Source organism: Rheinheimera oceanensis (assembly GCF_018831085.1).
GTDB classification, from domain to species: Bacteria; Pseudomonadota; Gammaproteobacteria; order Enterobacterales; family Alteromonadaceae; genus Alishewanella; species Alishewanella oceanensis.
Genome location: NZ_JAGPNM010000001.1, coordinates 173,015 through 288,357 on the forward strand (window position 1 = coordinate 173,015; position 115,343 = coordinate 288,357).

Below are 115,343 nucleotides of genomic sequence, written 5' to 3' on the forward strand. Positions count from 1 at the left end.
TGCAACAGCTAAACAGCAGATTAAACAAACAAGGCCGGCAACTGGCGCGCCAGTTAGCAAAAGCCAATAACAAAACGGTGTACTATGCGTTGTACAGTGGCAGCAGTAGTAATTGCGAAAAAGAAGCCGGTAAACCCTGCCCCGGTTGCGGTGGTAATTGGCGCTTACAGCAGCCATTACAGCAATTATTCGACTTTAAATGCGATAACTGCTACTTGCTGGGCAATATTGCCTGGGATTGTCAGAGCCCTTCGTAACTGCAAGGCGTCAGTTGGCTGATAAAATCAGCCAGATTGTCTGCCAGCTTTTCTCTCACTTCCTGCCCGACATGCTCCAGAAACACTTCACCAGTGCTGTTAAGTACTGACAGCAAAACATCATCATCTTCAGTGGTAGCAAAAAACACCGTTTCGCGCAGTTTTAACCGCCGCTTCATAATGATATGGCCGATAATATTTTCCTGCAGCCGCTTGACATCATCGCTGTTCCAAACCATTAACAACAACAGCTTACCCCGGCTATGTTCAGCCGCCAAACCTGCACCATAGTGCAACTGATAAAAACTTTTGATATCCGGGTGCAACTCCAGCCCGAGTGCCTGTTCAACATTAGAAAAATCAGCAGGCGGTTGCTGCAAAACCGGTTGCCACTGCACCTTGTCGTCCACAGGTTCTGTAACCTGACATGGCGACGGGCTTTTTGGATCGGCCCAGGTGGTTAATGTCAGCTGTTGCTGCTGATACCACAGTACCGCACGCTGAATAAATTGACTGTAATTCGTTGCCAGAGCCACGCGACCTTCTATCAGACTTTATGATAAACTTGCGCCATTGTAACGCTAACTACGCCGTGATGACAAAAACAGACATGACCAGCAGCCACTCAGAACTTCTTGCCGGATTAAGCCTTGGTAAAATAACCGCCTATGCTGATCAGTATGATGCCAGCTTATTACAGGCAGTACCCCGCAGCCTGGGCCGGGATGACATTGGTCTGTCAGCCACAGCCTTACCCTTTGTCGGGCAGGACATCTGGCACGGCTACGAGTTGTCCTGGCTTAATGCCAAAGGTAAACCAATGGTTGCCCTGGCTACTTTTGTGGTGCCTTACGACTCGGTCAATTTAATTGAATCCAAATCGTTTAAGTTGTACCTCAACAGTTTTAACCAAAGCCGCTTTGCGGATCTGGGCCAGGTGTATCAGCATTTGCAGCGCGACTTATCGGCCTGTGCCGGTAAAACGGTAAAAGTCAGCCTGCATAACGTTAATGAGATTATGGCGTTTCAACCAACCTGGATCCCGGGCCGCTGCATTGATGATCTGGATATTGAAATAACCCAGTATCAGTATGATGCCAGCTTGCTGCAAACCCAAACTGATGCGGATATCGTTGAAGAAAAACTGCACTCGCATTTACTTAAATCAAATTGTTTAATTACCTCCCAGCCCGACTGGGCCAGTGTTTATATCCATTACCGGGGCAAAGCGCTGGATCACGAGGCGCTGTTACGTTATTTGATCAGCTTTCGCAGCCACAACGAATTTCACGAACAGTGTGTCGAGCGTATTTTCAGCGACATCTGGTCATATTGCCAACCCAGCTTTTTATGTGTTTATGCCCGTTATACCCGTCGTGGTGGGCTGGATATTAACCCCTGGCGAGCCAGCGAGCCTTGTACGCCTCCGGCAATTCGCCTAAGTCGTCAGTAGCAAGCTAATATTACAACGACACTTTCATAAAAATAACAGAGCAAAAAAATAAATCAGTTAAAAATCAACACAATACAAATTGTGTAAAAATAAGTTAACGACAAAAACGTGAATAAAACCGAAATAAGACAGGAAATATTACAACATAACTTTCAAATAAAGCTGTTTTCTGCTTAAATACTCAGCGTCTGGCAGACGGACTGCCAGACAGTAGTTCCAACAAGGAATGCTGATTATGCAACACCTGACCTCTGCTGAAGAACAAACCTGGTTACCTTATTACCTGTGTAAGAAGTAAACCGGATAATAATAAAAATAAATCCCCTGCTACAGCAGGCCTTCGGGCCTGCTGTTTTTTTATCTGCCAAAGCATTTAGCTTAAAACAGTGATCGCATTTATTACTTTTACCGATATACTTAAATCTAAACATAGATTTAACAGCGAACCATCAGGTGGTAGTCTTGCAAGACGACACACAAAAACAACTGGCCAATGCACTTAAAGCACGCAAAGCGTTGGAAGATACCTATGAAACCCAGTTTAAGATTCTGGCCCAGTTTGTCTCACGGCTGTCTCTGGCGTGCAAAGGGGTTGATGTCGATTTAGATAACCGGCTGGCAAAGTTGCGAACCGAACTAAACCGCGGTACTGATCTGGAAAAACTGCTGCCATTTATTGAAGCCACCAGCGACAATCTTAAACTGTTAGAATCAAGGCATCAGGCTGACATTCAAAGCATGCAACAGGGCCTGGCAGACGCCGGTAAACTGCTGCAGCAGCAAAAAGGCCTGCCGGATCAGCTGCGCCGTGATTTACGCCTGTTATTGGGTAAAGTCGGCCAGCCCTCCGCCACAGTGCATGCATTTTTACCGCATCTAACTGAACTGACCAAACTGTATCAAAATGTTCTGCAAGCCAAGCAGCAACTGGCTGACAGCAATGATGACAATGTACGCTACGGCCATATTTGCCGCCAAATCAGTGTCGAGTTAACCAACCTGCTAAGCGAGCTGGCGTTTGCCGAAGAAAGTGCTGCCGCAATTGATGAAATCCGGCTGAGCTTGCTGGGGAAGTTACCCATTGATGCCCTGCTGGAAGCCTGTTTAAAAACTATCGGCATTATTATCAGCAGTATTAACCGCGAACGGCAGTCAGCTGAACATTTTTTATTAAAACTGAATGATGCCCTGACCAGTGTGCAACAGTCGGTGGTATCGTCGTTAAGTGCATCAGCTGATCTGAAACAAAAAATGCTGGGGTTGAATCAGCAAATTGAGTTACAAATTGATCATCTGAGCCATGCCAGCCAAAAGGCCACCTCGCTGGAACAGTTAAAATTACTGGTTAGTGATAAGCTAATTGCTATTACCGGCTCGTTACGCGAAAAAGAGCAACTGGAACAGCAGGAACGGCAACAATTACTGTTAACACTTGGTAATATGGAGCAACGCCTCGGTGAGCTGGAAACAGATGCCGGCACTTTTAAAAAGCGCATTGCCGAGCAAAATTTCCGTAGCCTGCAAGATGCATTAACAGAAATACCCAACCGCGCAGCTTTTGATGAACGCTACCAATTAGAAATTAAACGCTGGCAACGCTATAAAAAGCCGCTTTGTGTGGTGTTGGCAGATGTTGACCATTTTAAAAACATTAATGATAGTTATGGCCACAGCGCCGGTGATAAAACGCTCAAAGTAATTGCTAAAACGCTAAAACTTAACCTGCGCGAAACTGATTTTATCGCCCGTTACGGCGGTGAAGAGTTTATTATGCTATTTCCGGAAACTGAGTTAGCCGAGCTGGAAAAGCGGCTTAACGCTTTAAGAGAAAAAATTGGTAACATCCCTTTTAAATTCAAAAATGTAAGTGTACCTATTACCATTTCATTTGGCGCTACCCGATTTACCGAACAGGACACTAATCGCAGTGCTTTTGATCGTGCCGATGAAGCACTATACGAAGCCAAAAAAGCAGGCCGTGATAAAGTTATTCTTAAACCTGCCTCCTGAGACGGCATTAACCTAATGTATAAGGAGCACATATGCATGTGCAGTTAAACCCACTTGGGTCTATGGATTTATTATCACAGCTGGAAGTTGATCATTTAAAACAAAATACCCAGCAAGAAGCCTTTCGTTTATTTCGTAACTGTTGTTTAGCAGTACTTAATGTGGGTAGCCACACCGACAGCTCCGCCGAAATTTATGAGCAGTTCAGCGATTTCGCCGTTAACCTTATAAGCCGCGAGCGCGGCATTAAAATTGAATTATTTAATCCGCCGCACAGCGCCTTTGTTGACGGCAAGATTATCAAAGGCATACACGAGCACCTGTTTGCCGTACTGCGCGATATTTTGTTTTATCACAGCCGTTTACAAAGCAGCAAAAGCTGGCTGGATCTAAGCAACAGTGATCATATTACCCATACCGTATTTGATATTTTGCGTAATGCCCGTGTAATTGATGCCAGTAACGAGCCTAATATGATTGTTTGCTGGGGGGGCCACTCTATTAATGAGGCTGAATATAAATACACCAAAGAAGTAGGCTATGAGCTAGGGCTGCGTGGCATGGATATTTGTACCGGCTGTGGCCCCGGCGCTATGAAAGGCCCAATGAAAGGCGCTACCATCGGCCACAATAAGCAACGCATTAGCAACGGCCGCTACCTTGGCCTGACAGAGCCCAGCATTATTGCTGCTGAACCACCAAACCCTATCGTGAATGAACTGGTGATCCTGCCGGATATCGAAAAACGGCTGGAAGCTTTTGTCCGGGTGGCACACGGCATTATTATTTTTCCTGGCGGTGCAGGTACCGCAGAAGAACTGTTATACCTGCTTGGCATTATGCTAAACGAAGAGAATCAGCAGCAGACGTTACCGATTATTTTAACCGGGCCCAGGCAAAGCGAGGCTTACTTTGGCGAAATTGCCAGCTTTATCGAAAATACCCTTGGCAGTGCAGCATTAAAACTGATCGAGATTATTATTGATGATGCCCCCGCAGTAGCGCGTAAGTTAAAACTGGCCGCTGCCGAAGTACGGCATTACCGTAAATCTGTAGGCGATGCGTATCACTTTAACTGGACACTGCAGATCGAACCGGACTTTCAGCAGCCTTTTATCCCGAATCATCAGAATATGGCCGCACTGGACTTGCACCTGGATCAGGACAGCGCAACACTGGCTGCCAACCTGCGTCGGGCATTCTCCGGTATTGTCGCCGGTAATGTAAAAGATGAAGGTATTAAAGCCATTCGCCAACATGGTCCCTTCCAGATAAGTGGTGAACCCAAACTAATGCAAATGATGGATACGCTATTACAGGCTTTTGTAGATCAGGGCAGAATGAAACTGCCAGGCAGCAAATATGAACCCTGTTACAAGGTAGTACGTTAACATGGCACACTTGCTGTTAATTGATGCGCTTAACCTGATACGCCGGCTTTACGCCGTGCAGGAGCGGCCATATCTGCCTGTAACCGATGAAATGGCTGAGGGCACCAAAAACCAGATCATTCGCAACACAGAAAATATGCTGCGTCAGGCTATGGCAAGATTACAGCAAGAACTAGCCCCAAGCCACGCTGTGCTGGTATTTGACGGTCGTAACAGCCTGTGGCGTAAAACGCTGTATGCTGAATACAAAGCCAACCGTAAACCAATGCCAACCATTCTGGCAGATGCCCTGCCCGGCTTACAGCAATGTGCCAAAACTCTCGGCTTTGACAGCGTGCAACATGATGACTACGAAGCCGATGATATTATTGCCTCTGTTGCAGTAAAACTGGCGCAACACGGCCAGCAAGTTACCATAGTGTCAACAGACAAAGGTTTCTTGCCACTGCTAAGCCAGCATATTCACATCTACGATGCTTTTGCCCGCCAGCACCAAACTGAAGAAGCGGTACAGCAGAAATTTGGTGTCAGCACGGCTCAATTGGTGCGTTACTGGAGCCTGGTTGGCGACAGTACCAACAACATTCCCGGTGTAAATGGCATTGGCCCTAAAGGTGCCCATGATTTGCTGGCACTGGGTGCCACGCTGACAGATGCACTGGAGCATCCGGATTGCCATAAGAAATTGCGCGAAAAGATTCTGCAGCATAAAGAACAAATTAAAATCTTTATGCAGATCCTGACGCTGAAAACCGACATACAGCTGGGGCTGAACCTGCAGGATATGCGGATCCAACCACAGGTTAGCCCCTGACATGATGCAAAAAGCCGCTTCTGTGTTTCAGTTTAAGCTACGTAAATGGACCTGGCTCAGTATCGGGCTGGCAGTGTATGTACTGCTCACTGCCACTGTTTATTTTTGCTATCAGGATGATGTCGATCAAATGACCTGGGTAGACCGGGAAGCCTTTAACCATAAGCTGATAAGCCAGTATAAACTGACCGACAACCTGACACAGGACGATGTGATGCGCCGCCTCGGTACTCCTGACATTACTGAAGCCGTGCTGCAAGGAAAAGATCTGTATCAGGTATTGTATTACCGCACCCACCGCAGTGTTTCCGACGGTATAACTACGGCAGATGAATGCACAGCATTACTGTTTAAAAACCGCCACCTGCAGGCCATAGGCGAAGAGGCTGTGCAGCGCTACAGTGTTGTTAGCGGTCATGCTAACTGACTCCGAAGCATGGCATGGTTATCAGCAACTTTACCAACACTGCGTTAATCAGGCTGGCAACATTACTTCGGCTGAAACACTGTATAAAGCAGCAATACTGCTGAGCAAACAGCGCGAAGCATTTGATACCGCCGTCACATATGACAGCATTAGCCAGCCAAAGCCTCAACTACCGCTACCTCTGTGGCGTATTGAGATATTGTTATATCTTGCCGGTTGTTATCAGCTTCACCCGCTTAACCGGCGTTTACTGCTTCTTGCCGGCAGCTGCAGCGCTATAGTGTCTGCTGTACAAACAGAGCCACTGCCATACCCTGCCCTTAGCGCAGCCAGGCAGCTTAAACCACTGCCACAAGCTGCCAGCGTAGTTAAAGTGTTAAGCGGTTGCTATGCCACAGAGCGCAAACAGCCACAGTGGCAACAAACTCTGCTGAGCCTGTTGCTGACGCAAAGCGAGTATTTGTCTAACCGTCGCGAATGGCAAACGACATTAGCAACGCGCCTGATGCTAAGTCAAAGTGATTACGAATTAGATATTTTGCACCGGCTACTGCAGCAACCGGCTGCAGAGTTAACACAACAACCCGCTTCCTTTGCCCATTTGCTGCAAGATTCCCACTTTAGTGAACTGCGCTACTATGACAATAAAGCCCTGGAGCATTACCTTACAACGAGCGCAGAGCGCTCGGCGCCAATACTGGCGCTGGCAAGCCAGTTAAACCGCCAGCAGCAAAATGTGCAAAGCGTAAAACTGGCTATTGGCATTATCGGTCGGGATGCCCTGCCTGCTGCGCTGGCACAGGCCGAACTACAGCATTATCTTCGTGCCTTGAACCATCCATGGCAAGACGTGTTTAGCCAGTTTTGTCATGTGCTCGCGCAAGCGCTGCAGCTATTTATGCCCAAGCTGCAATACACAGGCAGCCGCTTGCTGGCACTGTGTTGCTGCGCTCCATTATGGCTTGACCCGCTTTACCAGCGCACTGCACTGGTGAGCCGCTCCGGCACCGGTTACCAAAGTGCCTTTACTCCGGCTCTGCAGTGCAAAAGTGAAACTTACCTGCCACAGCTTATTGAGTTGCTACAGCTATACCAGTTGGACAATTACACTACAGCTGTTACAGCCTGGCTAAAACCCAGTGCAGGCCAGCGTTTAACGGCAGTAACACTAAACCTGCAACTGGCATGGCTCAGCAGCCTGGCGCTGTATTGCGCCGGGCCGGTACAACCAGTTGATATACTGTTACGTAAAACTGCAGCTGACAGCCAGGCAACCGTTACGGCAGAAAACTGGCTGCAACAACTGGCACAGCATAGCCAATGTTATTATCCCCTACAGCTTAAACTGTAGTTTTATTACAACATTCACCAACCTTATACCGTATATAACCTGGATAACTGCGGTAAACTTCTACCAAACTGGCGTAATGTGCCGAAAAATGCTATATTCTGCGCCGTTTTCAGGCCCGCCAGAGGCCCTCTTTCCTAATAAATACGACAGCTAAGGATCCCCCATGAGCAAGCAAATTATTACTGTCATTAAAGGCGATGGCATAGGCCCAAGTATCGTTGAAGCCGCCATCCAGGTGCTGGATAAAGTGGGCTGTAACTTTGACTATGAATATGTCGATGCCGGTTTAACTGCACTGGAAAAAACCGGTGAGCTGTTGCCACAGGCTACGCTCGATGCTATTGCCCGTAATAAAATCACTTTAAAAGGCCCGCTGACTACACCAGTGGGTGAAGGTTTTACTTCTATTAACGTAACGCTGCGCAAGAAATTTAACCTGTACTCAAACGTGCGCCCGGTTATTTCGTTTAAAGGCACTAAAGCCCGCTACGAAAATATCGACATTATCACTATCCGCGAAAACACCGAAGGTATGTACTCTGGCCATGGCCAGGTAGTGTCTGCCGATGGCCTGGTAGCAGAAGCTACCAGTATTGTGACTAAAGACGGTGCCGAGCGTATTGCAGTATTTGCCTTTGAAACGGCCCGGCGCGAAAAGCGCAAAAAAGTGACTATTGTGCACAAGGCCAACATTCTGAAATCTACCTCAGGTTTATTCCTGAAAACAGCGCGTGAGGTAGCTACCCGTTACCCGGATATTGAAGCGCAGGAAATGATTGTTGATAACGCCTGTATGCAGCTGGTAATGAACCCGCAGCAGTTCGACGTTATCGTGACGACCAACCTGTTTGGCGATATTTTATCTGACTTATGCGCCGGTTTAGTCGGTGGTTTAGGTATGGCACCAGGAGCTAACATTGGTGCCGACTGCGCCATTTTTGAAGCCGTACACGGCAGTGCACCGGATATTGCCGGTAAAAACCTGGCTAACCCAAGCTCGGTAATTCTGGCCTCTATTCAAATGCTGGAATACTTAGGTATGCAGGACAAAGCTGAGAAAATCCGCAGTGCACTGGCCGATGTTATCGCTACAGGCGATCGCACTACCCGTGATTTAGGCGGCAGCTTCGGCACCACCGATTTTACCGCTGCGGTATTAGAGCGTTTATAAGCCTGGACTGTATGCAGCCGGTTCAGGCATGAACCGGCTTGCTCACGCCAACAACAAAGGACGTTATATGTCTCAACCGAATAACCCGCTGCATGGCGTTACGCTGGAGCAAATTGTCACCGCGCTGGTTGATCATTTTGGCTGGCCGGACCTGGCAAAACAGATTGATATTAATTGCTTTAAAACAGATCCGTCGGTAAAAAGCAGCCTGAAGTTTTTACGCAAAACACCCTGGGCACGGCAGAAAGTAGAAGAGTTATATGTAGCAACCAAGCTGTATCAGTAACTCTGATCCAGCTTTGGTTTGTTTAGATGTTACAACCTAACCATTATAAATAGCACCACCGCTACCAATATAATTTTGCAACACGCTGTTGGCGGCATCACGCTGTACCAGTTGCACCACTTCAACGCCGGCATCACGTAAATACTGATAACTCTGCGCAAATACCGGGCCTTCATCAAAACCGATAGCACGGGCATCTTCAGCAGTAGCAGCACATACCAAACGCTTTACCCCACTCCACAAAGTACCGCCTAAACACATGGCACAGGGCTCACATGAGGTAAATAGTTCCCGCTTCACACCATCGCTTGATAAGCTAAAGCTTTGCACATTTTGCTCAGCCAGCATTATCGCCATCATCTCACCATGCGCGGTAGAGTTATGTAGTGGCACCACCCGGTTTACACCCACGCTAACCAGTTTGCCGCTGTCGCAGTCAAAAATAGCACTGCCAAAAGGGCCGCCGGTGCCGCGCAGCACGTTTTGTTTTGACAGCTCTACCGCCAGCGCCATTTTCTCATCGTCGTTTTGATACACTTTTTGCCAGTCGACTACGTCGTTAATCCAGTCCGGCAAGTGCAGGGTTAATTGTTGTATTGCGGTCATAATTACTCTCTAAAAAGATTCAGCACTTTAAGCTGACAAGAACCGGATTGCCCTAAGCGAACCGTTGAAGCCCCGGACGGGCTGACAAATTCGTCCGGAGCGAATTTGAACAGCTCTGCTGGCCCGAAGGGGTAAACTTCATGGACGAAGTTTATATTCGAGCCCCCAGGGATGGGTTTACGGCGTGTTCGCGTGGGCAATCCGGTTCGCAGGGGCTAAACCTTTACTTCTCAGCCAATGGCTTGCTATAGGCCAGTTCCATATCCCATGGCAGTTGGATCCAGGTGTCCTGCTCGATATCTGTTACGTATTTATCTACCAGCGGCTTGCCCTGCGGCTTGGCATACACGGTTACAAAGCAAGCTTTAGGGAAATGTTCACGCAGGGCTTTTGCCGTTTCACCGGTGTCCACCAGATCATCTACAATCAGCAGTTTGTCAGAATCAGCCAGGCTGGCGTCTTTTAAAACGCTCAGGCTGCCTTGTTTATCATGGTCGTAGCTGGCAACACAAATACTGTCTACCACACGGATATTCAGCTCACGTGCCAAAATAGCGGCTGGTACCAGGCCACCGCGGCTTACTGCCACTATGGCGTTGTAATCCTGCCCCAGCAATTGATGCGCCAGCTCTTTAGTGGCACGGTGAAACGCTTCCCACGATACATAAAACATTTTATTGCTTGATAATGACATCTGTCTGCCCTGCAAAATCGGTTAAACGGAAATTATAAGCAGCCCAGTGCTACTTCAACCATTTCATTAAAGCTGGTCTGGCGCAGCTCAGCACTTAGTGCTTCGCCGGTACGGATATGGTCGCTTACGGTAAAAATAGCCAGTGCATTAATGCCGTATTCTGCCGCCACGCCATACAAACCGGCCGCTTCCATTTCTACCGCCAGCACGCCGTATTTTTCCAGGGTGTCGAATAAAGTTGCATCCGGGTTGTAGAACAAATCTGAAGTAAAAACATTACCTACTTTGACATTAATATTTTTTGCCCGGGCTGCAGCAACCGCTTTTTCCAGCAGGTTAAAACTGGCAATAGCGGCAAAATCCATTCCGGCTAAGCGGTTACGGTTTACGCTGGAATCGGTGCTGGCGCCCATGCCAATCACCACATCACGTACTTTTACGTCCAATGGCAAGCCACCACAAGAGCCAATACGGATAATATTTTTAACACCATAAAATTTCACCAGCTCGGTGGCATAAATAGACATAGACGGTACGCCCATACCTGAGCCCAGCACGCTTACCGGTTTACCTTTATAAGTGCCGGTGTAACCAAACATATTACGTACGGTATTAACACACACTGCATCGGTTAAAAAAGTTTCAGCAATATGTTTGGCCCGCAGCGGATCGCCAGGCATGAGTACTGTTTCAGCAAAAGCGCCTTCTGGCGCATTAATATGCGGAGTTGCCATAAAAATCTCTTAGTTAATTTTATCTAAAAAGGAGTCGCCATAAGCCATGGCCTCCAGCTCAAAATAGCCGGCCAGCGTCTGGCCAATGTCAGCAAAGCTCATGCGCTCGCCTAAATTAATGTCCTTTATGCCATTTTTATAGGCCAGCAGCGGAATATATTCACGCGTATGCTCTGTACCGTGCCAGGTTGGATCGCAACCGTGATCTGCTGTCAGGATCATTAAGGTGTCGTCGCCACAGGCTGCCATCAACTCAGGCAGGCGGCTGTCGAAGTATTCCAGCGCCTCGCCATAACCGATAGGATCACGGCGATGACCAAAATTCTGGTCAAAATCTACTAAATTGGTAAAAATAATGCTGTTGTCAGCCTGCTTTGCCATTTGTGCCAGCGTTTTGTCTACCAGTGCTTCAAGGCCGGTGGCTTTTAAACTTTCACTAATGCCCTGATGAGCATAAATGTCAGCAATTTTACCAATGCTGATCACCTTACCGCCTGCACTCGTCAGCTTGTCCAATACGGTTGGTGCCGGTGGCAGAACTGAATAGTCACGGCGGTTGCCTGTGCGGGCATAGTTACTGGCACTGTCGCCCAAAAATGGCCTGGCAATAACACGGCCAATGTTATATTTATCTAACAACTCGCGTGCTACCAGACAAAAATCCAGCAGTTTTTGCAGGCCAAAATGCTCTTCATGCGCGGCTACCTGAAATACGCTGTCGGCCGAGGTATAGCAAATCGGTTTACCGGTTTTAATATGCTCATCACCCAGCTTTACCAGAATATCAGTACCCGACGCATGACAATTACCCAGAATGCCGGGCACACCGGTACGCTGGCATAGCTCGTTAATCAGCTCTGCTGGAAAACTGTCGGTTTTATTATGGAAATAGCCCCAGTCGAACAGTACCGGTACACCGGCTATTTCCCAGTGGCCGCTTGGCGTGTCTTTGCCACTGCTTAGCTCACGCGCATAGCCATAAGCGCCGCTTATTGCCCCGGCGCCGGTTACATCGGCCTGCACGCCATTTGAGGCTGCGGTGGCAGCCTTAACCAAACCCAGCTGCGCCAGATTAGGCAACGCCAGCTGGCGGCCTTTTTGCACATGAAAGGCTTTTGCAATACTGGCAAAGGTATTAGCGCCAACATCACCAAACTTATCGGCATCCGGTGCATAGCCAATACCAAAGCTATCTAATACCAGGATCACTGCTTTTTTTGCCATTGTCCTGCTCCTGAACTTTGTGTTGTCTGTATGTGATAAAACCAGACCAGCATAACCGTTGCAAGGCTTACATAACAGGCTGGCGTACACATTTAAAAAAGGGCACGCAGTGTAAAACGAAGCGCTAATCTTTACAATATCAACCTTAGATAAACACCATGCTGTCTGAAACCGTTCTGATAAAAACAAAGAACCCGCCTGTCACAGCGGGTTCTTATCGTTGCTAAGCCGGTTAAGGCAATTGCTTATAGCCCATGTTATACAGTGTAAAGCTTACCATATCAGCCGTTTGCTCAATCTGCTTTGATACCGGTGTACCGGCACCATGGCCAGCGTTGGTTTCAATGCGGATAAGCTGCGGGTTAACCCCGGCATCTTTTGCCTGTAACTCAGCAGCAAACTTAAATGAGTGAGCAGGCACTACGCGATCATCATGATCGGCAGTAGTTACCATGGTTGCCGGATACGCCACGCCTGCTTTAACGTTATGCACCGGAGAATAGGCCAGCAGATATTCAAACATTTCTTTGCTTTGCTCACTGGTGCCATAGTCATATGCCCAGCCAGCACCGGCAGTAAAGGTGTGATAGCGCAGCATGTCGAGTACACCCACCGCCGGCAGCGCAACTTTAATCAGCTCTGGCTGTTGTGTCATTACTGCGCCAACTAACAAACCGCCATTAGAACCACCACGAATAGCCAGCTTGTCTTTAGAGGTATAACCTTCTTTTTGCAGATACTCTGCAGCTGCAATAAAGTCGTCAAACACATTTTGCTTTTGCAATTGTGTACCGGCCTGATGCCAGGCTTTGCCATACTCGCCACCACCACGCAGGCTTGGCACCGCATAGACTCCGCCCAGATCCATCCACACAGCATTGGGAATATTAAACGCCGGGGTCAAACTCACATTAAAACCACCATAGCCATATAGCATGGTTGGGTTGCTGCCGTCACGTTTCAGGCCTTTTTTGTAGCTGATAATCATCGGCACTTTAGTGCCATCTTTCGAGCTGTAAAATACCTGCTCAGATACATAATTGTCACTGTCGAACTTGGCGCCTGATTTGCTGTAAACTGCTGAGTTACCGTCAGTCGGGCTGAAGCTATAAATAGTTTGCGCCGTAATATAGTTGGTAAAGGTGTAATACAGTGTCTGGTCATCTTTCTTACCGCTAAAACCACCAACACTACCCACGCCAGGCAACGTAATATCACGCACCCGTTTGCCGTTGTAATCGTACTGCTGCACTTTGGCAATGGCATCAACCATATATTCAGCAAAAATGTAGCCTGCACCGGTTGATACACTAAGTACATTATCTGTTTGCGGGATCAGATCCTGCCAGTTCTCCGGTTGCGGTTTGGCGGCATCAACCGTAACTACTTTTTTATTCGGCGCGTTTAGGTTAGTTACCAGAAACAGCTTACTGCCGTCGTTATCCAGTAAGTCGGTATCAGAGTCGGTGTGATCCAAAATAGTTACCAACGGGCTGTCCGGGTTGGTTAAATCTTTTAGGAACAATTTATTACCGGAGGTAGATACCGCAGCAGAGATCAGCAGGTAACGATCATCTTCGGTTACCGAGGCGCCAACGTAGCGGTGCTTTTGAGCCTCAGTGCCGCCAAAAATAACGACGTCATCTTTTTGTGCACTGCCAAGCTTATGGTAATACAGTTTGTGTTGATCAGTTTTTGCCGACAGTTCGCTGCCATCAGGCTTATCATAACTGGAATAGTAAAAACCTTCGTTACCAAACCAGCTGATGCTACTGAACTTAACATCTGTCAGCTCTGTTTCCAGCGGCTTTTTAGTTTCAACATCGATAATGATAATTTTACGCCAGTCGCTGCCGCCTTCTGAAATAGAATACGCCAGCATAGAACCGTCTTTGGAAAAACTTACCTCAGCCAGCGATGTTGTGCCGTCACTGCTAAAGGTGTTGGGATCTAAAAACACCTCACTGCTGCCATCTTCAAGCTGGCGGTACAAAACATATTGGTTTTGCAGGCCGTCATTCTTATAGAAGTAGGTGTATTTGCCTTCTTTGAAGGGCGCCGTTACTTTTTCATAGTTCCAAGATGCCGCCAGCTTTTGCTTTATCTGCTCACGATATGGAATTTGCCCCAGATAATCAAAAGTCACTTTATTCTGCGCTTTTACCCAGGCTTCTGTTTCGCTGCTGCGATCGTCTTCCAGCCAGCGGTACGGATCGGCAATTGTTTGTTCAAAATAGCTATCTACCACGTCGCCTTTAGCGGTTTGCGGATAGGAAAAGGTAGTTTTTGCAGCTTCTGTCATGGTTACACTATTGGGTTGGGTTGCAATATCAGTTTTTGATTCGCTGCCACAGGCAGCCAGTAAGGAAACGGCCAGGATACTTAAAACGTGCTTCATCGTGAGGAACTCCCTGATTCTTGTTGTTATAGCCCGCCTGAGCTTAACAAAGAAGCCGGTGTTTGCCTATTTCTGCTCAACGGATTTTCGACTGTATTAAACGAAAAAACCCCAACCGGATGGTTGAGGTTTTTAAGGATGGTGCCCAGACCCGGAATCGAACCAGGGACACGCGGATTTTCAATCCGCTGCTCTACCGACTGAGCTATCTGGGCAAAACTGGCTGACGCAAAATGGTGCCGCTTATCCGAGTCGAACGGATGACCTACTGATTACAAGTCAGTTGCTCTACCAACTGAGCTAAAGCGGCTGCGACAACGTGACACAAGTTAAATAACACTGTTACGTTAATACAACTTGAGCACCGAAAACTGATGGTGCCCAGACCCGGAATCGAACCAGGGACACGCGGATTTTCAATCCGCTGCTCTACCGACTGAGCTATCTGGGCAACGCGGGTCGTATTAAACGGATTTTACGATCTTAAGTCAACAGATATTTTAACGCTGCCGGTGCGTTAGCCTATTAGTTGTACAACCCGCTACAATAAACAGCAAAAAGCAGGACTGGCTACCTAAATTACAAAAAGTTGTTAAAATGCCAGCCACTGCATAAAGTCTGCTAAGCTGACAGCAAAATATTGGATAACTAATGGAAAATACGTCGTTTAGTAAACCGATTTTTAAGCGCCTGACTTTACTGTCTCTGCTGATTTTATTTGCTCAGGCAGCGCTGTTTGCCTGGCTAAACCAACCTGAGCCGGGCTTAAACGAACAACAGCTAAACCGGCTAACAGCCGACAGCCGCCTGCTAAGCCGCGTTTTACAACCACTGCTGGCAGAAAACAATACCGCAGCTACCGAGCAAATGTTGTTTCAAACCCGTGATGGCAACAGCGAGCGTGCCCTTTATGTTTACCGGACATTGCCCAATCAACAGACCGAACTTATAGCCAATACCAGTAATGTGCAGGGTTTTGTCCCCCAGCCTGTATGGCAGGACAGTGCCTGGCAGCAGGGTAATTATCTGATTGTCAATCAGCTGATTAATTTACCGGAGCAGCAAACTGCGATCCTGATTTACGTACAACAGTTAAAACTGCGCCCAAGCTGGCCTTTTTTTGCTGCTGTTGGCGTAAGCTTAGTCTTAGCGCTGGTGTTAAGTGCAGTGTTTGCTACCACTATTTCAGGCTTTTTCAGCCGCCGTATTAAACCTTTATTAGCAGGCACCCGCCAGGCGCTGGATAAAGATCTGTACAACAGCAGCGTTGACAGCCACGCACAAGATAGCTATGGCACGCTGGGTAGTTATATTAATCAGCTGTTCCGCCGGATAGAGCATGCACAGGAAGCCCTTGCCACGTCGGAGCAGAATATTAAAAACCTGAAGCAGGAGGTAGAAACCCGCATTAAAGAGCGCACCGATGCACTGGAAACTGCCAAAGTAACAGCAGAAAAAGCCAACGAAGCCAAATCTACCTTTCTCGCCACTATGAGTCATGAAATCCGCACACCGATGAATGGTATTATTGGCACCATTGATTTATTGCGTAAAACCCAGCTATCTACCTCGCAGTTCCGCATGACAGACACAGTACGTGAATCATCATTCTCATTGCTGCGTATTCTGGATGATATTCTCGACTTTTCAAAAATTGAAGCCGGTAAGCTGCAACTGGAAACCATACCCTTGTCGCTGGTAGATATTATTGAAGCCGTCGGCCGTATTCTGGTATCAGTAGCGCATCAGCGGCAAATTGACCTGAAACTGTTTATTGACCCACGCATTCCGGATGGCCTGATCGGCGACCCGGTACGGTTACGGCAAATTCTGTATAACCTGGCCGGTAACGCGATTAAATTTACCCAGACCACGCCGGAGAAAACCGGGCTGGTTATTATTAAAGCAGAGCTGCTGGAAGAGAACATGGATTTCAGCCAGATCCAGTTTAGTGTCGCAGACAATGGCAAAGGCATGACTCAGCGACAAATTAACTATGTATTTCAGCCATTTAACCAGGCAGAGGGCTCCATTACACGTAAATTTGGCGGCACAGGCCTTGGTTTATCTATTTGCCAGCGCTTAACCACACTGATGTACGGAGATATCAGTGTTAACAGCCAGGTGGATCAGGGTACAGAGTTTATTGTACGTATACCCATGCGCCGCTCAGATGAAATTCAATATCTGGATAAAGAACTGCTACGTGATATTTATGTGTGCCTGTTCAGCACTGACGCACATAACATGGCACATTTGCATAATTATCTGAGCTGCACCGGTGCCGAACTTGATGTAGCCACCCATTTTGACACCCTGCTACAAAAAGCACAGGCTCAGAAGCCATTACCACCGAAGCAAGCCGCAGTGTGGGTGCTTGACGCCACTTATGAGCAAATCTCGGCGAATGAAGTAGATCAACTACTACAGTTACCCACTATGAATCAGGTGCAGTTTGTCGTCATCACCAATCAGATTGAATTGTCAGAGCGCAGCACCGACAGGGTGTACTATCTGCACAGCTCACCGATATGCCGCAGCCATTTATTTGATGCCGTATTAATAGCCGCAAAGCGTAAAACCAAACCGGTTTATACCAGTGCCGAGCCACAGCAAAACCGTCTGGTGCCCTCGATAGAAGAGGCCCGTAAACAGCGTCGCCTGGTATTACTGGCTGAAGATAATTTAATGAACCAACGCGTAATTGTTGAACAGTTAAATGCACTGGGTTACGCCGTAGAAGTTGCCGATGACGGTGCTATAGCGCTGGAAAAATGGCGCCGGTATCACTATCCGCTGTTACTGACAGATTTGCATATGCCCAATATGAGTGGCTACGACCTGACCAGCGCTATCCGCAAAGAAAGCCTGCACTTAAGTGAGGGCGCAGAGTTTACCCGTATCGTTGCAGTAACCGCCAATGCACTCAAAGGTGAAGAGCAAAAGTGCCTGAGCGTAGGCATGGACGGCTATATCACTAAACCTATCGAACTGGCTGCACTGGAAACCATGCTCAACCGCTGGTTACCGCACGCTGCTGAACTGAAAAAAGCACATACCTCAACCCAGGAAAACAACCAGAATAATTCGCCGATATGCTTTACCACTATTGCCAATTTTCTGGGTAATAACCCGGCCAAGCATGAAGAATACCTGAACTACTTTGTAAAGCATGCCGCTGAGCTGCTCAGCAATATGGCCATTGCAGTGCAAAATCAGGATCGTAGTACCGTGCGCTCGTTAGCGCATCAGTTTAAGTCAGTTGCTAAAAGTGTCGGCGCACTGGCTCTGGCCGACGAGGCGCTGAAACTGGAAAAAGCAGCGGAAGAGAGTGATTGGGCAGTAATTAATGAATATATTCGTCTGGTGCAGGACAAATATCAGGATGTGGTTAATTACGTAAAGCAGCGCTACTAATCACATAAAGCAACGCCAGCTTCCGCTGGCGTTGTCAAAATTACTTCACAGTGTCCGGTTGCCAGCCAGGGTAAAGTACCTTACGCTCTGCAACTCTTGTTTTTACCGCAGCCGTACTAACTGTTGCCAGGCTGCTGTTCCAGTAATCAAAATCTATTTGTTCATAAATATTCATTCTGGTGCCAATCCACAAACCAAAGTCACTTTGCTGGTTAAAACGAATAAAATCTTCCTCAATTACATATATCCTGGTACCAAGCACGCCCTGCTCTACTTTCAGCAGTTGCCACTCACGTAACCGGCATGACTGCTGTGCATCAAAGTTACATACCGCATAATTGAAGCTCAGTGTTGCATCGTCTTTAAGCTCCCAGTTTAACGCTTCGTTAGCAGCATAGGCACGCTCAAATGCCGGCGGTAAATTAAGGTAACTGCTGGCCTGCCAGCCGGTAGCATTACTATCAAACTGCCAGCCAAAATAGTTGCTACCAAAATTGCATCCACCTTGCTCATTGGTATTATTGCCACTACAAAACACCATGCGGCCATCAGTCCAACTGTTAAAGGTCCACTGGTTTATCGTAGTTTGCCAATATTTACCTGTTGGGTTGACAAATGCTGTGGTAGCAAAGCTGGCAGTTTCGTCAACTTTAAAACCATAGTCAGCACGAGAACCAATCAGTTCACCTGCTACATCATAAGCAATAGTAAACACTGAAAAATCTGTACCAGACTGATCAAGAATTTGTTTCACCAGGCTTGTACCATCGGCAAAGTCTAATGTCAGCTGTCCGTCGGCAATGCTCCAGTCAAATTCACGTTCAGTATCCAGGCCTACCCCGCTGCCATCGGCATTAAATTGCAATGGATCCAGATAGAAATCTGTTCCGGTGCCATTGGCAAACATTTTACTGAAGTAAGAGTTCATCGCCCAGACACCAGGCATAGTCTCTGCAGTGAATGTTGAGGCTGAGGCACTGACAACTTTACGCATCATAATATTGCCAATGCTTTCACGCACAGTGCCCGGGGCAGTAATGAGCCCCTCGCTGGTATTTAAGGGCTGAATACTTTCCGCACTCTGACTGACTATCCGGTAAGTATCAAGCGCCTGCCCTTGCGTAGTGCGGGTTAACACTGAACCAGAAGCGCTACGCCTTACCTCAACCTGATTATAATTGTCAGCCAGCAACGCGTTCACCTGTTGTTGGCTTAACCCGGCAAGCCCTACAACCGGCATTTCAAAACTTACTGAAATAACCGGGTTGGTATAAGCAACGTCAATCTTACCGTTGTTGAGTGTCCAGTTATAAACATAGCTACCTGTCGTTGTCGTCCGGCTTCCTTTACCGTCACTGTCAAATTGCCAGCGCTCGCCAGAGCGGGTAACAAAGCCTGTGGCAGCACGCGGAGTCTGGAAATACAACGAAGGCACAGCACCGGTTGCCAAAGGCGGTGTTAAAACAGGATCTTCGGCAATGGCTGTAATAGTCTGGGCTATAAGCTCAGGACTATCGGCGTTAATCTGCTCAACCACCTGATTATAAGCAGCAACATTTACCAGCAAACCGGTCAAATCGGTAACGCCTTCTGGCAGGGCAAGTGCAGGGTTATCAGTAAAGATTTTTATTATTGCCGCAGCTTCTACCAGCGCCTGTGCATCTACGGATTTTTCAGTAAATACCAGTTGTTCAATATTAGCCGGCACCGCACCATTGTTCGCACTAACCAGTAAGGCATAAAGCGCTGTCGATACGGCATTTACAGATACGACATTACTACCATCAGCCTGTGCTTTTACTTTATCAGCAGCGGATTTACTTCTGGCTGTGCTGGCTACAATGGGTTCTGCATCAGCAAAGCCGCTGTATATTGCACTGTAACGCAGAGCAGAATTAGTAGCCGACGTAACCTGCAAAGACACAACGATATCCAGCAGATCATCGTCCAAATTAAGCTCAGCACTGAAACTGCCACTCTCATCTACCGTAACCATTACTGGCTCAGCGGCTCCTGAAATAACAACAGCCCCACCGCTAAACGACGCACCGCTCACCGTACCATCCAATGCAAAAGCCAGCAGATTAGGTTCTACCGTAACGCTGCTTTCAACCTGTGACGTGTCATTATCGTCATCCGTTGCGGTTATAGTAAACGTCAGCGTAGTTGCCACCGTAACTGCAGGAGCAGCAAAGCTGATTTCTGCGCTGTCTGCTCCTGTTAACGTCACTGACGGGCCAGCTGTTTGCAGCCAGCTTATCGTTGCTACTTCGTCATCATCAGTAATGGTTGCTGTTAAGGTCGCTGCGCTTTTTTCAGCTACAGGAGTAAAAGTTGCGCTAATTTGCGGCGGAGTATTGTTTATCAGCGCTACAGTAACTTCGTCGGTTGCTGTCTGGCCTTTTGAGTCTGTTACGGTTAAACGCAATACGGCTTGAGCATCTGCATCAACAGAGGGTGCCGTTACTGTAGGAGTTAATGTATCGGAACCCGATAACACTAACGCTGGCCCGGATACCTGGCTCCAGTTTACAGTAACCTCCCCTTCACCGCTGGCTTTAGCACCGCTGACAACAACCGAACGCCGCTCTTTCAGGTTGAAATTTGCACCTGCATCCGCTACTGCATCATCGTCATCTGAGCCACAGGCACAGAGCATCAATGCCGATGCTGCAACAACAAGTATCTTCTTTTGCAATATTCCCATACTTCACATTCCTCTGTTTGTACATCAACATCCCGGGCATTCAGCCACAGTTCATTTTCAAGTATACGAAGAATAAAAAAAGTAAGAATACTACCGTGGATCTTTATTTGTGATTTCTTTTGAATCTATAAATATCAATAACTTAATTTAAATTTTCATAATCTTTTTCAAATAGCAGAGGCCAGAGGAGTTGGTAAAGCTCTTGTGGTTTTGCCACACTGCCATGTGCACTATGGGCTTTAAGAACATCCGGTTTACTGTGTTCAGAGAGCAAGGTGTAAACGATAAAGGCTGTTTCAATCTGTTTTTGTCGCATTCTTTGCAACAATCTTAAACCCGCCAGAGGATCATTATCACGTCCCATATCAGAAATTACAGCGTCATACTGATATAAAGACAACAACACCAATGCATCTTCAGTATTTGTGGCCAGATATACCGCTATATTATTCTGCTTAAGATAAGCGACCTCAGAGCTGTTATTATCCGGGTGATCATCAACCCACAGTACCCGGCCAAGAGTATTGGCAGGTTCAGATCTGCCAAGTTCAGCCTGCACGGGAACACTGTCATAGTGCTGCGTAAACAAAAATAATGACAATATACCGAGTACCAGCATAAACATGATACCGGCAATCACCCATTGCCGGCCTGAAAGGAAAGAACTTCCGGTATCGGCGTCTATATTTTTTATATTGTGGCGAGAACGCAACTTTGCTGCCAGCTCAGGTGCCAATCTGTACCCTTTACCGTGCATCGTTTGTATCACTGGCCCCTGATAGCCAAATTGTCTGAAAGCTTTACGGCTGTCAGACACTAAACGGGATAACGACCATGCTGATACCACTGTATCTGGCCATAAAACATCTAACAACTGCTGAGCGCAGCAGTAATCAGGCCAGGTCTGTATTAAATACGATATCAGCTCAACTGAGCGGGGCTCTATTTCAGCAAGCTGATGTTTTGTCCTGACAGTAAAAGCCGTGCTATCAAGTTCAAATTCATCAAATACATACTTCATTGGTAATGATTAAGCAAAAACAGAAATATGGCGGTATAACCTTTATACAATGCCTTGCAGTCGGGGCAAAGAGAAAATTTTACTGTAGTAGTAAACTAAGCTTCATAAACTATGCATGAGAGTATATACCGCTACGCTGAGTATAAAAAAAGGCAGCCAATGGCTGCCCAAACTGTCAGTTGCCTGACCACGTAGTGTAAAACTGAAACGGCAATTAACTCAAAACTTAACACTCAGCAGTTAAAACTGATTCATAGTGTTATGCGTACCACCGGCTTTTAACGCAGCCTCACCAGAAAAATACTCTTTATGATCATCGCCCACATCAGAGCCTGACATATTCTGATGTTTAACACAGGCAATGCCCTGACGGATTTCTTTACGCTGCACACCTGCAACATAACCCAGCATACCGGCCGCACCAAAGTACTCCTTCGCCAGATTGTCGGTAGACAAGGCTGCAGTATGGTAAGTTGGCAAGGTGATCAGGTGATGGAAAATACCCGCCTCCCGCGCCGCATCAGCCTGAAAGGTACGAATACGGTTATCGGCTTCCAACGCCAGTTCTGTTGTGTCGTAATCGGCACTCATTAGCAACGCACGGTCATAAGCTGACACATCTTTACCAGCGTTTTTCCAGGCATCAAATACCTGCTGGCGGAAGTTTAACGTCCAGTTAAAGCTTGGGCTGTTGTTGTACACCAACTTGGCGTTAGGCACCACTTCTCGAATGCGGTTTACCATCTCGGCTATCTGGCCAACGTGCGGCTTTTCGGTTTCTATCCACAGTAAATCGGCGCCGTGCTGCAGTGAGGTAATACAATCCAGTACCACACGGTCAACCCCGCTGCCCTGCTTAAACTGGAACAGGCCACTGGCTAAGCGTTTAGGCTTTAACAGCTTACCGTTGGCTTTTACTACTACATCGCCGTTGGCAATATCGTCCGCGCCGCTGATCACGTCGCCGTCTAAGAAGCTGTTGTATAAATCGCCCAGGTCACCAGGCGTGTTAGTAACTGCAATTTGTTTGGTTAACCCGGCGCCTAAGGAGTCGGTGCGGGCGACGATAATGCCGTCATCCACGCCCAGCTCTAAAAAGGCATAACGCACGGCGTTAATTTTCGCCAGAAAGTCAGCATGCGGTACAGTAACTTTGCCATCCTGATGGCCGCACTGTTTCTCGTCCGACACCTGGTTTTCAATCTGAATTGCACAGGCACCGGCTTCTATCATTTTCTTTGCCAGTAAATAAGTAGCTTCTTCATTACCAAAACCGGCATCAATGTCGGCAATAATCGGCACTACATGAGTTTCAAAGTTATCAATTTTGCTTTGTACAGCAGCAGCTTTAGTGCTGTCACCTGCAGCCTTCGCCGCATCCAGCTCACGGAACAAGCCACCCAACTCACGGGCATCGGCCTGCTTTAAAAAGGTATACAGCTCTTCAATTAACGCTGGCACAGCAGTTTTTTCATGCATAGATTGATCTGGCAGCGGGCCAAACTCAGAACGCAGTGCTGCTATCATCCAACCGGACAAATACAGGTATTTACGTTTGGTAGTACCGAAATGTTTCTTAATAGCGATCAGTTTTTGCTGCCCGACAAAGCCGTGCCAGCACCCTAAAGATTGCGTGTACTGGCTGCTGTCTGCATCATAGGCAGCCATATCTGCACGCATAATTTTGGCAGTGTATCTGGCAATATCCAGCCCGGTATGAAAACGGTTTTGCGCCCGCATTCTGGCAGCAGACTCAGGGTTTATCGCACTCCAGGTGTCGCCATTTTTCTGACGTAACTGCGCGATTTGTTGTATTGCATCTTGGTAAGCTGACATAGCAGTATCCTCTTTTGCTTATTGCCCGGCTTGCCGGACGCTGACTGTTATCAGGCTGATGTATAACCTGTTGCATTACACTATAGGTTTCAATTTTGAAATTCATAAAGGTGATTTTTGTGATGCTGACCATTCACGAAACTAATACCAAAGTCAGCTTGACGCTGGCTACTGCGCTAATGCTATGATTCAGTTCAGTTATGAAATATCGCCGGGTTATTTAACTAATGAATATTAATAAAATGGATTTAAATTTGCTGGTTTACCTGGATGTGCTGCTGCGCGAAAAAAATGTGACCCGCGCCGCCAGCAGGCTTAATATCACCCAGCCAGCCATGAGTAACGGCTTAAAACGGCTGCGCGACTTGCTTAATGATCCGATACTGGTGCGCACTTCTGACGGCATGGTACCAACGGAACGGGCCCGCGAACTGGCACCGGTGGTACGCGGTGTATTGTTAACACTGGAAGAAACACTGCAACCGAACAAAGATTTTGAGCCGCTTAACAGCCAGCGGGTATTCCGTATTATGGCCAGTGACTATGCGGCATCTACCTTAATACCAGCATTACTGAAGAAAATGCGCGTACAAGCGCCGCATACCAGCCTGGATATTATGACGCCGTCAGACGTAACCTTTCATGACGTCGAAAACGGCAAAGTGGATATGGCGATCAACCGTTTTGATCAGTTGCCGCAATCATTCCACCAAAAAACGGTATGGCGCGACAGTTTCTCTTGCTTAATTAACACACAAAACCCGGTACTGAAAAACTTTAATTTAGACAGTTACTTAAAAGCACAACATATTTGGGTAAGTAAAACAGGCTTTGGCGTGGGTGTGGGTATGGACCCCAAAGACGTGCAAAAACTGGGCTGGGTGGATGAAGCCCTGGCTAAACTCGGCAAGCAGCGCAGCATCTCGGTATTTACCCGCAACTACCATGTGGCAATGCACTTAGCCGTAGGCATAGATTTAATTGCCACTCTGCCCAGCCGGGCCGCCCGCCTGTACGAGAATGATAGTAGCATGGCCATTATGGACCCACCGTTTGCTATACCATCCATTGAGCTGAAGATGATTTGGAGCCCGTTGCTGCACCAGGACGCCAGCCATATCTGGTTTCGCCGCTTAATTGTTGAAACGGCAGATGAGCTAAACTGAGCCCACTTGACAGGGATAAAACCTTTTTTGAATGAGCCGGGGAGTGTCTGAGCCCTGCCGCAGGCATAAGGGCGACAAATTCGTCAGGAACGAATTTGAACAGCTTTAGCTGGCCCAGAGGGTGCAAGGCAGGAAGCCGCGCATAGTTGCCCCGGCGAAAGAGGAAAAGCGTTTTATCCCGGCATTTATGCTCAGGACGTGCTGCAACACCCGCCTTGGCTCGTCACAGCAACTCGCTCGCGCTGGCACACTCACTCAGACACTCTGTGCCGACCAAAACGGGGTTCCAGCCCATCTTTCATTAATCTGCAGTTTTCAACCAAATAAAAAAGGCGCTGTCAGCAAGTCAGCGCCTTTTGCTTTGGTGGTTTACTCAGGTTAATCAAGTAACTGATAAGCCGGCAGGGTCAGGAAATCTACCAGCTGATCAGAAGTCGTAATATCAAGCAATAAAGTTTGAGCTTTGGCAAAATTTTGTTCTGCCCATAACGTTTCACCTACTTCTGTCCTTACCACTTTTGCCTCTTCCTCTAACATAGACGCAAATAAGGTTTTGGTAACCAGCTTGCCGTTACTTAAGCTTTTACCATGTTTAATCCACTGCCAGATCGAGGTGCGGGAAATCTCAGCCGTGGCGGCATCCTCCATCAAACCATAAATTGGCACACAGCCTTTACCGCTGATCCAGGCGGCAATATATTGCAGTGCCACCCGGATATTAGTGCGCATGCCCTCTTCGGTGCGCTCACCGCTACAAGGCTCAAGCAACTGCGCTGCTGTAATGTCATCATCGTCTGCACGGCTGACATCCAATTGGTTCTGTTTGATGCCCGGCAGGTATTTATCAAATACCGCGTTAGCGGTAGCGGCAAGGCCGGGGTGTGCCACCCAGGTACCATCATGGCCATTACTGGCTTCCAGTTCCTTATCTGCAGTTACCTTAGCCAAAATAGCAGCATTTTCTGCAGCGTCTTTGGCTGGAATAAAGGCCGCCATACCGCCCATTGCCAGCGCACCACGCTTATGACAGGTTTTTACCAGCAAGCGTGAATAGGCATTTAAAAATGGCTGCTTCATGCTAACTACCTGCCGGTCTGGCAATACCCTGTCAGCATGGTTTTTTAACGTTTTAATATAACTAAAAATGTAATCCCAACGACCGCAGTTAAGCGCCACTATATGCTCGCGTAACATATACAGAATTTCATCCATTTCAAACACGGCAGGCAGAGTTTCAATTAATACCGTTGCGCGAATGGTGCCAGTGGGCTGGCTGAACTTTTGCTCGGTGTAACGAAACACATCATCCCACCATTTTGCTTCCAGGTGGCTTTGCAATTTAGGCAGGTAGTAATATACACCGCTGCCATTGGTTAAACGGGTTTGGTAGTTGTGTAAAAAATACAGCGCAAAATCAACCAGAGCTCCCGGAACCTGTTCACCATCTACCAGCAAGTGTTTTTCCCACAAGTGCAAACCACGCACACGGGCAATTAACAAAGCAGGGTTATCTTTTAGCGCATAATGCTTACCACTTTGTGGATCGGTATAGCTTATGGTGCCCAGGTTAGCATCGCGCAGATTGATCTGGCCTTCAATAACCCCGGCCCAGCTTGGCGCCTGCGAGTCTTCAAAGTCGGCCATAAATACTTTTACATCAGCATTTAACGCGTTAATGATCATTTTGCGATCAACCGGGCCGGTAATTTCCACTCTTCGATCCCGTAAATCAGCCGGTATTGGCGCTATGCGCCAGTCAGATTGGCGGATATTCGCCGTTTGTGGCAGAAAATCAGGCAAAGCTCCCGCGTCATAGCGCTGCTGTGTTGTCTGACGTGCGGCTAATAACTCTTTTAAGCGTGGCCGAAACTCACGGGTTAATGCTGCCAGTAAGGCACAGGCCTGCTCTGTCAGAATAGTATCGTAATCGGCATTTAACGGCGCATTTATGCTTAAACCGGCACGGCTGATGCTTGTTGTCATAAGTCTATCCTTTTTTGCTGCCTGTACTCTGGTTACCGGTAAGGCTTTCGGGTATCAGGGTTGGCATTAACTATAAGCGCTTTTCAACTATAAAATGTATTAATGCAGGCAATGCTAACCATTCGCGGCATAAATAGTAAAATTATGATTAAACAAGAAAATATGGCACAACTTATGCTTAATATATCGCAGTATTGTGATGTGTCAGACATCGAGTCAATTTTCTGTCGGAGGTATGCATGGAATTTGTCCTGCTGTTAATTTTACTGTTAGTCATTGTTGTGGCTATGGTAGCCAGCCGCTTTATTGACAGTGGTAACCCTTTTCCGGTGCAGAAGAAAAACAGCTTATTCAGCCCGGTAGAGCGCTCTTTTATGCAACTGCTGGAAAAAGCCGTGGCTAACGATTACAAAGTAATGAACCGGGTAAAACTGGCCGATATTATGGAACTTAAACATGGTACCAGCGATAAAGCCCGCGCCAGTACCATGCTTAAATTAAATACCAAGTATCTGGATTTTGTTTTATGTGATCCGCAGGATTTTAGCGTTATTGCAGTGCTGGATTTAGTTAACAATACCAGCAAAGAAGGCCACAAGGCTGTGCCAGACTGGTTTGTTAACGGCGCACTGGACGCCGCAGGCGTGCCTTACCTGCGGATGAAAATAAAAGCTGGTTACACCGCCGCCGACATTCAGGCAGCCATCGCAGCCCGGTTAGGCAAAACAGTAACCAAACCTGAACCGATGTTTAAAGGCTTAGTGAAAAAGGGCCCCACCCGGCCAGTACGCTCACTAAAGCCGGCAACCGCTGGCGGCAATACTTTGCCGGTACCAGCGTTGTCACACTCCCAGATTAAAGCGCAACAAACCGCGCTGATACAGGCTTCTTAACGCACTTGGAGAAATGAGTCACTCCGCGCTAAGTTGGAATGCCGCCCGCTGCAACGGGCGGCATTTTTTTATGCTTAAAAATTGGGGTTTGTACTAAATAAATGCTAAAGGTATTTGTCATCCGGCCGTTACAGTCTTGAGGAATTGGCATAGGAGGTAACTATGAGTCAATCCGTTGGCGCTGCGGCGTCAAACCAGGGCTTTGAAGTACTGGGCGCCGTAATGGCGAAAAAGCAGCAAAACCAGGAAGCTAAAATGGCAACCATGCTGGTACAAAGTGCTATGCAATCGGTTGAGCAGGTACAGGCTTCATCCCCTGTAGGTAACCTGGGACAAAATATAAATATTACGGTGTAAGTAATATTTTATGTAACAAAAACAAAGGCCAGCATTCGCTGGCCTTTTTATTTTCTTACGCCAATTCAACATCTCCTTATTAAGTTGCAAAAACTTTCTTGCAGTTTTCCCTATTCCGCGTAATCTGGGGTAAAAATTATCCTGATCTAAATCAATAACTTAGATAAACTTAAACATTTAAGGTGCTACCCATGGGAATGATAATTACAAGTTTAAACAATTTAAGTGTACGTAAAAAGTTGATTGGTGGTTTCAGTATTATCCTGCTGATCACGCTGGTTATCAGTGTTTTAAGTTATCAGGCGTTGAATAATCTGGTAAGCCGCTTTGAATTGGTGAATCAGGTTAGCCAGATAAATACGATGGTAAGTGATGCCCGGATCCAGGAAAAAAACTTTGTCTTGCATAATGACGAGGCCGCGGCAAATTCAGCTCAGCAATATATTAAAAATATTCTCCAGCTTTCAGCCACAGCAGCAGATGGCTTTTCTACGCAGCAAAGCAGGGCGTTGCTGGCACAGCTCGACAGCAACGCTAACAACTACCAGCTGCAGCTAACAAATTACATCACCCAAGCGGCTATTAACCAAAAAACGCAGGAGCAAATGGAAATAGCTGCCCGCTCTGCTGTCAGCGTATTAAATGAATTGGAACAACAACTGAATAACCAAGCTGTGAACCAAATACGCAGCACTGCTGACCCACGCAGTGTAGAGGCTCTGCAGCTCTCTAATCTGGCAAGTGATGCCGCCAAAATAATGCTGTCAGCAAGGCGAGACGAGAAAAACTTTATTTTGCGGCAGCAGCAACAGGATGCAACAGCAGTTAAAGCACAAATTGATGCACTGAACAGCCAGTTAAACCTTCTGGCCAGCTCACTGACAGACCCTGTACTTAAACAGCGGTTATACGATACCCAGCAACAGGTAAATGACTATCAAACACAATTCGAGCAGTATAAAGCAGCGGTAGCACAAGCCAGCCTTACGGAACAAAAAATGACGGAGTATGCCCGCAGCACTGTTGATCAGGCTACTGATTCTGCTAACCGGCAATTGCAGCGGTTAACAGAAGAATCAGAAAAACTTGAAATTATTATTGTATCCGCTGCCGCAACGGCTATTGTGGTTGGTTTACTGGCTGCACTACTTATTACCCAGATGATAGTGTCGCCACTGCAGCGGGTAGTTGCCGTCGCCGAAAAAATTGCCGGTGGTGATATTACCGAAGATTTACCAACCGACAGAAATGACGAACCAGGCCAGTTGATGCAGGCTATGCAAAAAATGAGTGTAAGCTTACGCAAATTAATCAACAGCTTAACCTCTGGCATCGCTCAGTTGGCAACAGCTACCGAAGAAATGGCCGCAATTTCTCAGCAAAACTCTGCCGGTGTTAGCCAGCAAAAAGAAGAAACCGAACAAGTTGCTACTGCAATGAATGAAATGACAGCCACACGCCAGAAGCGCCGAAGATGCCTCAACAGCTGCAACCGAGTCGACAGAGCAGGCCATGGTCGGCGAAAAAGTAGTACAGAAAACGATGAATCAAATTAAAACGCTGGCCCATGAAGTTGCAAGCTCTGTTAAGGCGATTACTGAGCTGAAGGAGCAAAGTAATAATATTGGTTCAGTACTGGATGTCATTAAAAGTATTGCCGATCAAACCAACTTACTGGCGCTGAATGCAGCTATAGAAGCAGCCCGTGCCGGTGAAGCTGGCAGAGGGTTTTCAGTTGTGGCAGAAGAAGTACGGGCGCTGGCATTTCGCACTCAGGAGTCAACCGGACAGATAGAGCAACTGATCAGCTCTTTACAACATAAAGCTGAAGCTGCCGTAAGCAATATGGACAAAAGCGCCAGTCTGGCAGACAGTACTCTTGAAAGCGCAGACGATGCTGGTGATGCGATTAATGCCATTAACAGCGCAGTCGGCAGTATCCAGCAGATGAACCAGCAAATTGCCGCTGCAGCACTACAGCAAAGTACTGTTGCTGAGCAAATAAATCGCAGCATTTTCAGTATTCGAGATGTCGCTGATCAATCAGCTACTGCAAGTGAAGAAACAGCTGCTGCCAGTGCAGATTTAAGCCGTTTGGGTAATGAGCTGCAACAATTAGCCTCTCAGTTCAAAGTGGCCTGACAAAAAGTAGTTTAACTGACAATAAAACCATAGCCGCCCGATATAGCCGGGCGGGCGTGGTTTGAGCTATCTGGCAAAGCGTACTACCAGCTCATGCAACTCATTTGATACCAACTGCAGCTGTTTAATACTATCAGCAGAGTTACCCGCCTCTATCAGGGTGTTATTAGCCAGGCTGGAAATATTTACTACCTGTTGATTAACTTCTTCAGCAACATTTGCCTGCTCTTCTACCGCTGCCGCCATCTGAATAGACATATTGGCAATACTGCCCACAGCGTCTGAAATACCATTTAGCATTTCTTCCGTTTCTTTCACCCGGATAAGCCCGGCCTCTGCACCGTTGGTACCATTTTGAGCCACCCTTACTGCCGTGTCAGCCCTGGTGGTTAGATCACTGATAATCTGATGGATTTCTTTGGTAGATTCCTGCGTGCGCCGCGCCAGATTGCGCACTTCATCGGCAACCACGGCAAAACCGCGCCCTTGCTCACCAGCACGCGCCGCCTCAATAGCCGCATTTAATGCCAGTAAGTTAGTTTGCTCAGCAATTTGTTCAATCATCTGCGCTACAGTGGCAATTTTCTTGGTTTGCTCTGACACTTCCGTTACTGAACTGCTAATTTCGTTTACTGTCTGGCGTAGTTCTTCAATAGCTTTGCGGGTAACCGCTGCCGTTTGCCGGCTGCGTCCTGCCAGTTCGTTTGATTGCTCAGCACGCTCTGCCGTTTCCTGTACATGCTTTGATACTTCAGCGATGGTAGTGGTCATTTCGTGCATGGCGGTAGCGGCCTGCTCGGTTTCCTGCTGCTGGCGTTGGATCAGCTTCATAGAAGATTGCGCCAGCTCCAGACCAAGATCAGATTGTTCAGACACACTTTTCGCAGCATCTTCCATCCGGCTTAATACCGCACCTAAATGCGCTTTAGAGCTCATAACGGCCACTTTAAGCTCGCCCACGCCAGGCTCATCATCAGTAAAGGTTTGTACCGCAAGCTCATGGCGAAACGAATTCGCCAGCAACACTTTAACGCTGTCTAAGGCATTTTTCTTGCTGAGGTTTGCCCAAACAACATAACCAAACAATGTAGCCAGGAGCAGCAGCTCAGATAAACCAGTAAAGCCAGAAACATATAAAGCAGCAGCTATTACCAATACCACAGCCAATACTATATTGGCAGCCCCAAGATGAAAATTCCGCGCACGGAACTTGCCATTGTTAATGGCCGTATAGAGTTTTTCTGCCCGCTTAATATCAGTGCGGGACGGACACGATCGCACTGATTCATAGCCTATAACCCGGCCATTTTCTGTCACTGGGGTAACATAAGCATCCACCCAGTAATAGTCACCATTTTTACTGCGGTTTTTTACCAGCCCCATCCAGGGTTTACCTGCTTTTAAATGTTCCCACATTATTTTATACGCCAGCGGCGGCATATCCGGATGGCGCACTATATTGTGTGGCTGGCCAATCAATTCGTCTTTGCTAAAACCACTGATAGCAATAAAAGCGTCGTTACAGTGTCTGATATTACCGTTGAGATCTGTATTGGAAATAAGCTTTTGGTTTGGTGGGAAAGTTCTTTCGGTATTTGTAACCGGCATGTTACGACGCATAGCAATGTATTCCTTACTGAAAATAGTAGTAATCCGAATTCTAAAAATAGCAATACTTCACAATAAGGCAATGAAAGTTAAATAATAAACTCATAGAGCATTTATTAGCACTAAAGAACATAACGTTAAGATAAGTTAAGCAAGGTAAAGCTGGGTAAAACTATGAACTGAATAAAATAATAGCCTTCTTAGGGCTGTTGAGAACTTAACTTTATGAGGCGTTATGCGTATTTTTTTATTACTTTCTCTGCTATCAGGCAGTATTACATTAACCGGTTGCGGTAGCAGCAGCTCTGATGATACGTCTGCCACGTACACCAGCAGTTATATCCAGCTATATAATGGCTCCGCCAACAGTACTTCTACCCGCTTAACACTAACCAACAGTGATGACACCAGCGTGCTGGCAGGTTCAGCAACTTATGCTGATGCAACATCATTAGTAACTTACACACCTGCAACTTATAATATTAAGCTAAGCCGCCTTAACAGCGATGGTGATGACATCAGCGTACTGGAAACCAGTATGAATCTGCGCCAAAGCTACAAACACCTGTTACTACTAACCGGAGATTACAACAGCCCTGAATTGCTAAAACTGGAGTTTTTGCGCGATGACAGCCTGACAGACACGTTTAAGCTGTATGTTGTCAGCTTGTTACCGGATGACAGCGCCTACGATGTGTATTTAAGTAAATCAGATGCTACCTTTGACAATGCCACTCTGGCAGCGACACTAAACTATAGCCAAATCAGCTCTGTAGCTGAATTCGATAGTGGCAACTACATTATTTATATTACGGCCGCCGGTAGCCGTGACATCTTATTTCAATCATCAAAGTATAATTTTCAGTACCTGACAGAGTATGTTCTGGTACCCCGTATCGCATCCGGCCCGCTGGCAGGCAATATAGCGGTAGACGTAATTAACAACACCACAACCGTCGGCAATCTTACAGATTTGACTGCCCAGGCACAGTTCCGGCTGTATAACAGTATTGATAGCATCGGCAACAGCGATATTTATCTGAACGACAGTATAGCTTTTACGTCATTAGCCGCTGATAGCATGTCAGACTATGTTGAATTAGCGGCAAAAGACTATCGGTTATCAGCGTCGGATGAACAAGGGGTGTTCTATTTAAACAGTGCCTTAATGACATTAAATCAGGGCCAGAGCAAAGCTGTGGTACTGTATCAAAACGCCAGCGCCAACACCGCCGCCATAGTGGTAGAAGAAAGCAATGCCCCCCAAATTTATGATTTTGACATCAACGTGGTAAACACCATTACTTCGTATAGTTCGTTAGGGGTTTATTTCGTGCCACCAAACGAAACCATTGATACCGCAGAGTATTATATTACCTCACTTAACAGTGGCGCCCAAAAAGAGATTAATGTGCCTGACGGCGAATACACCATTTATTTGACTTACACCGACAGTAATAAGAACAAAACGCTGTTAGCTGAGTCTGAAGTGCAGCAGTTTGTTGCCGGCAGCAATTACTTGTTGGTTGCCGAACCAGATAACACCCGCAACAGTGGCTATAAATTAAGTTTGTTACGTTAATTATTCTGCACCTGAGGTAGCTGTGATCCGGTTATTATTAATTGATGATGATGTAGCACTAACCACCTTATTGGCAGAGTATCTGCAAAAAGATGGTTTTTTTCTTACTGTTGTTAATGACGGCATAACCGGATTACGCTACTGCCAGCAACAACAGTTTGATTTGATTATTCTGGATGTAATGATGCCACAACTGGATGGTATATCAGTGTTAAAGCAGTTGCGGCATTTCAGCAATGTTCCGGTAATCATGTTAACTGCCCGCGGTGAAGATCTGGACAAAGTGATTGGCCTGGAGTTAGGGGCAGATGATTACATTGCTAAGCCTTGTTTACCGCGTGAGCTTAGCGCCCGTATTAAAGCAATATTGCGCCGCGTACAGCAAAACAACAGCCAAACTGAACTGAAGCTTGGTGCTTTGCATATTAAGCCGGTTAGCCGCAATGTATCTTTACACCAACAGATGATTGAATTAACCGGCGCAGAGTTCAATATTTTGTATTTACTGGCCCAATATGCCGGGAGCATTGTCAGCAAAGCAGAATTGTCACAACAAGCCCTGGGCAAACCTCTGGGAAGTTATGACCGTAATATTGATGTGCATATCAGCCATATCAGACAAAAATTAGGCAAGCTACCTGCCGGGCAACAATGGATTACCTCTGTCCGCGGTAAAGGTTATCAGTTCACTTACCCGTTTGGCGGTGGAGAATAACAGTATGCATCAATTGTTCTGGCGCTTTTTTCTTGTGTTTTGGGCCACACTATTAATGGCGGTTATTTTGTTACGCCTAACCTTTACCTGGGACAACACGCCACGGTTTCTGCCACCTGGGGATATGGTGCCGGCCGGAGCGGTTTTTTTTACTACCCCGTCAATACCGGCCACACCTTTGCTCCCGGCACCTAATCTAAACGCTAACGACTTAGCTACGTCAATAGATATCTCAAGGCGCCCAGTACCACCCTTCTGGCGCCATCCGCTATTACACTTGTCGGTGTTACTGGCAGCCAGTATCTTGTTCAGTTGGGTGCTGGCGCGCCATATAGCCGCCCCCGTTCGTCAGCTTAAACTGGCTCTGGCCGGATTGGCGGCCAATAACTGGCGAACCCAGTTAGGCCCGGAACTGATAACCCGGCGGGACGAATTTGGCAGCCTTAGCCGGAACTTTAACCAAATGGCCGGCCAGGCAGCAGAAGCTATTGCCTCACAACGCCGCCTTTTGCACGATGTATCACATGAACTGCGCTCACCTCTGGCCAGAATGCAAATTCTTACCGGTTTGGCAGCACAATCGCCATCTTATACCGCTATGGCGATGGAAAAAATAGAGCAGGAAGCCAGTAAGCTGGATGAACTGGTTACCGAAATTCTGACTTTCTCCAGGCTGGAAAGCGGAGCTGTCTGTGCCGAACATATTGATATTAACCTGGCAGAATTGGTCGCGTCGGTCTGCGATGACGCCCGGCTGGAAGCTGATAGCAGCAATAAGTCGCTGTGGCTGCACCTGGAAAGTGTGCCGTTAATTAAAGGCGACCCATCGTTGTTGTACAGCGCAATAGAAAATGTAATCCGTAATGCGGTGAAATACACACCACCTTATTCAGAGGTAAGTATTTGCTTACGGCAACATCAAGACCAGTTAAGGTTACAGGTTCGAGATCAAGGCCCAGGCGTGCCGCCGCAGTATCTGTCTAAGTTATTTACCCCGTTCTTCCGGGCACAAAGTAACCATAACGGCATAGGCCTGGGTTTAAGCATTGCAAAACGCGCTACAGAGGCTTGCAACGGCAGCATAAATGTGGCGAATATCATGACAAACAATGAAATTACCGGCTTTAGCGTAGTGATCAGTTTGCCAATCAGTTCATCTGCAATTCAGTTAGAATGACTATATTGAAAAAATTTTCCCAATTCAGTTAAAGGTCAGCCATACTGTATCAGATTGGCAAACAGCTAAAGGCAAGGATCGCTATGACACAGCAACAATGCTCAGTACTTATTATTGACGACGCCTACACCGTGCGGGAGTATCTGCGCCAAACGCTGCTTCATCTGGGGATCAGTAACGTGCAGGAAGCGGCCAACGGTAAACGTGGGCTATCCGCTTTTGCCGAGCAACAACATGATTTGGTATTTCTTGATATTGAACTGCCCGACATTAACGGCCAGCAGTTATTGCAACAAATTAAAACTCAGGCCGACAAAACCCACGTAGTAATGGTTACAGCCCATAACTCCGTGGATAACGTGCGTAACAGCATAGCCTCCGGCGCCAGTGGTTTTATTGCCAAACCCTTTTCACCACAAAAGATAAAAAATATTGTTGAGCGCTGCTTGTCCGCCAAATTAAATTAAACACCAGTAGTAATTCAGCAAAAATTCATGCGCTGTAATTCATAGTTTAGTTACTGTTATCCCATAAAACAGGAGCAACAAAATGAAACTAAACCTGAAAACCTTTGCCGATTTAAAAGTCGGACAAAACGTTGAGGTGGATTTTGAATATCGGGATAAACGCCACATCGCTACAGAAATAGAACTCGAGAAATAAACCATTCTGTGTCTGAAAAGGCTGCACCATGTTTGGCGCAGCTTTTTTATTGCTGATTATTATTCCAAGCTACTTCAATTGCTGCAAAATATGCTGCCACGGCACCAGTTTCAGGTTTTGCCCCTGCTCCGGCATGCGGTTACGACCATCCTGCACTATCAATGCACCCTGCTCAAAACCAGGCCCCAGCGAACGGGTGCTAACCTCCAGGCCATCAGTTTCAGAGACACCATCTATCCCCAGCTCTGGGTTGGTGCTGATCCGAAAGTGTAAGCGCTCAACATAAGGGGCGGTTGCATCAAATACCAGATAACTGTCATTACCCTGGCTTGATACCAGCAAATAACTGCTACCGTTATGCTCTGCCAGTGCAATACCTTCAATATCTGCCACCAGATGCCGGCCATCAACACGGATTATTGCTTCCCCCGTTGTCGCCGCTTCCGCTTCGGCGGCAAAACGCCAGATGGCTTCATCTTCTTCGCCGACAAATAACACGCCGCGTTTATCATCAGCCACACAGCCTTCCGGCTGCGAGGGCACCTGCAATGATCGCACTAAAGTGCCCTGCCAAACTGTACCATCAGTATCGATGCGATACTGTTCAATTAGGCCGGATTTATCATTAACAAACACATAGTGCTTGCCACTTTGTACGCTGTGATACATACACAGGCCATAAATCTCTGTCAGGGTAGTGCCGACTTTACCGGCATTATGCAAAGTGCCGGTACCATCAATAGCAAACAGTTGCAGGCTGTTATCATCGCGTAAACTGGCTGCAGCAATATCGTGCGCTGCACTTTGCCATTCCAGGCCATAACGCACATCAACATTATTCAACCGCCCCACGCTATGCTGTTGCACACGCTTGCCCTGCATATTGTATACATCCAGCCCGGCCCGCTTGTCGGTAGCAAGGATCAGGCTAAGATCCGGTCGCGTCGGGTGATGCCACACTGCAGGATCATCCATTACATCACCGCGCGCCAGGGCAGCTTCGGTCTGTAAGGTTGGCTGCAACTGCACCACTGCCGTTTTCGGCCGGCGTTCAGCCGTAACAGGCAGTGTCAGCGATAACTGCTGCACTGCGTCTGCCGCCTCACTGCTGATATAAGCTGCCCCTCTGTTGCTCTGTATACTAAGCGCTAAACCGCTGGCTTCAGCCAACGCAGGAATATTGACAGCCTGAGCTATCCGGCCATCGCTTTTTATATGTAACAGCCGGACAGGTTCTTCTTCCAAAGCCAGCAGACTGCCATCCGTCAATACCTGCAATGCTTTCACTTCGCCCTGCAACTGGCCAAAAGGCTTATTTACCTGCACTAAACTGCGGCCTTCATCGGCTTCAGGCTCGGCCTGATAACGCCAGATGGCACGATCTGCTTCAGCGATATACAGTGCACCTGAGGTTTGATCTACCGCACAGGCAGTGCTGTCATAAGGCACATTCAGTTCGCGTATTACCAGCGGTTGTGTCAGCCACTGTTGTTGCTGCTGTAGCAGCAGTTGATCGGCACCGCCGCGCCCCCCCAGTAAAAACAGGCTTAGCTGCTGGTTTTCGCTGCTGTGATAAAAGCATAAATCTTCTACCACCCGGCTACTGATCAACTGCCGGTGCACTAGCTGCAGTGGTGTTTGCCCGGCCGGGGTAAAACGCCAGAGATACAAAGTATTGCTGTCTGTATCCATTGCAGCCAGTAAAGTGCTGTCCTGCATTAGCGGCAGCTGAGTCAGGCGGCTGAAACGGCCACTATGCTGGCCAAGCACTGTAGCCCCCTGCTGTACCTGTAGCCCTGTCACGTTAGTAAACACCTGATACTCAGCACCTGCCAGCTGCATATTATGGTAATGGCTGGCATTCACAGCCACTGTCTGAGGCTCCGACATTAGTGAGCCCGGCTTATCTGCCTGGCAGGCACTTAACAAGCCAGCCAGCGCAAGGCTTAACACACTGAGTTGAAACATTTTTTTATTCGGCAACATTATTTCTTTACCTGCTTAATTTTTTTAGCTGCTTACCAGTTAGTAATTTGCACGCCCAGCACAAAGGTGCGGCCATATTGCTCATACTGGAAGTTATAAGGCTTGCGCCCGGTGTAAGCATAGTAAGGTTCATCGCTGAGATTGATCACATTAAAGTACAGCTGCATACCGCGCCGGATAGTCCACTTACCGGTGAAATCAAGTTGCAGATGGTCATCTGAATACACGTCGTAAGCCGCATCAGTAACATCGCCCACTTCGGCCAGATACTTCGACTTATAGTTGGCTGCAAGGCGCAGGCTTATGGTATCGGTTTCATAGCCCAGGCTCAGGTTAGCGGTTTTATCTGACTGGCTGGGTAACGCCACTTCGCGGCGAAACAAAGTGCCATCGTCAAACCATTCAATATCAGCGGTAGAATCCGTCAAGGTCAGGTTAGCGGATATCAGCAGGTTATCCAGAGCATTACCAAAACCTGATACTTTATGAATAGCATTCAGTTCCAGACCGTATAAATCAGCCTTGCCGCCGTTAACGTAGGTTTCGGCTTTGGCAAAGTTGGCATATTCACCGCGGCCAGCTAAATCTGCCTCATAAATAAAATTATCAATCTGCTTATAAAACAGCATGGCAGAAAGTACGCCCAGTTTGTCAGCGTAATGCTCAATACCCAGATCAAGGTTATTTGACTTCAGCGCTTTTAGATCCGGGTTACCAAAGGCTGCTTCTAATTCGTCGTCATCCTCTTCCAGTATAAAAGCCGGTGCCAGTTGCTGAAAGTTAGGCCGTACTAAGCCAGTGCTAAAGGCCGCCCGCACTATGCTTTGCTCTGACAGGTTGTACCGTCCCACTACTGCGGGCAACCAGTAACCTTTGCTACTGCGTTGCTGGTTAACGCTAAACTCTTCATTTATATCGTCATAGCGGGTGCCGCGCGCATCGCGTTTTTCATGCTCGTAACGCACACCGGTAATTAACTGCCAGTTATCCCGCTCCCACTGCGTCATAAAATATGCCGCACTGATATCTTCATCTACCTGATAGTCATTAATTTGTGACTCAACGTCGTCAATAAAGTCGTCGCGGTTTAAGCCACTGACCAACTGATAAATACTGCCACTGCTAATTGCCGGGCCCATATTACCTAAACCATAATCTACATTGGCAGCAGCATAGTCGCTCAGGCTTAAGGCACTAATACCCAAATCGTCGAAGTCTTCAAACAGCCAGACATCTTCTGCTGCGCTTTTTTCGCGCTGGCTGAATTTAACACCGCTTTTTAGCAACAGGCTGCCATGGCGCAGAATAATTTCACGGCTTAAATCAAACTTAATATTACGTTCAGTTTCTTTGGCGTAGGTATCACCCATTTCTACTTCTTTCAGCTCGTAACCGTCGGCAAGAAATGCTGTAGCCGGTGCCGTTAAACGCAGGATATTACTCCCGGTAAAGCCAACACCATCAGCAAGCTCCTGCTCAAAGTCAGCCCCGCTGATACTAAATGGTGTGTCTTCATCGGCCTTGCTGGCACCGGCTTCTAACTGCCACTCCCAGTTGCCGGAAGTTTGTTTGGTACCCAACACTATGGCACTGATACTCTGAGTTTCTTCACGCTGTTTTAACGAGCGGATAAGCGCCGCTTCACCGAGGCTACCGGCAAACTGCGGATCGGCCAGCTCTACTGTCATACTCTGGCGCTCTTCGGTGTCACTGAAACGGCTGTACAGGCTACGCAGGTAATATTCGTTGTTATTACCCGGCCGGTAATCCAGATTCAGTGCCAGGCCAATACGCTCGCGGCTAATTACATAGTTGCGCAGTTCAAATTCTTCCAGCCCGTCGTCAAAATCCCAGCTGCCGCCGGTTTCAACGTTCTGTGAGCCAAATTTACGTTCGGCATAACTGGCTGCAATAGCAATACCTAAGCTGTCTGTTTCGCCTGCGGCATCCAGTATTTTACTAAATACACCAGATACTTTAGGGCTTGTTTTACTTTGTTGCTGGTTATAGCCGGCTTCTGCGGTAAAAGAATAAAAATCGTTGCTGCGGTCAAAGGCCGATAAGCTTTTAATCTCCACCGTACCGCCAAGCGAGCCAGCTGGCATATCCGGTGTCAGGGTTTTGTTTACTTCTACCGATTCAAGCAAGTCTGATGGGATCACATCCAGCGCTACAGCACGACGGCCAGCTTCCGGTGCTGCTAACTGGGTGCCGTTATAGGTTACTGCGTTATAGTCCGGCGCTAAACCACGCACCCGGACAAAGCGGCCTTCACCCTGATCGCGTTCTACCGATAAGCCAGCCAAACGTTGCAGTGCCTCACTGACATTGCTGTCAGGAAACTGGCCCATCTCGTCGGTACTGGCTACGGTAACGATGCCACCGGCATTACGCTGGCGGTTAAGCGCTTTACTCACCGCTCCGGATTGCCCTACCACTTCAATATGTTCCAACGTCTCACTGGCAGATAACAGTTTAATATCGCCCAGGCGCAACCCGGTATCGGCTACCACCAACACCCGGGTTTCCGGTACAGCACCAAGATAATTCACCAACAAAGTGTAAGTGCCGGCAGGTAACTGATTAAAGTGGAAACGGCCATCCGCAGCGGTAGTGCGGCGTAGCTTCAGCTCCGGAATACTCACTTCAGCACCTGTTAGCAGGTTACTGCGGTTATCAGTAATACGGCCCTGTACATCGGCATCAGCCAGTACGGGGGTTGCTAAAGCGGCAAAAGCCAGGCTTACAGCGCAAGCCAGCACAGAACGGGGGGCATTTTTTTGATAAGTCAGCTTCATCGGTTGCTCTTAATTTTCGGCCAATAACTGCACGCAGTGTGCCGTTACTGTGTGACAAAACACCGTTTGTTAACAGTATGCCTTGAGCCAATATGACCCGGGTCTTAACGGTGCAATGCGGTGCCTGAAGCGCTAAAGCCTGTCATTCAACTGTCATACAGGCGGCAGAAAATTACATTTATTTGTGCGGATAAACTGATCATGTGGCGACAACACCAGTACAAAATGCTATTCAGCCTGCTATTGCTGTTAAGTGGTATGCTGCTGGCTATTGATATAGGCAGTGCCAAACCCGGCAATGAATTTGACTGGCTGGACATTCTCGGTGAGGGCACAACTTTGCTGGTAGCCTGTGGCTGGCTGGGGCTGATTATCAGCAGCCGCCCGGCAGGGCGGGTAACCGAATGGCTGTACTATGGCAGCCTGCTGCTGGTGTATTCATACTTTCTTGATCTGCTGGACGAGTTTATCCGCTACCCGGATCATATCCGGCTGATGAGCTGGCTGGAATCCTTGCCTGCGCCGGTTGGCATGCTGGTACTGACTTATGGCCTGATTGGCTGGCACCGTGAACAGCGTGCTATTAACCGCCAGTTACGCGGCCGTGAACTGTTTTTGCGTGACCACCAGCTTATTGATCCGCTTACCCAGCTGTACGGCATTGAGTATCTGCAAGCGGTATTACAACGCGAAATAGAGCTGCACCAAAGTCAGCGTAAAGCGCTGAGTATACTGGTGCTGGATATTGATAATTTCGCTGCGTTTAACCGCCTGCATGGTATGGCCAGTGGCGATGCCTACCTTAGCCAGTTAAGCGAACTACTCAGCAACCAGTTACGCCACAGTGATGTAGTATGCCGCTACGCCGGCGACCGTTTTATAGCGCTATTGCCCAACACTGCTTTAGCGCAGGCCAACATTATGGCGCAGCATTTACGCCAGCAATTGTCACAACTGGCTATTGCAAAACAGCAACCCCAGTTGACATTAGTAGAAATTGCAGTGCAGCACAACAGCGCCCAAAGCGCATTGCACGCAGCCGACCAAGCTATGGCGCTGGCAAAAAAAGCCACCGCCGTTAAGTTGCAGCCGGTCTGATGCGTATCCGCCACTTCGGCTATCAGGATAAAATCCTGCTGCTGCAGCACGGCAGCACTGAGTTGCTGGCATTGGCACAACGACGCGGTACTCAGCTGCATAAGTTGTTAAGTGGCACCGGTATTTTTGAGCAGGACTTACACAAACCGCACGGCAGGCTGCACCATAACGACTGGCTGAAACTGCTGCAAAACTGCCAGCAACAGCTTAACAGCCCGGAATTGCCCTATCTGCTGGGCAATGCCTTGCTGAACAGCCGCTATATTTCACTGTGCCAAAGCCTGCAGTATGCACAAAACCTGCGCCAGGCACTGGCGCAATTGTACTACTTTCGCCACCAGCTATTTCCTTGCTTCTATGCACGGCTTTACCAACAGCAGCATTGCATCATCATTGAATTTAAACCGGCGCTGGGTTTAGCCAGCCAGCAGGCTTTTATGCTGACAGCCGTTATCTCGCTGCTGTTGGGTTTAGTAAAACAACAGCTGGGTAGCGTTTGTGGTATCAGCCTGCAGCTGCAACAAGCCGCATCACATCAGTTACAGCACCAGTTGCATTGGGGGGTGGATGTCAGCTTTAATCAAAGCGTTGACTGTATCAGCATTCCGCATGCTTTGTGGCAACAAGGCTTTGCTGATGCAAACGCTCTAAAATTTAACGCCACCCGCCGCACCTGCCGCCAGCTTAACCGTGTGCTTTGCAAACAGCGGGCTTTGCCGGAGCACATTTGCCAGTTGCAGCGCCGGGCCTTGCCACAATTACTGAATCAGGATCAGGTTGCTGCTGCGCTGGGGCTAAGCAGTAGCAGCTTAAAACGCCAGCTTAACCAGCATAATACCAACTTTGCCACCCTGCTTGACGAAGTACGCCGCGATGCAGCCCGGCAACTATTGCAACAGGGTCATTACTCTAACCGTCAGTTGGCACTAAAGCTGGGTTACTCCGACGAGCATAACTTTCGCCGTGCCTTTAAACGCTGGACAGGCTTAATTCCCAGCAGTTTTAAAGGCATGTTTAATTTCAGCTAACCACAACATTACGACCAAGGATTTTTAATGAAACTGTTTAATACTATCAGCCTGGCGTTATTGCTAAGTTGTTTACTTATCGCCTGCTCACCGGCAGATACAGCAAAAACAGGCCAGGCGCCAGTCACAGCACCAGAAAATATAGTGTTACGCTTTGCCGTACTGGGCGATGCCGAACCCAAGCCTGAGCCAGAATTTCCGCATCTGGCCGCGGCGGTGGCTGATATAAACCAGTTGGCAACACAAACCAAACTGGATTTTGTTGTCGGTGTTGGTGATATCGCCCACAAGGGCACCTTAATACAGTACGACAATGCCACACCGGTGCTGCAGCAGCTAACACTGCCGTTTTACCCGATTATGGGCAATGAAGAACATGGCAGCACTGTTGAGCGCTTTATGCAGTATGCTAACAGCTGGAATGCCGGAAAAATTACCCTGGACGCCCCCAGCTATGTGTTGGAATTTGACACTGTGGCGCTGGTATTTGCCTCGCCCGATCACGGCCGCGACTTTAACGATGACGGCATCAGTTGGATGCTAAACCAGCTAAAACAGCTGCAACCCAAGCCGGTGCTGTTAATCGTGCACGGCGCTCAAACCGGCGTTTATCCGGAAAATGCTGATAAAGGCATTCAGCACCCGGGCTTTGCCGGGGTGATTGCCCAGCCGAATCTGGCGGCTGTGATCTCCGGCGATTTACATATGGACATGAACCGGGTTGAACATTCAAAACAACTGGGCACGGTGCACTACCTGCATATCCCCGCACTGGAGCGCACAAAAATTCCGGATGAAACACAGCACACCGCCATGTTTCGTGTATTTAGCCTGAGCAACAACGGCGTAGTGCAGGTAGATACCTACAAAACGGGTAATGCCACACCATTGGCGCAGCATAGCTACAGCTTTAACTTACCCCGCCAACCATAACAACAAGACCATAAAGCAGGGCTTGCCTGCAACATAGTTTGCAGTTATGTTACGCAGCTTTAATAAAGCTACCGTTTGTGCTCCTGCTTATACCCAAGGATGTTATGAAGTTACTTTCTGCCTCTGTTAAAACACTTTATGTTGTTACTATATTGCTTGTCCTGAGTCTAAGCAGCACAGCAAACGCGGAGATATCCGCGCTGGAGCAGTTATTTGAGCAGCAACAATATGACGCGTTCTTGCAACAAGCCCGGCAGCAAGCCAGTGAAAATAACGCTGAAGCATTATTTTTACTCGGTAAAGCTTACGATTTGGGACGCGGCGTTGCACAAGATAGCACTATAGCCAGTGGCTACTATCAGCAAGCCAGAGAGCTAGGCTCTGCCCGTGCCAGTCATAACCTTGGCAATATGGCACTGAACAAAGGCAGAAAAGCTGAAGCGATCCGTTTATTCGACGAAGCTCTGGCTGCTGGCCTTAAATTACCTACGTTATACAACCTGGGGCTGGCGCACAGCCCGGCAGATCCTAAATCAATATTTAATCTGCCACCCGCCATAGAAGCCGCTCAGCGGGCTGGTAGTTACTTTGGCCAGGCTTACGAACTGGACAACGATATTTTATATCTGGATAACGCATCACGCGAATACTTGCGCGCCTATTTAATTGCAATGCAAAGTTACGGCAGTGAAAGAGAGCAATTCGACATGGCGCAGTTGCGCCAGCAAGCTGTGCACTGGCTGGAGCGTGGCATGGCGGCGGATCAGGGCACAGCCTGGACAAACTATGGCACCCTGCTACTGAACGAGAAAGACTATAGCGGCGCTAAGACGGCTTTTTTGCAAGGTGCACAGCGCAATATTGCTGTGGCAAACTATCATTTGGCAACCATGGCAGACAAAGGCCTGGGCGAGCAAGCCGACAAAGCACAGGCACTGGCGTATTATGAAAAAGCAGCCTTAGCCGGAATGGAGCAAGCCAGAGTTCCGGCTTACCGGCTGCTTAAAGAGCAGCTTAAGTACGAAAACGATATAGCAGTGCTGGAGCAGGGTATTGCCCGTTTTAATGCGCTAAAACAGCAAGAAAAATATCCCCCCATTTCGTTGGACGCCACTATTCGCCGGCTGGCATGGGGCAAGTTTTTGGCACAACAACGTCAGCAAAAAATAGACTTGCCTGCGCCTGGCAAAGCACAGTTAGTCCTGGAGGCCTGTGGCTTAGATCTTGGCCAACAGCATGGTGCAACATACAACCTGGGGGTCAATTCACACTGGCGTTTGGCGGCCTATCTGACACTGGCAGACAGAGTCGCTTTACCACTCGAAGGCAGAGTTGACGCGCAAGGCTGCGCCCGCTTTATCACCGCGATAACAGAGCAACTGCAGAGCATGTTGCAACAAGGCGCAGTATTTGGCTTGCGCTTTCCCAACTATACTTTACCGCTGACACTAAGCCGGCAAGGCAATACGCTGCAGTTAACGCTGTTACCTGTTGGTACGCCATTACCGGCCAATTAAAACCTGCAGGAACGACGATGAGCGAGCATGAAATCATTATTCTGTTGTGCAATCCGCAACAACAGCCAAACGCAGACATTATTGCTGCCACTAAGGCATTTATCGCAGCGCTTTTTCCGGCGGCAGAACATATAGAGGTTACCTGCACAGACGAAGTACGTTATTACGACTGCGGCGGCAATTTTGAACATATTCATTGTCCGGCCTGTCATACAGAGCTTAGCGTGGAGCAATGGCACCGCCTGATGGACGCAGACTACAATGCTGAAAACAACAGCTTTGCCATGCAACAGCTGGCATTGCCCTGCTGTGGCAAACTATGCAATTTAAATGACCTACAGTACTCTTTTGAGCAAGGTTTTGGCCGCTTTGCCATCATTATGGATAACAGTGTCGGTGTGGTGGATGCCGCCACGCAGGCAGCAATAGAGGTATTTTTAGGTAACCAGCCGGTAAAAATTATCTACCGACATTAGTTGAACAGATGTAATAAGCGGGCTTGCGCCCCGCTTAGCTTTTATCCTGCTTTTCCAGAAAATCTCTAAACTCGATGGTATAAAGCTTAATCAGTACATGGGTCAGGGCAAATATGATCGGGCCGTAGATCAAACCAATAACGCCAAATAACTGCAAACCACCAATAAGTGACAGGAAAAGTACCAGGGTACTCATGTTAGACGTACCCTGCATCAGAATAGGCCGTAAAAAGTTGTCAATAGAGCCAACAACTATGGCGCCCCACAAGGTTAAAAATAATGCCCAGGGCCAGTCGCCGGTAAGTAATAAATATAAACTGGCAGGCACCCAGATTAACGCCGCGCCAACCAGCGGGATCAACGACGCAAACACCATTATTGTTCCCCAGAACAACCCTGGCATACCAACAATCGCCATGCCAATGCCACCCGCAGCGCCCTGAGCCAGCGCGGTCAGAAAGGTTCCCATAACAGCAGAGCGCGCAACGGTATTGGCTTCAGTAAGTAATTTTTCTTCCTGCGAGCGGGCCAGCGGTAATATCCAGAATAAGCTTTCAAGAATTTTTTTATGGTCGCGCAGCAGAAAAAACAGCACAAACAACATCAGGAAAAAACTGACAATTATTCCGGTTACATCACCCACAACTTTAGTGCTTAAATCCAGCAGCTCTTTACTAAAGCCCGAGGCAAACTCGGTTAGCCGGTCAATAATGTCCCTGATGGTGAAATCACCAACCGGTAAAAAGTTGTTTATTCTTTCGATGCCATGCTTAATAAATGGCTGCTGCAACAACTGTTCAGCGCCGCCCTTTTCAACCCATTGGTAACTTTGTTTTGCAAACGTAATACTTTGCTGAACTATCGCCATTAGCACCACAGCAGCCGGCACCAGGATCACTACCACCAACAAGGAGCAGGTAATGGTTGATGCCAGGTTAGGTTTGTCAGGAAACTTACGCACAATACGCTGATGCACCGGAAAACACAGTAACGATAGGACAAATGCCAGCACTACCGGACCAATAAAGGGAGCTATCAACAGATAACTGGCATACAGCGCCAGTAATAAGAAAATAATTAGCACCCAATGGCCAGGCTCGATTTTAATGTGGTTACTCACTGGTAAAACTCCCTTTCCGGTTATTGCATGGCTGTTTTATATTACGGTGCAACCTGCTGCATGATCAGGCCACAAATATAAGCACCATAGGTACCAAGGCCATAACCCAGCACCGCCAGTAAAACACCTACAGGCGCTAAAGATGGATGAAACGCTGCCGCAACAACCGGTGCTGACGCCGCACCACCAACATTAGCCTGGCTACCCACCGCCATATAAAACATCGGTGCTTTTATCAGGCGGGCAACAACCAGCAACAACACGGCGTGTACTAACATCCAGATTATGCCAACTAAAAACATCAGTTTATTGCTAAAAATCGCCGTAACATCCATATGCATACCTATGGTAGCGACCAGGATATACAGAAATGCCGAACCTACCTTTGATGCACCTACCGCTTCCAGTTTGCGCACCCGGGTAGTAGACAAATACAGCCCCACTGTTGTGGCAATAACGACCAGCCAGAAGAAAGTGCTGGTTAAGCTGTACATTGCCAGTTGCGGCGCTACCTGCTCAATCCAGGGGGCAATAATATCAGCCAGAGCATGAGACAACCCGGTAACCCCAAACGCCACTGCAACAATCAGCATAATGTCGTTTAAATTAGGAATACGGGCATTTTGTGCCTGATATTGCTCAATTTTTTGCCGCAGATTCATAATACCACGGGTATCAGCGCCGTTTTTACGATCAAAAAACTCGGCCCGGCTGGCAATAAACAACAATACTGCCATCCAGACATTCGCCACCAGCACATCCACTGTGATCATGACAGAAAAAATATTGCCATCAACATTAAACACTTCCTTCATCGCAGCCTGATTCGCACCACCGCCAATCCAGCTGCCGGCAATGGTTGTCATGCCACGCCAGATATCGCCACCCAGTTCCTGCGGAAAAAAGTAGCCGACACTCATCAGGGCAATAGGCCCGCCAATTACAATACCCAGAGTACCGGTTAAAAACATAATCAGCGCTTTAGGGCCAAGGCCAAGAATAGCTTTAAAATCAACGCTCAGAGTTAACAACACCAGGCTGGCCGGCAGCAAATAGCGTGACGCCATTTTGTAAAGTGATGAGCCTTCGCCGTCAATCACACCAAAGCTGTTAAATAGTGAAGGGATGAAATAACACAACAACAGTGCCGGTACATATTTGTAGAAAGCTTTAAAGAAGCGGTTATCGCTATGGCTGGTATAAAACACGGCGCCCAAAATGGTGGCCATTAAACCAAGTACCACTGCATCGTTAGTGATAATTACGCTGGATTCTTGCATCGGATACCCTGAAAGATAGTTAGTAATTAGCTGCGGCTTTGTAACACCGCTTTTTGCGCAAACATATCACAGCGCTACCGCTTAACAAAGCTGTAGCCGTTGTTCTGCCGCAATACTGCGGCAATCCGACAATAGAAACTAGAGCTTCGGCAGATTTTATGCTGTTATGTTGCGGCCAAACACACCCTAAAACGCATGGAGGAAGAATGCGAAACCTTACCGGGAGCATCACACTACTGCTGGCATTGGCCTGCACAGCTGTTGCCGCCAAACCTATTACGCTGGAACAAACCGTAGGCATACAGCATGTCACTCAACTGGTTGTAAGTAACGACGGCAACTACACCGCGTTTATCCGTAACCGGCCGCGCAACCCCTATAGCGAGAACGATGGCGCAAGCCACCATGAATTATTTTTGCTCGATAAAAACGGCAACGAAACTCCCTTTGTCACCGGCGACGGCCGGGTGGGTAATATTAAGTTCAGCGCCGACAATACACAGCTGTATTTCACTGCCAAAAGAGGCGATGACAAATTTACCAGCCTGTACCGCATAGCGGTTAGTGGTGGCGAAGCACAAAAAGTACTGAGCCTGCCAAATAATATCAGCAGTTACGATATCAGTGCCGATGGCAAATATCTGGCTATGCTGGCAAAGCCGGCTGAAGCAAAGAACCTGGCTGACTTAAAAAAGAAAGGTTTTAAAGCCGAAGTCTATGAAGAAGATTTAATTAATACCCAACTGTGGCTGGCACAACTGCAGCAACGGCCGTTAAAAGCCGAGACAGTGGCAATTGATGGCAATGTATTGTCGGTGGCCTTTGCACCAAAACAACAGCAGCTGCTGGTGCGTGTAGCGCCCACCGCACTGATTGACGATAACTACATGGCCAGCCAGTATCAGTTGCTCGATTTTAGCGGCAAGGTGCAACAACGTTTTGCCACTGTCGGTAAGCTGGACAAAGCCGAACTGTCACCGGATGGCAGTAAACTGGCGCTTATTGGCAGCGAAGATATCCACGACCCTTCAGCCGGGCGTTTAATGCTGGCTGATGTAAAAAGTGCCCGCCTGAGCGAGCTGCTGCCCGACTATGCAGGCCACGTACAGGATATTGCCTGGCGCAGTAATAACGAACTGCTTTATGTTGGCCATATTGGTACCGAAGCAGAACTGGGCGCGGTAAATGTACGCAGTGGCAAAACCAGCCAGCTGGTAAAACCCGGCTCAGGCATTATTACCCGTGTAGCACAGCCGGTCAGCGCCAAGCACAGCGTATTGCTTGTTAATACTGCCGCTCATCCGGGTGAAGTTTACCGCCTCAGTGGCAACAAGCTTAACCGGCAAACAAACTCTAACCCCTGGCTGGCCGACATTAGCATGCCAAAACAGGAGACCATCAGACATACCGCCAGCGACGGTGTTGAGCTGGAAGGCATTCTGGTGTATCCGCTGAATTATCAGCAAGGCCAGCGTTACCCACTGATCATGGTAGTGCATGGCGGGCCGGAAGCCCATATGTCAAACGGTTGGCTCGACCGCTACGCCAGCCCGGTTAAACTGGCCGCCAGTGAAGGTTATATGCAGTTTTTCCCTAACTATCGCGGCAGTACCGGCCGGGGTGTGGCCTTTTCCAAGCTGGGGCAAAATGATTATGCCGGCAAAGAATTTGATGATTTAGTCGATGCCAAAAATTATCTGGTTGCGCAGGGGCTGGTTGATAGCGCCAAAGTGGGAATTACCGGGGGCTCATACGGGGGTTATGCGTCGGCGTGGGCCGCCACCAAGCAAACCGAACACTTTGCTGCCAGCGTGATGTTTGTTGGGATCAGTAATAACTTGTCTAAATTTGGCACCACTGATATCGCCAATGAAATGCACTTAGTACATGCCCGCAGTTACCCGTGGCAAAAATGGCAATGGTACTTAGAGCGCAGCCCGATTTACCATGCAGAACAGGCCAAAACCCCCATTTTGATTATGCACGGTAAAGAAGACACCCGTGTACACCCCAGCCAGTCAATGGAGTTGTACCGCTACTTAAAAACCCACGGTAAAGTGCCGGTACGCTTAGTGCTGTATCCGGGCGAAGGCCACGGCAACCAGAAAGCTGCAGCCCAGCTGGATTACGGTATGCGCCTGATGCGCTGGATGGATCATTTCTTAAAGCAGGGTAATAAAGATTTACCACCGCACGAGCTGCCACACGCTGACAATATAAAAGCAGCCACCAAAGAAAAAGACGCGGCCTGACAAAACCGCCTTACATCAATGCCGGTCAGTTACGCTAACCGGCATTTTGCATGCTTTTACCTATTAACTAGTCTCTAGCACACCACACAACAATAAACGATCCAGCAAGCAACACCAGCAAGGTAAGCGAGAAAGAACCAGAACCAAAGCTACTCAGCAATACACCACCGACTATGCCACCACCTGCGATAGCCAGATTCCAGGCAGTAACCAGCATGGACTGGGCAACATCGGCGGCCGCTCCGGCCGCCTTAGCGAGTCCCGTTTGAAACAAGGTTGCTGCACCACCAAATGCCAGCCCCCAGACAGCCACTGCGCTATAAACTGCCACGGGTACATCGCCAGCAAGGCCCAGCACCAGTGCAGCCAAGGCAAACAGGGCTATGCTGGCAATGGTCAGTGCCTGCAGATAGCGATCAACCAACACGCCAATAATCCAGATACCAAGCAATGCAGTAATACCGAATACCAGCAAAACCAGATCGATTCGTTCAGCCATTCCGGCATCCGCCAGAAATGCGGTAATGTAGGTGTAGAGAATATTGTGTGCGAGCACAAAGGCCAGTACCACAAACAACACAGGGCGAATACCTGGTAGTGTAAATACCCGGCCAAGTGACAGTCGTTTACCGGTGGCCTGACCGGCAAAGTCCGGCACTTTCAGCCGAACCCAAACAATCAGCATAAGCGCTAACAGACTCATAATACCAAAACAGACACGCCATCCAGCCAGATTGCCTAGTAAGGTTCCGGCCGGAACGCCTATCGACAGCGCCAACGGCGTACCAACCATTGCTATTGCGATAGCACGCCCTTTCAGATGCTCAGGCACCATGCGGCTGGCATAACCTGCCAGTAAGGCCCACAGTAAACCAGCCGCTACACCTGCCAAAAAGCGTGCAACTATCGTCAGTGTGTAACTGGTAGAAAAGGTTGTAACCGTATTGGCTATAACAAAACCGATGATAGCGAGCAGCAGCAAAGAACGCCGTCGTATACTTTGCGTAATGGCTATTAACGGAATAGCCGCCAGCAGCGAGCCAAGGGCATAAACAGTTACAAGCTGGCCGGCAAGTGCTTCTGAAACACCTAGCCCGGCACTGATTTGTGGCAATAAACCAGCAGGTAACGCCTCAGTTAATATTGTAATAAAGCCCGCCAGGGCCAGAGCCAATAGCGCTGCCAGTGGTAAGCGTTTTTGCACATGGGGTGGTGTAAATACAACAGTTGTCACGGTAAAGTCCTTACTTGAGTGATTTCCTCCAGATCATATAAATCGTGGGATTAAAGAAAAAGTAAGATATAGTTCCTTTATTAGCGGAGCTTTTAGTCCGCAATTAACACTATAAACTGGAGATAACGTGGATAGTTTGCATGGCTTTATGGTATTTGTGCAGGTAGCCGAACAGCGCAGTTTCGTTGGTGCTGGCCGCGAGCTGGGCATCTCAGCCTCCGCCGTAGGTAAGAGCGTGGTACGGCTGGAAGAAAAACTGGGGGTGCGCCTGTTTCACCGCAGTACCCGCAGTGTCACACTAACCGCCGAGGGGATGCTATTTCTGGAACGTAGCCGGCGTATTTTAGCCGAGATAGAAGCGGCAGAACTGGAGCTATCGCAGGCTACAGGTATGCCTCGCGGCCGTCTGCGAGTAAGCCTGCCGCTGGTCAGTTCATTGGTATTACCCGTGTTGGGTGAGTTTATGCGTACATACCCGGATATTGAACTGGATCTGGATTTTACCGACCGCATGGTGGACGTTATTGAAGAAGGCTTTGATGCGGTAGTGCGCACCGGCGAGCCAAAAGACTCACGCTTGTCAGCACGGCGCCTGGGGAACTTTCAGATGATGTTAGTAGCTTCGCCTGCTTATCTGGCACAACGGGGCATACCGCAAACTCCGGCAGATCTGTTACAACACCGCTGTTTGCATTTCCGTTTCCCCAACAGTGGCAAGCTGGAAACCTGGGCGCTAAAACAACAAGCAACTCAACCCAAACTGCAAGTCCCCATCGCCATGATTTGCAATAACATAGAAACTCGTCTGTGTTTCGCGTTACAGGGCTTAGGCATTGCCTATCTGCCGGATTTTGCTATCCGTGAACCACTCGGCAAAGGGCTACTACAGCCTATTCTGGTCGACCACCTACAACATACCGGCGTATTTCATATCTTGTGGCCAGCAAGTAAACATCCGTCACCCAAAGTACGGGCCTTGATCGACTTTCTCAGTACAAGGGTGTTTCCGGGGGGGTGAAACCGGCGGTTAAAGCTACGGAGGCACTTGTAGACCTTTATAAACTTAATCATATGTTAAACCGGCATCTATGATGGGAAAAACATACAGTGCAGAAACATTAGTGAGAAACCTGCTTATTCTACTTTAGCGCTTAATGCAGGCGCTGCAAAGGCCACACCATCCCAGCCGGTACGGATAAAATTACGGATATTCTGATGATCGCTGCCTTTAGGAGTATCCAATACAGTGCGGTAGTAATCGCCAAATAAAAATAATGTTTGCGGTGCCGATAACTGGTGCAGCAAACCAAAAGCCAATATTTTGCACGAACCGTTATTTTCACCGGCAGCGTTATGCAAGTCGCCATTTTTAAACGCTACCGGCGTAAATTGATATAACGCATCAATAAGCGCAATACTTTGCTCGAAACTGATACTGTCGGGTTCAGTACTCAGCTGAATAAAAAAATGCTCTAGCATAGGAACTCCTGTTCGTTATGGCCAAGCGGGCCTGCAGCAATCTGTTGATACTAAGCGTTGCTTTTAAGCTTAGCAACAACACAAATAATGAAGTAACACATCTTTACTATTGAGTGCCGGATCCGGCTAACGCCACCGTTATTGCCTGATATACTCTGGCCATTATCCGTAAACCGGACCACGTTATGTTAAGTACCGATATCTGCCAACAGGCACGCCTGGCAAGAGATGCCCGCTTTGATGGCCTGTTTTTTACTGCAGTAAAAAGTACCGGTATATACTGCCGCCCTGTTTGCCCGGCAAAAGCACCGGCCGAGACGCAGGTGAGTTATTACTTTTCATCTGCCGCGGCCTGTGCCGCCGGTTACCGGCCGTGTTTGCGTTGCCGGCCAGACAGTGCACCGGGCTCTGCTGCCTGGCAGGGAACAGACACAACCTTGCAACGTGCCTTAAAACTTATTGATGCAGGCGCCTTACAACAACAAAACCAGACACAACTGGCAGAGCGGCTTGGTATCAGTGAGCGTTACTTACGCAAAATGTTTCAGCAGCAACTGGGGTTGGCGCCCAAACACTATGCTATTACCCAGCAAGTGTTATTTGCTAAAAAACTGCTGCATGAAACGGCACTGCCTGTCAGTGCCATTGCTTATCAGGCTGGTTTTAACAGTGTCCGGCGCTTTAATGACGCTTTTAAACAACAACTTCAACTTAGCCCCGGCGCCATCCGCCGGCACCGTGACAACACTTTGCCTGACGTGATCCGGTTAGAACTGAGTTACCGCCCGCCACTGGCCTGGCACACTATGCTGCAATTCTGGCAGGCGCGTACGCTGGACGGTATTGATTGGGTACATCAGCAAAGCTATGGCCGCACGTTCAGCTATCAGCAGAGCGCAGGCTGGTTTGAAGTAACGCCGAAAACGGACAGCAGCCTGCAGCTGAGCCTGCACTGGCCCGGTAAGCAGGGCTTGTTTGGCCTGGTGCAGCAACTACGCCGCCTGCTGGATCTGGATGCCAATATGTTGCAGATAGAACATCAGCTGCAGCAGCATGCTTTATTTAGCCGGGGCATAATCAGCGGCCTGCGTATTCCCGGCTTATGGTGCAGCTGGGAAGCGGGTGTCAGGGCTATATTGGGGCAGCAAGTCAGTGTGGCCGGTGCCCGTACCCAGCTTAATCGTTTGGTACAGGCGTTGGCTGAGCCGGTGGCCGGTGACAAAAAATTGTTCCCTACTCCACAGGCCGTAGCACAAAGCAGCCTGGACATGATAAAAGTACCACAAGCGCGTCGTGACACGCTCAAAGCTCTGGCACACTTTGTTATGGCAACACCAGATGCATCACCGCAGCAGTGGCTTAGCATTAAAGGTATCGGCCCCTGGACGGTAAACTACGCCCGCCTGCGCGGTTTATCAGCCAGTGATATCTGGCTGGCGGGTGATCTTGGTGTACAAAAAGCACTGGCCCGCAACGGCGATACTGCTATTGATACCAGTAACCTGGCACCGTGGCGTAGCTACGCCACCTTTCAGTTATGGTTTAGTCCCGGAGAATAATATGTTTAGCCAATATATCGACAGCCCGCTGGGGCCGGTACAGATTTTAGCAACCGCCAACGGTATCAGTGCCATCCGCTTTGTTGCCGCACCGCAGACAACAGAGCAACCTTCTGCGCTTACAGCCTTAGCCGCGCAGCAGCTCAGAGCTTATTTTGCCGGCACCTTAAGCCATTTCAGCTTACCGCTGGCAGCCAATGGAACCGCATTTCAGCAGCAGGTATGGCGAGAGTTGTGTACTATACCTTTTGGCCAAACCTGCAGCTATGCTGATATTGCGCGCGGCATCAGCAATGTTAAAGCAGTAAGAGCTGTAGGTGCAGCTAATGGCCGTAACCCTATCGCGATAGTGGTGCCGTGCCATCGTGTAATAGGCGCCAATGGCACTTTAACCGGTTATGCCGGCGGGCTGGATAAAAAAGCCTGGCTGCTAAAACACGAACAGCGCCAAAAGGCGCTGTTCGGTTAAACGGCTGTGCAGTAAAAAAAGCAGCAGATCAGAACTGGTAAGACACACCAAAACGGAATTCGTTTTTCGTATCGCCACTATTTAGTGCCACATTGCTGCGAATGGCCCAGTCCGGGCTCAGGTGATAAGCGATACCACCGGCAAAACTGCCATAATTATCGCCAATAGAGTGATAACTGGCTTCAGAATACAACTCTACCTGCGGTGTTAACGGGTGACGCCCCCCCACACCACCATAACCGCCGCTGTCATCTGCATCACCGGATGCATTCTGAAAACCGGCCAGAATATAAGTTTGGGTATTAGGTGAAAAATCCAGTTTAAAGCCGGTTAAGTAATTTACTCCCACCTTCAGCATGTTCGCATCAAACGGGCCTTGCGATACGCGGGCAAACTCAGCGTCCAGCACCCAGTTTCTGTCCAGACGGTATGATGCTTCAACATAAGGGCCATCCGGGCCGATATCAGTGTAACCTGCACCAACATAATCCCATTTGATGTTAGCCTGTGCACCGGCAGCAAAAGCAGCGGCAATGATACTTGCAGATACGATTGATTTTTTCATTCTATACTCCTAGGTTTCTCACACTGAGTCACACTTAATTGCAACGTGAGACTTATTTTTATTAAGGCACAGCTTAGCCTTAGCGTCTTAACGCTGGCTGAACCCAACACCGGGCGAAAACATTCTAATTATTAGAATGCTTTATCGTGAATAATGTAATTTTCTTTCCATTAGCACTAAGCTTTAATAGCAACCTTTATTGCTGGAGAAACCACCATGACCACACGCACAGTGCAACGCCTGATCCCTGCAATTGAGGCATCCGATGGCGCCGGGGTAAAAATTAAGCGCAGCCTGGGGCAAAACCAGCATACCCGGCTGGACCCGTTTCTAATGCTGGATTTTTTTGGCTCAGATCAGGCCGGAGATTACATTAAAGGTTTCCCGCCCCACCCTCACCGCGGCTTTGAAACGGTAACCTATATGCTGGCGGGCCATATGCTGCATGAAGATCATCTGGGTAATCAGGGCCATCTTAAAAGCGGTGGTGTACAATGGATGACCGCAGGCCGGGGTATTATTCACTCAGAAATGCCGCAGCAAGATGCCGGTTTAATGCAGGGTTTTCAGTTATGGCTAAACCTGCCGGCAGCTGAAAAGATGAAACCGGCAGCTTATGTCGATATCAGCCCGGATCTGATCCCACAGATAACATTAGCTCAGGGCACAGCCAAAGTGATTGCCGGCACTTTACAAAGCGGTGACGTACAGCAAGGCGGGCCAATACAAGGCTTATCCACCGAGCCACAATACTATGATTTACACCTGACAGCCGGGCAGACAATAACTCTGCAACTCACACTGACCCACAGTGCTTTTGTTTACCCCTATGTCGGCGATATTCAAGTGGTCGATGATAAAGAGCAGCGCAAAGTGCCACAGCACCATGCCGGTGTGCTAACCAACGGCACTGCGCTAACCTTGTATGCCGAGTACGATTGCCGTTTATTAGTGCTGGCTGCAGCACCTATTGGCGAGCCTATAGTGCAGTATGGCCCTTTTGTGATGAACTCTATGGCCGAAATTGAACAGGCCATCAGTGATTATCAGCAAGGCCGTCTGACAGATAATAAAGCAGCCAACAGCATTGAGCTGGCCCGATAAAAGCCTCAGCAAAGGTTTAGGTGAAGGTTTAAACAAGAGTTTCGATAACGAAAAGCGGGATTTTGTCAGCACGGCGTTTTATACTAACGCCTTTGTTATGACAGAGACTGTAGTATGCAATTAATCGGTATTATCGGCGCCATGGAGCCGGAAGTGGCGCTGTTGCGCCAGCAAATCGTTGATGTAAAAACCACCGAGTTGGGCTCTTACGTATTTTACAGCGGCCGCCTCAATGGCGTTGCAGTTGTGTTGGTGCAATCCGGTATCGGTAAAGTTGCTGCTGCGGTTGCCACAACCCTAATGATCCAGCATTTTAAACCAGACGCTGTTATTAATACCGGTTCAGCCGGTGGTTTTGACCCGCAATTAAGTGTTGGCGATGTGGTGATCAGCACTGAAGTACGCCACCATGATGTTGACGTTACGGCTTTTGGTTATGAAATAGGCCAGGTGCCGCAAATGCCTGCCGCTTATCTGCCACACCCGGCTTTGGTAGCCGCTGCCGAGCAAAGTATTACCTTGCTCGGTTACTGCAAAACCAAACAAGGGCTTATTGCTACCGGCGACAGCTTTATCTGTGATCCGGCGCGTATAGCTGTTATCCGCGAGCAATTCCCCACTATGCTGGCGGTAGAAATGGAAGGCGCCGCTATTGCCCAGGTATGTCATATGCTGCATACACCTTTTGTGGTGATCAGAAGCTTAAGCGATATTGCCGGTAAAGAATCGCCACAATCTTTCGAAGCTTATCTGGAGGTCGCTTCAAAAAACAGTTCAGCCATGGTTGCTGAACTGATTAACAGCCTGGCCGGTGTAAGCCTGTAACGTGCTGCCACAAGGGCTTTGGTATATGCCTTTAATGCTGCTGGCTGTGGTGCTGGCAGCAAACTGGTTTAGCTTACCCTCAGCCTACCATCCGTTGACGCTGTTTCGTTATTATGCCCGCCAGCTGGCACAAAAAGTACACCCTGATCCTGCCCGGCCAGCACAGCAACAGCTCACGTCCGGCAGCCTGGCAATAGTGGTCGCAGCGGCACCGCCGTTGCTGTTATGCTACAGCTTGTATCAATTCTCAGAACTGCCGCAACTGCTGGATGCACTGCTGCTATACATCAGCCTGGACTGGCAACAACAGCGTAAACATATTCTCAGCGTTAGCGACAGCCTTAAACGCGGCCAGCTAATGCTGGCAAAAGAACAAGCGGCAAAACTCGTGCTGCGCGACACCAGTCGCCTGACAGCAATGGGTGTAAGTAAAGCCGTAGTGGAAAGTACGGTGCTGCGCAACACCAGGCTGATGCTGGGTGTATGCTGCTGGTTTTTAGCCGGTGGTGGCATCGCCGCACTGGCGTACCGGTTGTTGCAGGAACTGGCCCAGCAATGGAACAGTAAACTGCCGCTAAACCGCCACTTTGGCGCTCCCGCTGCCTGGCTGGCCGTTGTAACTGCAGCCCCGGCAATGCTAATTAGTAGTATTATTCTGGCGTTACAGCATGGCATCGTCCGCTGCTATAAACAAATTCGTCAGGTCCCACGGCTTAACATTAACTACCTGTCTTTTTTACTGTTGTGCTGCGGCAGTATAGCCATACACTGCAATCTTGGCGGCCCGGCATATTATGGCAATATCAAACTGCCACGCAGCCGCATACCCTGTCAGCGTGAACCTGCCTGGCAGAATATTGGCAATGCCGTGCGGGTTGTGCATTTTGTCCAGCTGTATTTTATGCTGCTGGCACTAAGCGTAACCTTAGTGCAATTGGCGCTGCTTTGGTTGAAATAACAACGATAACTTGTGCCGTCGTCAGAAAACTGGACAAGCCATTCACTCTCAGTATATGTTCTGCAAAACAATGCAGATGTAGCAGCAATAAAAATAATCACGCTACAGTGAACGGGAGTTTCAGTGAATTTTGTGCAGCCTTTGATGCGTTTTGCAGCCCTGTTTCTGATGCTGGCTGTGTTCAACTTAGCTGCGGCCCCATTATTACGGCCACTGACACCGGATCAAGGGCTGACACAGGGTTCAGTTAATGATTTGCTGTTAGATAACGAAGGTTTTCTCTGGCTGGCCACCGAAGGTGGCCTTAACCGTTTTGACAGTAATCAGGTAGTGCAGGTAGGGACTACACTTGCCAGCTTAAAAGAAATTTCATTTACCCGTTTATTACAAGACAACAACGGTAGCATTTTTGCCGCAACCGCCACCGGCGATCTGTACCGTTTTAACCGCACCACTGGTTATATCGAACTGGCGGCCAGTTTACGCCAGCAAAACGAGCTGCCCAGCAGCATTTTTATTTCAGGGCTGGTGTCCAGTGACAGCGATACTTTATTGCTAAGCACCCATCATTCGGTGTTTCGTTTATCGTTAACTGATGGCAGCCAGGAGAAACTGTTTGATATTCGCGACGCGGGTTATACCAACGGCTGGCTACGCAACATTGAATATTATCAGGGCTATGTATTAATAGCCGCATTTAATGGTGTTATTGCTGTTAACCTCAGCAACAACCAGCACCAGTACCTGCCCTATTTAGACAGCAGTATAGTGCCAAACGACCAACTGCACAGCAAAGTGCTAAGCATTAAACATAACCGTTTATGGATAGGTACTGTCGATGGCCTGTACAGCATTAACCTTGACGACATGCTGGCCAATTTACAGCACCAAACGCCCTATCAGGCTAAAACTGAGTTGGCAGCACTGAATATCTGGCAGATAAAATGGGTTGATGATCACGCCCTGATCCCAACCGAGCGCGGGCTATACCGCTTTTATCCACAGCAGCAAAGCAGCGAGTTTGTGCTGCGCTTTAGCGATGCCGGCCTGGGTTTATTTGACAATACTATTATTGATATTGTCGCCGATAAAGCCGGCGGCTACTGGCTGGCATCACGTGACAATGGTGCCTATTACTGGCATCCTCGCAGCCAGGCTTTTAGCCAGATTGTCCGCACCGATAACGATAACACTACGCTTAGCAGCAATGTAGTTTACAGCCTGTTGGCCAGCGACAGCCAGACACTATGGATAGGCACCAGCAATGGCCTGAATAAAAATCAGCTACACAACGGCACAAACACCAGCTATTTAGTAAACCCCGACCCCAAGGCCATTCAGCATGACGGCACCATTTACGCTATTTACCCGGCAGATAACAACAACCTGTGGCTGGTTAACGCCAATGGCCTGCGATTATTTGATACCGGCACCGGTAAGCTGCAAATGCCCGACAAACTCAAAGATAGTGACAAACATTATCTAAACGCGAGGAACGGCCATTATTTTCAGTATCAGCGGCAATGGTATTTTTTTAACGATAGCAAACTTATGCGTTACACGCCGGACACAGGCACAATAGAAGACATCAGTAATGACTCCGGTGCTGCCAATAATAGCAGTGACGCTATTTTGGGTGTTTATACCGGCAAAAGCATGGGTTTATTAATAGCAAAACCGGACGAAATCTGGTTATGGCAGCCACAAACTAACAGCCAACGTCTGATCTACCGGGCCCCGGCTTACCAACCAATGCTGGGCCGTATTGCCAATTCTATGCTGCAGGATAAACAAGGCCGGTTGTGGATAAGCATGTCAGGCATAGGCTTGCTGGGTTTTGCCGCAGACACACTGGAGTTGGCGCACTTTTACAGTGTAGACGACACCTTGTTATCCGATGCGGTTTATAACCTGCAATTGGATAAGCATGACGATATCTGGTTTGCCAGCCATTATGGTCTGGCCCGGCTTGATACCGATACTCTGCAAATTGAGTTTTTCACCCGCGATGACGGTATTTATACCCATGAATATAATAGCGGCGCAGTAACCACACTTGCCGATGGCCGGCTTGCCTTTGGCAGTATGCGCGGTGTAACACTGGTAAACCCGGCAAGGCTGCAGGAACAAAGCGGCGAGCCAAGCGTTATTATAACCAGCCTAAGTTTGCTGTCTGGCAATTTTCAGCCGGTTAATACCAATTTAAATGAGCGGCATTTTACGCTGTCGCATAAAGATCTTGGTATCACACTGCAATTTAGCGCGATGAACTTCAGCAACCAACACAAAATGCGTTATCGCTACTGGCTGGAAGGCAAACAAAATATCCATTACCCGCCACAGCGCGGCAACAGCGTTATTTTTCCGCAGCTAAGCAGTGGCGATTACACCTTTAACGTAGTGGCTATTTCGCCCGAAAGCGGCGCTGAAAGCGCACCGGCAAAAATTCATTTACACATAAAACCCGCGTTCTGGTTATCCGGCTGGGCATTGCTAAGCTACGCTGCCCTACTGACACTATTGTTGTATAAAGTTTACCGGCTACGCCGCCATCAACATGCGCTGCTACGCAGCATACATACTAAAGCCCTGCAAAGTGAGCAACGCTTAAAACAAGCTTTGGCATCAGTAAACAGCGGGGCCTGGGAGTGGCAAGCCGACACTAACCTGCTGTTTGCGTCCCGCATTCATACTATGCTCGGCTACAATGAAAGCATGAACCCGCTGACACTGCAGCAGCACCAGACACTGATCCACCCTGACGACAGAGAAGGCTTTTGCACCCAATGGGCCCGCTTTTTACAACAACCGGAGCAAGGTTTTGATTTTACCTACCGTATGCAACACCAAAGTGGTAACTGGCTATGGTTTCGCGATCTGGGTAAAGCGACTGAACATAACACCGACAACAGCGTAAGCAAAGTAATAGGTACCTTTAGCAACATCACTGAAACCCGCGCCAATCAGGAAAAAGCCCGGCTATTTGGTGAAGCTTTCCAGCAAACCCGCGACTGGGTGGTTATTCTGGACGACAGGCAGCGGGTCATTGCGGCAAATCAGTCTTTTGCCGATGCTTTTGGCAGTGTAGAGCAATACCTGGACCAACCCCGTACCCACCATCTGGGTATTAGCCTGGTACGGCGGCGGTTTTACACCAAACTGTTAAAAGAAATGAGGCCAGGCCAGCACTGGCAGGGCGAAGAGCTGGTTATCACGCCGGATGGCCGTGAACGCCCTACGCTGATCAACATCAGTGCCATTGGCGAACAGCAGGAACTGGCTTTTTTCGTGCTGGTGTTTACCGATATTACCGCGCAGAAAATAGCCGAAGATGAACTGCGCTACCTGGCCAATTATGATGCCCTGACCGGCCTGCCCAACCGGGCCCTATTAATGGACCGTATCTACCACGGTATTGATCAGGCCAAACGTGATAAAAGATCACTGGCACTATGTTTTATTGATCTGGACAAATTTAAGCAAATTAATGACTCACTTGGCCATGATGTCGGCGATTTACTATTAAAAGAAGTCGCCCGGCGTTTAACCCTGACGCTACGAGACAGCGATACCGTAGCCCGCTTAGGCGGCGACGAGTTTATTGTGCTGCTTGAAGGCTATAAAACCACCGATAATATCAGCCATGTTGCCCGTAAGATGCTAACCGTTGTCAGTGAGCCGATGCAGTTAGGTACTCATACCGTTGGCGTATCCCCCAGTGTTGGTATTGCGATATACCCTGACGACGCCATCAACGCTATCGAGCTGTTAAAGCACGCTGATGTGGCGATGTACCATGCCAAAGAAGCCGGACGTAATAACTTCCAGTTTTTTACCGCCGAAATGAACGAAAAAGCCCATATGCGGCTGGCACGGGAAACCCGCTTACGCAAAGCATTGCAACAAGATGAGTTTATTAACTTTTATCAGCCCATCGTTAATAGCCAAACCCGCCAGGTGGTGGGGGCAGAAGTGTTGATCCGCTGGCAAAGCAGCGAAGGGTTAATTTCTCCTGCCGAGTTTATTCCGTTGGCTGAAGAACTGCGGCTTATTATTAATATGACACATCAGTTACTGGAGCGGGCCCTGAGCGACTTACAACAGTGGCATCAGGATGGCTATCAGCTGTATTTGTCAGTCAACTTATCTACCCAGCATCTGGAACAACCGGCACTGGTAGAACATACCCGGTTTCTGTTGCAGAAATATCAGATCCCGGCCAGTTGCCTGCGGTTTGAAGTTACCGAAAGCGCGCTGATGCGCGACCATCAAAGTGCTATTGATACCATGCTGGCGCTTAGCGAGCTGGGTGTACAACTGGCACTGGATGACTTTGGTACCGGCTACTCGTCACTGAAATATCTGAAAGAACTGCCAATTGACGGTATTAAAATTGACCGCAGCTTTGTACAGGATATCGGCATTGACAGCAGCGATGAAACCATTATTGAAGCCATGCTCAGTATGGCCAATAGCCTGGGCATGTACTGTGTAGCAGAAGGCGTGGAAACCGAGCAGCAACTGGCATTTTTCAACCGCCGCCAGTGCTACCTGATCCAGGGGTATTTATTCGCTAAACCCATGAGCGCAGCTGATATTCCGGCATTTTTACAAACCGAACTGTAACAAGCGCCAGGCCGCTGCTGTACTGCGATATATTTTGCCGGCAGCAGCTAATGCGGCTACCGGCTCTGATATACTAAGCAGCCTTATTACCCACGCTGCAGGCTGTAATATTGTCGCCGTTAGCCAAAGGAGCCTTACTACTGCTGCTGGCCGAAGCCTGCTTCGCTGGTATTGGCGCTGTAGTTAAATTTACCAGCGGCACCGCGTCAGAAGTGCAGGTGGTGTTTTTCCGCAACTTTTTCGCCTTGCTGCTAATGTTGCCATTTTTGTACAAACACGGTTTTCGTCTGTTAAAAACCCAACGCTGGTACCTGCACCTTAGCCGCGCCTTAACCGGGCTTATCTCAATGTACTGCTTTTTCTATGTGCTGGCGCGCTTGCCACTGGCGCAGGGCATGCTGGTATTATTGCTCTCGCCCTTTATTGTACCCATTATTGCCAGGTTCTGGTTAAAAGAGCGCCCCAGCCGCCTGACACTGTTTGCTATAGCACTGGGCTTTATTGGTGTCATGCTGGCGCTACCCGGCACCGCAGGCACTGTTGATGTTATTATGCTGGTAGCGCTGATATCTGCGGTATTAGTCGCGGTTACCAAAACCACTATCCGTTATATGTCTGATACCGAGCCTGCAGTGCGTATTGTGTTTTACTTTTCCCTGCTTACCGCCATTTTATCAGCTGTACCGCTGCCATTTTACTGGCAGCCACTGAATAACGAGGTATGGCTGGCATTTATTGGTATGGGCGTGCTGGCGGCAATTGGCCAACTGGCAATGACCCGGGCCTACGCCGTGGCACCAGCCAGTGATATTGGTATGTGGACATACAGCAGCGTGATTTTCGCCGGTTTATTTGGTTATCTGTTCTGGCAGGAGCCGGTAACCATGGCCTGGTTTGCCGGTGTATTGGTTATTTTCTACGCCGGTTATATCACCACCCGGCAAAGGCTTTTATAGCGATTCTGCCAACTCATTATGAACAGACAGCGATCGGTTGACTCTAAGTCAACCGTTGAAGGCATGGAGACTGACAAATTCGCCGGGAGCGAATTTGAACAGCTCTGCTGGTCCGCAGGATAAACTTCATGGATGAAGTTTATAGTCGAGCCCCCACGGATGGGTTTACGGCGCGTTGACGTGGGTAAACCGATCTCTGCCCTACTTCGAAGTAGCCATTTTAAGCAAGCGCTGGCAACGCGGGCCCGAACAGGCTAAAATACGCTCCTTTTTTCCAAGTGACAATACAGGTAACGACACACAATGGGCAAAAAACTGCACATTAAAACCTGGGGCTGCCAGATGAACGAATACGATTCATCCAAAATGGCCGACCTGCTGGATGCTACCCACGGCTATACGCTGACCGAAGAGGCTGAAGACGCAGATGTTATTCTGCTAAACACCTGTTCTATCCGCGAAAAAGCACAGGAAAAAGTATTCCATCAGTTGGGTCGCTGGCGTCCGCTGAAGGAGAAAAACCCTGATTTAGTGATTGGTGTCGGTGGCTGCGTAGCCTCACAGGAAGGCGCATCCATTCGTGAACGTGCGCCTTATGTTGATATCGTCTTTGGCCCGCAAACCCTGCACCGGCTGCCGGAAATGATCAACGCCGTGCGCGGTAACAAATCGCCGGTAGTGGATGTATCCTTCCCGGAAATTGAAAAATTCGACCGCCTGCCCGAGCCTAAAGCCGATGGCCCAACCGCCTTTGTGTCGGTAATGGAAGGCTGCTCAAAATACTGTACCTTCTGCGTGGTGCCTTATACCCGCGGTGAAGAAGTCAGCCGGCCACTGGATGATGTGTTGTTTGAAATTGCTCAGTTAGCCGAACAAGGCGTGCGCGAAGTTAACCTGCTGGGGCAAAACGTTAACGGCTACCGCGGGGAAAAATTCGACGGCACTATCTGTCATTTCTCGGAATTACTGCGTTTAGTTGCCGCTATTGACGGTATTGACCGTATTCGCTACACCACCTCGCACCCGGTAGAATTTACTGACGATATTATCGAAGTATACCGCGACGTACCCGAGCTGGTTGATCACCTGCACCTGCCGGTACAAAGTGGTTCAGATCGTATCTTGAACCTGATGAAACGCGGCCACACCGCACTGGAATATAAATCGCAAATTCGTAAGCTGAAGAAAATCAGGCCGAATTTAAGCATGTCATCTGATTTTATTATCGGCTTCCCCGGTGAAGATGATGCCGATTTCCAGGCTACCATGGATTTAATTGCCGCAATCAATTTTGATATGAGTTTCAGCTTTATTTACAGTGCCCGGCCAGGCACACCGGCAGCAGACTTGCCGGATGATGTCAGCGAAGAAGCCAAAAAACAACGGCTGTACATATTGCAGGATCGGATAAACCAGCAGGCACTGAAAATTGCCCGCGGCATGCTCGGTACCGAACAGCGTATTCTGGTAGAAGGGCCGTCGAAAAAAGATATTATGGAACTGACCGGCCGCACCGAAAATAACCGTGTGGTGAATTTTGAAGGCTCACCAGACATGATTGGCTGCTTTGTCGATGTGAAAATTACTGATGTATTCAGTAATTCATTGCGTGGTACGCTAGTCCGCACAGAGCAGGATATGGGCCTGCGCCGCGAAGTAGCACCGCAGCAAATTCTGGCACGGCAAAAAACCGTACCGGTAGCAGACGTACTTGGCGTAACTACTTATACACCTTAACTGATCCGGGGGCATTAATTGCCCCCTTCTACACTGAGGCAGGCATTTGAGCACAACTTTACATACTGCAGATTTAACGCTGGAAGGTGCTGACAGCCGGCGGTTAACGCTGTTATGTGGCCCCTTTGACGATAACTTAAAGCACGTTGAACGCCGTTTACTGGTAGATATCAGTCAGCGCGACAACCAGCTGAAAATAGCCGGCCCGGCCGATAACGTTGCAGCGGCTTTAGATGTGTTGCAACAATTGTATGCCGCCACGGCGCTGCCAACGGCAGAGTTAACCCCCGAGCAGGTGCATTTGCTGATCAGCGAAAACTACGATATTCAGTATCAGCAACACGACGGCGAGCCGCGTGATTTTAGCCTGAAAACCAAAAAAGGCCTGATCAAACCACGTAACCCAAACCAGGCAACTTATGTTGGCAATGTGCTTAAACACGATGTCTGCTTTGGCATAGGCCCGGCTGGTACCGGTAAAACTTATTTAGCCGTAGCCTGTGCCGTTGACGCACTGGAGCGTAACCTGGTGCGGCGCATTGTATTAACGCGCCCGGCGGTAGAAGCCGGTGAAAAACTGGGCTTTTTACCCGGCGACTTAGCACAGAAAGTTGACCCGTACCTGCGCCCTTTGTACGACGCCCTGTTTGAAATGCTCGGTTTTGAAAAAGTAGAAAAATACCTTGAGCGCGGCATTATTGAAATTGCGCCACTGGCGTATATGCGTGGCCGTACACTGAACGACGCCTTTATTATTCTCGATGAAAGCCAGAACACCACGGTTGAACAGATGAAAATGTTTTTAACCCGTATTGGCTTTAGCTCCAAAGCGGTGATCACCGGCGACATCACCCAGGTAGATTTACCCCGTGGCCAATATTCCGGCTTAAAACATGCCATTGATGTACTTAGCGACGTAGACGAAATCAGCTTTAACCACTTTACCGCCAAAGACGTGGTGCGCCACCCGATAGTGCAGCGCATTGTTATGGCTTATGAAGCCTTTGAAGCAGCAAAAGCGGCAGCAGATAACGCCGCTAAAGGCCAATAATGGCAATTACTCTCGATTTACAGCTGGCCAGCACAGCAGATAATTTACCTACCGAAGCCCAGGTACAGCAATGGCTGGATGCAGCCATACTGCCTTTTCAGGCCGAAGCCGAAGTAACGGTGCGTATTGTTGATCATGCTGAAAGTCAGCAACTGAATTTTGATTATCGCAGCAAAGATAAACCCACCAATGTGCTGAGCTTTCCGTTTCAGTGTCCGCCGGGCATTGAACTGCCGTTATTGGGTGACTTAGTGATATGTGCACCGGTCGTTGCCGCAGAAGCAGCCGAACAACATAAAAGCCTGCAGGCGCACTGGGCACATATGGTAGTACACGGATGCTTGCATTTATTGGGCTTTGACCATATAAATGACGACGATGCCGAGCAAATGGAAGCCGAAGAAGTGACCATATTGCAACAACTTGGCATTAATAACCCCTATTTGTTGGATAACGAATAGGTTTTTTTTGTTTTTTGGAGCAACAGTTCACCCATGAGTGACGACAATCCCCACTCTAGTCGCGGTTCTGCCGGCAAATCCTGGTTAGATCGGATCGCCAGTATCTTCAGTGCAGAACCACAAGATATATCTGACTTACAAGACATCATCAGTGAAGCGCAAACGCGCAACCTGATCGATACCGATACCAAAAGCATGCTGGACGGCGTGCTGGACGTTTCCAGTATGCGGGCCCGTGACATTATGGTACCGCGCTCACAGATGGCCACTATCGACATTGACGACTCTGTCGCTGATATGCTGCCCATTCTGATGGAAAACAACCACAGCCGTTATCCTGTCGTCAATGAAGACAAAGACCATATTGAAGGCATACTGCTGGTCAAAGACCTGTTGCAATATGCACTGGACCCCAATGTTAACAACTGGCATCTGCGCGATTTACTGCGCCCGGCCGTAATTATCCCCGAGAGTAAGCGGGTTGACGCACTTTTAAAAGAGTTCCGCCAGAAACGCTATCATATGGCCATAGTAGTAGATGAATACGGCGGTGTATCCGGCCTGGTAACCATTGAAGATATTCTGGAGCAAATTGTCGGCGAAATTGAAGACGAGCACGACGATGAAGAAGAAAACGATATCAAGAAAATGGCATCAAGGGTGTTTCAGGTTAGTGCTTTAACTCCACTGGATGAATTTAACGAATCTTTTAACACCACCTTTAATGAAGAAGACGCCGACACCATTGGTGGCATAGTGCTGCATGCCTTTGGCCATATGCCGGCTAAAGGTGAAAGCATCGAACTTGAAGGGCTAACCTTTAAGGTCAGTAAAGCCAACAGCCGCCGTTTAGTACAGCTGCAAGTGATCCGCGCTAAAGAACCTGCCGAGACAGAGGAAAACTAACTATCTTGCGTGCTGTAATCGCCAAGTTACAACCGGCCCTGCCCCACCTGTTGCTGATTGCAGCCGGTGGGATTACCACTCTGGCCTTTGCACCATATACATTATGGTGGCTACCACTGCTTAGCCTGGCATTGCTGGTATTTTTACTGCAGCGTGCATCAACAGCGAAACAGGCAGCACTAAGAGGCTTTAGTTTTGGCCTTGGCTGGTTTGGTGTTGGCATCAGTTGGGTGCATGTCAGTATTGATCAATTCGGTGGCTTACCACTGGCAGGTAGCCTGGGGCTGATGGCCTTGCTGGTCAGTTATCTGGCGTTATTTCCCGCACTGGCAAGCCTGCTTAGCTATAAACTGCAACGCCCGGCGTTTACACCGCTGTTATTTGCCGCTTGCTGGACAATCACAGAATGGCTGCGTAGCTGGCTATTTACCGGTTTTCCATGGTTGTCTATGGGCTACAGCCAAACCAGCCATGGCCTGCGTGACTTCGCCCCGCTGATTGGCGAAACCGGCATCAGCTTTTTGCTGGTGTTTGCCGCCGCCGCGCTGGCCCAGCTTTTCTCGCAGCAACGCGCAACCAGCCGCTATAGTTACGCCATTGTTGCCGGTTTATTATTTGCGCTAAGCCCGCAACTGGTAAAGTTTAACGGCTGGCAATACAGCGAAGAACAACTGTCTGTCGCGCTGGTGCAAGGCAACATAAAACAGGATTTACGCTGGGCGCCGGAGCAGGAATGGCCCACCATGCTTAAATATATGGATATGACAAGGCCAAACTTTCAGGCCGATTTAATTATCTGGCCGGAAGCGGCCATTCCCAGGCTGGAGCCTGTAGCACAGGATTTTCTGGATAACCTCAACCGTGCAGCGCTGTATCAGAATACCGCCGTCATCAGCGGCATTCTTGACTACAACAGCAAGACCGAGCAAGCCTGGAACAATTTGATTGTACTGGGTAAGCGCTATACCGACTCTACCGACGGCGACTACTTTTACGGCCATGGCAACCGCTACAGCAAACACCATTTACTGCCAATAGGCGAGTTTGTGCCACTGGAGGGCTTGCTACGCAAACTGGCACCTATTTTTGATTTGCCGATGAGCTCCTTTACCCGTGGTGCCTATGTGCAGCCGAATCTGGTGGCTAACAGCTACCATTTATTGCCCGCCATTTGTTTTGAAATTGCCTTTCCAGCCCAGATAGCTGCCAATATGACAGACGCAACGCAACTGCTACTGACAGTAAGCAATGACGCCTGGTTTGGCGACAGCATAGGGCCGCATCAGCATTTACAAATAGCACAAATGCGGGCGCTGGAATTTGGCCGGCCGGTATTGCGGGCAACAAATAACGGCGTAACAGCCACCATTGATGCCAGCGGTAATATTAGCGCCACCGTACCGCAGTTTACTGAAGCGGTGTTAAAAGACGAGTTACGCCTGAGCACAGGCACCACCCCTTACAGCCGTTTTGGTGATAAGCCGTTGTGGTTAATATGCGGTTTGTTACTGTTTTTGTTCGGTATTATTAGGTGGCGCAGTGCAAAAACGGCTGTTAACACTATTTAATCATTAACATTTAACTTGAGAAGCCATCCCAGTCAGGTAGACTAGCTGCACGCTTTTGTTTTGCCGGCCCATGGTATGACCCTACTGCACAATATCAGCCGCACCCTGCAGCGTCGCCGCAACAGTACCTGGCATGCTCTGGGATATGACACTACAGTACGCGCTGAAACCCCGGCCGACTACGAGGCAGTAGCCAGCCTTACCCGCTCTGCGTTTAATAATGAAGCTGAAGTGCACCTGATCACCGCATTGCGTCAACAGGCTGTTGATAGGATTGCGCTGGTAGCAGAGCAGCACGGCCAGCTTGTGGGCCATATTTTGTTCTCTGCCGCTACTCTGGATAACGCACCAGAAACAAAATTAATGGCCTTAGCCCCCATGGCAGTAAGTAATGTGCTGCAGCATCAGGGCATAGGTTCAGCATTGGTTCGGGCCGGGCTGGAGCAATGCAAAAAACAGGGTATTGCCGCAGTAGTGGTGCTGGGCCATCCGGCGTACTACCCCAGGTTTGGTTTTGTTCCGGCCAGCCGGTTTAATATCAGTTGCCCGTGGCAGGCTCCAGACAACGCCTTTATGCTGTTAGAGCTGACACCCGGCGCGCTTAAAGGCAAAAGTGGCCAGGTGCAGTATCACCCTGCTTTTGCGACGCTTTAATCCGTGGATACAACTCGAACCGGTTTACCCACGCTAACACGCCGTGAATACATCCCTGTAGGCTCGACTCAGGCATCCATGCCTTCAACGGTTAGCTTAGGGTAAACCGATTCTCATATGGATGTATTAACTAATCCTCATCCATGCTGCCATTTACTATTTCGGCGATTTCCGCTAACCGCACCAGGGCACGGCCATTAACTGATTTTTTCGGATACTGGCCGCGGCTGTTTTTCTCACCGGCTTCTACACCGGTTAGCAGGGTTAACGCCTCATCCACGGTTTTTACCACATACAAATGAAACTTCTGCTGTTTTACTGCGCTGATCACATCGTCATTCAGTACTAAATTCAGCTGATTACTGGCCGGAATAATCACGCCCTGCTCGCCGGTTAAACCACGGCTTTGGCACAAGCGGAAGAAGCCCTCTATTTTCTCGTTTACGCCACCAATGGCCTGCACCTGGCCATGCTGGTTAATTGACCCTGTTACCGCCAGGCTTTGTTTAATCGGGATATCAGTAATAGCCGATAACAGCGCACACACTTCGGCCAGCGAGGCGCTGTCGCCGTCGATATGGCCATAGCTTTGCTCCATAGCAATATTAGCCGACAGCGTTAACGGAAACTGCCGGGCATATTTCGCACCAAGGTAGCCGGTTAACAGCAATACACCTTTAGAGTGAATGGCTTTACCCAGCTCAACCTCGCGTTCAATATCAACGACACCGCTGGAGCCGGCAAATACCGTAGCGCTAATGCGCGCCGGTGTACCAAAAGCGGTATCGCCGATTTCAAGTACGGTTAAGCCGTTAATTTTGCCCACGGCCAGGCCATCGGTATCAATTAAAATCTGGCCTTCCTGGATATCTTCCAAAAAGCCTTCGCTAATGCGGCCGGTGCGGTGCTGCTTGCCTTTCAGCGCCTGCTGAATATGCTCTGCCGTTAAGCTACTGCTGTGCTGCTGGCCGGCATAATAACAGGCTTCACGCACCAGCTCTAATACATCGGCAAAGCGGGCCGACAGCTTACGCTGATGCTCAGCCTGGCGAAAACTAAAGGTTAGCAGTTGTTTAAAACCACTGGCGGTCAGCTCGTCAATATTAAGCAGGCGCATTTGTTCACGAATTTGCATCGCCATATAGGTGATGGTTTCGGCGGTATTGGGCAGGTAATGCTCAAAGTCGGCCAGCACCCGGAACAGCTCGTTAAACTCATCGTCAACGTCCTGAATAAGGTAATACAGATCGCGCGAGCCCAGCAGTACTACTTTGACATTCAGTGGTATTGCCCGCGGTGTAATAATGGTTGAATTGGTAACAGCATGCTCTGACAGGGTATCAATTAACAACTCGCCGGATTTCAGCGCCAGCTTAAGCGCATCCCACAGTTGCGGTTGTGTCAGCAGCCGGTCGGCATCGAGGATCAGGTAACCGCCGTTGGCACGGTGCAGGGCGCCAGGGCGGATCATGCGGTAATTGGTGTATAAAGAGCCGCTGTTAGAGTTGTATTCTACCCGGCCAAACAGGTTACCGTAGCTGGGGTTGGGCTCGAAAATAATCGGCGCGCCCGACATACTCTCGTAATGCACCAGCACGTTGGGCACAAATTCTTCAATAAAAATTTCCCGGTTGTCAGCCTCTTCCTGTTTTTCGGCTTCAGATTCATCCGGCATCAGTTCCAGCACGGCTTTTACCAGGTGGCTGCGCATTTCACGAATGTAACGCAGCACGCCAAGTTCAGCGGCATAGTCGTGCTCCAGTTGTTTCAGCAGCGGTTTAATCGCCTGTTCTATGGTGTCTTTACGTAATGCACGCAGGCTTTCCGACAGTTCACGCTTCCACTGTGGTAATTCCAGCAACTGCTCATTCAGTATGGTTTCCAGCTCGCTGACCAGGCCATAAAAATACTGTCGTTGCTCTTCGGTTAATTTAGAGAACTCCTGATCGTCCAGCGGTTTGCCGTCGATAATCGGCGAAAAACTCACTGCGCCGTTCTCTTCGTACAACACAACGTTTTTTTCCAGCGCTTTGCTTTCTACCAGCTCAATCGCATTCTCGTATTTATCGTCAAAGGCGCGGGCGATGGCTTTTTTCTTACGCTGGTAACCGGGGTTATCAAAGGCCGCCGGGAAGGTATCCAGCAGTTCATCGATCAGGGCTTCAATTTTTTTAACCAGAATTTTGCCCTCACCCGGCAGTAAACGCAGGGTATTGGGTACACGCTCGTCATCAAAGTTATTCAGGTAACACCACTCTTCCGGTGTGGCTTTTTCACTGGCGGCCTGCTGCAGTATATCCTGCACCAGCGTAAAGCGCCCTAATGCCGGCTCGCCCATTACGTAAAGGTTATAACCTGGCATATCCATGCCAATGGCAAAAGCCAGTGCCGATTTGGCCCTGTCTTGGCCAATAAACGCCGGGATCAGTTGCTTAACATCCAGCGCCTGTTTAATCAGTTTACTGTCCAGATGCGGCCCGAGTTGTTGTACTGTCAGTGCCAGAGGATTGAGGTGTTGGGTCATGTATTACCTTAGCTTAACCAGCTGTTATGGCGGCTATACTAGCAAAAAGCGGCCCTGCTGTGCTGGTCAATTTCATTGTTTAGTTAAAGAAAAACCTGTTGTCGTCGATACAGTGCTTACCAAGGCATACAGTACACGGGGCAAATTATGAACGAGACTTACCGCTTACAAAAAATCCGCAACCTGGGCGTGCGCCTGCAAGAGCTGGAATTAGTATCGTTAACTCCGGGTAAATCTTACACCTCAGCTGCACTTAACTTTCTGTTTGCTGACCATGAATTAGAACGCCCAGCCGGTGTACCGCTGGAGCATACGCTAAAAACACTGGGAGCAGCTATCGTTAGTAAGCGTAAAGTACGCTTTGCCAGCCTTGACGCCGATGCCGTAATTGACTTTTTCTGCCGCTTTTACCGCGTACACTAACGCCTCGCAGCGCTGCAAATTAACACTGCGCTGAAATATATCTGCCTGCCGGCCGTTCTTATCCGTTAATTAATCTGATTACGGGGCCAGCAGATGCAAGCGGCACTATCGTTCTATCAATCCACCATTACACAAAGCCAGAAACTATCTGGTCTGGCACCGCTATTGCTAAGGTTATATCTGGCACCGGTGCTATTGCAGGCGGGCTGGAATAAATATCAGCATTTTGACAGTACTGTCGCCTGGTTTGCCAATACTGACTGGGGTTTAGGTTTACCTGCTCCGGCGTTACTGGCTGCGCTGGCGATTGCAGCCGAAACCCTGGGCGCAGTATTTTTGCTACTGGGCTTATTTACCCGTTTAGTTAGCATTCCGCTGCTCATTACCATGCTGGTTGCCATTTTTGCCGTGCACTGGCCCAATGGCTGGCTGGCCATAGCTGACAGCAGCAGCTGGCTGGCCAACGAGCGGGTGATTAACTCGGCCGAACAGCTAAGCAAAGCCAAAGAGCTGTTACAGCAACACGGCAATTATGACTGGCTTACCAGCAACGGTAATGTGGTCATTTTAAACAACGGTATCGAGTTTGCGGCCACTTACCTGATCATGTTAGTCAGCCTGTTTTTTAGCGGTGGTGGCCGCTATACCAGCCTTGATTACTGGCTATACCGCCAAAACACCATAAAAATGCAGCAAAGACCAGCTTATGAATAACATTCATTTTTTGCCAGCGAAGCACAATAACGCTAGGCTATCAGCCAGTCCAGCAACGATTAACGCCAGTGCTATGCCAGAGCCATCACCAGATAATACAGTAGCACCAGCGCCGCATGTTGCGCTGATAAACCCCAGCGGCAGTAAAAATAAGCGCTATGAACAGTTGGTACAGCTTTACCATGCTGATATCTACCGCTATGGCTACTGGTTGTGTAAAGACGCTAATATTGCCCAGGATTTAGTGCAGGAAACCTTTTTACGCGCCTGGAAACACCTGGACAGCCTGCTGGATGCCGCTGCAGCAAAATCCTGGTTAATTACCATTTTGCGCCGTGAAAATGCCCGCCGGTTTGAACGTAAACAATTTGACTATGATGACGCCACCGAGCAAGACAGCCTGCCCGACACAGCGCAAAGCAGTGCCGAACAAGATTACGATAACCATAAGCTACGTAATTATATGGCAGCGTTACCGGAAGAATACCGGGAGCCTCTGGTAATGCAGGTTATTGGCGGTTTTAGCAGTGATGAAATAGCCAGCCTGCTGCAGCTGAATGTCAATACAGTTAACACCCGCTTGTTTCGTGCCCGTAAGCTATTGCGTGAACAACTGAATATTAACCGGCATGGGGAGACTTACCATGAATAACACTGAAGTACGCCGTATTTTACTGGTAGATCCCTTTAGCCGGGAACCTGCGGTACGCGATGCCTTAGCTCGGGATACTGCTCTACAGCAATTTGCCCTTGAGCTACAACAACAGCAGCGGGATCTGGAAGATGCCTTACAGGTAGCGGTACCGCCTATGCTGGCAGAACACCTGCTGCAAATACCAGCACAGCAGCAACGTAAACCACTGCACCGCTGGTTTACGCCGCTGGCGCTGGCAGCCAGCATTGCGCTGGTATCAGTGCTGGGTTTACAGCTTTATCAACACAGTTTTGCGACAGATCTTGGCAGCCATGCGCTGGCGCATGTGTACCATGAGAATGACTACCTGCAACAGCATGCGCAAAGCCAGCCGCTTAGTGCAGTAAACCTGAAACTGGCCGATTTCAGCGCCAGCCTGCAAGACTGGCAGGATGAGATAATTTATGCCCGCTACTGCACCTTCCAGGGCGTACGGTCGTTACACCTGGCTGTGAAAACCGCCACCGGTTACGCCACCGTATTTATTGTGCCTAAAGAAGCTGAACTGGATTTTGTTGCCAGCTTTGCTGATAAACGTTATCAGGGATTAACCCTGGCCATGTCTAAAGCCAACGTAGTGGTAGTAAGTGACAACGCCGATGACTTGCAACACCTGCCACAGAAGCTGGCAGATAAACTGATTTTTTCTGCCTGAGGCGGAGCTACCTATGCCTGCGATTCTTACCGGCACTGCGGCAGCTCCTGTCGGTAACCTGCAGCATTTGGGATTACAGGCATTTATGCCGCACCCTGCGCTGGCCGCCTGGGTGCAATGTTATTGGGTTATGCGCCTTACAACCTTACCCGCTGGCGGTTACAGGCAAACATTATATCCGGACGGTGGCAGCAGCCTGAATTTTTATTTTCAGCCCGGCCAGCCGCCACAGTGCCATTTTAACGGCAGCCAGACACTAAGTACCTTACAGTTAACCGATACTCTGGACGCCGTTGGTATACGCTTTTATCCCGGCGGCGCTTTTCAGTTGCTTGGGCAGGATGCTCCTCTGTTACAGGGCGATGAAGTAAATGCTGCTGATTTTGGCATTCGTACCTTGCAGCCACTGCAACAGCAACTTGCTGCTACTGAGCATACCGCAGCACGGCTGCAATATCTTGATCAGTGGTTGTTGCAACAAATGCAGCAACGTAATGCCAAAAGCAGCCACATTCAACAGGTGTTAGCGGTTTTATTGCAGCAACAAACAATGCCTTCGGTTAATGAGCTAAGCGCCGGAGTTAACCTGAGCCGGCGCCAGTTTGAGCGTAAATTCCTGCAACAGGTTGGCTTAACACCTGGCAAGTTAAAGCTGTTGCAACGGGTGCGCCATGCCAGACAACTGATTAACCTTAACCCGCAGCAGCCCCTAACCGATATTGCGCTTTGCAGCGGTTTTTATGATCAGGCGCATTTTATTCATCAATTTCAGCACATTACCGGCCAGACACCCGGCCAGTACCGCCGCCGCAAACAAAACGAGTTCCGTATGTCGTAAAAATACAATTCTGCTTAAACACTATGCGCCACTATAGTGACTCCATCACCAAAAGGAGCACAACATGACGCCACGCATAGATCGTAACGATGTTTATAAACTGCAACCCACCTTAGTAAAAGCACTGGCGAGCCTGGGCGAAGCGGCCGGACAAGTAATTGAAGCCTCACTGGTGCATCTGTTGCACCTGCGCATATCACAGTTAAACGGTTGTGCCTTTTGCCTGCATATGCATGCAGCAGAAGCCCGCCACGACGGCGAGCAACAGCAACGGCTGGATGTACTGGCTGCCTGGCGGGAAACCCATTTTTTCTCCGCCCGCGAGCGCGCTGCACTGCGCTGGGCCGAAGCACTGACCCTGCTGGCCAGACAACAGGTATCTGACGATATATACACCGAACTTAGCGCCCAGTTCAGCCAGCAGGAAATTGTCAATTTAAGTGCGGTGATAGTAACGATGAACGCCTGGAACCGCATAGCCGTAGGCTTTCAGTTTCAGCCGCAGCTAACTGCAAACTGACACACGCTGCAGACTAAACGCCGTTATGCTTAGCGGCATTTAATCTGCGCCATAAATACAGGCCATACCAGGCATTAAACCAAAAGCCGGTATACACAATAGCGGTAAGATGCAGTTCGCGCGAAAAATACAACGGCACCGCCAGCGTATTAACAAGCAGCCAAAACCACCAGGTTTCCAGTTTGCGGTTCATCAGCAAAAACTGGGCAATAACGCTGAACATTAAAATGGCCGAGTCAACAAAGGGGGCATAGGCATCGGTAAAGCGGTGCAATACAAAGCCATACAGCAAGGTAACCAGCAGCGCCAGTGCAGCATAAGCCAGCAAGCGGACAAGCGGCGCTGAGGTTACCGCTTTAACACCGCTGCTACGGCCCCATTGATACCAGCCAATAAAATTAGTGCCGATAAAAAACAGCATCAGCATCACTTCGGCATACAGTTTTACCTGATAAAACAGCGCTGCAAATAATGCACAGCCAATAACGCCCAGCCACCAGGTATGAATGCTGTTACGTGCTGCCAGAAACACCGCCAGCAAATAAAAGCCATTGGCGCCATATTCCAGATAAGTGGGGTTCATCAGGGTTTCCCAGAGTTAAAAACGATCATTACCGCTAATGCCAAGATTATTGATTTTGCGTTTACCCAGCAGTTTAAGCAGTAAATTGCGAAAAAAGCGTAACAACGGATACAGCAACTTTGCCAGCCGTTTTGATTTAAACAAGTGATAATTCAGCCGGTTAAATAGCCCACTGCGGCTGCTAAGCAACGACAGCATATAAATAGCGTCACTGCCGTAGTACCAGTTATCACCCATTTTCAGCACCATACCCTGATCAATATCCAGCCCCTGCGCGGTAATTTGCTGCATTACCTCAGTATCTTCACGGGCATTAATCAGTTTAAGCTCGCCAACACTCTGGCGAATACGTACCATCTGGCAATAGGCATTGCAGGCCGGGCAATCTTTGTCATAAATCAGCAGGATTGGGTTTTCAGCCATTAAGATACTTATTTTGCTGTCATTGAAGGTTTGTAACTGCTGGAAACTCCAATGTTTTTCGGATCGTAAAGTGATGCATTACCACTTCGTTTATTAAAGCTGCTTAATCTACAAGGCGTCGCGTCATTAAGCAACTTTGCTCCTTTCGTCAGATAATGCTCCAGCCACCATTGCTCAGCTACGGTGGTTTCAAACTTTGTAACATTTTTCAGCACTTCAACCACTTCATAGTCATAGCGCCACAAAGAGCGGTTTACGGTATAGTCCAGACCGGTCTTCGTAGCATGGATGTACCAGGGAGCCCAGCAATCTCTTGCGGTATGCTCTTGAAAACGACTAAACTCCCGCGCCAAGGTAGTTTGACCAACATACAGAATATTAGAACCGTCTGTCGCGCCATCATTTTTATAAATAATGTAAATAATGGCATCCTCACGCCCGCTGTCATCAACAGTGGGGTAACGCTGCAGTACAGCGCTGTGGCTTTTGGCCATTGCCTGAAGCTGAGAGCTTTTCTTACCTTTCAGGCTATTGTTAATCAGTTTTTTAGTCTCGTGCAGTGGTTGTAATTGAGCACTATTGTTTGCCGTATGCTGTAAATATCTCTGCGAAACAGCTTCAGAACGCTGGCTGGAAAATTCAGCATAAGGTTTATCACTATGCGTGTTGGTATTGCCTGCCTGCCGACTCTGTTGAGTATTTGCAACATAGATCCCCATCGTAAGCCCCTTCTTTTACCCGGCACACCGCCACTATATTGCACAATAATTAGCGCACTTTGCTGAGAAAACCAAGTTGTTCCTAAAATATTATCAATTGTTCTCTATCAGGTTTTATTCTGCCAGAGCAAACTCAACCGCTGCTTCAGCATGAAGCACCGTTGTATCAAACAGCGGTACGGCGGCATCGGCTTTACCCACCAGTAAACCAATTTCAGTGCAGCCAAGAATAATGCCATCCACACCTTTCCAGGCAAGGCCAGCCATCATCTTGCGTACAGCTTGCTTAGATTCAGCGGTAATGACACCAAGACACAGTTCCTGATAAATAATCTGGTGCAGGCTGTCTTGTTCGGCATCGTTTGGCAGTAGCACTTCAATACCGTGTAACTCAGTTAGCCGCTCGCGGTAAAATGGCTGCTGCATGGTAAATTTGGTGCCCAGCAGCCCTACCCGGCTGCAACCTGCCTGTTTTATTGCAGATGCAGTAGCATCGGCAATATGCAGCAGCGGAATACTTACTGCCGCTTCAATGCTGCCGGCCACTTTATGCATGGTGTTGGTACAAAGCACAATAAAATCGGCGCCAGCCGCCTCAAGCGAGCGCGCAGCATCGGCCAGCATAATACCGGCGCCGTCCCAGTCGCCGGCATGCTGCAGGCGTTCAATTTCATAAAAATCAACGCTGACTAAAATACACTTGGCAGAATGCAGCCCACCCAGTTGTTGTTTTACACCTTCGTTAAGCAGGCGGTAATAAGGAATAGTAGACTCCCAGCTCATACCGCCGATAAGGCCAATAGTTTTCATCTTAAGACTCTCTTTGCTCTTCAGGCAGATAACATGGCGTAAAAAACCATTGTCTGCAATACCCAGCTACCCAAAGCAAAAAACTCACGTATCACCGTATAACTTTCCGTTGCATTAATTGACGGAGCCTCACTCACTCGCTCGCTGATAAATGCGCATTCCATAGATAATTTGCCCGAATACACTTTCGGCAACTTTTTTCCGACACATCGTCCGCCGGGCATTTGCTTATACTTCCCCAGCAGCGTTGCACTAATCAACATCGTTATGATTTTATAAGGAAATAACTGCCTTGGGCCTGATACCGAAAATATTGGCATATGCTTTGCTACCAAAGTGTGAGCTAATGGTTTCAACAGGGTGACTACGATGAAAATTGATGCAACAAATAACTACTTTTATACCAATCAGCAGACGAATTCTTCTGCTGTTAGCAATAATACTGCTGCGCTTTCCACAGCAATTAATACCGTCAGCACTTCCAGAACCGAATTTTCTGAAACTAAACAAGCCGATTTCAACAGCATGACGAACCAGGAAATGCGTAGCTGGGTTAACGAGCAACTTCGCAATGGAGAAATGTCCCTTGATGACAGCAGGGCCTTTATGGCCATGACCATGAGAATTCCGGTTAACGGTGGTGCTGGTAGTGAATTGCAGGCTATGAACGATGGAGAACGCTTCAATTTCATGCAAAAAGCACATGACGGGGTTCAGGCTGCACTTGCCCGCAATGATAAAGAAAGTGTCAGAATGCTGGAGTCAGCTATATCGCTCATGCAGAAGCATCAAGGAAAGACAATTGGAATTGACACCCTTGCATAGCAAAGTCTGTGATCCTCACAGTCAAATGGAAACTCTATTGATGTTTTTCACCAATTTAATTTTTATCTGACCCTTTTTAATTTTTTATCTGACCCTTTTTAATTTCAGCGAACACAGCAAACGAATTAACGGGATCGTTATGCAGCTCTCTTTTCGCGAGCGACGCGATACTTTAACTTTCGCAGCTTAATACTCGTGACTTCACCATAGAATTTAACGGCGAGCACACCGTATCCGAGTAAAACAGCAATCATCTTTAAACAGGGCCAATCTTTGCTCTCAAAAATCAAATCTATTCCCCAACCTAAAAGCCATATCACACTGAAAGAAACACCTAACAGTGAGTAGAGCTGCTTTATTAACGCAGCACTGATTGGCTTATCCTCCCGCACAAATTTGAAGAATGTTATTTTCAGTATTCTTTTCATATCTACTTATACGTAGTGCGAATACAGCATGCGGTTGATTTAGGACAAAGTTAAACTTATGCTTTTCAACAATTTAATTTTTATCTGCACCAGTTAATTTATTAACTCACAATCCAGCCAAATATTAGAGCAAGGACCATGAGCACAACCTTGAGTGCTAGCAAAAACAGTGTGATTGCCACGATGATGATGAACAAACCAAGAAGGACGTCTACGCTTCCTGAAACTGCTCGTCGTATTCGCAATGATGGGACAACATTGTGAATATCTTTGAACGACCGCTGAAGCACATTGTCGTTTCCACGCCTGTAGATTTCAAACGACAGGGGTATTGCTAGCGTTGCCAGCACAAACAACAGGATGAACACCATACATTACCCTTTAGTAACCAAAATCAAAACATACCATCCAAGCATTGTAGCACCACATAAGAAGTTGATTAGAGCCAAAAGATTCTTGCCTGGAGTGGATTCTGAACTAATCGCCTTCGAAATTATAGCTGTAAGTAACGCTACGAAACTAGATACTAAAAACATAAAGACTAGCAGCAACCGACTTTGCTGCACAGGATCTGAGCTAACGAACTCAGCGAGTGTAAGCGGCCCTGCTGCCTGTAATCCAGGAAAAAGATTATCGTCAGAAAGAAGCTGAAGGGACAAGCCCGACATGGTTGCACCCATTGTAAGAACACACAAATCATACCCATGTTTGTGGTAGCGAAACTCTCCTGTCGCTAAATCACCGAACAAAAGCTTAAAAAGTATGCCGAGTGTAGTGATTAATAGTATAAGCCATGCCTTGGGTTGCAACGATGCAATCCAGCCTAGCTTAGCGAACATGTAAGCACCTCCTATTAGCAAAACAGCTGTCAGTATCAGAGCCCCAATTAACTTCCAGATGTTCATAATTATCACTTTCCCGTTTACAATCCTAGGGCCAAAGTCAAATTAAACTAATTATTTTCAGTAACTTAATTTTTATCAGCCCGTTAATTACTCAATTGGTTCAGCGTGAACAATTCAATTGTGACAGTCCTTGTAAATACCTAGACAACCTTTCAGACTCTGGACTTTCTTCGGGAGCAAAAAAAGATATTGGAGCTTTAATTGAAACTATAAAGCTTAAAAAGTCAACAGCACCTATGACTTTATAAAAATTTAGTGGTGAACCATAGTCATGGTCACTAAATGCACCATGCAATATCCCGTGCCTATTTGTTTTGTCAGGATGGGGATACTTTTCTGAGTTTATGTACAGGTTTTCTTTTACGAAATGCACGAACGAATCTAACATTTCTACAATTTCTCCTACAGCCCCTAGTTTATTTTTAATTACATCTTTCTTGCAGTGATCCGATAATGCTATAAAAACATTTTTTACGTGCCTCTCGCTTAAACTCTTCTCGTGCAAGATTCTCCGACCAGCACCCTCTACAACAGGAATTAAACCAGAAACTGCAACATGATCTAGCCCTAAAAAGTGAGCTTCAACGGCTTCTTTAATTATCTCTGAATAGTTTTGAATGTGAGGTACATACGGATACCTATCTAAAACCATCGATGCCAGATATCTTTCTGTGTAGATATGGGATAACAACTCTTCCAAGTTAAAGCTTTCACCTTGGATTATTTCTCGAGCGATGTCCATCAAGTATCCAATTCGAACATAAGGAGGTATAAACCAACCTGCTTCATTAAATATTTTCCTATAGTGTTCCAACTAACCTCCAAGCAGACATTTACTCGACAGGTTAGCCTGCATTACATTCATAACTATCAACCTTTGTAAACTATGTATTGATGACATTACAACGGTTTTATCTTATTTACAACGGCTTATAGGTACAGCCGCTTTTAACTGAATAGCAGGCATAAAAAAACCTGCAAAATGCAGGTTTTTTTCGGGTCCGTTAATTACACCAGCTTAGGTGCGTCGAAGTTGGCGGGTTCGTCGCTGTAAATACATACATTCCAATCTGCTGCCAGGCCGGTTTCAGCCAGGCAGTAAGTTTCAAAGAAGTGTTTTATCTCGCTGCGCTGGCAGTGCGCTTCAAAGCTTGGCAGGTCGGCCCAGATTTCGTTAAAGGCAATAGCAAAGCTTTTGCCTTCTGCAAACGGGCTGACTATATGCCGGGTTACGATATACTGCAGGCAGCCGTCTTCGCGCAGGGTGTTTGGCTCCAGGCCTTGCAGCACTTTGAACAGCTCGTCTGCCTTGCCTGCTTTGGGCTGAAACTGGGCGATACAATATACTTTTTTTGACACGGTTAATCCTTAATAAGTGCTAATGCCCGGCAGCGCGGCTGGCTACATCGCCGACTATATGAAACAAGTCAGCGTTTAAATATAAATGCGTCATTACGCTGGCGATATAACCCAGCAAAATAACCGGAGCCCATTTTAAATGGCCGGCAAAGGTGTAATAACCGCGGGCCTGGCCCATTAACGCCACACCGGCGGCCGAACCAATTGATAACAGGCTGCCACCGACACCGGCGGTTAAAGTGATCAATAACCACTGGCCATGCGACATAGCCGGGTCCATGGTTAATACGGCGAACATAACCGGTATGTTATCTACTACAGATGACATTAAGCCCAGTGCTACGTTAGCGTAAGTTGGATCAAAGTTACCGTACAGGCCGTTAGATAACAGTTCCAGATACCCAAGGAACCCCAGACCACCGACACACACCACCACACCGTAGAAAAACAGCAGCGTATCCCACTCGGCACGCGCTACACGGTTAAATACGTCAAACGGCACTACCTGGCCCAAAGCACGGATACGTTCCATATCACCTTCACGCTCGGCCAGCGCCCGTTTGCGTGCCAGAGAACCGGGTAACGTCATCCGCAAAAAATAACCAAAGAATTGTAATAAACCCAAACCTGTCATCATACCCAGCACCGGCGGCAAACCCAGCACAGAATGGAAAATCACCGATAAGGCAATGGTACAGATAAACAATGTAAGAATGCGCAGCGCGCCGCGCTTTAACTCAACCACTTCTTCATCACCGTCATGTTTACCGGGGTAACGGTTTTCAACAAACAGGCTCATAATCAGTGCAGGCACCACAAAGTTAACCACCGAAGGAATAAACAACACAAAAAACTCGGCAAAGGTGACTTTTTCTGCCTGCCATACCATCAATGTTGTAATGTCACCAAAGGGGATAAAAGCGCCACCGGCGTTGGCAGCTACCACTACACTGACGCAGCACAGGCTGATAAAGCGTTTATCACCTTCAGCTACTTTCATTACTACAGCACACATCAGCATTGCTGTAGCCATATTGTTAGAAAAAGTAGAGATACCAAACGCCAGCACACTACAAATCCAGAACAGGCTGCGATAGCTAAAGCCCTTGCGGATTAACCAACTGCGCAGTGCATCAAACAAACGGCGTTCTTCCAGTGCGCTGATGTAAGTCATGGCGACCAGCAAAAATAGCATCAGTTCGGCGTATTCAAGCAAGGTATGGCGAAATGAGTCCTGCGCTATTTCAGACATGCCCTGCTGGGTATAGTGCCAGCCAATCATGCCCCAGATAATACCGGCAGCCACCAGCACCGGTTTGGATTTACGCATATGAATTTTTTCTTCTGCCATTACCAGTACATAAGCAAAAACAAATAAACCCAGGGCAATAATGCCCAATACAGAGCCGGTAAGATCATTTGGCCCGGTTGCAGCCAGAGCAGACTCTGGCAATAAAGCCAGTACAGCGATAACAGCGGTGATACATTTCATGTTTAACATCTTTATTTCTGCGCAAGTAAAGTGTGTTGTTACACGGGTTGATAAAAAACAACCCGGCCAGGCCGGGTTGCAGTAACTAACGTAAAATAAGCAGGGAGCATTTAGCTTTGCAAATCATGGCAGTGGTGGTACTGCCAACAATAAATTGCCGGATACGGGAATGGCCATACGCGCCCATCACCATTAAATCTATAACATGCTCTTGCTGGTACTGGTGCAGCACAGTTTCCGGCTCACCGGCCACTATGGCTACTTTGGTATCAAAACCGGCGTTGCGTAGTATTTGTGCGCCGCTGTCTATTTGCGCCCGCGCGGCTTCTGTATCAGCACCGGCCATTACCAGATGCACCGGCAAGCCGCGGCCCAGCGGGCTGCCTGCCAGCATTTCCAGGCCTTTTAGCGCTGTGGCGCTGCCATCATAGGCCAGCATAATACGCTGTGGTGCTTTATAACTTTGCTGGGTAAGCAAAATAGGTTTGTGTAAACTGCGGATCACCCGTTCAACATGCAGGCCCATATGGCCGTGTGCCTCAGCACTGCTAAAACCGCGCTTGCCCATTACCAGCAGCCGGGTCTCTTGTTCCAGTTCGGTTAAGGTTTCTACCAGTTGGCCGTGACGTAAGCGCTCGTCTACCGCTTTTACGCCGGCTTGTTCAGCGCGTGCTTTGGCGGCATCTAAAATACTGCGACCGCGCTGCATTGCCAGCTTGCTGTGTTTTTCATCCAGCTCGGCCAGTTGCTGTAGTAGTAATTCCTGTGAGCCCAGGCCAATACTGCCGCTAAGATCCGGTGTCTGGGTGTGCTGGGCTTTGTCCAGCACATGCACTACCGACATTGCCACATCGAGTTTTTTTGCTGCCCATACGGCGTAATCGCATACCGCTTCGGCATAAGGTGAGGCATCAATACACGCCAGTACTTTTTTAGTCATTGTTGTGCTCCTCGGTAAAGTTAGTGGCCCATCAGCTTTTCAACCGCATCTGGCCGGTTGTGCACAGCAAACTTGTCTACCAGGGTAGCGCTGGCTTCATTTAAGCCAATCAGTTCTACCTCTGTACCCTCGCGGCGAAACTTAATAACAACCTTATCCAGCGAGCTAATGGCGGTAATATCCCAAAAATGCGCCCGGCTTAAATCAATAGTTACTTTCTCTACCGCATCTTTAAAATCAAAGGCGGCCACAAACTGCCCGGCTGAAGTAAAAAACACCTGCCCTACTACCTGATACTCACGCAGACGGCCATCGGCAGACAATGTTGAGCCGATATACAGAACTTTGCCCACTTTACTGGCAAAAAACAGCGCGCTAAATAACACGCCCACTAATACGCCATAAGCCAGGTTATGGGTAAACACCGTTACCAGCACCGTGGCTATCATTACCACACTAGAGCTTTTCGGGTTTTTGCGTAAGTCTTTCACCGAGCCCCAGTTAAAAGTACCAATAGACACCATAATCATAATGGCCACCAGCGCCGCCATAGGTATCAGCCCAACCCAGGCGTCTAAAAATACGATTAAAATTAATAAAAACACCCCGGCCAGCAAGGTGGATAAGCGCGTACGGCCACCGGATTTTACATTAATAACCGACTGCCCAATCATGGCACAGCCTGCCATGCCGCCAATTAACCCCGAGCCAATATTTGCCACGCCCTGGCCGACACATTCGCGGTTCTTATCACTACTGGTATCAGTTAAATCATCCACAATAGTGGCTGTCATTAACGATTCCAGAATACCCACCACGGCTAACGCTAAAGCATACGGCAAAATAATTATCAGGGTATTCCACGTTAGTGGTACGTCAGGCCATAAAAATATCGGCAGGCTGTCTGGTAGTTCACCCATATCAGCTACAGTGCGGATATCAAAACCAAAGTACAACGCCAGAGAGGTAAGCACTACTATACACACCAGCGGGGAAGGAATGGCTTTGGTAAGGTAGGGAAATAAGTAAATAATGGCCAGACCGGCAGCTGTCATCGCATATACCTGCACTGAACCATGCTCGGTCAGCTCAGGCAACTGCGCAATAAAAATCAGGATCGCCAGCGCATTAACAAAACCGGTAACCACAGAGCGTGACACAAAACGCATTAAGTCGCCAAGCTTAAACAGGCCAAAAATAATTTGCAGTACCCCGGTTAGCAAGGTGGCAGCAAGCAAATACTGCAAACCATGTTCGCGCACCAGCGTTACCATTAACAGCGCCATAGCGCCGGTAGCGGCAGAGATCATCGCCGGGCGGCCACCGGTAAAAGCGGTAATAACGGCAATACAAAAAGAGGCATACAGGCCAACCTTAGGGTCAACTTCTGCAATAATAGAAAAAGCAATCGCTTCAGGTATCAGCGCCAAGGCCACAACTAAAGCCGCAAGCACATCTCCACGCAGGTTGGAAAACCAGTGTTGTTTTAAGTAGGTTGTCATTTAACAGTCCGGATCAGGTAACACATTATCCGCCGAGCAAACTGCATTAGCGGTATTAAGTACTATCAGCTATCGGCAATCTGTTACATTGGCCCGGGTATCCTGCACATGAAAAGAAAAGGTGTCTGGTGTTACGGCGGCGCAGTTTAGCAAAAAAACACTATGCTGCCCACCGCTGAAACAGGAATTAGCGGGAAAAATACGTGTAGCTATACCGGTAAACCTTCGCGGAAAAACTGTACGCCACCACATTCACCGCACGCCAGCAGCTCTGCCGGGTGGGTGTAATCAATATGCTGTAAACAATGGCTGCAACGGTAACGCCCCATGCCTACCACCTCGCCCTGATAATAGATACCTTTGTGTTTAAAATCCTGTGCCAGCTCCTGCCACTCTAACTGGCTTTTATCGGTAATGCTGCTTAGCTCCTGCCATAGCGCTTCTGGCCACAGCGATGGGGCTTCTGTGCTGTCTTTAGTTACGTTTTCAGTATCATGGTCCTGCCACTGGCGTTTTAGCGTTTCAACAAACAACGCTGTTTCATAGGCGCTCAGCTCTTTACCGGCTTTAACGTAGGCTTTTAACTGCTCAACAAAACCAACCATATTGTTCAGTTGCTGCTGTTCAGCTTGTTGTAATGTCTGGCTGAACTCGCTAAGCCAGGCCTGATACTTCTTTACAAAATCTGTCATGGAGCCTCCAACGGTTTAAAACCAGTATAGACAATGCGCTGCTTGTTGTTGTCAAAACGCCGCTGCGGTATGCTATAGCCACTTTTTTGCCGCTACAGCGGCGCTTGTACTAACCCCCTTTTCGGAAGACCTTAATGCAAGAACAATATAACCCGCAGCAGATTGAAACCGCACTGCAGCAGCAATGGGAACAAACCAACGCTTTTAAAGTGACAGAAGACGCCAATAAAGAAAAATTTTACTGCCTGTCTATGTTCCCATACCCCAGCGGGCGCTTGCATATGGGCCATGTACGTAACTATACCATTGGTGACGTTGTCAGCCGTTTTCAACGGATGCAGGGTAAAAATGTCATGCAGCCTATGGGGTGGGATGCGTTTGGTTTACCGGCAGAAAACGCCGCTATTAACAACAAAACCGCACCGGCGAAATGGACTTACGAAAATATCGATTACATGCGTAACCAACTAAAACGTTTAGGTTTTGGTTACGACTGGAGCCGCGAAGTGGCTACCTGCAAGCCAGAATATTACAAATGGGAGCAGTGGTTCTTCACCAAGCTGTATGAAAAAGGCCTGGTATATAAAAAAATGGCCACCGTTAACTGGGACCCGGTAGATCAGTGCGTGCTGGCTAACGAACAGGTTATCGACGGCCGTGGCTGGCGCTCTGGCGCTTTGGTTGAGCAACGCGAATTAGCGCAGTGGTTTATTAAAATTACCGCCTACGCCGAAGAGCTGCTGCAAGATTTAGATCAATTAGATGGCTGGCCGGAACAAGTTAAAACCATGCAGAAAAACTGGATTGGCCGCTCTGAGGGCGTTGAAATCCGTTTTGATATCGCCGGTTCAGACCAAAGCTTAAGCGTATACACCACCCGCCCGGATACCTTATACGGCGTAACCTATGTTGCCGTTGCAGCCCAGCACCCGCTGGCACAACAAGCCGCGGCCACTAACCCGGCACTGGCCGCATTTATTGAAGATTGCAAAGGCGGCAAAATGGCCGAGGCCGAGCTGGCCACGATGGAGAAAAAAGGCTGTGCTACCGGCATTTATGCCGTGCACCCGTTAACCGGTGAACAAGTACCGGTATGGGTAGCCAACTTTGTGCTGATGGATTACGGTTCAGGCGCGGTAATGTCCGTACCTGGCCATGATCAGCGCGATTATGAATTTGCCACTAAATACAGCCTGCCAATTAAACAGGTTGTCGCACCGGCTGATGGCGCCGCACAACAATGTGATCTAAGCCAGGCCGCCTACACTGAAAAAGGTGTGCTGCTAAACTCTGCCGAGTTTAATGGTTTAACCTTTGAGCAGGCCTTTAATGCCATAGCCACCAAGCTGGCGGCTATGGGCCGGGGCGAAGTAAAAGTAAATTACCGCCTGCGCGACTGGGGTGTATCACGCCAGCGTTATTGGGGCACGCCCATACCAATGCTAAACCTGGCAGATGGTTCAGTAGTGCCGGTACCGGAAGATCAACTGCCGGTACGTTTGCCGGAAGATGTGGTAATGGATGGCGTTACCTCGCCGATTAAAGCCGATCCAGAGTGGGCCAAAACCAGTTACAATGGCAGCGATGCCTTCCACGAAACCGATACCTTCGATACCTTTATGGAATCCAGCTGGTACTATGCCCGCTATTGCAGCCCGGATCATGACAAAGCCATGCTGGACCCGGCCAAAGCCAATTACTGGCTGCCGGTGGATCAGTATATTGGTGGTATTGAACACGCCATTTTACACCTGTTGTATGCGCGCTTTTTCCACAAGCTGCTGCGCGATGTGGGCCTGGTAAACAGTGATGAACCCTTTAAGCGTTTATTGTGCCAGGGTATGGTACTGGCCGAAACCTTCTACCGTGATACCGACAACGGCGGCAAACAGTGGTTTTCACCGGCCGATGTTAGCGTACAACGCGATGATAAAGGCCGTATCGTAACCGCCATACTGGATACTGACGGCCTGCCGGTTGTGGCATCAGGTATGAGCAAGATGTCGAAGTCGAAAAACAACGGCATCGACCCGCAAAAAGTAATCGATCAGTACGGTGCCGATACTGTGCGGCTGTTTATGATGTTTACCGCCCCGCCAGAACAAACGCTGGAATGGTCAGATTCTGCCGTGGAAGGCGCCCATCGCTTTATTAAACGTATTTATACGCTGGTTAGCGACTTTGCCGCAGCAGGCTCTGCCGGCACGCTGGATATTTTAGCTTTGAATAACGAGCAGAAAACCCTGCGCCGTGAACTGCATAAAACCATTGCCAAAGTATCAGACGATATTGGCCGGCGTTATACCTTTAATACCGCCATTGCCGCCATTATGGAGCTGAGCAACAAGCTGCAAAAAGCCAGCCTGGCCACTGAGCTTGACCGCGCGGTTATGCAAGAAGCGGTGCTGGCATTGCTGCAATTGCTAAACCCTATTACGCCGCACGTTGCCCAGTACCTGTGGGCGCAACTGGGCCAGAGCCAAAGCATTGAGCAAACGCCATGGCCGCAGGCAGATGAAAGCGCCATGGTAGAAGATGAAAAACTGGTGGTAGTACAGGTTAACGGTAAAGTGCGCGGTAAGGTTACTGTTGCCGCCGATGCTACTGAAGATACTGTACTGACCGCCGCCAAAGCTGACGACAATGTTGGACGCCACCTGGAAGGTGTAACACTGCGTAAAGTGATCTACGTACCGGGCAAACTACTGAACCTGGTGGTGGGCTAAGATGGCCCGCCTAAGCCTGCTGGTTGCTCTGCTAAGCAGCATGCTGCTTAGCGGCTGCGGCTTTCACTTGCGCGGTGATTTGCCGCTAAGCCATTTTCCAACCATGTATATTCAAAGTGATCGCCACTCTGAACTGGCAGCACTGGTAAGCAACCGGCTGGAACACAATAAAGTAGAACTATTGCATTCATACCAGCAATCAGCGCCGATGCTGCAACTGCTTAGCGACTCGCTGGAACGGCGCACGTTATCGTTGTTTCCTAACGGCCAGGTAGCAGAGTATGAACTGATTTATAAAGTAAGCTACGCCCTGACCATGCCGGATGGCGAACCACAACAATATCAGTTTGAGCTGTTCCGCGATTATCAGGACGATCCGAATCAGGCCGCGGCCAAAGCCAAAGAGCTGGAACTGATGTTGGGTGAGCTACGCCAGCAGGCTGCCAACCGTATTGTGCGCCAGCTGTCGCGGCTGCATTAATGCCAGCCGGGCTGCTCTGATGCAAAAACTCTACGCCAATCAGCTGCAACAGCACTTAGCCGGGCAACTTGCCCCCTGCTACCTGCTGTTTGGCGAAGAACCGCTGCAAAAGCTAGAAGCCATAGATGCCATCCGCGCCGCAGCCAAACAACAAGGCTACCTTGAACGCATCAGCTTAACTGCCGATGCCCAGTTTGACTGGAATGAACTTAGCAACGAGCTACAGGCCATGTCGCTGTTTGCCGAACGGCGCTTAATTGAACTGGAGCTGGTGCAGCAAAAGCTTTCCCCTGCCGCCAATGAACAGTTAAAAAACCTGCCGCAACAATTACACAGCGATATTATTTTGCTGCTCCATGGTGAGCGCAGCCACAGCGATGTCAGTAAACTGGCCTGGTTTAAACAGCTACAAACGCAGGCAGTACAAATACCCATTTATGCCCTGGACGAGCGCCAAAGCCAGCAATGGTTAAGCCAGCGCGCGCGCCAGTTACAGCTGCAGCTAAGCAGTGACGCCATAGCGTTATTGCAGCAACACTGTGCCGGTAATTTACTGGCGGCACGGCAAGAGCTGGAAAAACTGGCATTAAGCAATTTACCCCAGCCACTGGATGCCAATGCGTTAAGCCGCTTTTTGGCTGATCATTCCAGCTTTACTGTATTTCAGCTGACAGACGCTATTTTACAGGGCCAGACCGGCGAAGCATTACACCGCCTGCAGCGGCTGTGCCTGCAGGATACCGAGCCGGTTATTATTGCCTGGCAGTTGCAAAAAGAAGTGCTGCAACTGCGCCAGTTACAACAGGCCCCACAGCACAGCCTGAACGACACTTTCAAAAGCCTGGCTATCTGGCCCAAGCGGCAGCCGCTGTACCAGAACGCACTTAAGCGTTTATCGGCGAACTGGCTGGATTATCTGCTACAGGAGCTGGCGGCATTTGACCGGCTGTATAAAAGCGGCCAGCTAACTAACAGCGACGTGGCACTGGCGCACCTGGTTACCTTATTTATTAAACCGGTGCCCAAAGCATTTTCACTGCAACACTACGCCAGCTATGACTAAGCACCTATGATAAAGCACATTGGTATTTTGGGCGGCACCTTTGACCCGGTGCATAACGGCCACATCGCTTGTGCCAACTATGTGCAGCAGCACTGCGCTTTGGATGAAGTACGGCTAATGCCCTGCCACCTGCCACCGCACCGTACCACACCGGGCGTAAGCAGTGAGCAGCGCGCCGCCATGGTGCAACTGGCCATAAGCCCTTACCCACAGCTGAAACTGGAACGGCTGGAGCTGAATAAATCCAGCGCCTCCTACACCGCAGACAGCCTGCAATTGCTTAGCAGGCGTGAGCCCGACAGCCGCTTTTATTTTATTATCGGTATGGATTCGCTGTGCTATTTTCTTAGCTGGAAAAACTGGCCGGATATACTTAAGCTTGCCCACTTACTGGTATGCCAGCGCCCCGGTTACAGCCAGCAAGACGGCGATGCCCCGGCGTTATTGCAGCAGTTTGGCATAACCAGCCTGGCCATGCTTCGCCAACGCCATAGCGGCGGCATTATGCTATTGGCCAACCCGTTAACAGACATTAGCGCCAGCGAAATCCGCCAGCAATTGCAACAACAGCAAGCAGCGGTAAAAACTTTAGATCCCGCCGTATTGAACTATATTCAAACACAGCAACTCTATCAGGCTTAAGCGCTATATCCGCGTTTAAACTGTGCTAAAATGCCGCTTTTTTAACGCGCAGAGGAATCAGGGTGCAAACAGCCGAACTGGTAAGTTTTATTCAGGACAAAATTGACGACATGAAAGGCCGCGATATCGTGACTTTAGACGTGCGCGGCAAATCCAGTGTCACTGAGTTTATGATAGTGTGCTCCGGCACATCAAACCGCCACACTAAATCTATTGCCGACTACGTTGCCAGCGAAGCCAAAAAAGCCGGCCTGCCTACCTTGGGTATTGAAGGCCAGGCATCGGGCGAATGGGTATTGCTGGATTTAGACGACGTGGTAGTACATGTAATGCTGGAAGAAACCCGCAGTTTTTACCAGTTGGAAAAGCTTTGGAGCGCCTAGGCTGACATGAAGTTAGTGCTGATTGCTGTAGGCAACAAAATGCCCGCCTGGGTACAAACCGGTTTTGATGAATATGCCAGACGCTTTCCACGTGATATGCCGCTGGAATTAATTGAAATTACGGCCGGAAAACGCGGTAAAAATGCCGACATTAAACGTATTCTGGAACAGGAAGGCGAAAAAATGCTGGCTGCCGTACCGCGCGGCAGCAAAATAGTTACACTGGAAGTGACCGGCGATAACTGGAGCAGCCCTATCCTTGCCACTAAACTTACCGACTGGCAACGTGATGGCCGTGATGTGTGCTTGCTGGTTGGCGGTCCCGAAGGGTTGGCACCAGCCTGTATTGCTGCCAGTGAAGCCAAATGGTCATTGTCAGCACTAACATTACCGCATCCGCTGGTTCGGGTGGTACTGGCTGAAAGCCTGTACCGGGCCTGGAGTATTTGTACTAATCATCCTTATCATCGCGAGTAAAGATGTTTAAAAAGCGCGTTGCCATTCAGGATTTTGCCGCCGAAAGCCGTTTGTTTAATCAACGGGCGGTGTTTGCCATTCTGTTTGTCGTGCTGATGTTTGGCATTATCGTGTTTAACCAGTATCAACTGCAGATTGTGTCTTATCAGGATTACCAAACACGCTCGGAAGGTAACCGTATTAAAGTGGTGCCGCTGGCACCAAACCGCGGCCTTATTTATGACAGAAGCGGCATTTTACTGGCTGAAAACCGGCCGGTCTTCTCGCTGGAGCTGATCCCAGAACAAATTAATGACATGGCAGCTACTCTGGCAGAGCTGGCAACGCTGATCGAATTTACCACCGAACAACAAGACGCTTTTTTAAAACAGGTAAGAGCCCAACGCCGCTTTAACAGCATCGCGCTAAAAGAACAGCTTGATGATCAGGAGGTCGCCATTCTGGCGGCTAATCAGCATCGTTTTCCCGGCGTCACAGTCGAAGCCCGTTTAAGCCGGCATTATCCGTTTGGCGATCTGTTTACCCATGCTCTGGGTTATATCGGCAAAATAAACACCCGTGAATTACAACAACTGGAACTGGATGGCGAAGCAGCAAACTATGCAGCCAGCCGCGATATCGGCAAAATTGGCCTGGAGCGCTTTTATCAGCGCGAATTACACGGCACCATGGGCTACCAGGAAGTTGAAGTTAACAACCGTGGCCGCTTAATCAGGGTACTGCGTTCAGTTCCTGCCGTATCCGGCCAAAATATTCAGCTTGGCCTTGATGTTGGCCTGCAATTAACAGCACAACAGATACTCAAACAACATCGTGGTGCCATAGTAGCTATAGATCCACGCGATGGCGCTGTGCTGGCGTTTTACAGCAACCCCAGCTACGACCCCAATTTATTTGTGCACGGTATCAGCTCGGCTAATTACAACGAATTACTGAACTCACGTGACAGGCCGCTGATTAACCGCGTAACTCAGGGGGTTTACCCGCCGGCATCTACTATTAAACCACATCTGGCCTTGCTGGGGCTGGAAAGCCGCACCATTACAACCAGCACCAAAATATGGGATCCGGGTTACTACACCCTGCCTAACAGCGACCACCGCTTTCGTGACCATATCCGCTGGGGTCACGGCTGGGTTGATGTTTACACCGCTATTACCAAAAGCTGTGACACTTTTTTCTATGATATGGGCATTAAGCTGGGTATTGACCGGATTTCTGAATACATGCAAAAAATGGGGTTTGGCGAAAAAACCGGCATAGATATTCTGGAAGAAAGCAGCGCCAATATGCCATCACGCGGCTGGAAACGGGCACGGCACAATCAGCCCTGGTATCCCGGTGACACCGTGCCGCTGAGTATAGGCCAAAGCTACTGGACCACCACACCGTTGCAGCTTGCTGTTGCCACTACACCTTTGCTTAACCGCGGTAAATTAGTTACCCCGCATATGGTAACCGCTTTTAACAATGGTGAAACCACGGCCGCCCACATCATACCGCCACGGCAGGTGCTGGAGGTTGAAAATGAACAAAATTATGCTGTTGTTATGGATACTATGCACCAGACAGTCAGCACCCTTGGCGGCACAGCATACAGAGCTTTTCTTGGCGCTGAATACCGCTCTGCAGGCAAAACCGGTACTGCACAACTTGCCGCTATAGCGCAGGATGCCAAATATGATGCCGATGCCATTGATGAGCGCCTGCGCGACAACGCCATGTATCTTGGTTATGCCCCCTATGACAACCCCACCATACTGGTGGTGGTAGCGCTGGAAAATGCCGGTGGTGGTGGCAGTAATGCCGCACCACTGGCCCGCCAACTGATGGATTACTACTTTGCCGCCGGAGTAAACCGCGATGACTGATAATTTCACCGGCAATGCCCGGCACAGCCGGCTGGCGCAGTTTCATATAGATACACCATTATTACTTGGCTTACTGGCGCTGATAGGTTTTGGCTTAATGGTGCTATACAGCGCCTCTGGCCAAAGTATTGTTATGATGGAACGCCAGATAGTACGTCTGGGCATTGCACTGGCCGTGATGGTCGCATTTGCTCAAATAAAGCCGCAAACGTTAAAACGCTGGTCTTTTCCATTGTTTGTGGTTGGCGTCGCATTGCTGGTAGCAGTAATGCTGGTGGGTAGTGTCGGTAAAGGCGCCCAGCGCTGGCTGGATCTGGGGTTTATGATGTTTCAGCCCTCAGAAATAATGAAGCTTGCCGTACCAATGGCAGTAGCCTGGTTTATTGCATCACACAGCCTGCCACCGCGTATTTTACACCTGTTGGGCGGCGTTATACTGTGCGCCGTACCCACACTGCTTATAGCTCAGCAACCCGACTTAGGTACCTCTATTCTGATCGCCACAGCCGGGGTCTTTGTGTTGTTTTTGTCCGGTATGAGCTGGCGCCTTATTGCACTGATAGCAGGCTTAATTTCGGCATTTTTGCCAATACTGTGGCTGTTTTTAATGCGTGAGTACCAGCGCCAGCGGGTGTTGACATTTCTAAACCCGGAAAGCGATCCGCTGGGCTCCGGCTACCATATTATTCAGTCAAAAATTGCCATTGGCTCTGGTGGTTTTGATGGTAAAGGCTGGCTGCACGGCACGCAATCGCAGCTGGAGTTTTTACCCGAGCGCCATACCGATTTTATTTTTGCTGTTCTCAGTGAAGAGTTTGGCATGCTGGGTGTGTTAATATTGCTGGCAATTTACTTGTTTATTATTGTGCGCTGCATGATTATTTCCAGCCGGGCACAGGATAATTACAGTAAGTTGGTGGCCGGCAGCTTTACGCTGACCTTTTTTGTCTATGTATTTGTTAACATAGGCATGGTATCCGGCCTGTTACCGGTGGTGGGTGTACCCTTGCCGTTAGTTAGTTTTGGCGGCACCTCAATGGTGACACTGATGGCCGCTTTTGGTGTAATAATGTCGGTAGGAACTCATAAACGTATGTTGGCAGCGCCTTGATGAAGTACGTAGCTTTAACTCTTTCAGTGCTGGTTTTACTCAGTGCCTGTAGCAGTAAGCGCAGCAGCACCACAACGGCTGAACCAGAGCCTAATGCCGGGCGTTATCAGCAAAAGAAAGACAGCATTCCAACACGCCTGCCCACACTGCTGGAAATGACCGACCCGGTACCGCAGGCAGAGCCACTAAGCCGCGGCGGTAACAGGCCTTACAGCTTGTTTGGCCAGCACTATACGCCAATGGTGCACAGCACAGACCATCGTGAAATTGGTATTGCTTCCTGGTATGGCAATAAATTTCATGGCCATCTGACATCTAATGGCGAAACCTATAATATGTTTGCCATGACTGCCGCACACAAAACCCTGCCGTTACCGTCTTATGTTAAAGTTACTAACCTGGATAACAACCTGTCAGCCATAGTGCGGGTAAATGACCGCGGCCCGTTTCACAGTGACAGAGTCATCGATTTATCCTACTCGGCCGCGCATAAAATAGGCATGCTGCAGCGGGGTACAGCCAGAGTTCAGCTGGAACTACTACAATCGCCCGCAATGTACGCGCAGGCTGCCATACCCGGCACCACCCAAGCCAACAGTTGCTTTATTCAGGTGCTGGCCAGCTCAGACAGCAACCGCCTCAGCCAGTTGCAGCAAAAACTGCAGCGCGAGCAGGCACTGCCAAGTGAAATACAGCCTGGCAGCGGAATTTTTCGCTTATTAGTCGGTCCTACTGCCAGTAAGCAGCAAGCGCAGCAATGGCTGCAACAGTTAAAATCCGGGCTTTTCCCGGATGCATATTTTTTTGATAGCCGTCAGTGCAGCTGACATCTGATTAAACATAACGATTAAAAAAGAACAGGTCTCATGAAAAGTTATTGCCATATTTTTGCCGTCGCCGCCGTTTCCCTTGCCAGTGCCAGCTTCAGCTTGTCAGCCATTGCGCAGACAGTTATTCCGCAAGCACCTGAAGTTGCGGCCAAAGGCCATATTCTGATCGATTTTGATACCGGCAAGGTGTTATCCGAACATAATGCCGACATGTCGCTGGCACCGGCCAGTTTAACCAAAATGATGACCAGCTATGTTATTGGTACCGAGTTGAAAAACGGCAATATTACCAATGAAGATATGGTTACCATCAGTGAAAACGCCTGGGCAAAAAACTTTCCCGGTTCTTCATTAATGTTTATTGAAGTGGGCACTAAAGTATCGGTAGCCGACTTAAACAAAGGTATTATTATTCAGTCTGGCAACGACGCCTGTGTCGCACTGGCTGAGCATATTGCCGGTAGCGAAAGCGCCTTTGTAGACTTAATGAACGCCCATGCCCAACGCCTGGGCATGACCAACAGCCGCTTTGGCAACAGCCATGGCCTGCCAAGTGCCGAAAACTACTCAACGCCGCGTGATATGGCGATATTATCTGCAGCGTTAATCCGCGATGTACCGGATGAATACGCCATTTATGCCGAAAAAGAATTTACCTACAATAATATTAAACAGTACAACCGCAACTCGCTGTTATGGGATCGCAGCCTGGAAGTAGACGGCATTAAAACCGGCCACACCAGTGAAGCCGGTTTTAGCTTAATTACCTCCGCCACCCGCGATGGTATGCGCCTGGTGTCAGTTGTTATGGGTACCAACAGCGAGCGTGCACGCCAGGCTGAGAATAAAAAACTGCTGACTTACGGCTTTCGCTTTTTTGAAACCTTTTCGCCTTATCAGGCCGGTGAGAAATTTGCTGAACAGCGTATCTGGCAAGGCGAGAAAGAAAATATTCAGTTAGGCATACTGCAGTCAGCCCAGGTTACTATTCCGCGCGGCCAGCGCAAAAACCTGCAGGCCGATTTCACCTTGAATCAGCAACTGCTCGCCCCCATAACCAAAGGCCAGCAGGTGGGTACTATTTACCTGAAGCTTAACGGTGAAGATATTGCCACTTATCCGCTGGTGGCGTTGGAAGACGTAGCGCAAGGCGGCTTCTTCAGCCGGATGATTGATTATATTAAAATGCAGTTTAACTAATTCGCCCAGATTATAGCTTTCTAAGTCCCGGCAATAGCCGGGATTTTTTGTTACAATCAGGCCTAAATAGTAAGACAACGGCAAACGCCGTGACAGTGAGACAAAAATGGCGCACGAAGTTAAAAATACTAAATTTGATGAATATCTGGAATTTCCCTGTCAGTTCAGTTTTAAAGTACTGGGCGTAGCCGATGACGCGCTGGTCGATCAGGTTATGGCCGTCGTGCGCCAGCATACCGATGCAGGCGACTACAGCCCGGCGGTTAAACCCAGCAGCAAGGGTACGTATCATTCTGTTTCGGTTAGCGTAACCGTAACCAGCAAGCAGCATATTGAACTGCTGTACACCGAGCTTGGCAAAATTGAGCTGGTGCGCTACGTACTGTAAGCCGGTAGCGGCAACTCAGCCATTCGTATTGCGCGTATAAGGCGGTATAATGCACAGCGTTTCACAGCAGGCCAGCCAACAGCTGACAACTGAGCCCGCAGTAACAGAGCAACTGATTATCAGAGAACTTGGCGTGCAGGACTACACCACTGTGTGGCAGGCCATGCAACAGTTTACTGATCAGCGAAATAGCAACACAACTGATGAGTTATGGCTGCTGGAGCACCAGCCGGTATTTACCCAGGGCCAGGCCGGTAAAGAAGAACACCTGCTGTTCCCCGGTGATATCCCGGTGGTAAAAGTCGACCGTGGCGGCCAGGTTACCTATCATGGTCCCGGCCAGTTAATGGTGTACGTGCTGCTGGATTTAAAGCGGCGCAATATAGGTGTACGCCAGTTGGTAACACTGCTGGAGCAGGTGCTTATTCAGTTATTGTCAGCCTATGGTATTAATGCCTACGCCAAACCTGATGCGCCCGGCGTGTACATTGACGGTGGTAAAATTGCCTCTTTAGGGCTACGGGTACGTAAAGGGTGCACCTTTCACGGCCTGGCACTGAATGTAGATATGGATTTAAGCCCGTTTTTACGTATTAACCCCTGTGGTTATGCTGGCTTGCAAATGATCCAAAGTAAAGATTTAGGCGGCCCGCAAAGCATTGCAGAGGCCAAACAACGAATAGTGCAGTGTTTTTCGCAACAACTGAATGTAGCCACACTGCAGCACACTACAGGGTTAGATTGGCAAAATGACTAAAACTGCACGTATGGAACCCGGCGTTAAACTGCGCGACGCTGACAAAATGGCCTTAATTCCTATTAAGGTACTGCCAACCGAGCCGGAACAAATGCTGCGTAAGCCTGAGTGGCTGAAGATCAAACTGCCAAAAAGCTCAGAGCGTATCGATCAGATCAAAGGCGCTCTGCGCAAGCACGGCCTGCATTCGGTATGTGAAGAAGCTGCCTGCCCTAACCTGACTGAGTGCTTTAACCACGGCACTGCTACCTTTATGATTTTAGGGGCTATATGCACCCGCCGCTGCCCGTTTTGCGACGTTGCCCACGGCCGGCCATTGCCACCCAGTGCCGAAGAGCCGGAAAAGCTGGCTTTAACCATCCGCGATATGAATTTAAAATACGTGGTAATCACCTCAGTTGACCGCGATGACTTACGTGACGGCGGCGCCCAGCATTTTGCCGACTGTATCAGCGAAATACGCAAGCACAGCCCGCATATTAAAATTGAAGTATTAGTACCCGACTTCCGTGGCCGTATGGATACCGCACTGGATATTTTAACCCAGACACCACCAGACGTATTTAACCACAACCTGGAAACAGCGCCACGGCTATACAAGCTGGCCCGCCCGGGTGCCGATTACAAATGGTCACTGCAGCTGTTAAAACGCTTTAAAGCGGCGCACCCTAATGTTGCTACCAAATCAGGCTTAATGGTAGGCCTGGGTGAAACCACCGAAGAGCTGATCGAAGTATTAAAAGACCTGCGCGAGCACGATGTCGATATGCTCACCGTAGGCCAATACCTGCAACCAAGTAAGCACCACTTACCAGTAAAAAGGTACATGCCACCGGCCGAATTTGACGAAATTAAACGTATTGCTTATGAACTCGGCTTTAAACACGTAGCCAGCGGCCCCTTTGTGCGCTCCAGCTACCACGCAGATCGCCAGGCAGCCGGTGAAGATATTGTGACTTACAACGCTAAATAGTACTCCACAATGCTATTTTGTACTGTACATCGCTATTTTAACACTGCTGCCTCGCACTCTATTAGGATAGTAGCCAATGATTGGGGTCCCAGGGATTCAGGAATTCCCTCTTCATTGAAAGTAGTGCAACATCATATTGGGAATAAATACCGCCTAACACGACAGCACTCCGGAGTTTTGTCATGATCAGACTTGCAGCCTTGCAACAGGATGCTTTGAGACAGCGTTTTGAGCAGCATAGCAGGGTGCAAATCCACAATTTTTTATTACCTGCTGCCGCTGAAGCCTTGGCTCATGCCGCTGCACAAGCAAACTTCTGTTTATCACTTAACAGTGGTGACAAACCGATGGATTTAGCATTGCATGAGCTTGCTACACTAACCGATGCACAGCGGCAACAACTGACCAGTTTGATCCATGACGGCGCCCGCCGGGGGTTCCAGTATTGTTTTGAGACCTGCCGGTTATCGGAATTGGCGGATAACGGAGCTGAGCCTGCTGGTCCGCTGCTGGATTTTTATCAGGCAATGAATTCTGACTCTGTGCTATCAGCTTTGCGCTTGCTTAGCTCAGATCAAACGCTGGCATTTAGTGATGCGCAAATCACCCGCTACCGGCCAGGACACTTTTTAACAGAGCACGATGATAATGTTGAGCATAAAAACCGCCGACTGGCATTCGTGCTAAATCTGACACCGGCGTGGCGGGCGGATTGGGGCGGTTTGCTGGCGTTTCATGACGGTAATGGCTGCATTAGTGAATGTTTCGTACCTACGTTTAATACGTTAAGTGTTTTTCAGGTACCTCAGATCCATTCAGTTTCTTATGTAGCTCCGTTTGCAGCTGCCAACCGGATTTCAATTACCGGTTGGATTCGCGCAAAAGGTTCTTCATAACGTTAACCGGCGTTTAGCCGTTGTTATAGCACAAGTCAGGGGGAGCACTGACAGGTATCAGCTGACAGAGGGCTGGCGGCTTTGATACTTTTCTTTCACTAAAAAACCGCTATGCTTCTTTACAACGTTAAGGGGAAAACCATGGAACACAGACGATTTAGCCGGGTGAGCTTTCAGGGTAAAGCCCATCTGGATATTGGCAGCCATAGCCTGGCCACTGAAGTGCTGGATTTGTCATTGCAGGGAGCCCTGATTAAAAAACCTGCCGATTGGCCGCCGTCGTTACCTAAACAGATGTTATTGCGTATACAGTTAAACGAACTGCCAATAGAGTTAAGCATGAAAGTTAGTGTGGCGCATGCCTCTGATACTGTAGTGGGTTTGCACTGCGAGAAAATTGATATTGAAAGCGTATCGCATCTGCGCCGTTTGCTGGAGCTTAATCTGGGTGATGCGGAACTGCTAAGCCGCGAGCTGTCAGAGCTAAGCGCCGGTTAATCAGGGTGCCAGCGCTTGTTGTGCATCGCTGTAACCCAGCTCTGACGCCTGCTGCATATAATGCTGCCAACGCGGCCAATTTTGTTGTTGCCGTGCCAGATAAGCAAAGTAATACTGCACCGGCATCAGCTGTTGCGGTTGTTTCAGGATCTGTTGGGCCAGCTGAAAATACAGCGGCGGCATAGGCAGCTCAAAAGAGCGCATCAGGTTACTTTCTGCCACCACCCGGTAGGCCTGCAAATGAGTATGTTTGCAGCTGTCTACCGCCGTTAAGCTAATATCCTCTGCCCCCAGTTGCCAGTGCTGTAAATAGGCTGCAGCGTCTGCACCGGCAACCGGTGCCACAATAATATTCGGATAAAACTTTCCGCTTATGCACAACTGCTGTGCTGTGGCTTGCGGTAACTGATATTCGTCGATAAAACCGAGTATATGCATAAACTCATGGCGCAACAGTGCCAGGCTGGCGTTGTCGGGCAGTTGCAAAATACCGTTGTTATAACTGGCTTTACCCCGCCCGGCTACCACCACTAACTGGCTGAAAGCACCATTGGCTACCAGCTCTTCCAACGCCTGATAACGGCATTGCAGCAGGCTACTGCTGTCTTCTGAACACTGTAGTAAGGTACTGTTGATGGTATGTAGGGGTAAAAAACACACGGCTAACTGCGACAATTGGGTGTCGTTTTGCCATTGCTGCAACAGTTGCTGCCAGTTATCTACCCCGGCCTGCTGGCTGGCAACAGGCTGCAGAGTAAGCTGGCAGCCTTGCGGGTGCTGATAGCCCGCAATGCTTAGGCTGTTACCCTGCCACAGCCCCAGCTCTGCACGCTGGGCAGCCGAGACAGCGCTTACTGCTATATTGTTGCTATCAAGCTGCTGTTGTAACCACTGCGCCGTTGCCAGCCGCCCTTGCTGGCGTTGTTGCAATTGCAGCGCATGTTGCAAAGCCTGGTTATCGCCCAAAGTAGCGGCCTGACGCATCCAGCGCAATGCGGCATCATACTCGGCACTAGCCAGCCGCTGGCGGGCTAATGTCATAGCGGCGCTGGCATCTGTTTGCGCCTGCTGCATCAGCGCAGTTTCACCATCAGGTGCAGGCTGGCAGGCGCTGAGTAATAAAAATGCAAAAAAGCCAGCAAGCTGGCTTTTAATTCGCGTACTGATAAACCGCTCAGGGCTCATCAAAACCTTCACGGCTGGTACGTTCACCGCGTAACCTTGCCATTTCTAACCGGGCATAGCGGTGCTCAACAAACTCAAATACATTGGTTGCCAGTACTTTTTTGTAGTACTCCAGCGCCTGCTCTGGTTGTTGCTTGCTGTCATGCCACTTGGCCAGATAAAAATACACTTCACACAAGCGCTCTGCCAGTAACTGCGGGCCGGATAAATCCTGCATTACCGAGTCAAGTAACGCACGTTCTGTTATCTCACCGGCCAGAAAACGCACAATGTTGGTAGACCACTCGGCCTGATCCAGTATTTGGGCACGCTGCTGCAATTGTTGCTGCGCCTGCTCTGCTGACTGCTCATTTTGCGCCAGATATAACCAGATCACGCGATACGCATCTGTTGGTTTTAACGCCAGAAAACGTTCAAAATCGCCTATGGCTAACTCTGTTTTACCGGCATAATACAGTGCTATACCACGGTTTAAATAAGCAAACTCGTGCTCAGGGGCCAGCTCCAGCGCAGAATCGAAAGCTTCATATGCCGAGTCAAAGTCACCGCTAACGGTATGATGAATACCAACAAAGTTGTATGCATCTGCCATATCGGGTTTTAGCCGCAACGCTCTTAAAAAATCCAGCCGGGCCAGCGAACGCAGACCAACACTGTCGTACATTACACCGCGATCGTAATACAGCTGAGCAGATTGCTCTTCTGATAACTCGGCGCGATACAGAATTTCAGTTAAGCGGGCGATAGCCAGTTCAGTACGGTAAGATACCGCCAGAGGCTCTGGCGTTAGCCAGCCTCCGGAGGTAGCCGGCTGAGTGGTTGCACAACCACCCAGCAATGTTACCAGCAGCGCCAGCGGCGCTGCCCGGCGTAACAGCCTATCAGGCATTTTCTTCAACATTAGCAGACTCAGTAGCAGGTTTAGCGCTTGCTTCCTTGATACTCAGGCGTACGCGACCTTGCTTGTCAACTTCAAGTACCTTAACAGCCACTTTCTGGCCAACTGTTAAGTGCTCAGATACATTGTTTACGCGCTCATCAGAGATTTGCGAAATATGTACCAAACCATCTTTACCCGGCAGTACGTTAACAAAAGCGCCGAAATCAACGATACGTACTACTTCGCCCTGATAAATAGCACCGACTTCAATTTCTGCCGTGATGGCATTGATCTTGTCGATAGCAATTTGCGCCGCTTTTGCCGTAGTTGCCGCAATTTTGATACTGCCATCATCTTCCAGCTCAATAGTAGTACCTGATTCTTCCGTGATCTGACGGATAACCGCACCACCTTTACCGATAACTTCGCGGATTTTCTCCGGGTTAATCTTCATTGTGTAAATACGCGGAGCATACTCAGACATTTCTTCACGGTGACCGCTGATGGCCTGATCCATTACGTTCAGAATATGCAAACGGGCAGCTTTGGCCTGCTTAAGTGCAATTTGCATAATATCTTTGGTAATACCGTCGATCTTAATGTCCATTTGCAGTGCCGTAATACCTTCGGTAGTACCGGCTACTTTAAAGTCCATATCGCCTAAGTGATCTTCATCACCTAAAATGTCCGACAGTACTACGAAATCGTCACCTTCTTTCACTAAGCCCATCGCAATACCGGCAACAGAAGCTTTAATAGGTACACCTGCGTCCATCAGTGCCAGTGAAGAACCACACACTGATGCCATAGAGCTTGAGCCGTTAGATTCAGTGATTTCTGACACTACGCGCACAGTGTACGGGAAGTCATTGAAATCTGGCATTACCGCCTGTACACCACGCTTGGCTAAACGGCCATGGCCGATTTCGCGCCGCTTTGGTGAACCGATCATACCGGTTTCACCTACTGAGTACGGCGGGAAGTTATAGTGCAACATAAAGGTATCAGTTTTTGCACTTAATAAATCATCTACTGTTTGGGCATCGCGCGCTGTACCCAGGGTTGCCGTTACCAGTGCCTGAGTTTCACCACGGGTAAACAACGCTGAACCATGAGTACGTGGCAGTACGCCGGTCATTACGCTTAAGCCGCGGATCATTTCCGGATCGCGGCCATCAATACGCGGTTCACCTTTAGTGATACGACCACGTACTACTTTAGATTCCAGGTTGTGGAAAATCTCGCCTACTTCCAGTGTATCTAACTTTTCATCTTCGGCCAGCTCAGCCGTCAGTTTAGCCAGCAGCGCGGCTTTAATTTCACCGATACGCTCATAGCGTTTGGCTTTCTCGGTAATGCGATAGGCGTCACCTAAATCAGCAGCGGCTAAGGCTTCAATTTTTTCAATCAGGGCAACATTTTTCTCTGGTGCCTGCCAGTTCCATGCCGGTTTAGCTGCTTCTGCAGCAAAGCCGTTAATCGCGGCAATAGCTGTTTGCATTTGCTCATGGCCATATACAACTGCGCCTAACATTACGTCTTCAGATAAAATGCCAGCTTCAGATTCAACCATTAACACTGCACCGGCAGTACCGGCTACCACTAAATCCAGTTTAGAGGTTTTCAGCTCGTCTTCAGACGGGTTTAGTACGTACTGATTATTGATATAACCAACACGGGCAGCACCAATAGGGCCGCTAAACGGAATACCTGAAATGGCCAGTGCCGCAGAGGTACCAATTAACGCTACGATATCCGGCTGAATTTCTGGCTGTACAGACACTACCGTTGCAACAACCTGAACTTCGTTAGTGAAGCCTTCCGGAAATAATGGCCGGATAGGACGGTCAATCAGACGGGCGATCAGCGTTTCGCCTTCTGAAGGACGGCCTTCACGTTTAAAAAAGCCGCCAGGAATACGGCCGGCAGCATACATTTTTTCCTGATAATTCACGGTTAACGGGAAGAAATCCTGGCCTGGCTTGGCTTCTTTTTTGCCCACTACTGTTACTAAAACTGACGTATCACCCAGGCTGGCCAGTACTGCGGCATCTGCCTGACGGGCGATAACGCCGGTTTCCAGGGTGAAAGTATGTTGGCCGAACGGGAATGATTTTACGATGGGAGTCACGTGTTTGTTTCCTTTACTTAATCGCCTAATTGCGATGTCATTTTTGTCGTTTAATTCTTACTTAGTATACTCTGTAACCAAAGCACAAAGATAGTTCAGTCAATCGTTAACTTTGGTGAAAAATAGTCTGCACTCTGGCAAGCTGAATTAAAAAAGGGGCTTAAAGCCCCTTTTTTACTTAAACCGATTAACGGCGTAAGCCTAAACGCTCAATCAGTGTTGCGTAACGGCTCTGGTCTTTACCTTTTAAGTAATCCAGTAACTTACGACGCTGGCTAACCATACGTAACAAACCACGACGTGAGTGGAAGTCATGTTTGTGCTCGGCGAAATGGCCCTGCAGGTGGTTAATAGACGCAGTTAACAGGGCTACCTGTACTTCCGGTGAACCTGTGTCGCCTTGCTTAACAGCATAGTCAGCAACAATTTTTGCTTTATCAGCAGCGCTTAAAGACATATTTAACTCCAAATGTGAGTGAACTATAGTCAGGGAATCGCCGATCACTCATCCAGCAGACCCCAAAAAAATCCGGCGTATCATAGCATTTTACGGCCTTTTTACAAGGCGTTTCTGTGCAGTACCTATTGCAATGCCGCCGTATTAAGTAAGCGCCGTGAACTCAGTACACCTTGCTGCACCTGGCCAATACCAAAGAAGTTATCATCCGGCCCGTGCAATTTTACCGCCGCAATATCCCCGGCTGCCAGCTGGCAGTTCTGGCCATGCTGCAACCGGTACTGCTCCTGCTCTGTCAGGGCCAGCTTAGGCATATCTGCAATACCGGCATCCAGTGGTAACAACAGCGCATCCATATCACTAAAATCACCACTGCTATGGCATTGCTCTGCCAGTGCATCAAGCTGTGGCGGTGTAACCATTTGCGCTGCGCTAAAAGGCCCAACCTGTGTACGATGCAAAGCACCAACATGGGCACCGCAGCCCAGCGCTTCGCCCAGGTCATCTATTAGCGTACGGATATAGGTGCCCTTAGAGCAGTGCACAATAAAATCGGCAGTGCTGCCACTGAACTTCAGCAGCTCAAAGCGGAAAATACTGATTGGCCGGGCTTCTCGCGGTACGGTAATGCCCTGCCGGGCATAGCGGTATAGCGGCTGGCCCTGGTATTTAAGGGCCGAAAACATGGTAGGCACCTGCAAAATATCACCGCGAAACGCCGTTAACGCCTGCTCCAGAGCCGCCTGACTGAACTGCACCGGCTTTTCACTGATTACTTCGCCTTCAATATCACTGGTACTGGTACGGATACCAAAGTTAGCCGTTACCAGATAGGTTTTATCGGTATCAAGCAAAAACTGGCTGAACTTGGTAGCCTCACCAAAACAGATTGGCAGTAAACCCGACGCCATAGGGTCCAGCGCACCGGTATGGCCGGCTTTTTGTGCCTGAAACAGCCAGCGCACACGCTGCAAAATACCGTTGCTGCTCACTTCCAGCGGTTTATCTAGTAACAAAATGCCGTTTACGGCCCGGGCATTTTTCCGTGCCATTAGTTTGCCGGCTCGTCGCTGTCATTTTCTGAACTGTCTGCAGCATCAACCACATCATCCAGTGCCTGGCCAGACTGTAACCTGCGCCGGTCATCCTCTGCCCGGGCGTTACTAACCAGTGTGGCCATGCGGATACCTTCGTTTAATGATTCATCAAAGGCAAAGCGGATATGCGGCACAATACGTGCCTGAATACGTTTGCCAATTAAGCTGCGGACAAAACCAGAGGCATCGTTGAGGATCTTAAGGTTATCTTCAACCTTATCACCGGCAAGGCCTAAAAAGGTGACAAACACTTTGGCGTGGGATAAATCGCGTGACACTTCTACGTCTGATACGGTGATCATGCTGTGCAGACGCGGATCTTTAATTTCGCGTTGCAGGATCACCGCCATTTCTTTTTTCATTTGCTGCGACAGTCTGTCGACGCGCGAGAATTCTTTACTCATAACATTATTTCCATTGTCTGTTGCAGACAAAACAGGGGCCAAAGGCCCCTGTTTTAGTATTGCGTGCCTGTTACAGGGTGCGTTCAACCTGTATTACTTCAAATACTTCGATCTGATCGCCTTCGCGCACATCGTTGTAGTTCTTCACGCCGATACCGCATTCAAAGCCGTTACGTACTTCACTAACGTCATCTTTAAAGCGACGCAGCGATTCCAATTCGCCTTCAAAGATAACCACGTTATCACGCAGTACCCGGATAGGGGCATTACGTTTAATGACACCCTCTGTAACCATACAACCGGCAACAGCGCCAAACTTAGGTGAACGGAATACGTGCCGCACCTGCGCCAGGCCGATGATTTGCTGTTTGAACTCCGGAGCCAGCATACCGGTCATTGCCGCGCGAACTTCGTCTAACAGCTCATAAATGATACCGTAGTAACGTAAATCCAGGCCTTCGTCTTCAACCAGTTTACGCGCAGAACCATCAGCACGCACGTTGAAGCCGATGATAATAGCCGAAGATGCTGCAGCCAGTGTCACGTCAGTTTCAGTGATACCACCTACGCCTGAGCCAACAATTTTCACTTTTACTTCATCAGTTGATAATTTCATCAGTGATTCGGTAATCGCTTCGACCGAGCCCTGTACATCGGCTTTTAATACGATGTTCAGCTCTGATACATCGCCTTCAGTCATGTTAGCAAACATATTCTCCAGCTTAGACTTCTGCTGACGCGCTAACTTAACATCACGGAATTTACCCTGACGATACAGTGCTACTTCACGTGCTTTACGCTCGTCTTTAACCACTGTCACTTCATCACCCGCTTGCGGCACACCGGATAAACCTAAGATTTCTACCGGAATTGACGGGCCGGCGGTTTTAATTTCTTTACCGTTTTCGTCGCGCATCGCACGGACACGGCCGTATTCAAAACCACACAGCACGATTTCGCCCTGTTTCAGCGTACCTTCCTGTACCAGGATAGATGCTACCGGGCCACGGCCTTTGTCCAGGCGTGATTCAATAACCACACCGCGGGCTAAACCCTGCTTCACAGCTTTTAATTCCAGCAGCTCAGATTGGTTCAGAATGGCTTCAAGCAAGTCATCAATACCCATGCCTGATTTTGCCGACACCGGTACAAACTGCGTATCACCGCCCCACTCTTCAGAAATAACGTCGTACTGTGACAGCTCGTTGCGTACCCGGTCCGGATCAGCTTCCGGCTTATCCATTTTGTTTACAGCAACCACAATTGGCACACCGGCAGCTTTAGCGTGCTGGATAGCTTCTTTGGTTTGCGGCATTACGCCATCATCGGCTGCAACAACCAGAATAACAATATCGGTTGCCTTGGCACCACGGGCACGCATTGAGGTAAACGCCGCGTGGCCTGGTGTATCAAGGAAAGTCACCATACCGCGGTCAGTTTCAACATGATAAGCACCAATATGCTGGGTAATACCACCTGCTTCACCGGCGGCAACTTTCGCTTTACGGATGTAATCCAGTAATGAGGTTTTACCGTGGTCAACGTGGCCCATAACCGTTACTACCGGTGCACGAGGCTCCAGATCGCCTTCGCCCTGACGGTCAGACATTACCGCTTCTTCCAGCTCATTTTCTTTGGTCAGGGTAAACTTGTGGCCCATTTCTTCACAGACAATAGCCGCAGTTTCCTGATCAATGACCTGGTTAATGGTTGCCATAGCCCCCATTTTCATCATGACTTTAATTACTTCAGACGCTTTAACCGCCATCTTGGCAGCTAATTCAGCCACAGTGATGGTTTCGCCAATTTTTACTTCACGCTCAACCGGCTGGGCAGGTTTATTAAAACCATGCTGCATACTGGTTGGGGTTTTCTTTTTCTTTGAATGACGGTTAGCGCGGTTAAAGGCTTCTTTGTCATTGGCATCGTCTTTTTTCTTGCCTTTAACAACCGGCGCTTTTTTACCGGCGCCACGACGGCCAGCGCGTTCTTCTTTAGCGTCTACTTCGTCTTCAGCCTGTTTAGCAAACTCGTTGCTTGTCAGGTGATAATCATCGGTATCCGTTGGTTTGGATTTCTCTTCCTGTGCCCAACGCTCGCCGTTTTCTTCTGCCAGCTTGCGTGCTGCTTCTGCCTGCTTAGCAGCTTCTTCTTCCAGTTTACGCAGTGCTTCAGCTTCCTGCTGCTGACGAATGCGTTCGGCTTCTTTACGGGCTTCTTCTTTTGCTGCACGACGGGCCGCTTCTTCCGGATCGTCTTTCAACAACTGTGCCTGCTTAGCATCTTCGCGGCGTTTAGCCTCAGCGGCTTTGCGCTCGGCTTCTTCTTTCGCTTTAGCTGCAGCAATTTCTTTAGCTTTACGGTCTGCTTCTGCACGTGCCTGCTCAGCTTCTGCGCGGGCTTTCTCTTCAGCTACACGAGCTTCTTCCTGCGCTTTTAATGTTGCTTCGTCAATCATCGGCTTTTTCACGTAAGTTTTTTGCTTACGCACTTCAACCTGAATTTCGCGGTTGCGACCTGCGCCACCCGCTACGCTCAGCGTGGTTTTTTCTTTGCGTTTTAATGTTAAACGCGCAGGTTCTGCCGACTTACCGCCATGCTGAGCACTTAAATGTTCCAGCAGGGATTTTTTCTCATCTTCGCTGACTACCTGACCGGCTGCTTTACTGATCCCGGCATCAGCGAATTGCTGCACTAACCGCTCAACAGTAGTACCGACATCACTGGCTAGCTTTTCTATAGTGACTTCTGCCATTTGTGTTGTTACCTCCGTTGACTACTTATTTTCTTCGCTAAACCAAACGATATTACGGGCTGCCATGATCAGGTCGGCGGCTTGCTGTTCCGACATTGGCGCTATTTCCAGTAAATCGTCTACACCCAGCTCTGCCAGGTCGTCTAACGTTGTTACCCCTTTACTGGCCAGAACATAGGCCGTATGGGTATCTAATTCTTTCAGCGCTAACAGCGCTTCTGTTGGTTGCGCGTCTTCCAGTGATTCTTCACTGGCCAGAGCGCGGGTGGTTAATACTGCTTTGGCACGGCTACGCAGTTCTTCCACTGTGGCTTCGTCCAAACCATCAATACTTAACAACTCGCTGATGGGCACATAAGCAATTTCTTCCAGCGTGGAGAAACCTTCATCTACCAGCACGTCGGCAAAGTCTTCATCAATTTCCAGGGCGTCAACAAATACCTGACGAACCTTGGCAGTTTCTTCCTGGTGTTTTTGCTTCATGGCGCTCACTGACATTACGTTCAGCTCCCAGCCGGTAAGCTGGCTGGCTAAACGTACGTTCTGACCGTTACGGCCAATGGCCATCGCCAGATTAGCGTCTTCTACCGCGATATCCATTGAATGCGTGTCTTCATCAACGATGATAGACGCCACTTCAGCCGGAGCCATAGCATTGATAACAAACTGCGCATCGTTATCGTCATACAGTACGATATCAACCCGCTCACCGGCCAGCTCGTTCGATACGGCCTGCACACGTGAACCACGCATACCAACACAAGCACCCACCGGGTCGATACGACGGTCATTGCTTTTCACTGCGATCTTGGCACGTGCCCCCGGATCCCGGGCCGCACCACGCAGTTCAATCATCTCTTCGCCGATTTCAGGCACTTCAATACGGAATAGTTCCAACAGCATTTCCGGGCGTGAACGGCTTAAAAACAGCTGCGCACCACGCGCTTCCGGTTTTACTTCAAATAACAATGCACGGATACGATCGCCGGGGCGGTAGGTTTCACGCGGTAGCATTTCGTCACGGCCTAACATCGCCTCGGCGTTGTTGCCTAAATCAACAATAATGCTGTCACGGTTTACTTTCTTCACCACGCCGGTAACTAATTCACCCACCTGGTCAATATAGGCTTCTACTACCTGTGAACGCTCAGCTTCACGTACTTTTTGTACAATTACCTGCTTGGCCATCTGGGTGGTGATACGGTCAAACTCGATAGAGTCAATTTGCTCTTCGTAGTAATCGCCAACCTGTACCGAAGGGTCGTCGTACTGCGCTGCTGATAATGTCATCTCACGGTACGGATGCTCCTGCACCTGATCGTCCGGAATAACCTGCCAGCGGCGGAATGTTTCGTAAGCACCGGTTTTACGGTCAATACTCACGCGAACTTCAATATCACCTTCATTCTTTTTCTTGGTGGCCGCTGCCAGTGCAAACTCCAGTGCCTGGAAGATTTTCTCCCGTGGCACGGATTTTTCGTTTGAAACTGCATCAACAACTAATAATATTTCTTTTGCCATTGCTTGTTGCCTCGCTTTGCCCCGATACCTTAAAACACCGGTACCACGTTTGCTTTATCTACGTTATCCATCAGCAAACGATAGGGTTTGCCATCTACTTCCACTATCAACATATCGTCTTCAATAGCTGTTAGTACGCCTTTAAACTTACGCCGGCCATCCTGAGGAATAGCCAGTTTTACTTCAATTTTTTGCCCTACCACCGCCAGAAAATGTGCAGGTGTAAACAATGGCCGATCCAAGCCTGGTGACGATACCTCAAGCAGGTACTCATTGGTTATCGGATCTTCCACATCTAAAATGGCACTCACTTCACGACTGACCAACGCGCAATCGTCAACATTGACACCATCAGCGTGATCAATATACAGCCGTAAAGTTGAATGACGACCAGCCTGCACCAATTCCAGCCCCAACAACTCAAAGCCTGCAGCTTCAACTGTTGGCAGCAATAACTCTGTCAGTGTCTGTTCTTGCTTAGTCAACGAGACCTCCGGAAATTCTGCTGTGGCAGGTTACTTAGCCAGTAACAGCGGCAACAACAGTAAATAAAAAAAGGGCGTTTAGCCCATTACTGCGTAAAACTGAGTCTGCAGATACGAAAACGCCCCGAACTAGCGGGGCGAATGGGCATCCAATCAATTAACATATCGCCAATGTTAATTGAAAATCTAATCACTTCATCAGAAGTTGGTTGCGGGAGCCGGATTTGAACCGACGACCTTCGGGTTATGAGCCCGACGAGCTACCAGGCTGCTCCATCCCGCGTCCGTAATTGGCGCTTATTATATAGCGCTGACTGGTTTATCGCAAGCATTGCCTTGGCAAACTACCGATAAATTTGGTGCCGAGAGCGGGACTTGAACCCGCACGTCCGAAGACACTACCCCCTCAAGATAGCGTGTCTACCAATTTCACCACCTCGGCTAAATTAAGAGGATTAGTTACCTACAGGGATATCGCTGGTGTCATCTTTTTTCGGCGCTGCCTGCTCAGTAACGGGTACTGATAAATCATCCCAGGCGTCTACTTTTTTGCTACCTGCACTGTAATTACCCAGCACAATACTTAACACAAAAAATATAGTGGCCAGCACCGTAGTGGTCTTGGTAAGAAAATTACCGGTACCTGACGAGCCAAACACGGTTGCAGAAGCACCGGCGCCGAAAGCTGCTCCCATATCAGCACCTTTACCATGCTGAATTAACACCAAACCGATTAATGCTATGGCAACTAACAAATAAACTACTATCAAAACTTCGTACATGCTTATTCCTTTGCACCTTTTGTAACTGCAAGGCAAATTTGCGCAAATTCTGCTGGTTTGAGGCTCGCACCACCTACCAGCGCACCGTCTATGTCGGCTTGGCGAAATAATGCAGTAAAATTGTCTGCATTAACACTGCCGCCATACAATAATTTTACCCTTACTGCTGATTGCGTATTGTACCTGGCCAGATGTTGCCGGATAAAAGCATGGGTCGTTTGCGCCTGTTCCGGCGTGGCCGACTCACCTGTGCCTATGGCCCATATTGGTTCATATGCAATCACTGATTTCGCCAGTAATTCGGGCTGCGAAGCATACACCGCATCAAGTTGCCGCGCAAGAACCTGCTGCGTTTTTTCTTGCTGGCGCTCGGTTGCAGATTCACCGACACATAATATAGGCGTTAAACCTGCAGCAACAGCCCTCGCCAGCTTAGCGGCTATAAGCTCATCGCTTTCACCGTTTAACGCACGCCGCTCTGAATGGCCGACAATAACATAACTGGCTCCGGCTTCCTGCAATAAATCAGCACTGAGTTCACCGGTAAAAGCGCCGCTTATTTCATGGCTTAAGGTTTGTCCGCCAAGCGCAAAATTACACGATGCCGGGAAGTGTGTTAACAGCGTAGCTGGCGGGCACACTACAACAGCTTGTTCGGTTAACGGCAGTGCCGTTAACACCCCGACCATCTCCTCAACCAGTGCGGCTGAACCGTTCATCTTCCAGTTCGCGGCTATCAGTGGTGTGCGTTGCATGGTGCTGTATCCCTGTAATTAGACGGGCGCGATATTAACCAACCACGCCGGTGCAAACAAGCTTTAATGGCGTATTTGGACAATCAACTGGCGATTTTTACCGCAGCGGCTATTTGCTCGGCATACTGCCTTACTTCAGTTGCATCTTCGCCTTCTACCATTACCCGGATCAATGGCTCAGTACCGCTTTTACGGATCAGTACCCTGCCTGAACCATTCAGTTTAGCCTCAACGTCTGCAATAACCTGTTTCACATGCTGTTTTTCCAGCGGAGCAGTGCCTTTTTCAAACTTCACGTTTACCAGTACCTGTGGCAGTTTATGCATACCCTGGCTAAACTCAGCCAGTGTCATACCCGCTTCGATCATTGCTGCAAGTACCTGTAAAGAAGCAATAATACCGTCACCGGTACAGGTATGATCTAAATTCAGTACATGGCCTGAGTTTTCACCACCAATGCGCCAGTTGTTCTCGCGTAGCAGTTCCATTACATAACGGTCGCCAACAGCGCTGCGGGCAAACGGGATATCCAACTGCTTAAGTGCCAGCTCTAACCCCAGGTTACTCATTAAGGTACCAACCACACCGCCTTGCAGTTTATTTTGCTCTTTGGCAGCACGGGCAATGATATAAACAATTTCATCACCATCAATAAGCCGGCCGGTATGATCAACCATCATTACCCTGTCACCATCGCCGTCATAGGCAATACCTAAGTCAGCGCTACGCTCAACCACGGTTTTCTGCAATAGCTCAGTATGGGTGGCGCCACAATTATCGTTAATATTTAACCCATCCGGGCTGGCACCAATGACTATTACTTCAG

104 protein-coding genes and 5 tRNA genes (2 of these 109 running past the window's edge) are annotated in these 115,343 nt (G+C 48.7%); 61 read left to right on the forward strand and 48 right to left on the reverse strand.

Translation table 11 applies throughout. The annotated features are described in order from the left end of the window. A protein-coding gene (locus J3B89_RS00820; RefSeq protein WP_215395622.1) for a DUF2310 family Zn-ribbon-containing protein crosses the window boundary here: on the forward strand, positions 1-257 show its end. It extends 523 nt beyond the left edge of the window; only the last 257 of its 780 coding nucleotides appear in the window; its start codon lies beyond the left edge, outside the window; its stop codon occupies positions 255-257. Here J3B89_RS00820 and syd read toward each other — a convergent pair. Then, positions 242-793: a SecY-interacting protein gene (gene syd, locus J3B89_RS00825; protein ID WP_215395623.1), complete on the reverse strand. Its 552-nt coding sequence runs from the start codon at positions 791-793 to the stop codon at positions 242-244. The two genes, J3B89_RS00820 and syd, sit on opposite strands and share 16 nt — an antisense overlap. A 20-nt stretch (positions 794-813) precedes the next feature. Between syd and queF the strand changes: the two genes are divergently transcribed. The 8 genes from queF (at position 814) to J3B89_RS00865 (ending at position 9,160) form a co-directional block, all read left to right on the forward strand. Next, positions 814-1,710, forward strand: coding sequence for an NADPH-dependent 7-cyano-7-deazaguanine reductase QueF (queF, locus tag J3B89_RS00830; RefSeq protein ID WP_251372148.1), 897 nt, complete (start codon positions 814-816; stop codon positions 1,708-1,710). Between the two features lie 453 nt (positions 1,711-2,163). Continuing rightward, entirely contained in the window at positions 2,164-3,720 is a 1,557-nt protein-coding gene (locus tag J3B89_RS00835; protein ID WP_433915361.1) for a GGDEF domain-containing protein, read from the forward strand. A gap of 32 nt (positions 3,721-3,752) precedes the next feature. Then, positions 3,753-5,111, forward strand: coding sequence for a nucleotide 5'-monophosphate nucleosidase PpnN (ppnN, locus tag J3B89_RS00840; protein WP_215395625.1), 1,359 nt, complete (start codon positions 3,753-3,755; stop codon positions 5,109-5,111). A gap of 1 nt (position 5,112) precedes the next feature. After that, on the forward strand, positions 5,113-5,925 hold the full coding sequence (gene xni / locus J3B89_RS00845; protein ID WP_215395626.1) for a flap endonuclease Xni: 813 nt from the start codon (positions 5,113-5,115) through the stop codon (positions 5,923-5,925). A gap of 1 nt (position 5,926) precedes the next feature. Next, positions 5,927-6,352, forward strand: coding sequence for a DUF3192 domain-containing protein (locus J3B89_RS00850; RefSeq protein WP_215395627.1), 426 nt, complete (start codon positions 5,927-5,929; stop codon positions 6,350-6,352). Continuing rightward, positions 6,342-7,703, forward strand: a complete 1,362-nt coding sequence (locus J3B89_RS00855) for a hypothetical protein (RefSeq protein ID WP_215395628.1) — start codon at positions 6,342-6,344, stop codon at positions 7,701-7,703. The genes J3B89_RS00850 and J3B89_RS00855 overlap by 11 nt, the downstream gene beginning before the upstream one ends. A gap of 163 nt (positions 7,704-7,866) precedes the next feature. After that, complete coding sequence (locus tag J3B89_RS00860) at positions 7,867-8,874, forward strand: isocitrate dehydrogenase (protein WP_215395629.1); 1,008 nt, start codon at positions 7,867-7,869, stop codon at positions 8,872-8,874. A 67-nt stretch (positions 8,875-8,941) separates the two neighbouring features. Next, positions 8,942-9,160 (forward strand): VF530 family protein, encoded by a 219-nt coding sequence (locus J3B89_RS00865; protein ID WP_215395630.1) that lies wholly within the window; start codon positions 8,942-8,944, stop codon positions 9,158-9,160. Positions 9,161-9,196: 36 nt separating this feature from the next. On the opposite strand, the gene J3B89_RS00870 is transcribed toward J3B89_RS00865, so the two are convergent. From J3B89_RS00870 to J3B89_RS00905, 8 genes are all read right to left on the reverse strand, one after another. Beyond that, positions 9,197-9,766 carry a nucleoside deaminase gene (locus J3B89_RS00870; protein WP_215395631.1) on the reverse strand — a complete coding sequence of 190 codons (570 nt, stop codon included), beginning with the start codon at positions 9,764-9,766 and terminating at the stop codon, positions 9,197-9,199. A gap of 223 nt (positions 9,767-9,989) precedes the next feature. Next, on the reverse strand, positions 9,990-10,460 hold the full coding sequence (gene gpt / locus J3B89_RS00875; protein ID WP_215395632.1) for a xanthine phosphoribosyltransferase: 471 nt from the start codon (positions 10,458-10,460) through the stop codon (positions 9,990-9,992). 32 nt (positions 10,461-10,492) lie between these two features. Then, entirely contained in the window at positions 10,493-11,194 is a 702-nt protein-coding gene (gene deoD, locus J3B89_RS00880) for a purine-nucleoside phosphorylase (protein ID WP_215395633.1), read from the reverse strand. A 9-nt stretch (positions 11,195-11,203) separates the two neighbouring features. Continuing rightward, positions 11,204-12,418 carry a phosphopentomutase gene (locus J3B89_RS00885; protein WP_215395634.1) on the reverse strand — a complete coding sequence of 405 codons (1,215 nt, stop codon included), beginning with the start codon at positions 12,416-12,418 and terminating at the stop codon, positions 11,204-11,206. 232 nt (positions 12,419-12,650) lie between these two features. Beyond that, on the reverse strand, positions 12,651-14,816 hold the full coding sequence (locus J3B89_RS00890; protein WP_215395635.1) for a prolyl oligopeptidase family serine peptidase: 2,166 nt from the start codon (positions 14,814-14,816) through the stop codon (positions 12,651-12,653). A gap of 139 nt (positions 14,817-14,955) precedes the next feature. Next, a tRNA-Phe gene (locus tag J3B89_RS00895) sits at positions 14,956-15,031 on the reverse strand. A 19-nt stretch (positions 15,032-15,050) separates the two neighbouring features. Next, positions 15,051-15,126, reverse strand: a tRNA-Thr gene (locus J3B89_RS00900). Between the two features lie 65 nt (positions 15,127-15,191). Next, positions 15,192-15,267: transfer RNA gene (locus J3B89_RS00905), tRNA-Phe, on the reverse strand. Positions 15,268-15,467: 200 nt separating this feature from the next. Here J3B89_RS00905 and J3B89_RS00910 point away from each other — a divergent pair. Further along, a complete protein-coding gene (locus J3B89_RS00910; RefSeq protein ID WP_215395636.1) occupies positions 15,468-18,233 on the forward strand; it encodes a hybrid sensor histidine kinase/response regulator in 2,766 nt (921 codons plus the stop codon). Positions 18,234-18,273: 40 nt separating this feature from the next. On the opposite strand, the gene J3B89_RS00915 is transcribed toward J3B89_RS00910, so the two are convergent. The 3 genes from J3B89_RS00915 to J3B89_RS00925 form a co-directional block, all read right to left on the reverse strand. Beyond that, a complete protein-coding gene (locus J3B89_RS00915) occupies positions 18,274-20,940 on the reverse strand; it encodes a PKD domain-containing protein (protein ID WP_215395637.1) in 2,667 nt (888 codons plus the stop codon). A gap of 142 nt (positions 20,941-21,082) precedes the next feature. Further along, positions 21,083-21,961 carry a response regulator gene (locus J3B89_RS00920; RefSeq protein WP_215395638.1) on the reverse strand — a complete coding sequence of 293 codons (879 nt, stop codon included), beginning with the start codon at positions 21,959-21,961 and terminating at the stop codon, positions 21,083-21,085. A 240-nt stretch (positions 21,962-22,201) separates the two neighbouring features. Further along, complete coding sequence (locus J3B89_RS00925) at positions 22,202-23,797, reverse strand: isocitrate lyase (RefSeq protein WP_215395639.1); 1,596 nt, start codon at positions 23,795-23,797, stop codon at positions 22,202-22,204. Positions 23,798-24,024: 227 nt separating this feature from the next. Here J3B89_RS00925 and J3B89_RS00930 point away from each other — a divergent pair, with 227 nt between their 5' ends. Next, positions 24,025-24,963 (forward strand): LysR family transcriptional regulator, encoded by a 939-nt coding sequence (locus J3B89_RS00930; protein ID WP_215395640.1) that lies wholly within the window; start codon positions 24,025-24,027, stop codon positions 24,961-24,963. 378 nt (positions 24,964-25,341) lie between these two features. On the opposite strand, the gene aceB is transcribed toward J3B89_RS00930, so the two are convergent. Next, positions 25,342-26,946: a malate synthase A gene (aceB, locus tag J3B89_RS00935; RefSeq protein ID WP_215395641.1), complete on the reverse strand. Its 1,605-nt coding sequence runs from the start codon at positions 26,944-26,946 to the stop codon at positions 25,342-25,344. 239 nt (positions 26,947-27,185) lie between these two features. On the opposite strand from aceB, the gene J3B89_RS00940 reads away from it, so the two are divergent. The 4 genes from J3B89_RS00940 to J3B89_RS00955 all read left to right on the forward strand — a co-directional run bounded on the left by J3B89_RS00940 (position 27,186) and on the right by J3B89_RS00955 (position 30,338). Further along, a complete protein-coding gene (locus J3B89_RS00940; RefSeq protein ID WP_215395642.1) occupies positions 27,186-27,839 on the forward strand; it encodes a DUF2726 domain-containing protein in 654 nt (217 codons plus the stop codon). 162 nt (positions 27,840-28,001) lie between these two features. Beyond that, on the forward strand, positions 28,002-28,196 hold the full coding sequence (locus tag J3B89_RS00945) for a hypothetical protein (protein ID WP_173500863.1): 195 nt from the start codon (positions 28,002-28,004) through the stop codon (positions 28,194-28,196). Positions 28,197-28,387: 191 nt separating this feature from the next. Continuing rightward, positions 28,388-29,752: a HAMP domain-containing methyl-accepting chemotaxis protein gene (locus J3B89_RS00950; protein WP_215395643.1), complete on the forward strand. Its 1,365-nt coding sequence runs from the start codon at positions 28,388-28,390 to the stop codon at positions 29,750-29,752. Further along, positions 29,739-30,338, forward strand: a complete 600-nt coding sequence (locus J3B89_RS00955) for a methyl-accepting chemotaxis protein (protein WP_251372149.1) — start codon at positions 29,739-29,741, stop codon at positions 30,336-30,338. The genes J3B89_RS00950 and J3B89_RS00955 overlap by 14 nt, the downstream gene beginning before the upstream one ends. Before the next feature lie 66 nt (positions 30,339-30,404). Here J3B89_RS00955 and J3B89_RS00960 read toward each other — a convergent pair whose 3' ends face one another. After that, positions 30,405-31,958 (reverse strand): methyl-accepting chemotaxis protein, encoded by a 1,554-nt coding sequence (locus tag J3B89_RS00960; RefSeq protein ID WP_215395645.1) that lies wholly within the window; start codon positions 31,956-31,958, stop codon positions 30,405-30,407. A gap of 223 nt (positions 31,959-32,181) precedes the next feature. On the opposite strand from J3B89_RS00960, the gene J3B89_RS00965 reads away from it, so the two are divergent. The 4 genes from J3B89_RS00965 (at position 32,182) to J3B89_RS00980 (ending at position 35,887) form a co-directional block, all read left to right on the forward strand. Further along, positions 32,182-33,528, forward strand: a complete 1,347-nt coding sequence (locus J3B89_RS00965; RefSeq protein WP_215395646.1) for a DUF4397 domain-containing protein — start codon at positions 32,182-32,184, stop codon at positions 33,526-33,528. 22 nt (positions 33,529-33,550) lie between these two features. Then, positions 33,551-34,243 (forward strand): response regulator, encoded by a 693-nt coding sequence (locus tag J3B89_RS00970; RefSeq protein ID WP_215395647.1) that lies wholly within the window; start codon positions 33,551-33,553, stop codon positions 34,241-34,243. 4 nt (positions 34,244-34,247) lie between these two features. Continuing rightward, a complete protein-coding gene (locus J3B89_RS00975) occupies positions 34,248-35,420 on the forward strand; it encodes a sensor histidine kinase (RefSeq protein ID WP_215395648.1) in 1,173 nt (390 codons plus the stop codon). Positions 35,421-35,503: 83 nt separating this feature from the next. After that, the gene (locus J3B89_RS00980; protein WP_068229078.1) at positions 35,504-35,887 is read left to right on the forward strand and encodes a response regulator; all 384 of its coding nucleotides are present in this window, start codon (positions 35,504-35,506) and stop codon (positions 35,885-35,887) included. Between the two features lie 265 nt (positions 35,888-36,152). Here J3B89_RS00980 and J3B89_RS00985 read toward each other — a convergent pair whose 3' ends face one another. Both J3B89_RS00985 and J3B89_RS00990 read right to left on the reverse strand, forming a co-directional pair. Continuing rightward, a complete protein-coding gene (locus J3B89_RS00985; RefSeq protein ID WP_215395649.1) occupies positions 36,153-38,069 on the reverse strand; it encodes a phytase in 1,917 nt (638 codons plus the stop codon). 32 nt (positions 38,070-38,101) lie between these two features. Beyond that, positions 38,102-40,867: a TonB-dependent receptor gene (locus J3B89_RS00990; RefSeq protein WP_215395650.1), complete on the reverse strand. Its 2,766-nt coding sequence runs from the start codon at positions 40,865-40,867 to the stop codon at positions 38,102-38,104. Positions 40,868-41,068: 201 nt separating this feature from the next. Between J3B89_RS00990 and J3B89_RS00995 the strand changes: the two genes are divergently transcribed. The 5 genes from J3B89_RS00995 (at position 41,069) to J3B89_RS01015 (ending at position 45,919) form a co-directional block, all read left to right on the forward strand. Beyond that, a complete protein-coding gene (locus J3B89_RS00995) occupies positions 41,069-41,965 on the forward strand; it encodes a GGDEF domain-containing protein (protein WP_215395651.1) in 897 nt (298 codons plus the stop codon). After that, complete coding sequence (locus tag J3B89_RS01000; RefSeq protein ID WP_215395652.1) at positions 41,965-42,993, forward strand: helix-turn-helix transcriptional regulator; 1,029 nt, start codon at positions 41,965-41,967, stop codon at positions 42,991-42,993. Before J3B89_RS00995 ends, J3B89_RS01000 begins: the two co-directional genes overlap by 1 nt. Before the next feature lie 27 nt (positions 42,994-43,020). Further along, positions 43,021-43,926: a metallophosphoesterase family protein gene (locus J3B89_RS01005; RefSeq protein ID WP_215395653.1), complete on the forward strand. Its 906-nt coding sequence runs from the start codon at positions 43,021-43,023 to the stop codon at positions 43,924-43,926. Positions 43,927-44,030: 104 nt separating this feature from the next. Then, positions 44,031-45,443 (forward strand): tetratricopeptide repeat protein, encoded by a 1,413-nt coding sequence (locus tag J3B89_RS01010; RefSeq protein WP_215395654.1) that lies wholly within the window; start codon positions 44,031-44,033, stop codon positions 45,441-45,443. A gap of 17 nt (positions 45,444-45,460) precedes the next feature. Beyond that, positions 45,461-45,919 carry a hypothetical protein gene (locus J3B89_RS01015; protein ID WP_215395655.1) on the forward strand — a complete coding sequence of 153 codons (459 nt, stop codon included), beginning with the start codon at positions 45,461-45,463 and terminating at the stop codon, positions 45,917-45,919. Between the two features lie 34 nt (positions 45,920-45,953). Here the strand turns inward: J3B89_RS01015 and J3B89_RS01020 are convergent, their stop codons facing one another. Then, positions 45,954-47,039 (reverse strand): AI-2E family transporter, encoded by a 1,086-nt coding sequence (locus tag J3B89_RS01020; RefSeq protein WP_215395656.1) that lies wholly within the window; start codon positions 47,037-47,039, stop codon positions 45,954-45,956. Positions 47,040-47,080: 41 nt separating this feature from the next. Further along, on the reverse strand, positions 47,081-48,319 hold the full coding sequence (locus tag J3B89_RS01025; protein ID WP_215395657.1) for a DUF819 family protein: 1,239 nt from the start codon (positions 48,317-48,319) through the stop codon (positions 47,081-47,083). Positions 48,320-48,525: 206 nt separating this feature from the next. On the opposite strand from J3B89_RS01025, the gene J3B89_RS01030 reads away from it, so the two are divergent. Continuing rightward, the gene (locus J3B89_RS01030) at positions 48,526-50,571 is read left to right on the forward strand and encodes an alpha/beta hydrolase family protein (RefSeq protein ID WP_215395658.1); all 2,046 of its coding nucleotides are present in this window, start codon (positions 48,526-48,528) and stop codon (positions 50,569-50,571) included. A gap of 67 nt (positions 50,572-50,638) precedes the next feature. On the opposite strand, the gene J3B89_RS01035 is transcribed toward J3B89_RS01030, so the two are convergent. After that, positions 50,639-51,805 (reverse strand): MFS transporter, encoded by a 1,167-nt coding sequence (locus J3B89_RS01035; protein WP_215395659.1) that lies wholly within the window; start codon positions 51,803-51,805, stop codon positions 50,639-50,641. A gap of 127 nt (positions 51,806-51,932) precedes the next feature. Between J3B89_RS01035 and J3B89_RS01040 the strand changes: the two genes are divergently transcribed. Next, positions 51,933-52,823, forward strand: a complete 891-nt coding sequence (locus J3B89_RS01040; protein WP_215395660.1) for a LysR family transcriptional regulator — start codon at positions 51,933-51,935, stop codon at positions 52,821-52,823. A gap of 116 nt (positions 52,824-52,939) precedes the next feature. Here the strand turns inward: J3B89_RS01040 and J3B89_RS01045 are convergent, their stop codons facing one another. After that, positions 52,940-53,284, reverse strand: a complete 345-nt coding sequence (locus tag J3B89_RS01045; protein WP_215395661.1) for a HopJ type III effector protein — start codon at positions 53,282-53,284, stop codon at positions 52,940-52,942. 185 nt (positions 53,285-53,469) lie between these two features. Here J3B89_RS01045 and J3B89_RS01050 point away from each other — a divergent pair, with 185 nt between their 5' ends. Then, positions 53,470-54,843, forward strand: coding sequence for a DNA-3-methyladenine glycosylase 2 family protein (locus J3B89_RS01050; protein ID WP_215395662.1), 1,374 nt, complete (start codon positions 53,470-53,472; stop codon positions 54,841-54,843). Between the two features lies 1 nt (position 54,844). Next, positions 54,845-55,312: a methylated-DNA--[protein]-cysteine S-methyltransferase gene (locus J3B89_RS01055; RefSeq protein WP_215395663.1), complete on the forward strand. Its 468-nt coding sequence runs from the start codon at positions 54,845-54,847 to the stop codon at positions 55,310-55,312. 28 nt (positions 55,313-55,340) lie between these two features. On the opposite strand, the gene J3B89_RS01060 is transcribed toward J3B89_RS01055, so the two are convergent. After that, positions 55,341-55,877 carry a hypothetical protein gene (locus J3B89_RS01060; protein ID WP_215395664.1) on the reverse strand — a complete coding sequence of 179 codons (537 nt, stop codon included), beginning with the start codon at positions 55,875-55,877 and terminating at the stop codon, positions 55,341-55,343. 216 nt (positions 55,878-56,093) lie between these two features. On the opposite strand from J3B89_RS01060, the gene J3B89_RS01065 reads away from it, so the two are divergent. From J3B89_RS01065 to J3B89_RS01115, 11 genes are all read left to right on the forward strand, one after another. Then, positions 56,094-56,981: a pirin family protein gene (locus tag J3B89_RS01065; RefSeq protein WP_215395665.1), complete on the forward strand. Its 888-nt coding sequence runs from the start codon at positions 56,094-56,096 to the stop codon at positions 56,979-56,981. Positions 56,982-57,095: 114 nt separating this feature from the next. Further along, complete coding sequence (mtnN, locus tag J3B89_RS01070) at positions 57,096-57,806, forward strand: 5'-methylthioadenosine/S-adenosylhomocysteine nucleosidase (RefSeq protein ID WP_215395666.1); 711 nt, start codon at positions 57,096-57,098, stop codon at positions 57,804-57,806. 25 nt (positions 57,807-57,831) lie between these two features. Next, positions 57,832-58,764: a cobalamin biosynthesis protein CobD/CbiB gene (locus J3B89_RS01075; protein ID WP_215395667.1), complete on the forward strand. Its 933-nt coding sequence runs from the start codon at positions 57,832-57,834 to the stop codon at positions 58,762-58,764. Between the two features lie 123 nt (positions 58,765-58,887). After that, positions 58,888-63,390: an EAL domain-containing protein gene (locus J3B89_RS01080; RefSeq protein ID WP_349814176.1), complete on the forward strand. Its 4,503-nt coding sequence runs from the start codon at positions 58,888-58,890 to the stop codon at positions 63,388-63,390. Between the two features lie 110 nt (positions 63,391-63,500). Then, entirely contained in the window at positions 63,501-64,346 is an 846-nt protein-coding gene (locus J3B89_RS01085; RefSeq protein ID WP_215395668.1) for a DMT family transporter, read from the forward strand. 303 nt (positions 64,347-64,649) lie between these two features. Next, positions 64,650-66,083 (forward strand): tRNA (N6-isopentenyl adenosine(37)-C2)-methylthiotransferase MiaB, encoded by a 1,434-nt coding sequence (gene miaB, locus J3B89_RS01090; RefSeq protein ID WP_215395669.1) that lies wholly within the window; start codon positions 64,650-64,652, stop codon positions 66,081-66,083. 46 nt (positions 66,084-66,129) lie between these two features. After that, on the forward strand, positions 66,130-67,134 hold the full coding sequence (locus J3B89_RS01095; protein ID WP_215395670.1) for a PhoH family protein: 1,005 nt from the start codon (positions 66,130-66,132) through the stop codon (positions 67,132-67,134). Continuing rightward, entirely contained in the window at positions 67,134-67,595 is a 462-nt protein-coding gene (ybeY, locus tag J3B89_RS01100) for an rRNA maturation RNase YbeY (protein ID WP_215395671.1), read from the forward strand. Before J3B89_RS01095 ends, ybeY begins: the two co-directional genes overlap by 1 nt. A 33-nt stretch (positions 67,596-67,628) precedes the next feature. After that, on the forward strand, positions 67,629-68,501 hold the full coding sequence (locus tag J3B89_RS01105) for a CorC family transporter (RefSeq protein ID WP_215395672.1): 873 nt from the start codon (positions 67,629-67,631) through the stop codon (positions 68,499-68,501). Between the two features lie 5 nt (positions 68,502-68,506). Next, on the forward strand, positions 68,507-70,069 hold the full coding sequence (gene lnt / locus J3B89_RS01110) for an apolipoprotein N-acyltransferase (RefSeq protein ID WP_251372150.1): 1,563 nt from the start codon (positions 68,507-68,509) through the stop codon (positions 70,067-70,069). 75 nt (positions 70,070-70,144) lie between these two features. Beyond that, positions 70,145-70,723 (forward strand): GNAT family N-acetyltransferase, encoded by a 579-nt coding sequence (locus J3B89_RS01115; RefSeq protein WP_215395673.1) that lies wholly within the window; start codon positions 70,145-70,147, stop codon positions 70,721-70,723. A gap of 130 nt (positions 70,724-70,853) precedes the next feature. Here the strand turns inward: J3B89_RS01115 and J3B89_RS01120 are convergent, their stop codons facing one another. Continuing rightward, positions 70,854-73,247, reverse strand: coding sequence for a Lon protease family protein (locus tag J3B89_RS01120; RefSeq protein ID WP_215395674.1), 2,394 nt, complete (start codon positions 73,245-73,247; stop codon positions 70,854-70,856). Positions 73,248-73,394: 147 nt separating this feature from the next. Here J3B89_RS01120 and J3B89_RS01125 point away from each other — a divergent pair, with 147 nt between their 5' ends. The 6 genes from J3B89_RS01125 (at position 73,395) to J3B89_RS01150 (ending at position 77,091) form a co-directional block, all read left to right on the forward strand. Beyond that, a complete protein-coding gene (locus J3B89_RS01125) occupies positions 73,395-73,670 on the forward strand; it encodes a hypothetical protein (protein ID WP_215395675.1) in 276 nt (91 codons plus the stop codon). Positions 73,671-73,763: 93 nt separating this feature from the next. Then, positions 73,764-74,384 carry an HvfX family Cu-binding RiPP maturation protein gene (locus J3B89_RS01130; RefSeq protein WP_215395676.1) on the forward strand — a complete coding sequence of 207 codons (621 nt, stop codon included), beginning with the start codon at positions 73,764-73,766 and terminating at the stop codon, positions 74,382-74,384. Next, a complete protein-coding gene (locus tag J3B89_RS01135) occupies positions 74,377-75,036 on the forward strand; it encodes a sigma-70 family RNA polymerase sigma factor (protein ID WP_215395677.1) in 660 nt (219 codons plus the stop codon). The genes J3B89_RS01130 and J3B89_RS01135 overlap by 8 nt, the downstream gene beginning before the upstream one ends. Next, on the forward strand, positions 75,029-75,733 hold the full coding sequence (locus J3B89_RS01140; RefSeq protein ID WP_215395678.1) for a DUF3379 family protein: 705 nt from the start codon (positions 75,029-75,031) through the stop codon (positions 75,731-75,733). The genes J3B89_RS01135 and J3B89_RS01140 overlap by 8 nt, the downstream gene beginning before the upstream one ends. A gap of 13 nt (positions 75,734-75,746) precedes the next feature. After that, positions 75,747-76,571, forward strand: coding sequence for a helix-turn-helix domain-containing protein (locus tag J3B89_RS01145; RefSeq protein WP_215395679.1), 825 nt, complete (start codon positions 75,747-75,749; stop codon positions 76,569-76,571). A 64-nt stretch (positions 76,572-76,635) separates the two neighbouring features. Further along, on the forward strand, positions 76,636-77,091 hold the full coding sequence (locus tag J3B89_RS01150) for a carboxymuconolactone decarboxylase family protein (RefSeq protein ID WP_215395680.1): 456 nt from the start codon (positions 76,636-76,638) through the stop codon (positions 77,089-77,091). A 13-nt stretch (positions 77,092-77,104) separates the two neighbouring features. On the opposite strand, the gene pnuC is transcribed toward J3B89_RS01150, so the two are convergent. The 4 genes from pnuC to J3B89_RS01170 all read right to left on the reverse strand — a co-directional run bounded on the left by pnuC (position 77,105) and on the right by J3B89_RS01170 (position 79,626). After that, on the reverse strand, positions 77,105-77,674 hold the full coding sequence (gene pnuC, locus J3B89_RS01155) for a nicotinamide riboside transporter PnuC (protein ID WP_215395681.1): 570 nt from the start codon (positions 77,672-77,674) through the stop codon (positions 77,105-77,107). 15 nt (positions 77,675-77,689) lie between these two features. Continuing rightward, positions 77,690-78,097 (reverse strand): DCC1-like thiol-disulfide oxidoreductase family protein, encoded by a 408-nt coding sequence (locus tag J3B89_RS01160; protein ID WP_215395682.1) that lies wholly within the window; start codon positions 78,095-78,097, stop codon positions 77,690-77,692. A gap of 8 nt (positions 78,098-78,105) precedes the next feature. Further along, entirely contained in the window at positions 78,106-78,816 is a 711-nt protein-coding gene (locus J3B89_RS01165) for a GIY-YIG nuclease family protein (RefSeq protein WP_215395683.1), read from the reverse strand. Positions 78,817-78,930: 114 nt separating this feature from the next. After that, complete coding sequence (locus J3B89_RS01170; RefSeq protein ID WP_215395684.1) at positions 78,931-79,626, reverse strand: aspartate/glutamate racemase family protein; 696 nt, start codon at positions 79,624-79,626, stop codon at positions 78,931-78,933. Between the two features lie 369 nt (positions 79,627-79,995). Between J3B89_RS01170 and J3B89_RS01175 the strand changes: the two genes are divergently transcribed. Further along, positions 79,996-80,451, forward strand: coding sequence for a hypothetical protein (locus J3B89_RS01175; protein WP_215395685.1), 456 nt, complete (start codon positions 79,996-79,998; stop codon positions 80,449-80,451). Positions 80,452-80,588: 137 nt separating this feature from the next. On the opposite strand, the gene J3B89_RS01180 is transcribed toward J3B89_RS01175, so the two are convergent. The 8 genes from J3B89_RS01180 to J3B89_RS01215 form a co-directional block, all read right to left on the reverse strand. After that, complete coding sequence (locus J3B89_RS01180) at positions 80,589-80,879, reverse strand: hypothetical protein (protein ID WP_215395686.1); 291 nt, start codon at positions 80,877-80,879, stop codon at positions 80,589-80,591. A 374-nt stretch (positions 80,880-81,253) separates the two neighbouring features. Further along, positions 81,254-81,784 carry a hypothetical protein gene (locus tag J3B89_RS01185; protein WP_215395687.1) on the reverse strand — a complete coding sequence of 177 codons (531 nt, stop codon included), beginning with the start codon at positions 81,782-81,784 and terminating at the stop codon, positions 81,254-81,256. A 100-nt stretch (positions 81,785-81,884) separates the two neighbouring features. Then, a complete protein-coding gene (locus J3B89_RS01190; RefSeq protein WP_215395688.1) occupies positions 81,885-82,598 on the reverse strand; it encodes a hypothetical protein in 714 nt (237 codons plus the stop codon). 194 nt (positions 82,599-82,792) lie between these two features. Next, on the reverse strand, positions 82,793-83,143 hold the full coding sequence (locus J3B89_RS01195) for a putative quinol monooxygenase (protein ID WP_215395689.1): 351 nt from the start codon (positions 83,141-83,143) through the stop codon (positions 82,793-82,795). 19 nt (positions 83,144-83,162) lie between these two features. After that, complete coding sequence (gene nhaD, locus J3B89_RS01200; RefSeq protein ID WP_215395690.1) at positions 83,163-84,635, reverse strand: sodium:proton antiporter NhaD; 1,473 nt, start codon at positions 84,633-84,635, stop codon at positions 83,163-83,165. Between the two features lie 85 nt (positions 84,636-84,720). Then, positions 84,721-85,575: a universal stress protein gene (locus J3B89_RS01205; RefSeq protein ID WP_215395691.1), complete on the reverse strand. Its 855-nt coding sequence runs from the start codon at positions 85,573-85,575 to the stop codon at positions 84,721-84,723. 20 nt (positions 85,576-85,595) lie between these two features. Further along, positions 85,596-87,077: a SulP family inorganic anion transporter gene (locus J3B89_RS01210; protein WP_215395692.1), complete on the reverse strand. Its 1,482-nt coding sequence runs from the start codon at positions 87,075-87,077 to the stop codon at positions 85,596-85,598. Positions 87,078-87,286: 209 nt separating this feature from the next. Further along, complete coding sequence (locus tag J3B89_RS01215) at positions 87,287-87,769, reverse strand: zinc ribbon-containing protein (RefSeq protein ID WP_215395693.1); 483 nt, start codon at positions 87,767-87,769, stop codon at positions 87,287-87,289. A gap of 134 nt (positions 87,770-87,903) precedes the next feature. Between J3B89_RS01215 and leuS the strand changes: the two genes are divergently transcribed. The 15 genes from leuS (at position 87,904) to J3B89_RS01290 (ending at position 102,065) form a co-directional block, all read left to right on the forward strand. Further along, the gene (leuS, locus tag J3B89_RS01220) at positions 87,904-90,495 is read left to right on the forward strand and encodes a leucine--tRNA ligase (protein WP_215395694.1); all 2,592 of its coding nucleotides are present in this window, start codon (positions 87,904-87,906) and stop codon (positions 90,493-90,495) included. Position 90,496: 1 nt separating this feature from the next. Next, positions 90,497-90,976 carry an LPS-assembly lipoprotein LptE gene (locus J3B89_RS01225; protein WP_215395695.1) on the forward strand — a complete coding sequence of 160 codons (480 nt, stop codon included), beginning with the start codon at positions 90,497-90,499 and terminating at the stop codon, positions 90,974-90,976. A gap of 19 nt (positions 90,977-90,995) precedes the next feature. Next, a complete protein-coding gene (holA, locus tag J3B89_RS01230) occupies positions 90,996-92,039 on the forward strand; it encodes a DNA polymerase III subunit delta (RefSeq protein ID WP_215395696.1) in 1,044 nt (347 codons plus the stop codon). Between the two features lie 6 nt (positions 92,040-92,045). Continuing rightward, positions 92,046-92,681 carry a nicotinate-nucleotide adenylyltransferase gene (nadD, locus tag J3B89_RS01235; protein WP_215395697.1) on the forward strand — a complete coding sequence of 212 codons (636 nt, stop codon included), beginning with the start codon at positions 92,046-92,048 and terminating at the stop codon, positions 92,679-92,681. A 62-nt stretch (positions 92,682-92,743) separates the two neighbouring features. Continuing rightward, positions 92,744-93,064 carry a ribosome silencing factor gene (rsfS, locus tag J3B89_RS01240; protein WP_215395698.1) on the forward strand — a complete coding sequence of 107 codons (321 nt, stop codon included), beginning with the start codon at positions 92,744-92,746 and terminating at the stop codon, positions 93,062-93,064. A 6-nt stretch (positions 93,065-93,070) separates the two neighbouring features. Continuing rightward, positions 93,071-93,541, forward strand: coding sequence for a 23S rRNA (pseudouridine(1915)-N(3))-methyltransferase RlmH (rlmH, locus tag J3B89_RS01245; protein ID WP_215395699.1), 471 nt, complete (start codon positions 93,071-93,073; stop codon positions 93,539-93,541). A gap of 2 nt (positions 93,542-93,543) precedes the next feature. After that, positions 93,544-95,412 carry a penicillin-binding protein 2 gene (gene mrdA / locus J3B89_RS01250; protein WP_215395700.1) on the forward strand — a complete coding sequence of 623 codons (1,869 nt, stop codon included), beginning with the start codon at positions 93,544-93,546 and terminating at the stop codon, positions 95,410-95,412. After that, entirely contained in the window at positions 95,405-96,523 is a 1,119-nt protein-coding gene (gene rodA, locus J3B89_RS01255; protein ID WP_215395701.1) for a rod shape-determining protein RodA, read from the forward strand. The genes mrdA and rodA overlap by 8 nt, the downstream gene beginning before the upstream one ends. Further along, a complete protein-coding gene (locus J3B89_RS01260; protein WP_215395702.1) occupies positions 96,523-97,350 on the forward strand; it encodes a septal ring lytic transglycosylase RlpA family protein in 828 nt (275 codons plus the stop codon). The genes rodA and J3B89_RS01260 overlap by 1 nt, the downstream gene beginning before the upstream one ends. A gap of 39 nt (positions 97,351-97,389) precedes the next feature. Beyond that, the gene (locus J3B89_RS01265) at positions 97,390-98,553 is read left to right on the forward strand and encodes a serine hydrolase (RefSeq protein WP_215395703.1); all 1,164 of its coding nucleotides are present in this window, start codon (positions 97,390-97,392) and stop codon (positions 98,551-98,553) included. Positions 98,554-98,659: 106 nt separating this feature from the next. Beyond that, on the forward strand, positions 98,660-98,941 hold the full coding sequence (gene ybeD, locus J3B89_RS01270; RefSeq protein WP_215395704.1) for a DUF493 family protein YbeD: 282 nt from the start codon (positions 98,660-98,662) through the stop codon (positions 98,939-98,941). 49 nt (positions 98,942-98,990) lie between these two features. Then, on the forward strand, positions 98,991-99,698 hold the full coding sequence (gene lipB / locus J3B89_RS01275) for a lipoyl(octanoyl) transferase LipB (RefSeq protein ID WP_215395705.1): 708 nt from the start codon (positions 98,991-98,993) through the stop codon (positions 99,696-99,698). Further along, positions 99,691-100,671, forward strand: coding sequence for a lipoyl synthase (gene lipA, locus J3B89_RS01280; RefSeq protein ID WP_215395706.1), 981 nt, complete (start codon positions 99,691-99,693; stop codon positions 100,669-100,671). Before lipB ends, lipA begins: the two co-directional genes overlap by 8 nt. Before the next feature lie 182 nt (positions 100,672-100,853). Beyond that, complete coding sequence (locus J3B89_RS01285; RefSeq protein ID WP_215395707.1) at positions 100,854-101,567, forward strand: 2OG-Fe(II) oxygenase; 714 nt, start codon at positions 100,854-100,856, stop codon at positions 101,565-101,567. A gap of 141 nt (positions 101,568-101,708) precedes the next feature. Beyond that, a complete protein-coding gene (locus tag J3B89_RS01290; RefSeq protein WP_092794571.1) occupies positions 101,709-102,065 on the forward strand; it encodes a PilZ domain-containing protein in 357 nt (118 codons plus the stop codon). On the opposite strand, the gene J3B89_RS01295 is transcribed toward J3B89_RS01290, so the two are convergent. The 14 genes from J3B89_RS01295 to glmM form a co-directional block, all read right to left on the reverse strand. Continuing rightward, positions 102,066-103,250, reverse strand: a complete 1,185-nt coding sequence (locus J3B89_RS01295) for a hypothetical protein (protein WP_215395708.1) — start codon at positions 103,248-103,250, stop codon at positions 102,066-102,068. Continuing rightward, positions 103,240-104,151: a lipoprotein NlpI gene (gene nlpI / locus J3B89_RS01300; protein ID WP_215395709.1), complete on the reverse strand. Its 912-nt coding sequence runs from the start codon at positions 104,149-104,151 to the stop codon at positions 103,240-103,242. The genes J3B89_RS01295 and nlpI overlap by 11 nt, the downstream gene beginning before the upstream one ends. Continuing rightward, positions 104,132-106,261: a polyribonucleotide nucleotidyltransferase gene (pnp, locus tag J3B89_RS01305; protein ID WP_215395710.1), complete on the reverse strand. Its 2,130-nt coding sequence runs from the start codon at positions 106,259-106,261 to the stop codon at positions 104,132-104,134. Before pnp ends, nlpI begins: the two co-directional genes overlap by 20 nt. A gap of 187 nt (positions 106,262-106,448) precedes the next feature. Further along, positions 106,449-106,718 (reverse strand): 30S ribosomal protein S15, encoded by a 270-nt coding sequence (rpsO, locus tag J3B89_RS01310; RefSeq protein ID WP_068228924.1) that lies wholly within the window; start codon positions 106,716-106,718, stop codon positions 106,449-106,451. A 125-nt stretch (positions 106,719-106,843) separates the two neighbouring features. Continuing rightward, positions 106,844-107,770, reverse strand: a complete 927-nt coding sequence (gene truB, locus J3B89_RS01315; RefSeq protein ID WP_215395711.1) for a tRNA pseudouridine(55) synthase TruB — start codon at positions 107,768-107,770, stop codon at positions 106,844-106,846. Beyond that, positions 107,770-108,219 (reverse strand): 30S ribosome-binding factor RbfA, encoded by a 450-nt coding sequence (gene rbfA / locus J3B89_RS01320; RefSeq protein WP_215395712.1) that lies wholly within the window; start codon positions 108,217-108,219, stop codon positions 107,770-107,772. The genes truB and rbfA overlap by 1 nt, the downstream gene beginning before the upstream one ends. Before the next feature lie 70 nt (positions 108,220-108,289). After that, positions 108,290-110,974, reverse strand: a complete 2,685-nt coding sequence (gene infB, locus J3B89_RS01325; RefSeq protein ID WP_215395713.1) for a translation initiation factor IF-2 — start codon at positions 110,972-110,974, stop codon at positions 108,290-108,292. 21 nt (positions 110,975-110,995) lie between these two features. Further along, on the reverse strand, positions 110,996-112,495 hold the full coding sequence (nusA, locus tag J3B89_RS01330; RefSeq protein ID WP_215395714.1) for a transcription termination factor NusA: 1,500 nt from the start codon (positions 112,493-112,495) through the stop codon (positions 110,996-110,998). Between the two features lie 29 nt (positions 112,496-112,524). Beyond that, positions 112,525-112,980 carry a ribosome maturation factor RimP gene (gene rimP, locus J3B89_RS01335; RefSeq protein WP_092794600.1) on the reverse strand — a complete coding sequence of 152 codons (456 nt, stop codon included), beginning with the start codon at positions 112,978-112,980 and terminating at the stop codon, positions 112,525-112,527. A gap of 206 nt (positions 112,981-113,186) precedes the next feature. Then, a tRNA-Met gene (locus J3B89_RS01340) sits at positions 113,187-113,263 on the reverse strand. A gap of 74 nt (positions 113,264-113,337) precedes the next feature. After that, positions 113,338-113,422 (reverse strand) — tRNA-Leu (locus tag J3B89_RS01345). Positions 113,423-113,435: 13 nt separating this feature from the next. Further along, on the reverse strand, positions 113,436-113,762 hold the full coding sequence (gene secG, locus J3B89_RS01350; RefSeq protein ID WP_215395715.1) for a preprotein translocase subunit SecG: 327 nt from the start codon (positions 113,760-113,762) through the stop codon (positions 113,436-113,438). Positions 113,763-113,764: 2 nt separating this feature from the next. Continuing rightward, positions 113,765-114,517: a triose-phosphate isomerase gene (gene tpiA, locus J3B89_RS01355; protein WP_215395716.1), complete on the reverse strand. Its 753-nt coding sequence runs from the start codon at positions 114,515-114,517 to the stop codon at positions 113,765-113,767. An 83-nt stretch (positions 114,518-114,600) separates the two neighbouring features. Beyond that, positions 114,601-115,343, reverse strand: the 3' portion of a protein-coding gene (gene glmM / locus J3B89_RS01360; RefSeq protein WP_215395717.1) for a phosphoglucosamine mutase. The gene runs 592 nt beyond the window's last position; 743 of the gene's 1,335 nt are visible here — the last part of the coding sequence; the start codon falls outside the window, past its right edge; the stop codon is at positions 114,601-114,603.

Excerpts from the sequence above, each read along its gene's own strand:
- queF (WP_251372148.1), top strand. The coding sequence starts at position 814 with ATGATAAACTTGCGCCATTGTAACGCTAACTACGCCGTGATGACAAAA.
- ppnN (WP_215395625.1), top strand. The coding sequence starts at position 3,753 with ATGCATGTGCAGTTAAACCCACTTGGGTCTATGGATTTATTATCACAG.
- xni (WP_215395626.1), top strand. The coding sequence starts at position 5,113 with ATGGCACACTTGCTGTTAATTGATGCGCTTAACCTGATACGCCGGCTT.
- J3B89_RS00850 (WP_215395627.1), top strand. The coding sequence starts at position 5,927 with ATGATGCAAAAAGCCGCTTCTGTGTTTCAGTTTAAGCTACGTAAATGG.
- J3B89_RS00855 (WP_215395628.1), top strand. The coding sequence starts at position 6,342 with ATGCTAACTGACTCCGAAGCATGGCATGGTTATCAGCAACTTTACCAA.
- J3B89_RS00860 (WP_215395629.1), top strand. The coding sequence starts at position 7,867 with ATGAGCAAGCAAATTATTACTGTCATTAAAGGCGATGGCATAGGCCCA.
- J3B89_RS00865 (WP_215395630.1), top strand. The coding sequence starts at position 8,942 with ATGTCTCAACCGAATAACCCGCTGCATGGCGTTACGCTGGAGCAAATT.
- J3B89_RS00870 (WP_215395631.1), bottom strand. The coding sequence starts at position 9,766 with ATGACCGCAATACAACAATTAACCCTGCACTTGCCGGACTGGATTAAC.
- gpt (WP_215395632.1), bottom strand. The coding sequence starts at position 10,460 with ATGTCATTATCAAGCAATAAAATGTTTTATGTATCGTGGGAAGCGTTT.
- deoD (WP_215395633.1), bottom strand. The coding sequence starts at position 11,194 with ATGGCAACTCCGCATATTAATGCGCCAGAAGGCGCTTTTGCTGAAACA.
- J3B89_RS00885 (WP_215395634.1), bottom strand. The coding sequence starts at position 12,418 with ATGGCAAAAAAAGCAGTGATCCTGGTATTAGATAGCTTTGGTATTGGC.
- J3B89_RS00890 (WP_215395635.1), bottom strand. The coding sequence starts at position 14,816 with ATGAAGCACGTTTTAAGTATCCTGGCCGTTTCCTTACTGGCTGCCTGT.
- J3B89_RS00910 (WP_215395636.1), top strand. The coding sequence starts at position 15,468 with ATGGAAAATACGTCGTTTAGTAAACCGATTTTTAAGCGCCTGACTTTA.
- J3B89_RS00915 (WP_215395637.1), bottom strand. The coding sequence starts at position 20,940 with ATGGGAATATTGCAAAAGAAGATACTTGTTGTTGCAGCATCGGCATTG.
- J3B89_RS00920 (WP_215395638.1), bottom strand. The coding sequence starts at position 21,961 with ATGAAGTATGTATTTGATGAATTTGAACTTGATAGCACGGCTTTTACT.
- J3B89_RS00925 (WP_215395639.1), bottom strand. The coding sequence starts at position 23,797 with ATGTCAGCTTACCAAGATGCAATACAACAAATCGCGCAGTTACGTCAG.
- J3B89_RS00930 (WP_215395640.1), top strand. The coding sequence starts at position 24,025 with ATGAATATTAATAAAATGGATTTAAATTTGCTGGTTTACCTGGATGTG.
- aceB (WP_215395641.1), bottom strand. The coding sequence starts at position 26,946 with ATGACAACAAGCATCAGCCGTGCCGGTTTAAGCATAAATGCGCCGTTA.
- J3B89_RS00940 (WP_215395642.1), top strand. The coding sequence starts at position 27,186 with ATGGAATTTGTCCTGCTGTTAATTTTACTGTTAGTCATTGTTGTGGCT.
- J3B89_RS00945 (WP_173500863.1), top strand. The coding sequence starts at position 28,002 with ATGAGTCAATCCGTTGGCGCTGCGGCGTCAAACCAGGGCTTTGAAGTA.
- J3B89_RS00950 (WP_215395643.1), top strand. The coding sequence starts at position 28,388 with ATGGGAATGATAATTACAAGTTTAAACAATTTAAGTGTACGTAAAAAG.
- J3B89_RS00955 (WP_251372149.1), top strand. The coding sequence starts at position 29,739 with ATGAATCAAATTAAAACGCTGGCCCATGAAGTTGCAAGCTCTGTTAAG.
- J3B89_RS00960 (WP_215395645.1), bottom strand. The coding sequence starts at position 31,958 with ATGCGTCGTAACATGCCGGTTACAAATACCGAAAGAACTTTCCCACCA.
- J3B89_RS00965 (WP_215395646.1), top strand. The coding sequence starts at position 32,182 with ATGCGTATTTTTTTATTACTTTCTCTGCTATCAGGCAGTATTACATTA.
- J3B89_RS00975 (WP_215395648.1), top strand. The coding sequence starts at position 34,248 with ATGCATCAATTGTTCTGGCGCTTTTTTCTTGTGTTTTGGGCCACACTA.
- J3B89_RS00980 (WP_068229078.1), top strand. The coding sequence starts at position 35,504 with ATGACACAGCAACAATGCTCAGTACTTATTATTGACGACGCCTACACC.
- J3B89_RS00985 (WP_215395649.1), bottom strand. The coding sequence starts at position 38,069 with ATGTTGCCGAATAAAAAAATGTTTCAACTCAGTGTGTTAAGCCTTGCG.
- J3B89_RS00990 (WP_215395650.1), bottom strand. The coding sequence starts at position 40,867 with ATGAAGCTGACTTATCAAAAAAATGCCCCCCGTTCTGTGCTGGCTTGC.
- J3B89_RS00995 (WP_215395651.1), top strand. The coding sequence starts at position 41,069 with ATGTGGCGACAACACCAGTACAAAATGCTATTCAGCCTGCTATTGCTG.
- J3B89_RS01000 (WP_215395652.1), top strand. The coding sequence starts at position 41,965 with ATGCGTATCCGCCACTTCGGCTATCAGGATAAAATCCTGCTGCTGCAG.
- J3B89_RS01005 (WP_215395653.1), top strand. The coding sequence starts at position 43,021 with ATGAAACTGTTTAATACTATCAGCCTGGCGTTATTGCTAAGTTGTTTA.
- J3B89_RS01010 (WP_215395654.1), top strand. The coding sequence starts at position 44,031 with ATGAAGTTACTTTCTGCCTCTGTTAAAACACTTTATGTTGTTACTATA.
- J3B89_RS01015 (WP_215395655.1), top strand. The coding sequence starts at position 45,461 with ATGAGCGAGCATGAAATCATTATTCTGTTGTGCAATCCGCAACAACAG.
- J3B89_RS01025 (WP_215395657.1), bottom strand. The coding sequence starts at position 48,319 with ATGCAAGAATCCAGCGTAATTATCACTAACGATGCAGTGGTACTTGGT.
- J3B89_RS01030 (WP_215395658.1), top strand. The coding sequence starts at position 48,526 with ATGCGAAACCTTACCGGGAGCATCACACTACTGCTGGCATTGGCCTGC.
- J3B89_RS01045 (WP_215395661.1), bottom strand. The coding sequence starts at position 53,284 with ATGCTAGAGCATTTTTTTATTCAGCTGAGTACTGAACCCGACAGTATC.
- J3B89_RS01050 (WP_215395662.1), top strand. The coding sequence starts at position 53,470 with ATGTTAAGTACCGATATCTGCCAACAGGCACGCCTGGCAAGAGATGCC.
- J3B89_RS01055 (WP_215395663.1), top strand. The coding sequence starts at position 54,845 with ATGTTTAGCCAATATATCGACAGCCCGCTGGGGCCGGTACAGATTTTA.
- J3B89_RS01060 (WP_215395664.1), bottom strand. The coding sequence starts at position 55,877 with ATGAAAAAATCAATCGTATCTGCAAGTATCATTGCCGCTGCTTTTGCT.
- J3B89_RS01065 (WP_215395665.1), top strand. The coding sequence starts at position 56,094 with ATGACCACACGCACAGTGCAACGCCTGATCCCTGCAATTGAGGCATCC.
- mtnN (WP_215395666.1), top strand. The coding sequence starts at position 57,096 with ATGCAATTAATCGGTATTATCGGCGCCATGGAGCCGGAAGTGGCGCTG.
- J3B89_RS01075 (WP_215395667.1), top strand. The coding sequence starts at position 57,832 with ATGCCTTTAATGCTGCTGGCTGTGGTGCTGGCAGCAAACTGGTTTAGC.
- miaB (WP_215395669.1), top strand. The coding sequence starts at position 64,650 with ATGGGCAAAAAACTGCACATTAAAACCTGGGGCTGCCAGATGAACGAA.
- ybeY (WP_215395671.1), top strand. The coding sequence starts at position 67,134 with ATGGCAATTACTCTCGATTTACAGCTGGCCAGCACAGCAGATAATTTA.
- J3B89_RS01105 (WP_215395672.1), top strand. The coding sequence starts at position 67,629 with ATGAGTGACGACAATCCCCACTCTAGTCGCGGTTCTGCCGGCAAATCC.
- J3B89_RS01115 (WP_215395673.1), top strand. The coding sequence starts at position 70,145 with ATGACCCTACTGCACAATATCAGCCGCACCCTGCAGCGTCGCCGCAAC.
- J3B89_RS01120 (WP_215395674.1), bottom strand. The coding sequence starts at position 73,247 with ATGACCCAACACCTCAATCCTCTGGCACTGACAGTACAACAACTCGGG.
- J3B89_RS01125 (WP_215395675.1), top strand. The coding sequence starts at position 73,395 with ATGAACGAGACTTACCGCTTACAAAAAATCCGCAACCTGGGCGTGCGC.
- J3B89_RS01130 (WP_215395676.1), top strand. The coding sequence starts at position 73,764 with ATGCAAGCGGCACTATCGTTCTATCAATCCACCATTACACAAAGCCAG.
- J3B89_RS01135 (WP_215395677.1), top strand. The coding sequence starts at position 74,377 with ATGAATAACATTCATTTTTTGCCAGCGAAGCACAATAACGCTAGGCTA.
- J3B89_RS01140 (WP_215395678.1), top strand. The coding sequence starts at position 75,029 with ATGAATAACACTGAAGTACGCCGTATTTTACTGGTAGATCCCTTTAGC.
- J3B89_RS01145 (WP_215395679.1), top strand. The coding sequence starts at position 75,747 with ATGCCTGCGATTCTTACCGGCACTGCGGCAGCTCCTGTCGGTAACCTG.
- J3B89_RS01150 (WP_215395680.1), top strand. The coding sequence starts at position 76,636 with ATGACGCCACGCATAGATCGTAACGATGTTTATAAACTGCAACCCACC.
- pnuC (WP_215395681.1), bottom strand. The coding sequence starts at position 77,674 with ATGAACCCCACTTATCTGGAATATGGCGCCAATGGCTTTTATTTGCTG.
- J3B89_RS01160 (WP_215395682.1), bottom strand. The coding sequence starts at position 78,097 with ATGGCTGAAAACCCAATCCTGCTGATTTATGACAAAGATTGCCCGGCC.
- J3B89_RS01165 (WP_215395683.1), bottom strand. The coding sequence starts at position 78,816 with ATGGGGATCTATGTTGCAAATACTCAACAGAGTCGGCAGGCAGGCAAT.
- J3B89_RS01170 (WP_215395684.1), bottom strand. The coding sequence starts at position 79,626 with ATGAAAACTATTGGCCTTATCGGCGGTATGAGCTGGGAGTCTACTATT.
- J3B89_RS01175 (WP_215395685.1), top strand. The coding sequence starts at position 79,996 with ATGAAAATTGATGCAACAAATAACTACTTTTATACCAATCAGCAGACG.
- J3B89_RS01180 (WP_215395686.1), bottom strand. The coding sequence starts at position 80,879 with ATGAAAAGAATACTGAAAATAACATTCTTCAAATTTGTGCGGGAGGAT.
- J3B89_RS01185 (WP_215395687.1), bottom strand. The coding sequence starts at position 81,784 with ATGAACATCTGGAAGTTAATTGGGGCTCTGATACTGACAGCTGTTTTG.
- nhaD (WP_215395690.1), bottom strand. The coding sequence starts at position 84,635 with ATGAAATGTATCACCGCTGTTATCGCTGTACTGGCTTTATTGCCAGAG.
- J3B89_RS01205 (WP_215395691.1), bottom strand. The coding sequence starts at position 85,575 with ATGACTAAAAAAGTACTGGCGTGTATTGATGCCTCACCTTATGCCGAA.
- J3B89_RS01210 (WP_215395692.1), bottom strand. The coding sequence starts at position 87,077 with ATGACAACCTACTTAAAACAACACTGGTTTTCCAACCTGCGTGGAGAT.
- J3B89_RS01215 (WP_215395693.1), bottom strand. The coding sequence starts at position 87,769 with ATGACAGATTTTGTAAAGAAGTATCAGGCCTGGCTTAGCGAGTTCAGC.
- leuS (WP_215395694.1), top strand. The coding sequence starts at position 87,904 with ATGCAAGAACAATATAACCCGCAGCAGATTGAAACCGCACTGCAGCAG.
- J3B89_RS01225 (WP_215395695.1), top strand. The coding sequence starts at position 90,497 with ATGGCCCGCCTAAGCCTGCTGGTTGCTCTGCTAAGCAGCATGCTGCTT.
- holA (WP_215395696.1), top strand. The coding sequence starts at position 90,996 with ATGCAAAAACTCTACGCCAATCAGCTGCAACAGCACTTAGCCGGGCAA.
- nadD (WP_215395697.1), top strand. The coding sequence starts at position 92,046 with ATGATAAAGCACATTGGTATTTTGGGCGGCACCTTTGACCCGGTGCAT.
- rlmH (WP_215395699.1), top strand. The coding sequence starts at position 93,071 with ATGAAGTTAGTGCTGATTGCTGTAGGCAACAAAATGCCCGCCTGGGTA.
- mrdA (WP_215395700.1), top strand. The coding sequence starts at position 93,544 with ATGTTTAAAAAGCGCGTTGCCATTCAGGATTTTGCCGCCGAAAGCCGT.
- rodA (WP_215395701.1), top strand. The coding sequence starts at position 95,405 with ATGACTGATAATTTCACCGGCAATGCCCGGCACAGCCGGCTGGCGCAG.
- J3B89_RS01260 (WP_215395702.1), top strand. The coding sequence starts at position 96,523 with ATGAAGTACGTAGCTTTAACTCTTTCAGTGCTGGTTTTACTCAGTGCC.
- J3B89_RS01265 (WP_215395703.1), top strand. The coding sequence starts at position 97,390 with ATGAAAAGTTATTGCCATATTTTTGCCGTCGCCGCCGTTTCCCTTGCC.
- ybeD (WP_215395704.1), top strand. The coding sequence starts at position 98,660 with ATGGCGCACGAAGTTAAAAATACTAAATTTGATGAATATCTGGAATTT.
- lipB (WP_215395705.1), top strand. The coding sequence starts at position 98,991 with ATGCACAGCGTTTCACAGCAGGCCAGCCAACAGCTGACAACTGAGCCC.
- lipA (WP_215395706.1), top strand. The coding sequence starts at position 99,691 with ATGACTAAAACTGCACGTATGGAACCCGGCGTTAAACTGCGCGACGCT.
- J3B89_RS01285 (WP_215395707.1), top strand. The coding sequence starts at position 100,854 with ATGATCAGACTTGCAGCCTTGCAACAGGATGCTTTGAGACAGCGTTTT.
- J3B89_RS01290 (WP_092794571.1), top strand. The coding sequence starts at position 101,709 with ATGGAACACAGACGATTTAGCCGGGTGAGCTTTCAGGGTAAAGCCCAT.
- J3B89_RS01295 (WP_215395708.1), bottom strand. The coding sequence starts at position 103,250 with ATGAGCCCTGAGCGGTTTATCAGTACGCGAATTAAAAGCCAGCTTGCT.
- nlpI (WP_215395709.1), bottom strand. The coding sequence starts at position 104,151 with ATGTTGAAGAAAATGCCTGATAGGCTGTTACGCCGGGCAGCGCCGCTG.
- rpsO (WP_068228924.1), bottom strand. The coding sequence starts at position 106,718 with ATGTCTTTAAGCGCTGCTGATAAAGCAAAAATTGTTGCTGACTATGCT.
- truB (WP_215395711.1), bottom strand. The coding sequence starts at position 107,770 with ATGGCACGGAAAAATGCCCGGGCCGTAAACGGCATTTTGTTACTAGAT.
- rbfA (WP_215395712.1), bottom strand. The coding sequence starts at position 108,219 with ATGAGTAAAGAATTCTCGCGCGTCGACAGACTGTCGCAGCAAATGAAA.
- infB (WP_215395713.1), bottom strand. The coding sequence starts at position 110,974 with ATGGCAGAAGTCACTATAGAAAAGCTAGCCAGTGATGTCGGTACTACT.
- nusA (WP_215395714.1), bottom strand. The coding sequence starts at position 112,495 with ATGGCAAAAGAAATATTATTAGTTGTTGATGCAGTTTCAAACGAAAAA.
- secG (WP_215395715.1), bottom strand. The coding sequence starts at position 113,762 with ATGTACGAAGTTTTGATAGTAGTTTATTTGTTAGTTGCCATAGCATTA.
- tpiA (WP_215395716.1), bottom strand. The coding sequence starts at position 114,517 with ATGCAACGCACACCACTGATAGCCGCGAACTGGAAGATGAACGGTTCA.